This window comes from Luteolibacter sp. LG18 (assembly GCF_036322585.1).
In the GTDB taxonomy this organism is placed as follows: domain Bacteria; phylum Verrucomicrobiota; class Verrucomicrobiia; order Verrucomicrobiales; family Akkermansiaceae; genus Luteolibacter.
The window spans coordinates 575,557-690,899 of record NZ_AP024600.1; the positions used below are offsets into that span (position 1 = coordinate 575,557).

The window sequence follows — 115,343 nt, forward strand, 5'->3', positions numbered from 1 at the left end:
GACCCGCCGCCAATCGCTCGACATCCAGAAGAGCAAGACCGACGCCGGACTCACCGACGGCATCGCCACCTCCAGCGCCCGCACCGAGCTGGAACTGGCGAACAACGATCTCGCCAGCGTGCAGCGCCAGCGCGGCGCGGCCGAGCATGCGCTCGCGGTACTGTGCGGCACCACGCCCTCCGGTTTCTCCGTTTCGCACCGCGGCCCCTCCGGCGGCCTGCCCTCGATTCGCGCAGGATTGCCCGCCGACGTGCTGGCGCGTCGTCCGGATCTCCGGGCTTCCGAGCAAAAACTGCGCGCGGCGAACGCCCGCATCGGCGTGGCCCAGGCCGCGTTCTATCCGAACTTCAGCCTGTCCGCGGACGCGGGCTTCGAGTCGCTGGACGTCCGGCGTTTCCTGAACTGGGAGAACCGCGTGCTGTCGCTCGGCGCGAACGTCGCCGCCCCGATCTTCGACGCGGGCACCAACAAGGCGAACTACCAGGCCGCCCGCAGCCGCTACGACGAGGCGATGGCCGCGCACCGCCAGACGTTGCTCGTCGCCCTGCGTGAGGTGGAGGACGCCCTCGTCGACCTGAAAGGCCTCGCTCAATCCCGGCGCTCGCTGGAAGCCGCGCTGTCCAGCGCCCGCGACACCCGCCGCCTGACCCAGGAACGCTACGACAAGGGGCTGACCAGCTACCTCGACGTGGTGGAAACCGACCGCACCGTGCTGCGCGTGGAGCTGGCACTCAGCCAGACCGACGCCCAGCAGCGCATCACGCTCGCCGCGCTGGCCAAGGCGCTCGGCGGCGGCTGGAGCGGCAAATGATTTCATGAACACGCCCCTCACGCAGAAGTCCACCACCACCGAGATCCGCGAACGCTTCGACCAGGACGTCGAGCGTTTCAGCAATCTCGAAACCGGCCAGTCCGCTACCATGGACGCGCCGCTGGTGCTGGAGCTGGTCGCGAAAACCGCCGCGCTCCACCTCGCGCCCGGAGCCGCGGTCCTCGACCTCGGCTGCGGTGCCGGGAACTTCACCCTGCGGGTGATGCAGGAGGTCGGCCCGCTGGCCAGCCACCTCGTCGACCTCAGCCAGCCGATGCTGGAGCGCGCGAAACAACGGGTGATGGCCGCCGGGGCCGTGTCGGTGGAAACCACCGCGTCCGACCTGCGCGACCTGGTGTTCGAGGAGAACTCGTTCGACTGCATCCTGGCGGGGGCAGTCCTCCATCATCTGCGCGAGGACTCCGATTGGCACGACGTGTTCACGAAACTCCACCGCTGGTTGAAACCGGGCGGGCGCCTCTACGTCGCGGACCTGGTGGACTTCGACTCGCCGGAGGTTCGCGCGCTGATGTGGGATCGCTACGGGGACTATCTCGAAGGCCTCGGCGGCGCGGACTATCGCGCGAAGGTGCTCGCCTACATCGACAAGGAGGACTCACCGCGCTCGCTGCCGTTCCAGTTGGAGCTGCTCAAAGCCTGCGGTTTCTCCGGCTACGACGTGCTCCACCGCATCAGCGTCTTCGCCTGCTATTTCGGCACGAAGTGACGTGGCGTGGCCGCGTTCGGGAGAACGTGGGCGGGGAAAGCCCACGGAGTTCCTCACACCTCCAGCCCTCCACCGGGCCCCTCTTCTTCAAGCCCGGAGGGCGACGCTCTGCTAGCCGGTGGCGCAAGCCCTGGTCCTTATGCACCTCTTGGCATCTGTATCCCCCAAGGGGATGACAGCTCAAGTAGCCGGAGGTTGAGGAGCCTAGGCGACGACACCTCCGGTTCAGGCGGGAAGCTCATTCGATCCCGAAGGGGATCGCAGCCGGGTGCGAAGGCCTACGGAATTCCATCTCCCATTCCACCCGCGGAGTCGGGGTACGTGGCTGGCACCCGCTTCGGGGTGCGGTTCCTGATCCGGGCTGTCCGGTGGTGTCGTCGCCTAGGCTCCTCAACCACCGGCTACCGAAGCTGCGATCCCTTCGGGATCCAGAATCACCCCGTTGACGCATGCAAGATGTGTGGCGCCAGCCACCGGACCACGGACTGGAGAGCATTCAAGTCCCGTAAGGGACGACGCAGCCTGCGCTCTTCTCGCGGACCCTCCATTCCCGCGGTTCGGACGCATCCGGAACTCTTCAAACCTCGGATGCGGACATCGTCTGAATCGTCACCCGGACTCCGATTGCGTCGCCCCTAACGGGGCTTGGACTCCATGGCTCGCTCCTACCGGTGGCTTTCGCCACCGGCTGGCAGAGCGTCGCCCTCCGGGCTCAGAAAGACGGCGGCCACGTTTCCCTTTGGCAAATGGCCAAGGGTTTTTGTCCGCGGTCCATGGGAACATGGAGGGAGTCAGGCCCAAGCTCCGCCCCATGCTCGTCCGTCTCCTTCTCCCCCTCGCAGCCTTCGCCCTCCTCCCCGCTTCCGGCGCGACCAGCCTGCTGATCAATTTCAGCAGCGCCTCCGGCAACGACATGACCATCGGACAAGCGAACACGCTCGGCGCCGATGCCCTCCAGAACGTCCGCACCGGCACCACCAATGCCGCTGGCACCACCGCCACCATCTCGCTGGACGGGGTCACCGGCAGCGCGACCTACGCCGACTACTTCCAAGCCTCCCAGCTCGCCAACCTCGGCCAGCCCTACGCCACCTTCATCGGCGGCGCGCAGATCGGGTCGACCGGCAACGAAGCGGCCGTGTCGATCTCCGGCCTGAATGCCTGGATGACGGCCAACAACTTCACCGGCTATCAGGTGACGCTCTACTACGCCGGGCGTTCCCTAGCCTCGGAAAACCTCGCCTCCACCAGCCAGGCCGTCACTTTCGTTACCTCCTCCGGCACCAGCTACGACACCGTCTCGGTACTGGCCCACGGGACGCCATCCAACACCACCTTCTGGTCCGGAACCGGGGCGGTGCAGAACTTCAACAGCGACACCCTCTCCATCAGCGTGAAATACCTCAGCCAGCAAAGCGGCCTCGCCGCAATCAAGATCACCGGCGTGCCGGAACCGTCCGCGGCCCTGTTGGGAGGCTTGGGCGCTTTGGCGCTGCTGCGCCGCCGACGCCCTTGAGCACCCCGAGGGGCGGCGGAATCACTTCAGATCCGCCGCCTTCTTCAAGGCCTTCACGTCTTCCACCAGCTTCGGCAGGCGACGCGCGTAGGCCCGGAGCTTCTGGCCCTCGGCAAACGGCAAGGCCGGATCGCCGTAATAGGTGATGCCACCTTCAAGGCTCCGGGTCACGCCGGTGCGGGCGGCCAGGACCGCCTTGTCGCCCACGGTGACGTGGCCGACCATCCCCACTTGCGCGGCGACGGTCACGTAGTTGCCGAGACGGCTGCTGCCCGCGATGCCTGACTGGGAAATCACCAGGCAGTGCTTGCCGATCACGACATTGTGGGCGAGCTGGACGAGGTTGTCGATCTTGCTGCCCTCGCCGACGACGGTCTTGCCAAAACGGGCGCGGTCGATGCTGGTGTTCGAGCCGATCTCGACGTCATCGCCGAGCTCCACGATGCCGACCTGGTCGATCTTCACGTGGCGGCCGTTCACGAACTCGTAGCCATAGCCATCCGAACCGATCACGGCACCCGGCTGGAGAATGACGCGGTCCCCTAGAACACAGCGTTCGCGGACCGTCGAGTTCGCATGGAGCTTGCAATCGCGGCCGATCACCGCGTCCTCGCCGACCACGACATTCGGACCAATGTCCGAGCCATCACCGACGGAGGCTCCGGCCATGACCACGGCCCCCGCCTGCACGCGGACCTTGGTGGCATCGAGCACGGCCTCGGGATCGACCACGGCACGCGGATGAATGCCCGGCTGGAAGGGCCGGCCGGAAACCGCGAAGTGTTTCACCACCGCGCCAAAAGCGAACGACGGATTCTCCACCGCGATGAGGGCGGATCCTTCCGGGCCCTCGGTTTCACCGGCGGGCACCAGCACCGCACCCGCCTGAGTGGTCAGGAACTGAGGGCGGTATTTCTCGTTTCCGAGGAAACTGATGTCCTCCGGACCGGCGGCATCGAGCGCCGCCATGCCGGAGTAAGACGAAGCGAGCCCGCCCCTGACGATGTCACCACCGGTCAAACGGGCGAGCTCGGAAAGCGTGAGGGCAAATGCCACTGCGGAACGCTGGATGGATTACTTGTCGTCGCCAGGAGCGTCCGGAGTGAGCGGAGCCTTGCCCGAGTCTTCCACCGGCTTCAGGCTTTCCGGGGGAGCGTCCTTGTTGAGGTCCTTCAGGAGGCCGGCGGTGATGTCGGTGGCGTCCTTGGTGTAGAGGAGGAAGGGAACCTGGGAGGTGCTGAGGCCGGACTTGTCGAAGACGTAGTCGTAGTTTTCACCCTTGGCCTGCTCTTCCACCAGCTTGCGGATCTCGTTGAGGATCCCCTTCATGCGCTGGACCATGGTTTCGTTCAGCGCCTGGTTCTTGCGCTGGAGGAACTCGCGGCGCTCGCGATCGAGGGCGATGCCTTCCTGCTGCTGCATCTGCCAGTCCTTGAAGAGGGCCTGCTTCTTCTGGTCGGAGATCGCCGGGTCCTCGATCTGCTTGCGCAGCGTGCCGAGGTTGCTTTCCAGCTCACGGATGCGGGTGAGGCGGTCGTTGTTGTCCTTCTGGATGCGGGCCCGCTCGATGTTGATCTGCTTCTGCGCGTCGTTCGTGCGGTAGTACTCCTTGAAGAGCTGCTGCATGTCGACGGTGGCGATCTTGAGCTTGCCTTCCTGGGCGGCAGCGAGGCCGGAAAGGGAGGCGGCCAAAACCACCGCGAGAAGGGAACGAATGAGAGTCATGTTTAAGATGGGGTTGATCCGTGACGGATGCCCGACCATGTACGGAATCCCCTAGGGCGTCAACGTTCATCCCGGTCGTGAGGACGGCGCGGAAACACCGGTTTTTTCTCTGGCGCACCCCGGCCGCGGGTGGCATCGCAGCCCCATGCAAGTGATCGCAGATCCGGCCGGATTCCGTGCCGCGGCCACCTCCTCCGGAAGCCCGCTCGTCCTGGTCCCGACCATGGGCGCCCTCCACGAGGGCCACCGCGCCCTGATCCGCCGGGCCCGCAAATTGGCGGGTTCCACGGGCACCGTGGCGGTCTCGATCTTCGTCAATCCGATCCAGTTCGACCGCGCCGGCGACCTAGCCGCCTATCCGAAGCCGCTGGAGGCCGACCTCGCCGCCTGCGAGGCCGAGGGAGCCGATCTCATCTTCACCCCGGAGGCCGGGTCCATGTATCACCCGGACCGCTCGGTCACGGTGACGGAATCGTTGCTTTCCCGCCACCTCTGCGGCGCCACCCGCCCGGGCCATTTCGATGGCGTCTGCACCGTGGTCCTGAAGCTGTTCCTGCTCTCCGGCGCGGATTCCGCCGTGTTCGGGGAAAAGGACTTCCAACAGCTCGCCATCATCCGCCGGATGGTCCGGGACCTGGACGTGCCGGTGGAGATCATCGGACACCCGACGATCCGCGAGGCGGACGGGCTGGCGATGTCCTCCCGGAATGTGCGCCTGCTGCCGGACCACCGCGCGGACGCGCCGCGCATCCGCCAATCCCTGCTCGCCGCCCGCGATCTCCTCGCCACGGGGGAGCGCTCCGCCACCGCCCTGCTTGCCAGCGCCCGCGCCGGGATCGAGGGCTCGACGTTCGCGAAAATCGACTATCTGGAGCTGGTGGACGCGGAAACACTCCAGCCGGTGTCCGAAATCGAACGCCCGGCCGTCCTCGCGACCGCCGTGTTCTACGGTGAGGTCCGCCTGATTGACCACCTCACGCTGCAGCCGTGAGCCCGCTCAATGGGGCTCGCTGACCGGCTTGGCCTTCGGGATCTGCTTGATACTCAGGATCGGCTGGCCCTCGCTGTCGCGCCCGGACACCTCCACTACGAACTCGCTGGGCCGGGTCTCCGCCTTGCCTCCGTCGGCACCGCTTGTCCGCGGCGACACAAGGTAGTTGCTGAGCAGGTAGTCCCTAATCAGAAACCAGATTGCGGTCGCGAGCAGGAGCGACAGGATCTTCGCGATCCAGTTTTTGGTCAGGTTCAGTTTCATCGGGATCGTTGGAGGGCAGGAAGATCTGCGACAGCTTCTCGCGGAACAGCTTCTCGGAAAGGTTGCGATGGAAGGCCCCGTCCACGCAGATCGAGATACTACCGGTCTCCTCGCTGACGATTACCACCACCGCGTCGCTCTCCTCCGCCAGACCGAGCCCCGCGCGGTGACGCAGGCCCAGCGAGCGGTCGGTCAGCTCGCGCTGGCTGACCGGGAACACGCAGCCGGCCCCGGCCACGCGGTCGTCGGCGATGATCATCCCGCCGTCGTGCAGCGGGGTTTTCGGGAAGAAAACGCTGGTGGCGAGTTCCGGCGAGAACTGGGCATCCAGCACCACCCCGCTCTCGAGGTGGGTCTTGAGGCTGATGCTGCGCTGGATGGCGAACAGCGCGCCAATGCGCTTCTTGGAAAGCGCGATCACCGCATCCGCGAAACGCTCCAGGAAGGCCACCCGGCGGGTGCTGGAAAAGGAAAACAGCCGGCTGCTGCCGAGCTTCGCCAGGGCATTGCGGAGCTCCGGCTGGAAAATCACCAACAGAGCGAAAGCCAGCAGGGCGGCCGCGCGGGTGATCAACCAGTTGATGACCTCGAAGTGGAAAATCCCCGCCAATAGCGTGAGCACCACCAGGATCGTGCCGAGGCCCACCAGAATCTGGGCACCCCGGGTCGCCCGGAAGGCCCGGTACACCTGGTAAATGCAGATCGCGAGGATGAGGATCTCGACCCCGTCACCCGCATGCTTTTGAACGAAATCCCACATGTTGACGTCCGCACAGGCTACCGGCGGCCGGGCCACCTGTCACCCACGATTGCATGCCGCGGCGGGAGATCCGGGCATTTCACCCCTTGCCCGCGGGCCGGGAGTGCATTCTACTCCCGCCATGCAAGACAAGATCCTGCTCGCCCGTGAAGTGGACGCCATCCAGATCCCGAGCGGCGACACCATCACCCTTCCCGCCGGCACCGAGGTGTTCATCACCCAGCGGCTGGGCGGCACCTTCACGGTGGCCACCACCCAGGGCCTGGCCCGTATCTCTTCAAAGGACTCCGACGCCCTCGGGGTGGACAACGAGGAGGAGCAGAAGAAGCACGCCGAGGCCGAGCGCCTGAAGGACGCCCCGGTGGAGGAGCAGGTCTGGGCCCAGCTCAAGGCCGTCTACGACCCGGAAATCCCGGTCGACATCGTCAATCTCGGCCTCGTCTACGACTGCGCCGTCGAGGAGCAGGACGGCAAGCAGGTCGTCACCGTCAAAATGACCCTCACCGCCCCCGGCTGCGGCATGGGCCCGGTGATCGCCGCGGACGCCCAGGCGAAGATCATGACCATCGACGGCATCGACGACGCCAAGGTCGAGCTGGTCTGGGAGCCCGCCTGGAACCAGGACATGATCTCCGAAGAGGGCAAGATGAAGCTCGGAATGATCTGATCCCTCACGGGTGGCCGCTTCCGGGCGACCATCGCTTTTCAGGCCTGAGCGCCCCAGCGGCCTCAGGCCTTTTTCGTGGTCTGGTCGATGTAGGCGATGATCGAGGGAATGGCGATCTCGAGAACCTCCGCCACCTCCTCGTAAGCCCGGCGGCCCATGCCGATGGGATCGGGCACGTCCATGCCGAGTCCCTCCCCCGGAATCTCGGCGAACTCGCAGGCGAGATAGAATTTGTCCGAGTGCTCCGGGAAGGCGGCCTCCATCGCGCGGAGGTGGCCGCGGGTCATCGCGAAAACGTGGGTGACCGACTTCAGCAGATCGTGATTCAGCGGGCGGCTGGAGAAATCCGCCAGCTCGATGCCGTGCTTCTTCAGCACCGCCGCGGTGTCCTTGCTAACAGGCGTGCCGCGCCGCGCCGCGACCCCGGCGGAGCCCACCGAGAAGTCCGGACGATCCGCCACGGCCTTGCGGAACAAGCCTTCCGCCATCGGACTGCGGCAGGTATTGCCGGTGCAAACGAAGAGCACGTGTTTGTCGGTCGCCATCGCGGCAATCATTTGCGCCCGTTGCCACCGGAGTCAAACGGCAATCGGCGGTGCGTGCTTGCGTTCAAACATCCCCGTGCCTATTCTGCCAATGGAGGATAGCAGTGGCAGACGATTGGCAAGAACCAGGCAGCAGGTTGCTCGCGGCTCGCGAAGCAAAGGGCATGTCCATTGCGGACGTGGCACACCGCACCCGCATTCCGGCCCGAGTCATCGAGGCGCTGGAAAAGGACGACTACGGATCATTCCCGAGCCCGACCTACGCGAAGAGCTTCCTCGCGCAGTACGCGGATTTCGTCGGGATCGATTCCAGCCGTTGGATGGACTACTTCGAACCCGTCGCGTTCACCGGCACCGATGACGTGCTGGCGATCGTCGATGCCCCGGATTCCAGCCATCACCACCACCACTATCATGATCCAAAGGCGGCGGAACCCCGCCTCGCAGGCTCCGGCCGCGGCATGGGGTCGACGCTGATGCTGATCCTGATCACCGGCGGATTGATCTACGCGTGCATGAAGGCGTGGCCGGAGCTGGAAAAGCGCTTCGCCGGCTCCGACCCAGGCACGCCACCACCGCCGCCGCCGAAGTTCATCGACGAACACGCGCCGAAATCGCTGCCGACGGAAGCGCCCGCGAAACAACAAGCGCCGAATCCCACGGTGATCGTCTCGAAACCCGCCACCCGCGGAGCCGACGAACCGATCCCCCGGGCAATCATCGTCGATTGAGCGGCCTCAGCGGGATTTCCGCCAGGTCTTGATCGCGGCCAGGAACGGCTTCAGGTAGCGCTGCGCCTTCACCACGCCCACACCGGAAATCTTAAGCGCCTCCTCCTCGGTGGCCGGGCGGTAGAGCACGAAGGCCTCCAGCGTCTTGTTGCCGAACACCACGTAGGGCGGCACCTCCTCCTTGTCCGCGATCTTCGCCCGCAGGTCCCGCAGCATGGAATAAAGGCCACCATCGAACCCGTGGTCCTTCAGGCCCGGATTCGCGGGACCTTCGTCCGCCGCGGGCCACACCAGCCGGTAGTTGGTATCACCGCGCATCACGCGGTCGCCGGAGGGAGTCAGGGCCACCACCGGGTATTCCCCCGGCTCGGTCTTCACCAGTCCGGCATCGGACAGCGCCCGCATCAAGCCATTGAGATAGCCGGTGCCACGGTCCTTCAGCAGGCCGTAGGTGGTCAGCTTGTCGAGACCGGCGGTGAGCACCTCCTGCGACCGGCTGCCGCACAGCATCTGGACGATGCGGCCGCGGCCATACCGGCCCTCCCAGCCATCGGGCGTCCGGCGGGACATGCGGGCCACGCCGCTGAGCGCCTTCTTCACGACCATCACCTCCTCTGCGGTCGGCGGCCGGGCCTCCCCCGCGCCACCGTCCCGGCAAACGTCGCAGCTCCCGCAAGTGCGGGCATCCTCCTCGCCGAAGTAGCCGAGGATCCACTGCTGGCGGCAGATGCGGGAGTAGCACATCTCCACCATCGCCTTGAGCTTCTCGCGGTCGCGGCGGTCCTTTTCACCGATCGAGGTTTCATCGAGCTGGAGGCCGCGCGCCAGCACGTCCGGCTTCAGCATGCGGGTGCCACGGGTGCGGCGTCCGGCGATGTCGAAGCGCTCGATGTAGCCGCCGCGCGCCAGCACCGAAAGAGCGCTGCCCACGGACATCGGGTTCTTCACGTCCGCGCCCTCCGCGATCTCGTCGAGGGTACGATGGACCTCGTATTCCTTGTCCGCCTGATTGAGGAGGTACTGATAGATGCTCCGGATGACGGTGGGCGTCGGGTTCGCGCCATCGATGAAAAACTCCTGCGTGCGGGTGTCGGCGTAGTTGAACAGCAGCTCGCACACCGCGGCCTCGCCGTCACGGCCCGCGCGACCGGCCTCCTGGTAGTAGGCCTCCACGCTGCCGGGCACCTCGTAGTGGACCACGAAGCGGACGTCCGAGCGGTCGATGCCCATGCCGAATGCGTTCGTCGCCACCGCCACGTCCGCCTTGCGCTGGATGAAAATCTCCTGGGCGCGCTCGCGCTCGGAGTCGCTAAGCCCGCCGTGGTAGGCGATGCATTTCACGCCCCAGCTCGCCAGCGTTTCGGACACGGCCTCCACCTTCTTGCGGGTGGCGCAATAGACGATGCCCGTCTTGTGGGCGGCGATCACCGCGCGCATCCGCTCGTCCTTGTGCGCGGCCTTTTCCACCGCCGTGATCCCGAGCGAGAGATTCGGGCGGGAGAACCCGCTGACCCGCTCGAAGGGCTCGCGCAGTTTCAGCACCGTGACGATGTCCTCCCGCACCACCGGCGTGGCGGTGGCGGTGAGGGCCACGCACTGCGGGCGGCCGAGCTTGTCCAGGGACTTGCCCAGCCGCAGGTAGTCCGGCCGGAAGTCATGGCCCCACTGGCTGAGGCAGTGGGCCTCGTCGACCGCGAACAGCGAGATGTTCGCGCCGCGCACGGCGCTCAGGAAACTCTCCGCGCGGAAACGCTCCGGAGCCACGTAGACCAGCTTGTAAACGCCGTCCCGCATACCGTCGAGCCGCTCCTTTTGCTCGGCCCATGGCACCGTGGAATTGATCATCGTCGCCGGAATCCCGCGCGCCACCAGGGCATCCACCTGGTCCTTCATCAGTGCGATCAGCGGCGAGATCACCAGCGTGACCCCGCCGAAACACAGCGCCGGGAGCTGGTAGCAGAGCGACTTTCCGCCGCCCGTCGGCATCACCACTAGGCCATCCCGGCCCGAGACGATGTCGTCCACCACGCTTTCCTGGCCATCGAGGAAACCGGAGAACCCGAAATAGCGTTTCAACGCCTCATGGGGCGTCATCACCAGGGGTTTCGGCTCCTGCGGGGATTCGGTCATTTTGCTGCGCAAATGAACATCCGGCAATCAGTTAGGTCAAGCGTCGGGCACTGCCTCACCCGCCCCGGGCTGCAAGAGGGAGAAATTTGAACCACCGATGAACACAGATGGACACGGATCATAGATGAAGAGGGGGCTACAAAGGTGCATCCTCCGAATCCATCCCTTCTTCCATCCGCGTTCATCTGTGTCCATCCGTGGTTCAATCCCTCATTCCAGCCACTCACGGCCGCCCTTAACCTTCTCTTAACCGCGATTCCCTTTTCATCCCCGGAACAGCCCGCTATCTCCCGGCAATGGGAATCCAACAGGAGGATGCAGTTCAGCATTCCCACCCCGCGAAAACCCAACCAGATTCGTCTCAATGCCCGCCATTTTCGATTTCGTCCACAGCGCGTTCAGCACCGGTGCCACCGACCTCCTGCTCGCGGAAGACCAATCGCCGCGCGTCCGCATCAATGGCGAGATCCTGGTGTTCGACCACGACCCTCTCGACCGCGCCTGCCTGGAGGACTTCTGGCGGGACTGCAACATCGACTCCTCCACCACCTACGAGGCCGACCTGAGCTGGATCGCGCCCGATGGCTCGCGGCTGCGCGTGAACCTCTACCAGTCGCTCGGCAAGCTCTGCGCCGTGCTCCGCCCGATCAAGCACTTGGTCCCGGACTTCGCCGAACTCGGCCTGCCGCAGGACCTGCTCGTGAACTGGCTCTCCCACCGCAGCGGCCTGATCGTCGTCAGCGGCCCCACCGGCGCGGGCAAGTCCACCACCATCGCGAGCTGCCTGGACTGGATCAACCACCACTACCGCCGCCACATCGTCACCATCGAGGACCCGGTGGAATACGTCTTCGAAAACGACCTCTCGCACTTCTCCCAGCGCGAGCTCGGCGGCGACACGATGTCGTTCCCGCACGCGCTGCGCACCGCCCTGCGCCAGAGCCCGGATATCATCTTCCTCGGGGAAATCCGCGACGAGGACACCGCCCAGGTCGCCCTCCGCGCCGCGGAAACCGGCCACCTCGTGCTCTCCACGCTCCACAGCCCGGGCGCGACCGAGACCCTGGAGCGCCTCATCAACCTCTACCCGGCGGACCAGCGCGATTCCTCGCTCCAACTCCTGTCCAGCCACCTCATCGGCATCCTCACCCAGCGCCTCCTGCCCTCCACCAGCGGCACGCTCCACCTCGTCTGCGAATCGCTCCAGAACGAGGCCGCCGTGCGCGAGTGGATCCGCAACCGCCAGCACGCCGAGATCCGCGATTTCCTCAACCGCACCGAAACACCCGGCAACGTCTCGATGCTCCGTGCCCTGGCCCACTCCGCCATCCACGGCTTCATCAGCCCCGCCACCGCCCGCGCCGCCGCGCCGAATTCCCAGGACCTCGACCGCGCCCTCCGCGGCTACGTTTGATCCGCCCGCCGCCCGCTCCTTCCGATCCGTTTCCGAAACCCACCCATGACCGAACTCCGCGACATCGACGAATACCTCCGCATCACCGTGGAGAACCGTGGTTCCGACCTCCACCTCAGCGTGGGCGCCCCGCCCGCCGCCCGCATCCATGGCGCGCTGGTACCGCTGGAGGACTTCATGCTCACCCCGGAGGCCAGCCGCACCCTGATCTACTCGACGCTCAGCGAGGCCCAGCGCGCCCGGTTGGAGACCGAGTGGGAACTCGACTACGCGATCGAGATCACCGGCCTCGGCCGCTTCCGCGGCAACATCCACTTCGCCAGCAGCCACCTCGAGGCCGTCTTCCGCCACATCCCGGAACATGTCCCGGAGCTCTCCCACCTCGGCCACTCCGAAACCATCGAGCACCTCTGCAACGAGCGCCGCGGCCTGATCCTCGTCACCGGCATCACCGGCTCCGGGAAAACCACCACGCTCGCCTCGATGGTGAAGCGCATTTCCGAAACCCGCTCCGGTGTCATCATCACCATCGAGGACCCCGTCGAGTTCGTGCTCCCGCACCGCTCCTGCCTCATCAAGCAGCGCGAGATCGGCAAGGACACCAAGAACTTCTCCAACGCCCTGCGCCAGACGCTGCGCCAGGATCCGGACGTCATCGTCGTCTCGGAGCTGCGCGACCTCGAAACCATCCGCATCGCCCTCACCGCCGCGGAAACCGGCCACCTCGTGCTCGCTACCCTCCACACCATCGATGCCCCGCAGACCATCGACCGTCTGGTGGACGTCTTCCCCGCCGACCAGCAGCAGCAGATCATCTCCCAGCTCGCCAACGTGCTGGAAGGGGTGGTCTGCCAGCGCCTGCTGCCGAAGGCGGACGGCTCCGGCCGCGCCCTCGCCACCGAGGTGATGCGCGTGAACTACGGCCTCCGTGCCCTGATCCGCGACCGCAAGATCGAACAGGTCGTCGGCCTGCTGGAGATCGGCCGCAAGGAAGGCATGCACACCATCGACGACTCCCTCGAGTTCCTCCTCAAGCGCGGCGACATCACCCTCGACGAAGCCTTCTTCCAATGCCGCGACCGCCAGCGCTTCCTGCAGTTCGTCCCGCGGGAACCGAAGGTGAAATGAACTTCGGGATCGTGACTTACGCCGCTTTTGACATCGCCCCAGTGGGGTGAAGACATTCAACTATCATCATTGCCAACGGAAAATAGACAGCGCTTCCATGGAAAACCGTGATATGCGCCAACCGGAACTCCCGGGGCCCGGCGGCTATCCATTGGAAATTCCGGACGACTTGCATCAGCGGTTGTGGAAGGACATCGATTCGGACACGGATTCAGACGACACGTGGACTCCGCTGGAAGAAGTCTCGGAGACTGGAAAATCCATCATCCTGCGCGCGGAGAACTCGATTCGAAAACACCCGCGGGAACATCTGCGCGTCTTCGATCTGAACGGTGGCGAGCGCTACCGAAAAACAGGAGAACCGGATCGCGTCCCCATCGATCTATCGATCATTCCGGGACAGATCGTGACTCACAATCATCCGCGCGGACTACCACCAAGCATCCAAGATATCCTCGTCGGCCACGCTGGTTCGGCTCTGGAGATCCGGGTGGTGACGGGGATTTTCACCTATGCAATCCGCTTTCCCGAGAACATTTCCCAAACGGAACTCAAATCTGGCTGGGACCACCTTTCCCGACTGGGCATGGCGGTGGGATGGGAATGGTCAAGATCTCGACGTGGAAACCCGGAAGATGACACCATCCGGCGAGCTCTCCACGCGGCCTTGATGGAGCTTGCAAGACGAGGCGTGCTGAAATACCGTCGAGACAGGGATGTTTAAATCTGGTCAAGAGCCCGGCAGCAATGCTTGGTATGACGCTTTGGAAGCGTGGATGCGCTCCCAAGGCGAGGCTGTTTCCGATGAAACCATCGCTCTCCACCGGCTGCGGATTGCACGGGAAATGAACGTGTGGATCGGCGACGACTATCGATTCCTCGGCCAGCTTCATACACGCGTCCCTGCAGAGGAAATCAAGCGCGCTTCCTGAAAGGCGCTGGCTCCATTTTTCCGACCGGTCGGAATTCCAAGCATCCGTAGAGATCTCTACCTCACCCGATTAAATCCCCGATCGAGCCGAAGTCCGGCATGAAGAGGCGCTTGTAGGTGCGGGCGGCGTAGCCGTCGGTCATGCCGGCGAGGAAGTCGCAGACGAGGCGGGCGCGGCCGTTCTCGTCCGGGGCGGCCGTGATTTCGGCCACGGTGTCGGCGGCGAGGAGCTGGAAGTCCTGGCCGTCGATGGTTTCGCCGCGGACGTAGCGCTGGCCGAGCACTTCCCAGAGCTGGCGCAGCATGCGGCTGCCCTTGTGCTCGAGCTGCTTGAGCTGCGGCGAAAGGAACACCACTTCGAAGGCGAGCTTCTTGAAGAGCTTCGATTCCGCCTTCACCACCGGGTCGATGACGAGGCGGTAGCGGTAGCGGTTGGTCAGGGCGCTGAGGAAATTCACGTCCGACTCCAGACTGGTGGCCTGGATGTAGGTGCCGATGCGGCGGCCGACGAGCGGATCGACGCGCTTGCGGCGGATCGCCCGGATCAGGTCGCCGAGCGGGGTCCCCTCGCCCTTTTCCACGCCATTGGTTTCCGCCCAAGCCTCGATCTTCGAGATCGTGAGGAACCCGGCGCGGACGCTGTCGGAGAGGTCGTTGAGCGAGTAGGCGGTGTCGTCCGCCCAGTCCATGACTTGGCACTCGATCGACTTGAAACCATCCCGCACCGATCCGGGGGGCAGCTCCAGCGGGAAATCGTTCCCGCCCATCGCCCAATCGAGGTGATGGTGCTGCTCGTCGTAGAGGAAATGATGTTCGGGATCGGTGCCGGTGGCGGCTTTCAGTTCGGTCCAAAGCGACTTGTATTTCAGCACGCCATCCATGAAGGCGCGGGTCGGGTCCATGCCGACACGGGCGGGCTCCGAGCCGGCGCGGGCGGAGAAAATCCGGTCGGTGAGCAGACGCAGCGTCTGGGCGTTCCCCTCAAAGCCGCCGTGGCCGCGCATCAGGAAATTCAGCGTGCGCTCGCCGGCGTGGCCGAACGGCGGGTGGCCGAGATCGTGCGAAAGGCACACCGCCTCGACGAGGTCCTGGTCGATGGTGTGATCCGGCTCCAGCGGGCCGTCCGGGCGGGTCTCCAGCCAGTGGCAGATCGCCTTGCCGATCTGGGCGACCTCCAGCGAGTGGGTCAGGCGGGTGCGGTAGAAATCGTATTCCCCGCTCCAGAACACCTGGGTCTTGTTCTGCAGGCGGCGGAAGGTGGGCGTGTGCAGGACGCGGTCGCGGTCGATCTGGAACGGCGAGCGGTAATCCGCCTCGTCGGTCCTGCCGGATTGCCGCTCGATGTCCCACGCGTTGTAAAACCGGTTCCGCATCGCCATTTCCTAACCGCGGAGCGCCCCGCCGGGCAACCTCGTGGCGACAAAACGCGATTTTTTTCCAACTGACGCGGGACGATGAAATGATGGAAGCTCCGGCCCGGTATCGCCCTAACCTGGTTTCCATTTTCCCCTTTGTTTCCGTCATGAAACCGAATCCCGTGAAACGTCTCTTCTTCTGGCTCTCCGGCGCGGGCACCGAAACGCTCGAGCAATGCCCCGCCTGGGAGCAGCGCAAGTACGTCGCCTTCGGCGCCACCGTGCTGGTGCCCTGCGCGTTCGCCTTCATCGCCTGTGCCTACGCCCTCTCCACCCTCACCCGGGAACCGCGGGTGATCTATCCGGTGGCCGCGGTGTGGGCCTTCATCATCCTCACCATCGACCGCGCCCTGATCGCGGGCTACCGGCCCTACCTCTCGTGGACGCGGAAGCTGTCCCAATTCGGCCTCCGCCTGTGCGTGGCCGTGCTGATGGGCCTGACGATCGCCCACCCGCTGGTGCTGCTGCTGTTCCGCGACACGGTGTCCGCCGTGGTCGAGAAGGACCGCGCCGCGGAGATCGAGACGGTGCGCGGCGGCTTCGAGAACGAGAAGACCAAGATCCGCACCGAGATCGCGAAGCTGGAAACCTCCATCGCCGACCAGCGCCAGAAGTGGAACGAGACCTTCCAGGCCAAATTCATCCTCCAGGAAACCGAGGACGCCTCCGCCGCCATTCCCGGCCTGACCAAGGAGCAGCAGGTGGAATTGAAGAAGGCCACCGACGAGGCCACCAAGCCGTTCCGCGACCGCCTCGCGACCGTCGACAAGCAGTCGGAGGAACTCACCCCCGGCTACACCAAGGTCCAGAGCGAGCTCGGCTACTGGCAGGCGGAATACGAGCGCGAGCTCAACGGCCAACGCTCCGGCCTGAAGGGCGAGGGCCCGCGTGCCCGCTCGATCCGCTCCGACCAGCTCGACCCGCGCCGCGAGGAATCGAAGCGTATGGGCGGCCTGTTGGAACACCTCTCCGCCGAGAAGGCCACCCTCCAGACCCAGGTCCGCGAGGCCGAGAAGGGCGCGATCGCCACCTTCGAGGGCCACATGAAGGAAATCGAGGTGGCCAACAAGGCGGAGGCCGACCGCGTGGCCGGGCTGAAACGGAAGGTCGAGGAAGACCAGGCCGGCCAGTTTGTCACCCAACAGAACGCCCTGCGCGACACCATCAAGCAGCAGATCGACAGCCGCCTGAAGGAACTCTCGCTGACTCAGGACGGCCTGGCCCGCGTGTCCAACGAGGAGGCCACCCGCCTCGACGCCATCCGCGACGAACCCCGCCGCGACATCCTCACCCAGACGCTGGCCCTCCACGCCCTGTTCCAGGCCGGGGCCGAGGGCGGCCAGTTCGCCTTCTACACCTACCTGGTGCTGACCCTCCTGTTCATGCTGGTGGACACCATCCCGCTGGTCGTGAAGTTCTTCACCAAGCCCGGCCCCTACGACTCGCTGGTGGACCGCGACGAGGTCACCTTCGATTCCGAGCACAAGGCCTTCCTCCACAGCCACCGCCGCTACATGGGCCAGCTCGCCGAGGGCAACCTGCTCGCCGTGACCCGCAACAAGCGACTGGAAAACGCGCTGGTCGATGGCGTGGAGCACTCCCGAGCAGCCCGTGAGTTCCTCGATTCGCTGATCGAAATGGAGCGCGCGTTCTCGGAGAAAATGCACCTCGAACAGGAAGCCGCCGCGGCCGCCTCCCCGGAGAAACTCGCCGCCCTGGAGGCGATCAAGCGCCGCTTCTACGAGGACATGCAGCACCGCATGGAGAGCTTCTTCGCCGGCCAGCGGGCGATGTCCTGACCCAGCTCCCGGCCACCGGGAGCGGAGAGCGCAAAGGCTTGCATTGAGCTTCCGGCGGAGGTCACCCACACTTCCGCCGTGGCCAGCAGTTACCAATCCCTCGAAGCCGAATTGCACGATCCGTTCTGGGAAGCGGAAGGACCGTCCGCGGAGCTGCCGCTGATCCAAACTTTCCTCGCCCATTTCCCCGGCACCTCGCTGGAGATCGGCTGCGGCTCGGGGCGCCTGCTCATCCCCCTGCTGCTGGAAGGCTTCGAAGTCGAGGGGCTGGAGCCCTCCGCGGACATGCTGACGCTGTGCCGGAAGAAAACCGCGGTGGTCGGCCTGGAGCCGGTGCTGCACGCCGGAACCGCCGAGGAATTCACCCCGGACAAACGCTATGCCGCCGCGCTCATTCCCGCGTTCACGCTCCAGCTTTGCCCGGATCCCGCACTCGCCTTGAAACGCATCGCGGATCTGCTGAAACCCGAGGGCGGCCTTTACCTCACCGTCTTCACGCCGGATGCGGAGCTGGAAGGCGATCTCCCGGAGAACGAATGGTATCCCGACCACGAGGTGCGGCTACCCGACGGCCGGATCGGAGCGGTGGAAACGAAACACCGTCTCGATGAGCCCAACCGCCTGCTTCACCGCGACCACCGCTACACGCTGATGAACGCGGACCGCGAACCGATCTCCAGCCACGAATGCTCGCAAACCCTGCGCTGGTTCGAGCCGGCGGAACTCCACGCCCTGCTGGTCGAGGCCGGGTTCGAGCACTTCGAAGGCATCGCCGACTTTGAGGAAACCTTTGCGTTCCCCCAAGACGCCGACGCCCAGATCCTGACCGTTATCGCCAGAAGGAGTTGAGGATTTAGCCGAGGCAGGTCTTCCGGGAGGCGGAGTCTCTCGAGCCCCTTCCGAAGGAAGAGCAATGAAACCTTACTCCGCGTCCTTCCCGACCAATTCCTCCTCGGCCTGGGCCGCGGGCTCGTCGCTCGGTTCCGGCAACTTGCGGAAGTGGACCTGACCCACGCGGCGGCCGTCGGTGCTGGTCACCTTCGCCTCGTAGCCGAGGATCTCGATCGTTTCACCGGGCTCCGGGAAACGTCCGAGCTGCTGGGTGATGTAGCCACCCACGGTCGTCACTTCGCCGCTTTCGAGGTAAAGCTCCTCCACGTAACCGCTGAGGTCATTGAGGGTCATGGCACCCTCGATCACGAACTCGTCGGCGTTGATGCGGGTGAACGCCGAGCGCTCGTTGTCGAACTCGTCCTGGATGTCGCCCACCAGTTCCTCGATCACGTTGTCGAGGAACACGATGCCGACCGGGGTTCCGAATTCGTCCACGACCATCGCCAGGTGGGCGTGCTCGCGCAGGAAGAACTTCAGCAGGGTATCGAGCGGCATGGTGTCCGGCACGATCTTCAGCTCGCGCTTGATCCGCATCAGGTCCGGATCCGGCTGGCTGACCAGCTTGAGCAGGTCCTTGATGTGGATCAGGCCGATGGCGTGGTCGAGGTGACCCTTGATCAGCGGGAAGCGGGTGTGCTTGCTGCGCTGGGCGATCTCGAGGGCCTTTTCGAACGGCTGGTCGGCGTCGAGCGCCACCACCCGGGCGCGCGGCGTCATCACGTCACGCACCCACAGCTCGTTCAATTCCAGCGCGTTGATCAGGATCTCACGCTCGGTTTCGGTCACCTCCTGGGCGCGCTCGCTTTCGGCGAAAAGCAGCGCCAGCTCGTCGGCGGAGTGAACGTGTTCGCTCTCGCTCACCGGATCGATGCGGAACAGGTGCTTCAGCATCCAGTTCGCGGTCCCGTTGAGCACGGCAATCGCCACCCGGAACACCTTGTAGAAAACATGCAGCGGACCGGCCAGCAGCAGCGTGGTGGCCACCGCCTTGCGGATCGCGATCGACTTCGGCAGCAATTCGCCAAGCACCACGTGCAGGAACGTGAACGAACCGATCGCCAGGATGAAGGAAATCCACGAGACCGGCTTGATCGTCAGGCCGATGAAGGCGAACTCCAGCGGCACGCCCATCATCAGCAAGAGCGGGGAAACCAGCGCCTCCACGAAAGGCTCGCCAAGGAAACCGAGTGCCAGCGAGGCGATGGTGATGCCGAGCTGGGTGGCGGAAAGGTAGCCGTCCAGATGCGCCACCACATGCTGGGCGGTGGCGGAGCGGGTCGGCTTGCCCTTGCCGCCCATTTCAAGCTGGCTCGGGCGGACCTTCACGATCGCGAACTCCGACGCCACGAAGAAGGCGTTCAGCAGCAGGAAGAAGATGATCCCGAGCAGATACAGCAGGCACACCCCGAGGGACGGCAGCTCATGGGACGGCGCGTGCCCACCTTCCACGGCGAGCAGGGTGATGAGAGAGAACAGGGACATCGCGGGAAATCAGAGTTTCTCGTAGACGCCCTTGTCGCGTCGCTCGAGGACGGTGAATCCCGCGGCCTTGGCATCGCTCACGGAGAGCGGCTTGGCGATTTTGGGAGTATTGACCCGGGAGATGACTTTCTTCACCGGGTGCTTGCACAACGGGCATTTCTCCAGAGGCGCGCGGTCAACGGGACGGCGCAGCTCGAACCCTCGGGCGCAGATGCGGCACGATCGTTCGGGATCTTCCGGAGCTTCTGAAACGTATTCGTAGATGGGCATGAAAAAGACCCGGGAGCGGGTAGTTTCCGTCCCGGGTCGAAATGTAGCGCGTGCCGTGCCAGCTTACCAGCTCGACTTGGTGACGCCGGGGATCATACCGGCGCTGGCAAGTTCGCGGAAGCTGATACGGGAAAGTTTGAAGCGGCGCAGGAAAGCGCGGCGACGGCCGCTGAATTCGCAGCGGTTCACCAGACGGGTCGGGCTGGCGTCGCGAGGAAGCAGGGTCAGGCCAATATAGTCCTTCTCCTCCTTCAGTTTCAGACGGAGTTCGGCGTATTTGGCGACAGTGCGCGCCTTGCGCTCGTTGCGTGCGATCCAGCTCTTCTTAGCCATAATTCGGGGCGCGGTGAATACCCCATCCACAGGGGGAGGCAAGCCCAAACTTGTTCTTTTCGAGCAATTTCTCCAAAATCCTTGCCCGGGATGTCCGGATTCCGGCGGCGGATGACCCGAGTTTTTTCAAAATCCGGCCGGTTTCAAGCCGGGTGGTGGATGGAAAATCGAAACCAAATGGGAATTGAGGAAACCTGCCACGGTTTCCTAGGCTCCAGCCACACATGCAACGATCGTGGCTTGCCGGAATACCGGTCTGGGTGGCAGCGGGGCTCGCTTGGGCGAACGAAACCAGGACGCTCGATCTGGGCGGCGGCGTGTCGATGGAGGTCGTCCGGGTGGAAGCGGGCACGTTCCGGCAGGGTTCGCCCGCCACCGAGGAAGGCCGCGGTGCCGATGAAGCCCAACGCCAGGTGGTCCTCACCAAACCATTCTGGATCGGCCGGACTTCCGTGACCGTAGCGCAATGGAAGCGCTTCGTCGCCGAATCGAACTACCGCACCGAAGCCGAGACCGGCACCAGCGGTGGCCAAGGCTGGGACGGCAAGGCGCTGGTCCAGCAAAAGCAATACACCTGGCGCAATCCCGGCTTCGGCCAATCGCCGGACGACCCGGTGTGCCTGGTGACCTTTCCCGATGCCGAGCAGTTCTGCCAGTGGCTCTCCCGCAAGACGCAGCTCCGCGTGACCCTGCCCACCGAGTCACAGTGGGAATACGCCTGCCGCGCTGGAAGCGCCGCCCCCTGGCACGATGGCACCACCACGCTCGCCGCGGCGGGGGTGAAGACCGACCTCGCGTGGCATAAGGCGAACGCGAACAGCAGCACCCACGCCACGGCCTCCACCGCCTCGAACCTGTGGGGCATCCGCATCGGCGGCAACGTCTCGGAGTGGTGTCTGGATTGGTACGCGCCCTACCCCGATGGTCCCGCGACCGATCCACTGCAAACGAATTCCAATCTCTCCGACAAGCCGCGCCGCGTGCTGCGGGGCGGCTCGTGGGCCCGCGATCTCAAGAACACCCGCAGCGCCGCCCGCTTCCGCTCCGATCCCCGCAGCCGCATCGCCGACGTCGGCTTCCGCATCGCCGCGCCGTACGAGGTGATCGCCGAGTCCACCGCTCCCGGTCCCACGCCCGGCAAGCCCGGTCCCACCACTCCGGCAGCGGATCCGCTTCCTGCAACCACTTCCCAATCCACCCACATGGTTTCCATCGGCGGACTCGCCTGCCTGCTGATCCCGCTCGGCATCATCGCCGCCATCGTCGTCGCGATCGTGAAGGCCGCCTCCCGCAAATCCTCGCCGCCACCCTTCCCCGCTCCAGGCAACAACGACTATCTTCCTCGTACTCCAGCACCCCAGCACCAGGTGCGCATGACCGAGGACGGCTTCTGGTTGCAAACGGATGCCAACGCCGGAACCCCGCTCGATGTCACCTACCGCCTCGCCGATGGCATGGAGCAACGCAGCCGCCTCACCTACCAACCCGGCCCGGAAGGCCACTTCGTCTTCACCGGCCGCCGACCGCTCTCCGTTTCAATCGTGCCGGTGGTGGCAGCCGCCGCGGCCTCGGCCATGGCGTCCCGGATGTTCAACCAGCCGCCGCCAATGCAGCGCCCCGAACCGGTGGAACAAGACAACGACACCTGGACCCGCCCGGTCCCGCCGCCCCGCAATCCGGCCGCCTATTGATCCATGTCCGTCCTCAAGGTTTTCACCGACATCCAGGCATCGCCCGCTCTCTTCGATTGGCTGCGCCAGGAGATCGCCCCGCATGAGCTATTGATCCCGGCAAAGCGCGCGGCCTCCGTGCTGGTCGAGCAGGCGTCCGATCCCCTCATCGCGGAGGCGGACATCGCCTTCGGCCAACCGGACGTCGCCAGCGTGCTCGCGGCCCCGCGGTTGAAATGGCTGCAAGTCAGCTCCGCCGGCTTCACCCGCTATGACACGCCGGAGTTCCGCTCGACCGCCACCGCACGCGGCCTGATCGTGACGAACAGCTCGCACGTCTACGACCAAGCCTGCGCCGAACACGTCTTCGCCTTCATGCTCGCCCAGGCCCGGCAATTACCGTGCTCGCTCGCCACCCGCTGCGCGAACAGCGACCTCGCCTGGACCGCGCTGCGCGAAAGCAGCCGCCTGTTGCTCGGTCAATCCGTGCTCATCCACGGCTATGGTGCGATCGCCGAACGCCTCGTCGGCATGCTCGAGCCCTTCGGCGTGGAGATCACCGCCATCCGCCGCTCGCCCCGCGGTGACGAAGGCATCCGTGTCGTCACGCCGGACCGGGCCACGGAGGCACTCGCCACCGCCGACCACGTGATCAACATCCTGCCGGACAACGCGGAATCGCGCGGCTATTTCAACCCCGCGATCTTCTCCGCGATGAAACCGGGCAGCGTGTTCTACAACATCGGCCGCGGCACCACCGTCGATCAGGACGCGCTGGCGGACACCTTGGAAAATGGTCCCCTTGCCGCCGCCTGGCTCGACGTCACCGATCCCGAACCACTGCCCGAGGGGCATCGTTTGCTCGGGCTCCCGAACTGCCACATCACCCCGCACGTCGCCGGTGGACAGAGCGGCGAGACGCAGGTGTTGATCGCTCATTTCCTGCGGAACTTCCGCCGCCATCTCGGCGGGGAAACGCTCGTCAACCGGGTGATCGGATAACCGGCATGCGCGCCTGGATGTTCGATGCCGATCCGCGTCGGCCGTGGTTGGCCGCACGCACCACCCGCAGCCTGCACGCCGCAGGGGTCCGTGAGATCCATACGACCGCGCCAGAGGAAGGCCCCGTCCTCCTGATCCGGGCCGGGACCTGGCTGAGGCATCCAGAGTGGTTCCAGCCGCCACCGGACAACGCGCCGGTGCTCTTCGGCCTGCCGCCGTTCAATGCGAAGGATCACCCTTGGCATGACCTGCAAGCCCGGCACGGCGGGAACATCCAGACCACCACCGACCTGCCACCCGCCACATGCGAATGGCACCCGGCGCCCGCCTCCGCCATCGCACGGGTGGAAGGAAAGCCGCTGCCCGCGGGAACCCGGCTGGTGCATTTCCCCGCGCTCGATTTCGCCAGCGCCACCTCGCCGCGGGTGCTGGAGATCGTGACCAGCCTCCAGCATGGCGGGGCCGAGAAGATCGCCGCGGACCTGGCGCGGCACCTCCCCGGCCACGGCCTTGATACGATACTCGCCGTACTTGGCAGCCCGCTCCGCCGATCGTTGGAGGACGCGCCTCCCTTCATCGATCTTTCCCGCGTCCCGCGCGCCGGTCGCGGAGACGCGGTGAAGCAACTCGCGCTCGGACACGGCATCGATGTCCTCCATCTCCATCTCACCAGCACCGAAGACACGCGTGCGCTATCGGCAGTCGGCCTGCCCACCGCGGTGACGCTGCACAACACCGCCCGCGGTTGGCCGGAAGGCTGGGAGACCCTGCGGAAAGGCGATGCCTCGTTGTTCATCGCCTGCTCGAATGCCGTGGCGGAGGAATCCCGCTACCGCCTGCCGGAGATCCCGGTGAGGACGGTCTGGAATGGCATCGAGCCATTGTTGGAATCCTCCCGCCCGGCTACGGAGATATTCACGTTGGTGGCCGTCGCGAATCCGCGTCCCCAGAAACGCCTAGACCGCCTGCCCGCACTGCTGGCAGCCACGCGCACGGCGTTGAAACGCCACGGGCATTCCGGGAACCTGAAACTCATCGTCGCCGGGGAAGCCCCCGAGGAGCATCCGAATGCGATCGCGTGCCTGAAGGACCTCGAACGGCAGGCCCGGTTGCATGGCATCCCGCTCGAGTTCACCGGCGGCGCACGCCCGGTGCCCGAGGTGCTCGCGGAGGCCCACGCGTTCGTCTCCTACAGCGCCCACGAAGGCCTGAGCCTCGCGCATCTGGAAGCGCTTTCCGCAGGCCTTCCGGTGGTGGCCACCGCCGTGGGCGGCACGCCGGAAATCGCGGCCCGCTGTCCGGCGATGCGCCTCGTTGCACCGGAGGCCACTCCGGAGGAATTCGCCGCCGCACTGGTGCCGGTGTTACTCGATCCACCGCCATCCGCCCGCGACAAGGTCTTCCGCGATTTCAGCACCGACCGCATGGCCGCCCGCACCGCCCGGCTGCTGCGACAGGTCGCCTGCCGACCGGATCAACCGGGCGAAACACTCTGGTTCGTCGCCAACAACCTTTCCACCGGCGGTGCCCAATCCTCGCTGCGCCGCCTGATGATGGAACTCCATCACCGCGGCCATCGCGTGCGGCTCGCCCTCCTTCAGGAGTATCCCGATCACCCGACGCCCGGCCGCGAAGCGCTCACTGCCGAAGGCATCAACGTGTTCGTGCCACCGCCATTCGGACAGATCGAAGCCGTCGACTCCGCCGACCGGATCCTCGCGGAAATGGCCGCCGATCCGCCGCGCACGGTCACGTTCTGGAATGCCATTACCGCCTCGAAGTTCCTGATTGCCGAAGGCTTGCCCTTCGCGCGCGTCGTCGACGTCAGCCCCGGCGAGATGTTCTTCGATTCCCTCGACCGCTGGCTACTGCAACGCCCCCCTTCATTGCCGGTGTGCGAACCCACCGATTACGGCCGCGTGCTCGACACCATGGTCGTGAAGTATCACGCCGAATCGCCTCGGGCCACCGCGCTCGGCGTGCCGGTGAAGGTGGTGCCCAATGGCATCCCGCTGCATGCCGTGGTTCCCCGACGCGAACCCGGACCCGTGCTCGTTTTCGGCACGGCCGCGCGCATCAGCCCGCAGAAGCGACTCGGCGATCTGATCGACGCCTTCCGCGACGCCCTGCCGGAGCTACCTCCCTGTGTGTTGCGAATCGCCGGCGGAGTGGAAACCGGAAGCGAGGAACACGCGGCGGAACTACGGACCCGATCCGCAGATCTCCCGATCGAGTGGCTCGGCGATCTCCGCGACATCTCCACGTTCCATGCCAAGCTCGACATCTTCGTGATGATCTCGAATCCCGCCGGCTGCCCGAACGCCTCGCTCGAGGCCCTCGCCTCCGGCCTGTCGGTCATCGCCACCGACATCGGCGGCGCCTCCGAGCAGGTGATCGATGGTGAAACCGGCCGCCTCGTTCCACCCTACGACCCGGCCGCGCTGGCGAAGGCGATGGTCAATCTCGCGCACGCTCCGAACGAACGTGCGCGCCTCGCGACCAATGGCCGCCGCCACATGGAAGCACACTTCAGCCTCGATCGCATGGTGGTGAACTGGCTGGCGGTGCTCACGGGCTGACCGCCAGCCCGCGCCTCATTTCTTCTCGACCACTTCCAGGCGAATCTCGTCCGAGTTCGCGCGCAGCTCCGGTGCATACATCGCCTCCGCCACGGCGGGCAGCGCATGATACTTGCCGGGGGCTTCGGCGCGGAGCTGGTAACGGAGCTGGCTGGTGCCGCGTGGCAGCGAACGGAGGAAGAAGTCCACCGTCTTGTCCCGCGGTTCCATGTAAGCCGAAAGCGCGCCGCCCACGTAGCCACTGAGATCCTCGGTGGCTTCAAAGCCCGCCGCCTTCGCGTCCGAGAAAATCAGATACTCGTAGTCGTTCTTGCTCTCCAGCACGAGCTCCACCTCGATCCGCTCGCCGCTGGCGAGGCTGTCGCCATCCTTGAGTTCCTCGCGGCGGAATTTCTCCACCTTCTGGTTCACCACCAGCCCGGTCTTGTCCGGCACCGCGGTGTCGTTCTGCTCCGGGATGAGGCGGAAGACATGGCGCTCCACCTTCACCTCCAGGCCCGCCTTGCGGAGGAAATCCTCCAGCGAGAACACCTCAAGGTAGGCATTCGCATACAGCGCGCCTTCCCCCTTCCGGCGGAGTTCGATCTGGTGCTTGCCCGCCGCCAGCCCCGCGGCATCAACCGTCACGGTGCCATCGAACGAGAACAGATTCTCCGCATCGATGGAAACCTGGCGCAACACCTTGCCGTCGAGCAGCACCTCGACCTCCATCTTCGGCGCGAGTTCGCCGCTGGCCTTGATGTAGGCGGCAATGGCCTCGATGGCATAGGCGGTGTCGCGCGTCGAGTTCCAGTAGGTCGCGTGCTTGCGGTTGTTGACAAGGTATTTGACCAGACCGCGGGTCTCGGCGGCCTTCGGTTTCACCGCGGCGAGCAGCTTCAGATACCACGAGTGCGCCTCGATCTCGCTGCCATACCAGAACCACCAGTAGTTCCGGTTGCCGAGCTCCAGGTAGTTCGTCTGGTTCTCGTCGTCCCGCTTCAGGAACTGCGCGATGGTGGCCATCACCTCGTCGCGGCGGTCGATGTCCTTCTTGCGATGCAGTTCGAGGCCGAGGAGGCACTGGCCGTAAACGGGCAGGCCGAGGCGATCGCGATGGAGGTAGTTCACCATCTCCGGCGCGTCCTTGCCAGCCTCTCCCAGCACCATCCGGACGAAGGCATCCGTCGCATCCGCGGCGGCCTTCTCATACTTCTTCGAGGGGCCCGGCTTCTTGCCAGCCTTCTCGGCGGCCACGCGGTCGGCATGGCGTTTCAGCGCGGCGATCTCCTTCTTCTCGTAATTCTGAAGCCAGGAGATGCCACGGTTGATCATCCCATCCGGCACATCGGCCCCATTGGCCTTCGCGACCAGCAGACCGTGCACCACCACCACCGTGGTGTGGACGTAGGACGATTCGCGGTAGCCGGAAAACCAGCCCCAGCCGCCATCGGAATTCTGCATCGTCATCAGGCGGTCGATGCCCGCCTTTTCCATGTGCGCCAGCTCCAGGGAATCGAAGACCGGATTACGCTGCCAAATCTTCCAGCGCTCCGCGCGCTCTTTCGGATCGCCGAGTTCCTGCGGATTGAGGTTGTTCCGCTTGGCGCGCACGGCATCGAGGCTGACGCCCAGATCCTGCACCATCTTGCGGGCGATGACCGCGGGCACGAAACGGTTCAAAGTCTGCTCGGTGCAGCCATACGGATAGTCCGCGAGATAAGGAATTGCGTCGACGACTGCTCCGGCCACCGTCGGCGAGAACCGCACGGTGAGCTTGGTCTGATCGACGCGGCGTTTCTCCGGCACTTCGAAGTCGATGACCGCGGAGTCCTTGCCCGGATCGACCACCCGGCTCCACGCGTCCTGCCTGAGCATGCCGTGCACGATCACCGGCAGCGTCTTCTCGATCGCGTCCCCATCGTCGCTGCCCTCGGCCTTCATGCGGACCACGGCCTCGCCTTCCTTCACGGCCTTCACCCGCCAGTCGACGCGGGTCTCGCCCTTCGCGGCGATCTCCACGGTCTTGGTTTCACCGACGATACACTCGGTGGTGCCGCCTTCCAGTTCGAGCGAGACCTTCACCGACTTCGGCGCGTCGTGGTCATTGTGAACCACCGCGCTGAACACCGCCTCGTCCTTCTCCACGAGGAAACGCGGGGCTTCCAAGCGGACGAGCAGCTCCTTCGAGGTGATGATCTCGCCGCTGCCTTCCCCGACACGGGTGCCCGATCCGAGCGCCCACACGCGGGCCTTCCAGGTGGTGAGATTGTCCGGGAACTCCAGCGGAATCTCCGCCTTGCCCTCGGCATCCGTCTTCACCTCGCCGGACCATTTCAACAGGTCGGCGAAGTCCTTGCGAACGAGGATCACCGGCCCTGCCGCTGCTCCGCCCGCCTCCCCGGCCACCGCGCCAGCGACGGAATCCGCGGCCATCGCCTTGGCAGCCGCCATGGGCGCGGGTGCCGCGTCAAACGCGAAGCCGCTCGCAGCCTCGGCTCCCAAGCCGCCCCGGCTCCGCTCCATTCTCCCGCCGAAAGCCTGCCCCTTTGCCTTGCTCATTTCCGCCTCGTCGCCAAAACGCCCGAGCCGCTGCATGGAGTCCCGGCCCTGACGGATGAGGTTCCCCGGGGAATCCGGCACCGAGTCCTGGGTGCGGCCGCCGTAGAACTCCCGCTTCCACGACCAGAAATTCTCACGGATCGGAGTCGCGTTCGGCCCGCCGGTGATCGCCTCCAGCGCCTTGTCGTAGATCGCCAGCGTGAGCGTTCCCTGGAACGGCTTGCCCTCGCCATCCCGGACGGTCACCGCCAGCGCGGATTTCTCACGCGGCTTCACCTTCGGTTTGGCCGGTTCGACGGTCACATCCAGCACCCGGCTCTCCGGCGGCAGCAGGATCTGGCGCACCGCCGTGTGAACGTCCGCGCCATGCACCGTCACTCCCTCGATGAAGATGTTCGGCATGTCATTGCGGGAAAGCGGGATCTCCACCTCGCTGCTGCGGCCATCGAGAATGATCCGCTTCGCCTCGCGTCCCCCACCCTGTTCGGCACGGAGGAACAGCCACACATGGGCGTTGCTGCGATCGCTGTTGACGCGCAACCTCACCTTGTCGCTCGCCTGGTAGGACACCTTGTCGGTCACCAACTCAAGCCCACCGAAATGCCAGTCGTCGCCCGGTTTCTCCGTGCCGTGGACATTGACGATGATCGCGCCCTCCGATGCCTCCCCGCCATTGACGGAGAGCTTCGCCGCAAGCCGGTACTGCCCCGGCGCGGGCGCTTGGAACCTCTGATGGACCTCCCCCTCCGCATCGGTCTTCACCGGCCAGGTGGCGACCTCCTTTTCCTCGATGCGGCCATTCTCCCCGGATGCCAGGCGCAGCAAGCGCAGCGAGCCCTCCGCCCCCACCACCGGCTTGCCCGCGAGCGTGGCCGCGGAAATGGTGGCGGACACATCCTCGCCCGGGCGGGTGTAACCGCGGTCCGCGCTGACGACGATCTCGAAGGGCTTCCGCGCCGCCACCACCTCGCCGCTTCCGGTTTCCTCGCGGCGGGAGGCGTCCGTCACCTTCGCGGTGATGACGTAGCGGGCGTCCATGTCCCCGTGGATCTCCTTGGCCGGGGCGGTATCGATCTCGACCACCGCGGTGCCGTCCTCGCCGATGGCGACGGTGCGCTTGATGACCAGCTCCGGCGGAGTCCAGCGATTCCCCCGGTACCAAGGCGGTGCCGGCGGGATGCATCCCCACGTGCGCCAGCCGGGATGCCACGGAGCCTCCACCCCGCACCACCACGCGCCCTTGCCATACAGCCAGTCCCAGCGCCACAGCGGAAACCAACGCTCGGTCATCGCCTCGCGGTTCACCGTGATCTCGACGGTGGCATTCCGCACCGGAGCACCGTGGAAATAGTTCGCCTTCACCGTGGCGGTGAATTTCTCGCCCAGCCTCACCGGCTCCGCGGGAGCCTCCACCTTCACCTCGTATTCGGGCTTCCGGTATTCCTCGACCCGGAAGGCGATCGTCGCGCTTCCTTCGTTCTGATTGGGAATGTCGAAGCGCGCGTTCCACTGGCCCAGCACCGCGTCCTTCGGCAGGACCGTCTCCACCTCGACCGCGCCGAGCGCATCCGTTTTCAAATTCTCCAGCTTGATGGACTCCTCGCCGCGGCCGTTGGTGAACACCACACGGCCGGTCTTTCCGGCCCAGCGCGATTCATTCACGTCCCCGTAGCCCACCTGCCGCAGCCAGAACTTCGCGTGGATCTTGTCCCCCGCCTTGTAGAGCGGACGATCGGTCACCGCGTAGCCGAGGTCACGGTTCGCGGAATCTTCTCCCGGGAACGGGTAATAGCTCCCGGTGCCGGTGAAGGCCGTGCCACGACCGGTCTTCCGGGCCATGATCGTCCACTGGTATTGATCGGCGAAATCCCCGGCCTTCAACAGGATCTTGCCCTCGCCATCGGTGGTGCGGGTGAAGGATTTCACCAGCACGTTGATGCGCCGCCCCAGCGGCACCTTCCGGTCCAGATACTCGACGCGGTAACCGAAGAACTCGACCTCGGCCTCGGGAACCGGCGCGCCACTGGCCGCATCCGCTAGCCACACCTGTTTCGCTCCCGCGAGATCGTGCTGAACCACCACCGTGTCGACGATCCATACCAGCGTCTCGAAGGTGTTGCCGTTCGTCAGGGTGCCGGTGACGAACCACGCGCCCGGCTTGTCCAGCGGCACCTCGATCTCGGCGCGGGTTTCGCGGTGCTTGTCCCGCGCCACCAGATCCTGCTGCCAAGCCGCGGCGATCTCGCCGAGATACTGCTTCCCCTTCCCCTGCGAGAGCAGGCGGACGATGGCCATCGGCTGGGCGCGCTCCCAATCGAGTTCACCGGGATTCGAGGAAAGGTAGGCTTTGTAGTCGCGCAGGACCGCCTCCATGTCCACCGGGGCCGCCGTCAGCTTCACCGAGCCGCCATTGCGGAAGACAACCGGCAACTTGGGCTTGGTGCCCGCGGGCACGGTCTTGGCCGCCTCGAAGCGCCCCCAGGCCCCGATGATCTGCGCGAGCAACTTCTCACGGGATTTGTCCGAACCCGGGCCGTGCTTGGAAATCACCTCTCTCAGCACCGCTTCCGCCCGGTCATACTGGCGGCGGTCCAGATAGACCCGCACCAAGGCATCTCCCGACGATTCGCCATAGGACGGATCGGCAAGAGCACTGCGATAGAGCGCGATGAAATGCTGGTCCGCGGGCAGTTTGAACCGCCGCACCCCATCGGACGTCTTCGCCAGGCACTCGTCATCCGCCAGCGTGTCCATCTCCAGGATGCCCTTCGCGTTCTCGGGATCGTAGGTCCGCCACCAGCCGTAGGACGCTAGCGAGCCCACTCCGAACTCCGACTCCGCGAACTGGCCGCGCTGATAGGCGAGATAGCCCGCCAGATCCGGTTTCAGGCGCGCCTGCTCCGCCAGAGCGAAACGCCAGCGCTCGCCGTCGTTTTTCGCCGCGTCCCAGGTGGCGGGCACGTCATACAGCACCGGCTTGTCCCCCGCCCACGCGGCCCCCTCGGTGCCACCGGAAGGCCCCTGGTCGTCCCAATCCGGCAACTTGTCGATCGGCGTGAGCGTCTGGAGCTTCCAGGCCTCCCCGCCGCGCCGCAATTGGGTGCCCACCATCGTCCAGGCGTTGATCCGGAAATTCTCATCCCGCGCCAAATCGACCGACTTCTTCACCAATTGCAATCCCCGCACCCGGTCGCGGTAGTCGCAGGAGATCACCTCTCCTGACGAAGCGCCATCGCCTTCGTCGATCGGCTGTGGCATCCCGCGGCGCCCGCCCCGGAAACCACTTCCGTAATACCCCTGCATGCGTTCGAACTCACCCGCCACCAAACGCCCGCCATGGGGCGCGTTCTGCAGGCTCACCCCCGCCGCCAGCAGCAGATGGGGTTCGTCCGGGTGGGCTTCCACCGCCTTCTCCATCAGCGGATCGAAGCCCTTCCAATCATTGAGGCGCTGGATGCAACTCACCGCCTTTTCCCAATCGGCTCCGGAATTCTCATCCCCCACCGGCAGGAGTTTTTCCTCGTAAAGGTTCAGCGCGTCCCGCCAGCGGCCCTTGTCCACCATCGCATCCCGCTCCGCGCGGAGCTTCGCCACATCCTGCCCGAAGGCCCCGGATGCAAAAAGCCACATCCCTGTCAGACTGAAGAACAAGGTTTTCATGAGTTCTCCAGAGTAGACAGCGGTCCGGCCGAAGTCTTGGAAGAATTTGCGACCTTTTCTCAATCGTCCGCCCGGAGAGCCGCGGGGCGTCCCGCTCCTACTCGAAATCGAAGCTCCGGCGCCTCGGCGCGCGCAGCTTGTGGCGGCCGCCGTTCAGCGCGCGGACCGGGTCGAACACCTTGTCCATCCCCGTTTCCTTCACCTCGTAGACGATCGCCATCAGCTCACCGAGCCGTCCCTTCGGAAAACCCCGCTCCTTGAACCACGCCAGGTATTCCGGCGGCAGATCCATCACCGGCACGCCCGCCGGTGGATAGTCCTTCGGACCGAATTTCCCGTAGGGCATGCGTGCCTTGCCGATTTCGGCCAGCAGCCGACGGAAATCCTCACGGTCGATGTCGGTCAGGTCCATGTTCATTTCTAGCGTGGGCAGCCGGGCAATCGAGCCATGAAAACAAAAAGCCCGCGGACGATCGCTCGTCCGCGGGCTTTGGAAAAGGAAGTCTTACTTCTCAGCCTTCGGAGCCGCGCTGGCCTGGTGGGCCTTCAGCGCCGATTCGGTCTGGCCGTCGAACCACTTGTCGAAGGCCTTCACCGGCATCACTTCCATGGAGCCGATCATGTTGCCGTGGCCTTCGCCGCAGAGCTGGCCGCAAACGACGTAGGTTTCGAGCGTCTTGACCGGGGTGAACCACATCGGGATCTCCTTGCCCGGGATGGCATCCTGCTGGATGCGCATCGGGATCAGCGAGTAGTTGTGGATCACATCCTTGCTGGTGACGTTCAGCACCGCCGGCTTGTCGACCGGCAGCTTGAGGATCGGGCTGGTGAAGTCATCGGCCGCGTTCGGGTCGTTGAAATCGATGCCAAGCTCGTTGTTGCCGGAGATCAGGTGCGGGTCGATACGGCCGAACTTGCCATCGGCACCGGCGTAGTGATAGGTCCAGCCGAACTGCCAGCCGACGACGCGGACGCGCAGCGGGTTCTGCTCCCGGACGTGATCCCAGTCGTCCACGCGGTCCGCCCAGAGCGGGAACGCGAAGCCGAGGAGAAGGACTGCCTCGATGATCACCACGCCAACCTCGATGTGGGAGGAGATGTGGTTCTTCACGCCTTCATAAGACGCCTTCGCGTTGCGGCGGTGCCAGAAGCGGAACAGGCAGAACAGGAAGAACAGCGTCCAGCCCACGAAAAGGGCGATCATGAACCAGTGGACCACGTCGATGAGGTGGTCGACCTGGCCGCCGTGGGCGGAGAAGCATTCCGGGATGCCGAGAAGTTTGGAAGGACTCATGCTGGAAAGGAGAATCGAAAGGCTTGAGGGAAAATCAGGACTGGGTGGAAGGAGCGACGTAGTCGTCGCAAAGCTCCGGATCGAGCTCGGCATTCCCCCGGCGGATCAAGCGCGCCAGGAGGAAGACCACGCCCCCGAGCACCGCGAGGATCACCACCAGGAGGAAGAAGATCGACCAACCGGCGGCATCGCCACCGCCTTGGGCCATATTGACCTGGCAGGTTGCACACGCGATGAGGGACATGGGAGCGGAATGGATGGGGTTCAGTTCAGAGGACGAGCTTCTTCGCCTTGCGGTAGAAGCACACGCCGTAGATCGGCATTCCGATCAGGCCCACCAAACCTACCACCCCGAATCCCACCGTCAGCGGGCTCCGGTCCGCCGAAGCCCAAAGCCCCCAAACCGCGAGGAAACCGAACAGCAGCGTGCAGACGGTCACGAAGACGATGTGGAAGGCTCGAAGGGACATGGCAGGTGAAGGTAAGGCCGGATGGCCGGAATCAAAACGGGAAAATCAGTCGTGCTGACCCACGTAGCCGGCTTTGGCTCCGGGGAAGAACTTGTCGTGGATCGGGCTGAAGTACGCCAGCGCCGTCAGACCGGCCAGCGAGGCGGCGGTGACGAAGCTGCCGAAGAAGATCCAGTAGATCGCCTTCTTCTCGTGGTTGAGGTGCATGAAGATCGCCGCCACCAGCGTGGCCTTGATCGTCGCGATCAGGAAGCCGAGCAGGCAGTCCGCCGTGTCGAAGCCGTGCTTGCCGATATCCAACACCTCGGTGGTCGCCACCTTGTAAGTGAGATACGTGCCAAGGAACAGCACGCCGCCGACCAGCAGGTAGGACTTGACCTTCTTTTTGATGTCTTCGGGAGAGTCAGCCATGGGAATCTGAAACTTGGTGTTCTGGAACAGGTTGAGGTGGCCGTCTTACATCAGGTAAAGCAGCGGGAAGAGGAAGATCCAGACGAGGTCGACGAAGTGCCAGAACAGGCCGCCGACTTCCACCCGGTTGGCAAGCCACTCCGGATTGCTGAGATACATCTTCTTGCCGAAGAACAGGTAGTAGGCGAGCACCAGCGCACCGCCGATGACGTGAAGGCCGTGCAGACCGGTCATCGTGAAGTAGATCGCGTAGTAGGTGCTCCATGCGGGAGCGAACTTCGAGGAGAACGCCACCTGCTCACGCGGCACCTCGAGGTGCGGGAAGGTGTGGTTCTGCTCGCGGGTCTCGTAATCCGGACCCTTGATCTGCTCTGCGAAGGTCGGCATTTCCTCGCGGTCGGTGCGGGGCTTGCCCGCGGCCTTGGCGGCGAAATCCTTCCACTCGATGCGGTAGCGCTCCGTGAAGGTGGGCTCGCGCTTCGGCGTGGTGGTCGGCAAGCCGGTCTTCTCGTCCTTTTCGAAACCGTATTTGTCCTTCAGGTGCTGCTCGAGCTTGGCGATCTCGCCCTTGTGCCATTCCCAAGCTTCCTTGAGCTCCTTGCTGTTGGCGAGCAACCAGGACTTCTCGACGGCGACGGCGGGATCCTGGCCCTTCTCCTTCGCCTTCATGGCGAGGTAGCGGAAGTCCACGGCGTCCACGTAGTGGAACACCATCGGGCTTTCGAGGAGCTTGCCCTCGATCGTGGTGTCGTCGCGGAGGCGGCTCTGGGTCGCGCCTTCCTTGATGTCACGCGGCTTGAACTCGAGCTTGGTGGCCGGCTCGACCTTGAAGGCCACGCTTGGGGCCTCGGTCAGCAGCTTGCCTTGGATCTTGGCCGGGTCGATGTTGACCTTGTCGGCCATCTCCCAGCCCCGCTTGTGCGGATTCTCTTCCTTGGCGGTGGCCCACTCGGCGCGAAGCGCGTCGGCGCGAACGGTACCATTGTTGGTGCGGGCCGCGACGTGGAGGTCGGCGATCTTCTCAAGAAGGTCGATCGTGAGCGGCGTGCCGGCGGCGAACACCTGCTCGCCGCCCTTGGCCTGGAGCTTCAGCTCGGACGCGAGCGTGATCTTGGCGTGCTCTTCCTCGGCTTCCTTCAGGATTTCCTTCACCCAGTCCTTGTGGAAGCGGACGGTGTTGAAGGTCAGGCCGGCGGTTTCGACAAAGATGCGGTCTTCCTCGATCTTGCTGCCATTGTGGTCGAGCAGGTAATCGGACTCCTGGATCTTCCCGTGTGGATCGACACCCGGCTTCAGTTCGCTGCCAAGGTGACCTTCGATCACCGCACCGTCCGGCATGCGGAGCGCCTGGTGATGGAACTTCACGTTGTACTCGATGCCCTTGAGCACCATGAACACGCACGCGCAGAGGATGGTGAAGCCCATGTAGGCCTGGAACTTGCCCCACTGGCGGAGCTTCAGGGAGGCCCAGGCGAACACCACCGTCACCGAGGAGGCGATGAGCACGAAGGTGTTCACCAGACCCGGGATGACCGGCAGGGCGCGTTCCGGCCACGGATAGTCCGCGCCGATGCGCAGGAAGACGTAGGCGGAGAAGAAACCGCCGAACAACATGACTTCGGACGCGAGGAACAGCCAGATGGCGATCTTCGAGTTGATGAGGCCCGTGTCCTTGCGGGGAGTAACGACGTAGGGAATTTCCATTTCGCGTGAAACGTGGGAAGTGGGAGGGCGGGCGGCGGATCAGTGGTGGGCCGGGCTCTTGGCCGGTTCGCCATCGGGGCGCTTCGGCTCGGTCCACTGCGGGAGGAAGTCCTCGTCGTGGTCCGGACGGTTGTATTCATACGGGCCGCGGTAGATCGCCGGCTCGAATTCGAAGTTGCCGTGTCCCGGAGGCGTCGGGGTCGCCCACTCGAGGGTGGTCGCGTTCCACGGGTTGTCGTTCTCGACCTTGCGGCCGAGGAACTTCGCGCCGAAAAGGTTCAGGATGAAGGGAATTTGCGCGACGGCGAGGGCCCAGGCGCCGGCGGACATCACGATGTTGAGATCGATATACTCATGCACCGTGTTGCCGAAGACGTTCACGCTGTCCTTCGCCTTGGCGAGGTAGGCGTCGCCACCGTTGTACCAGCGGCGGTGGAAACCGGCCATGCCCTGCACCAGCATCGGGAAGAACAGGACGTTCATGCAGATCAGGCTCGGCCAGAAGTGGAGGTGGGCCAGCTTGCGGCTCATGTAGCGGCCGGTGATCTTCGGATACCAGTGATACACACCGGCGAAGAGACCGAACAGGATGCCCGGAGCCACCACGTAGTGGAAGTGGCCGATCACGTAGTAGGTGTCGTGCAGGTGCAGGTCAGCCAGGTTGAAGGCCAGCGGCAGACCGGTCAGACCGCCGATACCGAACATCGGCAGGAAGGCGCAGGCCCACATCATCGCCGGCTCGAAGCGAATCGAACCGCCCCACAGCGAGATGATCATGGCGGTCAGGAGGATCACCGACGGCACCGAGATCAAGACCGTGGTGGTCTGGAACCAAGTGGACACCGCGGCACCCATGCCCGTGAGATACATGTGGTGCGCCCACACGATGAAGGACAGGAAGCCAAGCGTCAGCACGCCGTAAACCATGGACTTGTAGCCCCACAGCGGCTTGCGGGTGTAGACCGGGATGATTTCCGCCACACAGGCGATGGCCGGAAGAAGGAGCACGTACACCTCCGGGTGGCCCAGGAACCAGAAAAGGTGCTGGAACAGCAGCGGCGAACCGCCACCGGAGAGCTCGGCGAGGCCTTCGGTCTTGGTGTAGAGACCGGTCGGCATGAAGAAGGACGAGTGGGCCACACGGTCCATCAGCTGCATGATGCCGGCGGCTTCAAGCGGCGGGAACGCCAGCAGGAGCAGGAAGCCGGTCACGAGCATCGCCCAGACGAAGAACGGCAGGCGCATCCAAGTCATGCCGCGGGCGCGCAGGTTGATGATCGTGGTGATGAAGTTCACCGAACCGAGCAGCGAGGAGGAGATCAGCAGCACGAGACCGACCAGCCACTGGGTCTGGCCCGCCAACCACTGGTTGACGATCTGGCCGTCCGCGAAACCGGCAAGCGGCGAGTAGTTCGTCCAGCCGGACTTGGCCGCGCCGGATTCCATGAAGAAGGAACCGCACATCACCAGGCCACCGAGGAGATAGAGCCAGTAGGAAGCCATGTTCAGCTTCGGGAACGCCATGTCCGGCGCGCCGATCTGGAGCGGGGTGACGTAGTTGCCGAAGGCACCGAAACCGAGCGGCACGATGCCGAGGAACACCATGATGGTGCCGTGCATGGCACCGAACATGTTGTAGGTCTCACCCGTGATCTTGCCGTCCTGCAGCCAGCGGGCCTTCCAGGTGTCGCTGAAGAAGATCCCCATGAACTTTGGCAGGGGCTCGTGCGGGAAGGCAATGCTCCAGCGCATCATCATCATCAGGTAGAACCCGAAGAGGAGGAAGGCCATGGCCGTGAGGCCATACTGGAGACCGATCATCTTGTGGTCGGTCGAGAAGACGTACTTGCTGATGAACCCCGGATTGTGGTGGTGATCATCGTGATGGGCGTGATCGTCGGTGTGGGCGTGAGCGCTCATGCGTGGTGGCAAAGGTGCGGGGTTTCCTTACTTGGCCGCAGCCGGGGCGAGGGTGACGGGGTCGACCATCGTGTTGGGATCGAGCTTTTCGCCCGGAAGGTCTTTCTTGTGATCGGAGTTCAATTCGTCGGCGTCGACCTGCTGGCCGGCCTTGGCGCGCTTGGCCGAGGCATCCATGCCGGCCTTGGCCATGTCCGCGGTGACGATGTCGCCGACGGAGTTGCCGACGTTGTTCCGGAGGTAGGTCAGTAGGCAGCCGAGGTCCTCGGGGGTCATGCCGCCGCCCTGCGGGGGCATGCCGGCCGCGCCGTAGGCCTTGCCAGTGCTGGTCGGGCCGTGGAGGCCGTTCAGGACGATCATGGCGAAGCGCTCGGTCGGGCCCTTGACCCACTCCGAACCGGAGAGGGACGGGTAGTTCGCGCCGTCACCCTTGGCATCGGCACCGTGGCAGCCGTTGCACTTGGCGGAGTAGATCTTCGAACCCTTGGCCGAGTAGGCCTTGATGGCAATCACGGGAAGCGGACCGCTGTCACCGCCGCCCGGCTCGGGAGCGCGGACATAGCCTTCGCGGAAGGTGGAGTCGTAGGAGAACAGCTTGCCGCTGTTGTTCAACACGGCACCGGCGGCGAGGCCGACGAGCACCAGGATGAAGATGAACCAGGGCGCGATCGGATGGTTGCCGTTCTCGCCGAGCTTGTTCTCGCGGGCGGCCGCGGCGATCTGGCGCGCGATGCGGCCGTGGGTCTCGGTCACATTGATCGATTCCTCGAGATCGGGCTTCTGAAGTGGATCGGACATGTCGGAAATAGGCTGGAGAGGATGGGGCGGCCGGCGGTTACTTCTTCTCCGCCTTCTTCGGCGAGAAGTTCAGGGAAGCGGGGACGACGTCGTCCTTCTTGAGCGAGAGCAGGTAGGAAACCAGATCCTTGGCGGCCGGAGTCGGCAGGATCTCCGAGTCAGCCTTGGATGCCGGGAACGGCAGCGCTTCTTTCGAAACCGCACCCTGCACCTTGCGCTCCTCGAAGAGGAAGCGGAACGACGGGCAGGCGGACTTGCGGCGGTCCACCGCGGCCTGCGGGTTGTAGAGGTGGGCGTAGAGCCAGGCAGCCGGGTCGGAACCCTTCGCGTAAACCGATTCCACGCGGCGGCCGAGGTTCGAAAGGTCCGGACCGAAACGGGTCAGGCCGATCTGGGCGAACTTCTCATACTGGAAGTCGTAGGCGTTGGTCTCGCGGCGGGTGTCGATGCCCTCGCCGTTGTCCTTCAGACCGCCCCAGTCGGCGCGGTAGAGATCGTTGCCGGCGTAAGTCGGGCGCACCACCTGGGTGTGGCAGACGTAGCAGCCGTTCTCAGCATAGACCGCGGCACCGTTGGCCACACGGCCGGCGCGCTTCGGATAGTAGAGGCCTTCTTTCGTGTCCACGCCTTCCTTGAACGAGATCGGCTGGAGATCACGCATCTTGAAAAACGGGACGACTACCACGAACAGCCAGGCGAAGCCGAAGCTGGCGGAAAGGCCGAGGACGAATGAGCGGAAGGTCATGGAAATGGAGAATTTCGAACTTCGGGGTCGGGAATCCGAAACAGGGATCAGTGGGCGGCGGCGTGGCCGGGACCGGCGTTGTCGATGTCACCCTCCGGGCCGTGCGGGCTGCCGTGGTGCCCGTCGATCAGCAGCGTCGGGTGCGACGAGCGGCGGCCGAGGCGGAGCCACATCAGGGTGAGGTGGAAGAAGAAGAAGATGTTCGAGAGCAGGATCGCGATCCAAGCCGCCGTGGTGAAGATAGCGTAAGGGAACGCGCGCTGGGACACGAACTGCCACGGGCTGCGGAACTCCTCCTGGCCGAGGCCCTGCTCGTAGCCGCCGAACAGCGCGACCAGCACAATGATCGCCAGACCGTAGGACGAGAGCACGAAGTGCGTCTTGATCAGGCGGCGGGACAACCACTCGCGGCGGGTCACGCGCGGCACGATGAAGTAGATCGCGCCGAACATCACGAAGCTGAAGAATCCGTAGAGGCCGAGCAGGTCGAAACCGTAGCCGGAAAGAGAGAACTGCGCCACCGACTGCACCGAGCTGAGGTTCAGGAACACGCAGGCGATGCCGAACAGGAACAGGCCGATCAGACCGCCGACGGTGAAGCGGAGGCTCGGGCTGTGGATGAACGTGTCACCGGCACGGGCCGCGGTGGAGATCAGGTTGAAGGCCGCGGCGAAAGCCGGAATCGCGCACAGGATCGTGGCGGTGGCACCGAGATACGGCAGGAAGTAAGGGATCGGAGCGCCGGTGAGCTTCTGCATGCCCGCCCACGGGGCGATCACGGCGAGCGACCAGAAACCGATCTTGGCGAGCGTGTAGCTCATCACCGGACGGCCGGTGACCTTCGGAACGAGGTAATAAGCGGCACCGATGCCGACCGGGAGGAAGAACAGCAGCAACAGCGCGGAGCGATACCAGGCATTGATGCCGGCCGCCATCACCGGGTTGCCCGGCAGGCAGTGAAGGATCACGTTCGCGGTGAGGAAGATCCACGGGAACCAGATCATCGCGCCGAGCACGAACCACTGCGAAACGTAGGTGTGGCCTTCCGGGCGGACCTTGAACTGGACCAGCGACCAGATTGCGATCGCCGAATAGCTGACGAACAGCACCGGCCAGGCGAAGGCCGGGAACTCCATCCACGGCATGCCGCTGCCGAAACCGGCGAGGATGCCCACCGTGCCGCAAAGCACCGTGAAGTTCCAGACGTGGCCGGCGGTCAGGATGATCCCGGCGGCGCGGCACTCCTGGCGGGAAAGGCGGGACATCAGCCAGATCATCGTGCCGAAGGCGGCCTGCGCCCCCCAGCCATAGACGAGGGTGTTGACGTGGGCCGGGAACACACGGCCGTAGGTCAGCCAGCTCGCGCAGGACAGGAAACCCGGGCTGTGGGTCTTCGCCGAGGAAATGATCCCGAGCAGGATCGAAACGGCGAGCCACGCGGCGGCGCTGGTGAAGAAGAACATCACCGGATGGCGCAGCGAACGGTCGATCGACGCGCGCAGGAAGGCGTCCTTGTCCGGGGTGTTGGGAGTGTCTTGGGACATCGCGGGGAAAGTGGGAGTTCTCAGCGGGAAAACGTCAGGGCTTGATCAACTCGGCCTCGGTGAGCGGCGGCTTGCCGACTTCGCCACGCAGGGCCTTGACCTGCTCGGGCGACACGGCGGACGCCTTGTTGCCGAAGCTGTTGCGGAGGTAGGTCAGAACCGCGGCGATCTGCTCGTCGGTCTGGAAGTTCTGGGCCGACATCATCGGGATCGTCGTGAACGGCTGGCCCTTCACGGTGATCGGGCCCTGCAGGCCGCGGAGCTGGATCAGGATCAGGTTGGAGACCGGACCGGTCACCCATTCGGAACCGGCGTGAGCCGGACCGGCCGGGCCGCCTTCGCCGTTCTGGCCGTGGCAGGCCGCGCAGAGCATGTACTGGGCCTTGCCAGCCGCGAGGACCGCCGGATCGATCGGATCACCGTCCTTCACCATCTTGTTGATCTCTTCAAGATTCACCGCCGGAGCACCTGGCTTTACCTTACCCGGAACCGGGGTCGTGGTCGCCGCAGGCTTCGCGGCAGCGAGGTTCTTGCCCACGTATTCAAAGACGTCGTGCGGCGGCACCTGGACCTTCTTGCCTGCCTCGATCTCCTTGTAGCCAAGGGCCGCGTCCTGGGCGGCGAAGATCTTGCCCTTCGTATCGTAGCGCTTGGCGGCGGCAGCGTCCTCGAGGGTGGCCGGATCCTCGTGCTTGAAGATATAGATCACGCCGAGGAGGACCAGGAACAGCACGAACGTGATGCTGCCCCAGACCAAGGCGGAGAACCGGGCGAGTGGATTGTCGCGGTTGTAAGACATGTGAGGAGGTGAGCTGGAAATTCCGTTCGCGGGATCAGTTCGAGATGTTCGCGGACTCGAGGATGCGCGGGTCGCGGTGCGGGTAGAGCGCGTGCTGGCCCATGGCGCGGAGGAAGAAGAACAGGAAACCGGCGCCGACGGTGACGAAGGCGATGATGTCACCCACCCAGGCATTGGGGATCGTCGGCTGGATCTTGCCGAACACCGCCGGATCGATGTTGCCGAGCGAGATGCCGCGCTCCGGAATCGTGATCAGGTAATGATCGAGCACGTGCATCACCAGCGTGTAGATCGCAATCCAGGCGAGGGCATTCCAGTTGCGCTTCCAGCGGGACTGGAGCAGGGCGACGAATGGGATCACGAAGTGGCCGAAGACCAGGCAGACCATGCCGGTGTTCCAGCCGCCGGTGTTGCGGATCAGGAAGTACTTCGTTTCTTCCGTCACGTTCGCATACCAGATCAGGAAGAACTGGGAGAAGGAGACGTAGGCCCAGAAGATCGTGAAGGCGAACAGCAGCTTGCCCTTCACGTGGAAGTGCTCCTCGTGCACGACGTGCTTGAGGTAGCCATTGTTCTTCAGCCACACCGCCGTGAGGATGATCACCGCCATCGAGTTCAGAGCGGAACCGGCAAAGAGGTAGACACCCCACATCGTGGAGAACCACGTGTAATCCTGGCCCATCAGCCAGTCGAAGCCGGCGAAGGTGATGGTGATGGCGAAGATGATGAAGGTGTAGGTGGAGTGAAAGCGGGCCTTGAACAGGCGCCAGGTGCCCGGGGAGTCGTCCTTGTCCTGGTCGGTGGACAGCTTGCGCATGCCGATGATCACCGCACCGAGACCGACGAAGTAGAAGAAGAAGCGGCCGTACCAGAACGGGATGTTCATGTAGAACATCTTGTTGTAGAGCAGGTGGTCGTGGTGATGGAGATACTCCTTCACGTCACCGGTGGCGGCGCGATGGGTGTTCATCCACTCGAAGAGGTAATGCTGCACCTGCGGCAGCGCCAACGGCAGCGCGAAGATCAGCAACCACGGCAGGGTCGAACCCAGGTTCTCGAAAATACGGCGGACCGACGTGCCCCAGCCGGAGTTGGTCACATTGTGGAGCAGGGTCCAGAAGCAACCGCCGATGGCGAGGGTAAAGAAGAAGAAGACCGCGAACACCCAAGAGTAGGAGTAGCTGCCTGCGATCTTCTGGAGGGCAGGCTTGTCCCCGAAGAAGAGGACGATGTAGCTGGCCAGCGTGCCGAGCGCCATGATGGCGAGGCAGATGGTCTTGAGCTTCGAAACCTTCGCGGGATCGAGGTGCTCGCCGTTGACGGGGATGTCGGCGGAAGTGACGTGGTGGTCGGACATTTCAGTCGTGGGAGAATCGTTACGTTACTTCACCTGGCCGGCGGCCTTGGCGGCATCGAAAGCGGGTTTGACAGCCTCGTAGGGGGCTTCCTTGGCGGTTTGCAGGGCGCGGACGTAGGCAATGATCGCCCAGCGGTCGCGGATCGGAACGTTGGCGGCGTAGGAACCCATGTTGCCCTTGCCCTTCGAGATCACCTCGAACATCTGGCCATCCGGGTAGGTGGCGGCCTTGAGCATGTGCAGGTTCGCGATGCCCGGCACACCGTACTGGCCGGTGATGCCCTGGCCGTCGCCGGACTTGCCGTGGCACGGCATGCAGTAGATCTGGAAGCGTTCCTCGCCGCGGCGCAGGAAGGCGGCGGCATTGGTCTCGGTGAGCGTCAACTCCTCGGGCATGCCGGTGCCGTAGAAATCACCGACGTGGCCGGTGTAGTAGTAGCCCGTCTGGCCGCCGAACTCGGGCTCGGCGATGCCGCCGATCTCCTTCACGCCGTCCTCGTTGAAGCCGCGCGGCTGCGTGCCGCTCACCGGCTTGCGGGCACCCTGGCCATCCGCGAAGAACGCGTCCGGCTTCTGCGGGCGGAGCTTGTCCTGCTCCTTCATGTCCGGGAAGATCCGGATCGGAGGGCTGGAGAACTTCTGACCGCGGAATCCGAAGATCCCGACGACGAGAAGCGCGATGATCGCGTAGGCTAGGAAGAAGTAGCGCATGCTGGGAAGGAGCTGGAGGGCTGGAAAGGAGCTGAGAGGCGGTCGGGATCAGGATTCCTCTTCTTCGACAAGTTCGATGCTCGAACCGCCGATGCCTTCGAGGAAGGAACGGGTGCCCTCGGGGCTGAACTTGGCGTCGCGCGCCTCCACGGCGATGAAGAAGCCGTCATCGGTGGCGCGGTGGAACTGGCGGCTCGCGAAGAGCGGGTGGTTCAGGCGCGGCAGCTTCATCAGCGCCAGCAGGCCGAACAACACGGTGAAGCCCGAGAACAGGATCGTCAGCTCGAACATGATCGGGAAGAACGCCGGCACCGTGAAGACGTTGGCGGGCTTCGCCTGCACCACCGTCGGATACAGGACGACCTGCGTGGTGTAGGCCAGGGTGAAGGCGGTGCAGGTGCCGGTGATGCCGCCGAAGAACACGAACCAGGGAAGGATCGAGCGCTTCAGGCCCATCGCCTTGTCGAGGCCGTGGATCGGATACGGGGAGTAGCAATCCCATTTCCGGAAGCCGGCGTCGCGCACCTTTTCCGCTGCTTTATACAGGGAGGAGGCGCTCTTGAACTCGGCGAGATAGCCGTAGACGCGTTTGCGGGTCGTGCTCACTTTATGCTAAAGAGGTCGGGGATTCGCGTTCAGGCCTTGTTGGCGGCTTTCAGCTCGTGCTGGTAGGCGGCTTCGCGCTTCACGCCGTGGTCCGGGTGATCGTGGTGATCGTCGAAGTGCGGGTCGGATTCCAGCAAGGTCCACTTCACTTCCGCGATGTTGATGCAGGGCAGGAAGCGCAGGAACAGGAGGAAGAGGGCGAGGAACATGCCGATCGTGCCGACAAAGAGCATGATTTCCACCGGGCTGGCGGTGTAGTAGGCCCAGTCACCCGGCAGGAACATGCGCGCCAGGGTGGTGCAGATGATCACGAAGCGCTCGAACCACATGCCGACGTTCACGCACATGCAGACGGCCATGACGACCCAGAGGTTCTCGCGGCACCACTTGAACCAGAAGATCTGCGGCGACAGCACGTTGCAGGACATCATCGCCACGTAGGCCCACCAATACGGACCGGTCAGGCGGTACTTGAACGCCGCGGCCTCGTACATCGCGCCGGAGTAGAAGGCGACGAAGAGCTCCATCAGGTAGGCGTAGCCGACGATCGTGCCGGTCATCAGGATGATCTTCGCCATGTTGTCGATGTGCTTCATCGTGATCATGTCCTGGAGGCCGTAGATGTAACGGGCCGGGATCATGATGGTCAGCACCATCGCGAAGCCACCGAAGATGGCGCCCGCGACGAAGTAGGGCGGGAAGATCGTGGTGTGCCAGCCGGGGACGACCGAGGTGGCGAAGTCGAAGGACACGACGGAGTGCACGGAAAGAACGAGCGGGGTCGAAAGGGCGGCCAGCAGGAGATAGGCCATTTCGTAGTGGCTCCACTGGCGGTTGCCACCGCGCCAGCCCATCGAGAAGATCCCGTAGAGCAGCTTGCGCAGGCCCGGCTTGCACCGGTCACGGATGGTGGCGAGGTCCGGCACCATGCCGAGGTACCAGAAGATCAGCGAGATCGTGAAGTAGGTCGAAACCGCGAACACGTCCCACAACAGCGGCGACTTGAAGTTCTGCCAGATGGCGTTGGCGTTCGGCACCGGGGCCAGGAACCACGCGAACCACACGCGACCGACGTGGAACGCCGGGAAAATACCGGCGCAACACACCGCGAAGATCGTCATGGCCTCCGCCGCGCGGTTGATCGAGGTTCGCCAGTTCTGGCGCGTCAGGAACAAAATCGCCGAGATCAGCGTGCCGGCGTGGCCGATACCGATCCAGAACACGAAGTTGGTGATGTCCCAACCCCAGAACACCGTGTTGGTCATGCCCCACACGCCGACACCGGTCGAAACGAGGATCGACAGGCCGCCGACGACGCCGATCAGCGCGATGAGCGCGGACGGGATGAAGAGCAACCACCAGATGGCGGGCTGCTTGTTCTCGACGACGCTGCAGATCCGGTCGGTGATCCAGTGGTAGGATCGGCCGTTCAGGATGAGCTTCTCGCGCTCGAGCACCGGGATCTTCGGTCCCTGGCGGGTCTCCGGGGCGTGGGTGGTGGCGTGGGCCATGGTTTAAGTCGTGAAAGGTGGGAGATGGAGCGGGCGGAGATCAGGCCATGTGGATGGTGGCCTTGCCGACGAATTTGGCGTCCGGCATCTTCGGATTCGGGTTCTTGACGCGGGCGAGGTAGCTCGTGCGCGGGCGGGTGCCGATGTAGTTGAGCAGGTCGTAGTTGCGCTCGATGCCCTTGGCCCGGACCATCGCCGACTTGTCGCCGTCGCGGAGGTTGCCGAAGGTGATCGCACCGGACGCGCAGGCGTCCTGGCAGGCGACCTTCACCGAATCCACCGGGATGCGGAGCGTCGAGGTCTTCACCTCCACGTCCACCGACGGCTTGCCCGCGGCGAGGGTCTCGACCTTCTGGCCGGCCTTCTGGCGGATCTTCGCGTCCTTCAGGCGCTGCACGCAGTAGGTGCACTTCTCCATCACGCCGCGCATGCGGACGGTGACGTTCGGGTTGCGCTGGAGGTGCGGGGCCTCGCCAACGGTCTTCTCACCGAGCGGACCGCGGTAGAGGTTGTGCGCGATCAGCGGGTTGCGCTTGTTGTAGTCGAAGTAGTTGAAGCGGCGCGCCTTGTACGGGCAGTTGTTCGCGCAGTAGCGGGTGCCGATGCAGCGGTTGTAGGCCATCGCGTTGAGGCCGTCCTCGGTGTGGACGGTGGCATTCACCGGGCAGACGGTTTCGCACGGGGCGGCTTCGCACTGCACGCAGGCGACCGGCTGCGGAACGAGTTCCGGGCTGTCCGGGTCGAAGTCGTTCTCCTTGTCGATCGCGAAGTAGCGGTCCATGCGGATCCAGTGCATCTCGCGGCCCTTGGCGAGCTGCTCCTTGCCGACGATCGGGATGTTGTTCTCGGCCTGGCAGGCGATCACGCAGGCGTTGCAGCCCGAGCAGGAGGAAAGGTCGATCGCCATGCCCCACTGGTGCAGCTCGTCGCTGAGCAGGGTGTTGGAGAAGTTCTTCTTCGGATCCTTGTTCGCCGTGTCCGGGTGCCAGGTGCTGGAACCTTCCTGCTTGTAGAGCGAGACGTTCGGCGGCGCGTGGGCGTCGTTGCCCTGCTTGGCGACACCGGCGAGCTGGTCTTCGAAGGAACCCTTCTCCTCGTCCTTCATCGTCGAGATCTCACGGGCGATCGCGCGGCCATACATGGCGGCGTGCTCCTGGCCGACGGCGAGGGAGTAACGGTTGCCGGTCTTGGCGACGGTGGCACCGCTGGCGAAATACGGGGTGGTGGAGGTGCGCAGCGCGTAGGAATCGAAACCGCGGTTCACGCCGACGAGGCCGACGTGACCAGCCTTGGCCGTGTCGCGCTTCAGCTCGTCATCCTTGTCGAAGCCCTGGCCGTAGCCAACCGGCAGCACGATCACGTTCTCGGCCTGGCCGAAGGCGACCAGCACCGGGAATTCGGCCTTCTTGCCGTTCACGGTCACCTCGATCAGCGGGGCGCGGCGGTTGCCGCTCTCACCGTCCGGATGGACCGAGGCGCGCTCGGTTTCGAGCTGGATGATCTCGTCGTAGATGCCGAGTTCCTTCGCGGTCTTCGGCGAAATGAGCGCCGCGTTGTCCCAAGCGAGCTTGGTGACCGGATCGGGCACTTCCTGGAGCCAGCCGTTGTCGATCCAGCGGCCGTCGTAAACGGAGGAGTCGGTGGCGAACACCACTTCGAGGGCACCCGCGGTCGGCGTGGCAACCGCGGTCACGCTCGTGGAACCCGCCTTCGGGGTCGCGGTGGCGTACTTCGAACCGGCGAGGAAACCGTCGCGGAGCAGCTTCTTCCAAGCCGCTTCGGAATCGTCGGCCAGACCGGTGAAGGTGGCGCGGACGGCATCGTAGGCCGGGGACGGCGGAGCCGCCTTGCCCTTTTCGGCCACGCCTTCGCCGTTGATCAGCTTGCCGTTGTCGTCGAGCAGCGCGAGCAGCAGCTCCAGCTCGGACACGCAGTCCGGATAGAGCGGCAGGATCATCGGCTGGACAACCGTATAGACACCGCTGGCGCTGCGGGCGTCCGACCACTGCTCGAGGTAGTGGGCGGCCGGCACGTGCCAGGTGGCGGCGTGCGCCGTGGCATCCGTGCGGGTGCCGAGGTGAATCGAGGTCTTCGCCTTGGCCAGCGAGGTGGCGAAGTCGAGGTCGGCCGGGGCGTCATACACCGGATTCGACGGGGTGAGGAAAATCACGGTGTCGACAGCACCGCCATCGAGGTCCTTCTTGAGGCCGGCGAGCGTGCCGGCGCCGGCCACTTCGCCCTGATAGGCCTGGAGCGGCTTGCCCGCGCCGATGTTGCCGAGCGCCTGGTTGATCGCCAGCGCGAGCTGGTGCACCACGGCGGGCTGGCGCGGACCGGCGAGCACCACCGACTTGCCGGCGTTCTCCTTGAGGTCCGCGGCGAGCGCGATCACCCAGTCCAGCATCTTGCCGGCGGGCAGCGACCCGGCGGAACCCGGCGCACCGAGGGTGGCAGCAAGCTGCGAGGCCACCGCGGCGACCTGGCTCGGAGCCACGCGGAGGCGGTGATCCGCCATGCCGCCGGTGAGCGAGTAAACGCCTTCCACCATGTAGAGGCGGTTCATCTTCGAGACGTCCGGCTTGCCCTTGTAGTCGTTGCCTTCCGGCTTGCGACGGTGGGAGAAAACGGCGGTCGGGAACGACTGGTCGACGCCCACGAAGTCGTGGTCGAGCGACACGATGCGGTCGGCCTTCGAGAAGTCCGGCACCAGCGTCACGCCTGCGCCGATTCCGGCGTCGGCGGACAGGGCCTCGTAGCTGTAGAACTTCGCGGCGGAGAACTTGGCTGCCAGCTTCTTGGCCAGCGCGTTGCGGGTCGGGGACTCGTCCGTGCCGAACACGAAACCGATCTTCGCCGACTTGTCCTTGGCCAGACCGGCCAGAGCGGCTTCGAAGTCAGCCTTGGACGCCTTCTGCGCGTTCTTCGCGAAGAAACGCGAGCGGGACGGCGAGTAGAGATCGAGAATGGAAGCCTGCGCAAAGGCGTCGGTGCCGTCGCCGTCCGGATGGAGGCTGTTCGGCGCGACCTTGGTCGGGCGGCCTTCGAAGGTGGTCACCACCAGCGGGGTCGCACCGCCGCTGCGCGGCATCGCGGACGCATAATAAAGAGCCTTGCCCGGAATGATCCACTCGGGAGCCTGGGCGTAGGGAACGATGTAGCTTTCCGGACGACGGCAGGCCGCCATGCCGAAACCCGCCAGCGCGGTGGACGCGCCCATCAGCTTCAGGAAGGAACGGCGGGACGTCTCCATGTCGCCCTCACCGGACATTTCCGCGGCTCCGCGCGGGAATTCGCGGGTCAGCCATTGGCGGAAAGACGGGGTATCCTCGAGTTGCTCCACGCTGCGCCAGGAGACGGTCGTTTCTCCTGCGGGGACTTCGGGATGTTGCCAGATGCGCTTGCTCATGTCGGCGTTCGGAAAAGCTTGGGAGTGGAAATCAATGGTGGCAGGTGGCGCAGGAGGTCTTCGGTTTGACCTGCCACTGCTCCTTGAGCTTGAGGCCAAGCTCCTCGGTGGTCTTCACACCCAATTCCTTGCCGTATTTTTCAACGGCCTGGTGGGCGTCATACTTGAGATTGAAGACTTCTTCCAACGGGCGGAGGTTCTTCTCCGGCGCACGGTGGCACTCGAGGCACCAGCCCATCGAGTGGTTCTCCGCCTGATAGACGACCTCCATCTGATCGATCCGGCCGTGGCAGCTCTGGCAGGAAATGCCGCGGTTCACGTGGGCGGAGTGGTTGAAATACGCGTAGTCCGGGGTCTTGTGGATCCGCACCCACTGGATCGGCTTGCCGTCGTAGCCCGGGTAGCTGGCGTCCATCTCGCGGTGCAGCGGGGCGAGCTTCGGGCTGTCCTTCTGCACGTGCTGGTGGCAATTCCAGCAGGTATTGCCCGTCGGCACGTTCGAGGTGCCGGAAACGTCCACGAAGGAGTGACAGTAGCGGCAGTCGAGGCCGAGTTGGTCGACGTGGATCTTGTGGGAGAACGGAATCGGCTGCGACGGCTGGTAGCCCACGTTGAGAGTCTTCGGCGTCGCGTAATACGTGAACGCGAGACCGACACCCGCGCCAAGGCTCAGGACGCAGAACGCGATCTTGAAGGGGAGCAGGTTCGTCCAGCGAGGGAAGAAGTTAGCCATGGGAGCGCGGGTCAGTGAAAGGGGTCGGCGGATCGCTTGTGAAAATTTTCACAAGCCGGATTCAGGTTGGCCACGGTAGATGCCGCGGAGCGGCGGCGAGCATGCAGCCGAAAGATTTTGTGGCAATGCCAAAAACAGGAAAATCACGCCGCATTTCCTCTTGCGGTTACAAAAATTCGGCTAGATTGGCGGGCTCTAACGGCCTTCCCAGTTGAGACCCTGTTCCTTGCGCCACTTCCGGTAAGCGGCGAATTGCTCGCTCTTCGGAGCCACCACCAGCTCCGGGCGCTCCGAAATGAATTTACCGAACGCCCCGGAAAGCTCGACGGCTCCGTCGGAACTCGATTTTTCGTCCGCCTTTCCGCCCTCCCCCTGCCCACTCCAGGCCTTTTGCAGCCGGGCCAGCCGCCACGAGATCCGCAGCAGCGCGAGAAGGCAAAGCAGCAGCAGGATGGCCACCGCGGCCGCGAGGATGACAAGCGTCTGGAGCTGGGATTCCGGCATGGGCGGGAGCCTGCGGGAGACACGCCATGCGGTCAACCGGCTTCCCGATATCTTCGCGCGGGTCCGACCTTGAACCCGCGCGAACTGTCATTTCTCCCGAAGCAACCTGCAACCGCCGATCACTGGGCGACCTTCTGCAGCAGGCGCAGGCGCTCGTAGGCCGCGCCGTTGGCGATCACATCGCGGGCAATCTCGATGCCCGCCCCGATGTCGTCCGCCAGGCCGCAGCAGGAAATCGCCGCACCGGCGTTCAGCAGCACCATGTCGAGCTTCGGCCCCTTTTCCTTACCGCCCAGGATCGCCTTGAGAATCGCCGCGTTGACCTTGGCGTCGCCACCCTGCAGGTCCTCGACCTCGGCGTGGACCATGCCAAAATCCCGCGGCCGGACTTCCTCGTCGTTCTGGTCCTGATAGGAGCCCGCCTTGCAGATCCGGGTGGAGCCCATGAGGCTCATCTCGTCGACGGACCGCCCGTCTCCGGTCGTCCCGTGCACCACCCAGGCGCTCTCGCGCCCCAGCCGCTGCAGGATCTCCGCGAACACCGGACACCATTCCCGCTGGAACACGCCGGTGAGCTGGCACTGCGGCCGCGCCGGGTTCAGCAGCGGCCCGATGATATTGAAAATCGTCCGTATCCCTTTCTCAGCGAGCATCTTGCGAACCCCGACCACCGCCTTGAATGCGGGATGATACATCGGCGCGAACAGGAATCCCACGCCCGCCTCCTCGATACATTGGCGGAAGCCCTCCGCTGGAAGATCGATCCGGATGCCCAGCTCCTCCAGCACGTCCGCTCCACCGCTTTTCGAGGTGATCCCGCGGTTGCCGTGCTTCAGCACCACCCCGCCCGCCGCCGCCACCACGAACATCGCCGTGGTCGAGACATTGAACAGGTTCAGCTTGTCGCCACCGGTGCCGCACACGTCGATCGTCGGCCCGGGCAGATCCAGCAGGCCCACGTGCGGATCCACCGCGTGGACCAGGAACGCCTCCACGAACCCCGCGATCTCCGCCGCCGTCTCACCCTTGCGGGACAGAGCCTCCAGCATCCGGGCCTTCTTCTCGTCCGCCACCGTGGTGTCCAACAGCAATCCCGCCGCGACCTCCACCTCCTGGGGGGACAGCTCCTCCTTGTGTTCCAAATGATGGATCAACGCGTCCATGAACCTCGATTTTATGCACATCCCGGCCAAAATGGAAAGCCCGGTCGTGGAAATGACCCCCTCCGGTTGGGGAAACCGCCAGCAATTTCTGGATTGTCGCGCCTTTTTCTACCCGTAGCATCGCGAGCGAACCTTAAGACTCCATGACTACTTCAGCGCCTCCCGGCACCACTACGTTCTACAGCCGCTTCCTACTTCTCATCGCCGGACTTGGCGGGCTCCTCTACGGAATCGATGTCGGCATCATCGCCGGTGCCCTGCCCTACCTCGAGGCCACCTCCGGTTACACGCCGGGCCAGCTTTCCACCGTGGTCGCCGCCGTTCTGCTCGGCAGCGTGCTTTCCTCGCTCTTCGCCGGTCTCCTCGCGGACATCTTCGGCCGCAAGACCATCATGATCGTCAGCGCCGCGCTGTTCGTTGCCAGCATTCCGATCATCACCCTCTCCCACGGCATCAACGTCCTCATCGCCGGCCGCCTGCTCCAGGGCATCAGCGGCGGCCTCATCGGCGTGGTCGTCCCGCTCTACCTCGCCGAGTGCCTCGGCGCGAACTCCCGCGGCAAGGGCACCGGCATGTTCCAACTCCTGCTAACCGTCGGCCTCGTCGCTTCCGCCCTCATCGGCCTCTACTTCGCCAGCCAGGTCGGCAAGCTTGAGGAAACCGTCGGCATCGATCCCGCCGTCGTGTTCGCCGCCAAGGACAGCGCCTGGCGCCAGATCTTCTGGGTCTCCATCCTGCCCGGCATCGCTTTCTTCGTCGGCGCGTTCTTCGTCTCCGAGTCCCCGCGCTGGCTGTTCCGCAAGGGCCGCAAGGACGCCGCCCTCACCGCCCTCGCCCGCTCCAGCGGCCCGGAAGGCGCCCGCGTCGTGCTTGAAGAAATGGAGCACACCGATGCCGCCGCGGCCGCCAAGAGCGCCGGCAATACCTCCGGCGACAGCCTCTTCCAGCGGAAGTACATCCTGCCTTTCGGGCTCGCCCTGATCACCCTCGCCTGCACCCAGGCCACCGGCATCAACTCGGTGCTCGCCTACGCGGTGAACATTTTCCAACAGGCCGGCCTCACCGGCAGCATCGGCAACCAGGGCAACGTCCTGCTCACCATCGTCAACTGCGCGATGACCATCGTCGCCGTGGCCCTGGTCGACAAGAAGGGCCGCACCTTCCTGCTCAAGATGGGCACCGCCGGCATCATCGTCGCCCTCGCCGCCGCCGCCCTCACCTTCCGCGGTATCGAATCGAAGAGCGTCAACATCGCCGACAAGCTCACGACCGCCGTGAACAAGGAAGCCCAGAGCTTCCACCTCGACCTCAACGCCCCGGAAACCAAACCGGTGCTGGATTCCGCCGTGCCACCCGCCTCCGCCCCGAACGGCACCCAGGTCGTGGTTTCCTACAAATACGGCCCCTACACCAACGTCAAATACGTCCGCGCCCTCACCGGCTCGCACGCCCCGGCAGTCGTCGACATCGCGCCCCCCAAGGCGGACGACCTCAAGGACAGCGTCATCGGCGCGTTCTTCCGCAAGCTGCACGTCAACCCCTTCGCCGACATGACCAAGGCCGAAGGCCAGCCGCTTGAAATCATCGGCGTGAAATACGGTGCCGTGCCGAACCAGTCCACCGGTTGGATCGTCGCCGGCTGCTTCATCCTGTTCATCGCCTCCTTCGCCTCCGGCCCGGGCGTCTGCGTCTGGCTCGCCCTTTCCGAACTGATGCCGACCCGCATCCGCTCGAACGGCATGTCGATCGCCCTGCTCGTGAACCAGACGGTCTCGACCACCATCGCCGCCGTCTTCCTCCCGACCGTCGGCAAGTATGGCTACTCCGCCATGTTCTTCTTCTGGGCCGGCTGCACCGTGATCTACTTCATCACCGCCGCCTTCTTCCTCCCGGAAACCAAGGGCAAGACCCTTGAGGAAATCGAGGAGCACTTCGAAGGCAAGAAAAAGGCCTGATCCGGAAACAGGCCGCAAAGCCCTTCTCCCCTCCAAACGCGGGATGGTTCGCCATCCCGCGTTTTTTCGTTTCCAGCCCCCGAAACTGTACAACCCGGTTACACACGAATTCCCCGACTCGCGCCTCGATTCCCCGGAACCCCGACCTACGTTGGCAGGTCAACACGTTCCGTTTGTCATGAAAAAGCTCCTGCTCCTCGCCGCCCTCGGGCTGGCCCCGCTGGCGTCCCACGCCCAGCGCTCCACCATGACCGAAATCACCTCGGTCCCCGCCTCCGACGCCGCCAAGGCCGGACTCGCCGAGATCGACAAGCACCACCTCCTGCTCGGCCCCCAGCCGAAAGAATACTTCGAGGGCAAGACCAAGACCGAGCTCACCAAGATCCGCGCCCAGGAGGAACTTGCCGTGCGCGACAGCTCGGTGAAGTTCTACGAGGAGAACCCCAAGGACCCGCTCCGCTGGGAAGCCGTCCTCCACCTCATCATGATCCAGCCGTCCTTCATCAAGGACATCAAGCCCGGCTTCGAAGACGCCAAGGGCACCGATTACAAGGACTTCCTGGTGATCGACGAGGAGGCGAAAGCCGCCTGGGACAAGAAGCTCGCCACCTACGAGGCCGCCCTCCGCGCCGCCGATGACGCGCCGTGGGAGGTGAAGGAGAAGCTCGCCAGCCTCGACCTCTCGAAGAAAATGATGGCGGGCCGCAAGGACGGCTCCTTCACCGATGCCGCCGTCGGGGAAGCCGCCGCCGACCTCGCCACGCGGTTCCCGAAGGGCAAGGCCGCGCTCGGCCTCTACATGCAGCTCTTCCAGAAGAGCGGCAAGAAGGGCACCCCGGACGCCAGGGGCTTCTGGGAACCGCTCGCCAAAAGCCCGAACGAGGCCGTCAAAACCCGCGCCGAGGCCGAGCTCCGCGTCGCCGCCGTCCAGAGCGAGCCGATGGACCTGAAATTCACCGCCGTGGACGGCCGCGAGGTCGATCTCGCCAAGCTCCGCGGCAAGGTCGTGCTGGTCGACTTCTGGGCCACCTGGTGCGGCCCCTGCATCGCCGAGCTGCCGAACGTCAAGAAGGCCTACGACACCTACCACGACAAGGGCTTCGAGGTCATCGGCATCTCCCTCGACAAGGCCGAGGACAAGCAGAAGCTCATCGACTTCGCCAAGGCCAAGAACATGCCCTGGCCGCAGTATTTCGACGGCAAGCACTGGGAAAACGAGATCGCCCGCAAATACGCCATCTCCGGCATCCCGGCCATGTTCCTCCTCGACCAGAACGGCATCGTGGTGACCACCAACGCCCGCGGCGAAAAGCTCGAAACCGAGATCAAGCGCCTGCTGAAACTCTGAGCCCCCCCTCTCAAACCCAACCACCGAAAAAGGCCGGGCTTCCGCCCGGCCTTTTTCATTTCCTGACAGCGGCAAGGCCGCACCGGTTCACTTCTTCTCAGCCGGCTTCTCTTCCTTTTTGTCGCCTTCCTTCTTCTCGTGCTTCTCTTCCTTGATGGCGGCGAGCTCATCCTTGGAGAGAGCACCATCCTTGTTGGTGTCGTACTTCTCCAGCAGGTGCTTGCTGCGCTTTTCCGGGATGCCGGCGATCTCCTCCTTGGACAGCTCGCCGTCCTTGTTGGTGTCGAACTTCTCCAGCAGGCCGGCGGCGCCGCCCTTGCCGTGGTCCTTTTCCTTCTTCTCCTCGCCTTCGGCACGAACGGCCTGGGTTCCGAGGACGAGCGCGGCGACGGCCGCGACCAGAATCGATTGGTGTTTCATGGTTTGCGATGGGGCGGATGTTTAAATGCCCATTTGTAAATATACACCGCAAGCCACCGGAAGTCGCGCGGGATTGAAATTTCTTCCTACGACCGAAAACCCCATTCCGAGGATCAGCGGAGCCAAGCAACGGCCGCCCCCCTTCCACCTTGCCAGAGGCCAAGCCCCCCTTGTAGCACTCTGGAGACATGTCTGTGACCATCTCTCTCAAGGGGGCTTCGTTCGACCGACTGAAATGGCGAAGAAACCTCGCGCTTTTCCCATCACCACTCTCCAGCCTAACCACGCTTTGTCTGCTCTACTACGGTGCATCAAGCATTCCCTTAGCCCCTGAAGAGGAGGACGATTCCGAACCGGATGGAGACGAGTTCTACTGGCTGCACCCCAAAGGCGGCATCCGGGGAATCACTATACGACCGGACGAAGATGGTTTTTCCCTGACCCTCCCCATGGCGGCGGGTCGCGTGGACTGGGACGCTGCCGCGAAACTCGCCGAAATAGGCCGCCAAGCTGGAGCCATCGTGCACATCGACGGCGAGCCCTTTCTGGATGGAGATCCAGCCCGCTTGTTCGCGGCCGGATGGGACCACGACTACCGAGCCCTCGCCACACTTCTAGCCGAGAGCGATGAGCCCGAAATCACGCTTCCTATCGGAAACCTGGTCAACATCAAGATCACGAACCTCGACTCGTCGCCCGAAGAATTCCACGACAGCCTTGCCGCCCGGATGGCCCGGTATGGGGATGCCACCATCGCGAACCAGGAGTACGTCCCCAGGTCGGACGGGCAGGAATGCCGCGCTGCCATGGTCGGCGGCTCTCCGACACTCGTGGAATCCGACATTCCCGCGGTTCTCGTATATGACAACCCGGCACTGACCGGAAACGAATACCCATTGTTCGACGGACTGCCGATCGCCATGAGCAAATTCTGCGAAGCCATGGGGGATCGGACGGAAAACCTCGGCGAATGGACCTATGTACCATCCTTCACCGTCTCCGAGGAGGCAGATCTCCATGCACGGCTCGATCAGGCTTCCGACTCCTTCGATTCGGTCGAGCGAGCACCGACGCCCTCTCTGATGCTGCAGGAGAGCTTCAGCCTGATGCAGAGGGCTCCCGTACTCGTCTTCCTCCTGATGACGGATACAGGGGACACGAATACGACCGCCTTCCATGACGCGGTCACTCAAGTGGAGAACGACCACGGCGGCGGTGCCTACATGCTTTTCTCCCTGGCCACGGTCAATTTACAGGCATTCCTCAGCGAAGCCCCTGGCTCCGAAGAAGAACAAATCGAATTACTGAGCAAGGTGGGGGCCATTCTCGCAGACTACCCCCCGCTAGAATCCACGCAGATCCGGGAAAGCCTTGTCCACCTCGCCAGAACGCTTCGCGACCTCTTCGACCCAACACGGTCGTCGACACGGTACAATACTCTTCTGGAGTCCCTGCAACACACTTTGGAGCCCGCACCGGACGGCTCCGCCTGATCCCTATTTTAGCTAGAATTTTTTCCAACGGAAAATAAAACGGCCCGCCGGTGAAGGCGGGCCGTTTTTCGAAACGATCTATCGGAACCGGGCGCTTACTTGGCGGCGGCGACCACCGAGGCGGTGGTGATGCCGAGCTCCTTGAAGACGGTGTTGCCCGGGGCGCTGATGCCGAAGCGGTCGATGCCAACCACCTTGCCTTCGAGGCCCACGTACTTCCACCACAGGCCGGAAACGCCGGCCTCGATGGCCACGCGCTTGGTCACGGCCTTCGGCAGGACGCTCTCGCGGTACTCGTCGCTCTGGCGGTCGAAGCGCTCGAAGCAGGGCAGCGAGACGACGCGGACGCCATCACCCAGCTCCGCGGCGGCGGCCACGGCGTATTGCAGCTCGGAACCGGAGGCGAGGAGGATGGTGGTCAGCGCGCCGGTTTCCTTCTTCACGATGTAGCCACCACGGATCACGCCGTCACGGCGCTCGTCCACGGACAGCTCGTTCATGAGCGGGATCGCCTGGCGGGTCAGGATCAGGGCGGTCGGGCCGTCCGTGCGGTTCATCGCGGCAATGAATGCACCGGCGGTTTCCTCGGCATCGCCCGGGCGGACGACGTCGAGACCCGGGATCACGCGCAGGCCGCTGACGGTTTCCACCGGCTGGTGGGTCGGGCCGTCCTCACCCACGCCCACGGAGTCGTGGGTGAAGATGTAGGTGACGGGCAGCTTGGACAGCGCGGCGAGGCGGATCGACGGGCGCAGGTAGTCGGCGAAGACCAGGAAGGTCGCGCCGCTGGTGCGGAAGATGCCGTCGTAGGCGATGCCGTTGCAGATCGCGCCCATGGCGTGCTCGCGGATGCCGTACCAGATGTTGCGGCCGAGCGGGTTGGTGGCGGAGAAGTCGCCGCCGTCCTTGATGTAGTTCTTGGTGGAGCCGTAAAGGTCGGCGCTGCCGGTGGTGAAGTTCGGCACGGCCTTGGCCACGGCGTTGATCACGTTGGCACCGGCGGAGCGGGTGGCGTCCTTGTAGTCGGCCGGGAAGGCCGGGATCTTCGCGGAAAGGTCGGACGGGATCGCGAGGGCCACGCTCTCGGTCAGCTCGGCGGCCAGCGCCGGGTTGGCGGCGGTCCAGGCTTCGTAGGTGGCTTCCCAGGCGGCGTAGGCCTGCTTGCCGGCTTCCTTCTTCTCGGCGAAGAACGCGCGAACTTCGTCGGAGACGAAGAAGTGCTGGTCCGCCGGGAGGCCGAGGCCCTTGCGGGCTTCGTCGATGAACTTGGCGCCACCTTCACCGTGGGCCTTGGCGGTGCCGGCCACTTCCGGGATGCCCTTGCCGATCACGGTCTTGGCGATGATCACCTTCGGGCGGCCGTTGTCGTCGGCCTTGGCCTTGGAAAGGGCCGCGGAGATCGCGGCGAAGTCGTGGCCATCGATGGTCACGGCGTCCCAACCCTGGGACTTGAAGTACTGCTCGGCGTCCTCGCCCTGGGTCACATCCGCCATCGCGTCGAGGGTGACGTCGTTGGAGTCATAGATGAGCACCAGGTTGTCGAGGCCGACGTGGGCGGCGAAGGCGATCGCTTCCTTGGCGACACCTTCCTGGAGGCAGCCGTCACCGTGGAGAGCGAAGATGTGCTGGTCGAAGATGACGTGGTCGGCGGTGTTGAACTTGGCGGCGGCGCGCTTGCCGGAAAGGGCGAAGCCCACGGCGTTCGCGATGCCCTGGCCGAGCGGGCCGGTGGTGGCCTCAACGCCCACGGTCTCAAAGGACTCCGGGTGACCCGGGGTGTGCGAGCCGAGCTGGCGGAAGTTCTTCAGCTCCTCGATCGGGAGATCGTAGCCGGAGAGGTTCAGCCAGGAGTAGAGGAACATCGAACCGTGGCCGGCGGAGAGGATGAAGCGGTCGCGGTTGAGCCACTTCGGCGCGTCCGGATTGTGGCGCAGGGTTTCCGAATACAGCACGGCGCCGATCTCGGCGCAGCCGAGCGGAAGCCCGAGGTGGCCGGAGGAGCAAGCGTGGACGGCGTCCATGGCGAGGCCACGGGCTTGGTTGGCGGCTGCGGAGAGCAGGGTCGTGTTCATGCGGATGAGGAGGTAGGAAGGGCGGACACCGTAGGGACCGGCAACCGGATGACAAGCGGGTTTGGAATGCCTTGTATGAATTGCCCTCAACCACCCGCCTCAAAAATTGTGACGATTGCTTCATTTTCCTCTTGAACGGGGGCCGGAGGTCGTGCTTCTTTCCGCCCGCACCGCGACCAACGACCCGTTCGTCTATCGGTTAGGACTCTAGATTTTCATTCTAGCAAGAAGGGTTCGACTCCCTTACGGGTCGCCATCTCGGCACAGAATAGCCACCGGATCTCCGGTGGCTTTCTTGTTTTCCCGCCACGCGGAAAGTGGTTTTCGATGAAGGATCGGAGCATTCGGCGAAGTATTGCCTGCAACAATGCCGCGATCTCCATTTGTTTTATACTCCCTCCTCGTGGTGGCGCCGCTGGCGTCCGCCGAGCCTCCCCAGAAGGTCTTTGAGACCAACTGCTCCGCCTGCCACGCGGTCGATCAGAAACTGGTCGGCCCGTCCCTGATCGAGATCGCCGGCATCTACGGCAAGGATCAGAAGGGCTTCCTCGCCTGGTGCATGAAGCCCGGCCACAAGCGCCCGGACGCCATCGAGATGCCCTCGATGGCCCACCTCGGCACGCCCACGCTCACGGAGCTGCACGCCTGGATCCTGAAAACCACCTCCGGCAAGAAGGAGAAGGCGACCAAGGGGGAATTCATCGAACCACCCCCGAAAGACGGTCCGCAGATCCAGCGGATCTTCCTGCCGGACAGCTCGCCCGCGGCCATCGCGGTGGCCCTGCCGGGAAAGATCTCCTACTGCTTCGACGCGGCGGAGTGCCGCCTCCGCTACGTGTGGACCGGCGGCTTCATCGATGGCGCCCCGTATTGGAAGGGCAACGGGTCCTCCCAAGCGACGATCACGGGCAACGTCGTCTACCGTGAGACCACAGCGGCCATCGGAACCGGCAAATCGCCGACCTCAGCCGCACCGAAATTCCTCGGCTACAGCGTAAAGGATGGCCTCCCGACCTTCCGCTACGTGCGCGAGGGCGTTCGCTACACCGAAACCATCCACGCCCTGTCCGATGGCAGCGGCATCGAACGCGAGTTCACCACCGATGCCTCCGTGCCGCTGACCCTTACCCCGCCCGCCCGAGGCACCCTCCAATCCAGCACCGGCGGCCTGACCGTGCCGGCCGACCACGCGAAATCCTTCACCCTGACCAGCCGTTGGAAATGAGAACCGCCCCCTGCACCTCCCTCATCCTGCTCGCCACCGCGGCCGCGGCGCTGGCCGCCCCGTCGTTCAAGATCGAACCCATGCCGCTGCCCGAGGGCGTGGACCCGCAGATCGGCGGGGTCGACGTGCTGCCGGATGGCCGGGTCGCCACCGTCTTCCATCGCGGCGAGGCGCTGATCTTCGATCCCGCGAAGAAAACCTGGAGCCGTTTCGCGGAAGGCCTGCACGAACCGCTCGGCGTGCTGGCGGAAACCACCTCGTCCTGGCTGGTCATGCAACGCTCCGAGCTGACCCGTCTCCGCGATACGGACGGCGATGGAACGGCGGACGATTACGAGACGGTCTTCGATGGCTTCGGCATGACGGGGAACTATCACGAGTTCGCCTTCGGCCCGGTGAAGGCGAAGGACGGTTCACTCTACATCTCGCTGAATCTGGCCTCGAATGGCGCGGGCACCGCTCCGGAGGTCCGCGGCCCGTGGTCGGACATCGGCGCCCTGAACCGCCAGCAGATGGTCAACTCCCCCGATTGGAAGAAGCAGTCGAAATCAGCGGGGCGCATGTATTCCCGCGTCGCCTGGCGCGGCTGGGTGCTGCGCCTCAGCCCGGATGGCAAGCAGATGGAGCCCTTCGCCTGCGGTTTCCGCTCGCCCGATGGCATCGGCTTCGATGCGGACGGCAATCTGCTGATCACGGACAACCAGGGCGACTGGCGGGGCACCTCCCCGCTCTATGTCGTGAAACGAGGCGGCTTCTACGGCCAACCTGCCTCGCTGGTGTGGCGGAAGGATTGGAAGGACGGCGATCCGCTGAAGCTCCCGGTGGCCAAGCTGGAAAGCCTGCGTACCGTGGAATCCGCACGCTTCCCCCAGGGCGATCTCGCGAACTCCCCCACCCAACCGGTGGTCATCCCGCCCTCGTGGGGCCCCTATGCCGGGAACGTCTTGATCGGCGAGATGAACCAGAAGCGCATGGTCCGCTATCTGCCGGATGACGTCGGCGGTTTCCGCCAAGGCGCGCTGGTCCCGATGTTCGACGGCACCTCGCTCGGCAATGGCAACCATCGCCTCGCCTTCGCTCCGGATGGCACGCTCTGGGTCGGGAAAACCCACCTCTCTTGGGCGGGCGACCGCGGTCTGGTGAAGATTGTTCCGCAGGATATCGCATCCGCGTTCACCGTGATGTCGTGCAAGCAGGGGAAGGCCGCCCAAAGCCAAACCCTCACCCTGCACCTCAGCCAGCCGCTGGACAGCACCCCGCCCTCCATCGCGATCCAGCGCTACGGATACGCCTATCACGAGGACTACGGTTCGCCGAAGACCGACCCCGCCACGGTGGATCCGGACAGCGTCATGGTTTCCAAGGATGGACGGGATCTGACGATCACGCTGAAGCTGACCGCCGGACAGATCCATGAGCTGGATCTTTCCAAGCTCAAGTCCCGCGACGGACAGCCGCTGGAAGGAAAGAAGGTCTACTACCAGGCCGCGAAGGTCCTCTGACCGGAAATCGGACCACGGCCTAGGTCTCTCCGCGGCTTGATTTCCAGCGGCGGAGAGACTACAAATTTTCCCAAAGCTTCCGTTTTTCCTCTTGAACGCCATGCGGGCGTCATGCTTCCTTCCGCCCGCACCGCGACCAACGACCCGTTCGTCTATCGGTTAGGACTCTAGATTTTCATTCTAGCAAGAAGGGTTCGACTCCCTTACGGGTCGCCATCTCGGCACAGAATAGCCACCGGATCTCCGGTGGCTTTCTTGTTTTTGGGACCCGCGGTCCGCTCCCGGTCGAGATCTCTCGCCATCGTTGGCATCTCCCGGTAGCCGTGAAGCAATCACCCATGCCCGCCCCACAACCCCATCGGCTCCGCTTCATCTTCCCGAGCGACGTGATCGAGCCCCGTAAACCGGATGAGGCGTTTCTCGATCAAATCGAAGCCTTCCGCGAAGCGGGATTCCCGACCTCCGTTGTCTCGATCGAATACCTGCAGATGGGAGAGCGGAGAATCCACCCGCGGCCGGAACCCGACGAAACCGTCGTCTACCGGGGCTGGATGATGAACGCGGCCGACTATCGGGCCTTCTGCGAGGCGGTCTCCGCCACCGGAGCCATGCCCTTGACCGGGGCGGACACCTACCTCGCCTGCCACCACCTGCCGAATTGGTATCCCTTCATTGCCGAATTCACCCCACGAACGGTCACGTTTCCGCCCGATGCGGATTTGGCCTCGGAACTCAAGGCCCTCGATTGGGAGGCCTATTTCATCAAGGATCACGTGAAGTCGCTCAAGACCGACTCCGGCTCGATCCTGCGCTCCACCGAGGGCGTCGGACGGCTGGTGGCGGACATGGTCAAGTTTCGCGGCGAGATTGAAGGCGGTTTTTGCGTCCGCGAGGTGGAGGATTTTATCCCCGAGTCCGAGGTCCGGTATTTCGTGATCCTCGGCATACCGTTCTCGAACGATCCCAATCAACCGGTCCCAGATATTGTCGTTGAAGCCGCGTCTCGCATTCGCAGCCCCTTTTTCAGCGTGGATGTCATCCGCCGCTCCGACGGAGTCGAGCGCATCGTGGAAATCGGTGACGGCCAGGTCTCCGACGTCGTGGGATGGACACCGGCACGATTGGCAGCGGCCTGGAAGCACCAGGCAGGGCAACCGCCCAGATGAGCTGGGCCACTGGTTTGGCAACGACTAGGGATTGCCCACCGCATACGAGCGGCCCAAATTGCCCCAACGCGCCGGAGGATTCGACTTGTTTGAGCCCAGGAATCGGGCAGCGATGAGAGTGGATGCGCCGCGGCACAGTCATGATCCTGCTTCTGTGCGCCTCATGCGACCGTCCTGAAGATCCGAAATCCGCGGACCGGAAGGGCACGCTCCGTTCCCATCGGAACGGGGGCGATTCGCAGGAACCCCCGCCGAAACAACGAGTGGATTCACGCCCACCGCAAGGAACTCCACGGTTGCGGAAGGAGCTGATGCGGCTCGAAACTCTGGACGATGACCAGGACTTCGGGAGAGCATTGAAAGCCTTGGCCGAAGGAGCAACGGGAGAAGACAGCAAGGCACTGGAGGACTATCTCACGCGGGTGGAGAACAGCAGCCGCTACAACGAAGGCTACACGAAAGTGGCCGAGTGGTATCTGGAGGACAACGATCTCGTCACTGCCAGCCTGTGGGGAAAACGGATCACCGGTCGCAAAGGGCCCCAGATCGTCTTGCGCCTCTGGAGCCTTTACGAGCAAGCGGATGCCGCCACACGGGCCAAGGTCGATGCGTTGCCGGATCCAAGCCGGGACCAGTGGCTTGGGAAATCCGGGCTCCGCAGCAACAAGGGTCAGTCCACGGAATATGAGCCACCTGAATTGCCCTCGGCGGTTGGAGCCCCGCCCGATGGACGTGGAAGCCTTTTCCCGACCACACCCCAGAGCATCGGGTCCCAGTAGAGTCAAATCGGGGGGCGGAAGCCGCCATTTGTGCAGTTTGGGGGGCTATCAGAGCAGGCAACTGCGGTCGTTCCAACTGACCAGCAGAGCAGCACCAGGGCAATTAGGTCGCTCATTTTCTGGCTGTTACAGCCAACATTACATTTCCGTCATTATTGAGAATGGATCACGCTTGCTGTTTTGTTGATATTGAGACGCATTCTCATTTCAGACGCTTGCGAGCGTTCCCCGCACTCATGAAATCGAAGCCTGCCCTGCTCAAGACTCCCCTCTCGGCCCGCGAGACGATCGCCCTGACCGCTTTGCTGGCCGCTGGCCGCTGGCCACGCCATCGCCGCCGATGCCCCCGCCAAGCCGAAGGAAGACGAGAAGAAGAAAAAGGACGCCCAGGAGGCCCAAGGTCCCCAGAGCCTGGGTGACATGGTCGTCGAGGCCGTCCGCCAGTCCCTCTACCGACCGGAGAACGTCACCTCACAGAAATACACCGTCCCGCTCCGCGACGTGCCGCAGACGGTGACCGTGGTGCCAAAGAAGGTGATCGAGGACCAGGGGGCCACCAGCCTCACCGAAGTCCTCCGCAACGTGCCGGGCATTTCCATCCAGGCTGGCGAAGGCGGCGGTGCCAGCAGCACCGCGGGCGACATGTTCACCATGCGCGGCTTCAACGCCAGCAACAGCATCTTCGTCGATGGCGTCCGCGACGATGGCCTCGGCACCCGCGACACCTACAACCTCGAAGCCGTGGAAACCTTCCTCGGGCCGACAGGCTCGGACGTCGGCCGCGGCACCGCTTCCGGCTACGTGAACATGGCCACCAAGACTCCGAAGCTGGAGGACTTCTACGCCGGATCGGTGGCCTATGCCAGCGGCGACCGCTTCCGCAACACGGTGGACGTGAACCAGAGCCTGGCCTTCGGCGATGAAGGCTCCTGGACCCGCGGCACCGCCATGCGCCTCAACGGCCTCTACCAGTCCGGCGGCGTGGCAGGCCGCGATTACGTGGAGAAAAACAGTTGGGCCTTGGCCCCGTCCTTCGTGCTCGGCCTCGACACGCCGACGCGCGTGTTCCTCCAATACCAACACTCGGAGCAGGACAACCTGCCGGACTACGGCCTGCCCGCCCGCAACGGCTATCCGATCCCCGTTCCCCGCGACACCTACTACGGCAACGTCTACGCCGACTTCGACAACGTCACGCAGGATGCCGGGACGATCCGGATCGAACATGACCTCAACGATCACATCACCATCCGCAACCAGACCCGCTACAGCGAGGCCGAGCGTTTCGCGGTGGTGAGCGGCCTCGGCTACAATGCCGGCACGAACACCGTGACCCGCAGCCGCCAGGGCAACGACCGCGAGAACAAGATCTTCTCGAACCAAACCAGCATCACCGCGAAATTCGACACCGGACCGCTCAAGCACTCGCTCGTCGGCGGTCTCGAATACACCTGGGACGAGCAGTACAGCCCCACCATCACCGGGGTCGGCACCAATCCCACCGGCCTCCCCTACCCGTGGATCCCGAATCCCTACCAGCCGATTGTCGGCTACAATCCGCAGCGCCATCCCACCTACCACACGATCGGCTCGACCGACACCGTGGGCACCTACCTCTTCGACACGATCGAGTTCGGTGAGCACTGGCAGCTCAGCGGCGGCGGCCGTTTCGACAGCTACAAGACCCGCTACACGGCTGTTTCCGCGACCTCCGCCAGCAATCCGGACGGCCTCGTTTACCAGACCTCGGATGATGTGCTCTTCAGTGGCAAGATCGCCCTGACCTACAAGCCGGTGAAGGAAGGCAGCATTTACCTCGGCTACGGCACCTCGCAGACGCCTCCGGGCACCGCCAATTTCACCCTGAGCGAATCAGGCACCAACCAGAACAGCCCCAACCTCGATCCACAGGAGTCCACCAATGTGGAACTCGGCGCGAAGTGGGACTTCTTCAAGTCCGCCCTCACCGTCACCGGCGCGGTCTTCCACACCGAGAACAAGAACGTCATCTACGCCCTGCCGAGCTCCGGCCCCACCACCGAGTACTCGGTGGACGGCGGCCAGGAGATCAACGGCGCCACCTTCGGCGTGGCGGGCAAGATCACCGAGGAATGGCAGGTGCTGGCCAACGCCACCATCATGCACGGTGAACTCGACCAAAAGGGAGCCGCCAACAACGGCAAGGACCTGACGCTGATGCCGAAGATCTCCGGCAGCCTCTGGACCACCTACAAGCTGCCCTACAACTTCACGGTCGGCGCGGGCGTCCGTTACCAGGAGTCCGTTTTCGTCAACGCGGCGAACACCATCAAGGTGCCGAGCTACGCGGTGGTGGACGCGATGGTGCAGTATGACTTCACCAAGGACATCAACGTCCGCGCCAACATCTACAACCTGCTGGACCGCGAGTACATCTCCAGCATCAACAACAACGGCCAGCGCTACAATCCAGGCGCGCCCGCGTCGTTCATGATCAGCACCAACTTCAAGTTCTGATCCGGTTTCTGGATCCATTTTGGACATCGGTTGCCCAAAAGGCCGCGTCCCTTCCCCTCCCCCAAGGAGGGGACGCGGCCACGGGTGGAAACGACATTTCCAACAAAAAGGCTTGATGCGCTAATGAGACTCATTCTCATTTCCAGCCGCTTTCCGGCCTCCGGGAAGCAAGCCCGCTTTCCAAACCGAATTCCATGACACCGAAATCCAATCTCCGCCCCCCCGTTTCAACACGGGAGGTGCTGGCGCTCAGTGCTTTCCTTGCCACCGGCACCACCCTCGCCGCCGATGCTCCAGCCCAGCCCGAGCAGAAGAAAGACGACAAGAAGCAGGAAGGCGAAGCCCAGTCCCTCGGTGACATGGTGGTCGAGGCCGTCCGCCAGTCCCTCTACAAGCCGGAGAAGCTCCAGACCACGAAGTACACGGTCCCACTCCGCGACGTGCCGCAGACCGTGACGGTGGTGCCGAAGGAAGTGATGAAGGAGCAAGGCTCCACCTCCCTTCGCGACGTGCTCAAGAATGTCCCGGGCATCACGATGCAGGCCGGTGAAGGTGGCGTCCCGAACGGAGACAACCTTTCCATCCGCGGCTTCAACGCCCGCACCGACCTCTTTGTGGACGGCGTCCGCGATTTCGGCGGCTACAGCCGCGATCCTTTCAATCTCGAATCCGTCGAGGTTTCCAAGGGCCCCTCTTCCTCCAATTCCGGCCGCGGCTCCACCGGCGGCTCCGTGAACCTCGCCAGCAAGACCCCGCATCTGGACAAGAACGCCTACGAGCTCATGCTCGGCGGCGGCTCGGACAACTACGGCCGCACCACCTTCGACGTGAACCAGGCGATCCCCCAGATCCAGGGTGCCGCCTTCCGCGTCAACGGCATGTACCACACCCAGGACACCCCGGGTCGTGACCACGTCGATCAGGAACGCTGGGGCATCGCTCCCTCGATCGCCTTCGGATTGGACACCGAGACCCGCTGGACGCTCAGCTACTTCTACCTCGGCCAGGACAACACCCCGGACAACGGTCTGCCGTGGGTGCCCCGCACCAGCAACAACACCGGCCTGACGCCGGGTATCCCTGCGGTCGATTTCAACAACTGGTACGGCGTGCTCAACCGCGACTACGAGAAGATCGCCACCCACATGGCGACCTCCGTGTTCGAACACGACTTCAACGAGAAGCTGAAGTTCCGCAACACCACCCGCTTCGGCATCACCGACCGCGACTCGATCACCACTTCGCCGCGCTTCGACAACACGCCGCCCTACCCGTCCGCCACGGTCCGCCGCACCGACTGGAAGACCCGCGACCAGGTCGACACCATCCTCACCAACGTCGCCGAGCTGCGCTACGACTTCGAAACCGGACCGTTCAAGCACGAGCTGCTCGGCGGCTTCGAGGTGACCCGCGAGACCTCGAAGAACTACAACCGGGTGGACGCCAACGCCGGTCTCCTCCAGGACACCAACCTCTATTACCCGAGCCCCTACATCCCGGGCTACTCCCCCGCCATCTATCGTGATGGCGCCGGTACGGACGTGACCTCCGACACCGTCGCCCTCTACGCCTTCGACACCATCAAGTTCGGCGAACAGTGGATGCTGAGCGGCGGTGTCCGCTACGAGGACTTCAGCACCGACTACCTCTCCACCACCGCGGCCCACGCCTATACCGCCCTCAGCCGCGAAGACCAGATGTACAGCTGGCGCGCGGCCCTCACCTACAAGCCCTGCGACAACGGCAGCATCTACCTGGGCTACGGCACCTCGTTCAACCCGTCCGCGGAAGGCCTGACGCTGGCCAACACCGCCACGGCCACCAACAGCATCAACACCGATCCGGAGAAGAGCAACACCGTCGAGCTCGGTACCAAGTGGGACCTCTTCGACAAGAAGCTGCTCCTCACGGCCGCCATCTTCCAGACGGACAAGACCAACGCCCGCACCGAAGACCCCACCAATAACGGCGACGTGGTCGTCCTGGACGGCGAACAGCGGGTGCGCGGCTTCGAAATCGGTGCGACCGGGGAAATCACCAAAACCTGGCGGGTCATCGGCGGTTACACCTACCTCGACAGCGAGATCACGAAGTCCAAGAACAAGCTGGAGGTTGGCAACCAGCTCATGAACACGCCGGAGAACTCCTTCAACATCTGGTCGACGCATGACCTGCCGAAGGGCTTCACGATCGGCTACGGTGCCCAGTACACGGGCGAGCGCTTCAACAACAACAACCGCTCCACCCGCCAGCTTGCCCCGGACTTCACCACCTTCGACGCGATGCTGTCCTACAAGGTGAACGACAACGTCACGCTTCGCCTGAACGGCTACAATCTGGCCGACAAGGAGTACATCGATCGCCTCAGCGGCGGCCATTTCGTGCCGGGGACCGGCCGCTCGGTCGTCCTCAGCTCGACCTTCACGTTCTAATCCCGATTTCGATTGGTTGCTTGAACGGCTCCGCCTCTCTCGCGAGGGGCGGGGCCTTTCAGGTGCCGGGACCAGGCTTTCGGAACACTCACTCCCTCTCCCCATGATCCTCTGCATCCCCGATGTCCTCACCGCCGAACAAGTGTCCGAGGCGCGCGCGCTCCTCGATGCCGCCGAATGGACGGACGGCAAGGGCACCGCCGGCTACCAAGCCAGCCAGGTGAAGGACAACATGCAGCTTCCGGTGAATCATCCGGTGGCCCGCCAGGTCGGCGAATGGATCCTCAAGGCGCTCTCCGCCAACCCGCTCTTCATGTCCGCGGCGCTGCCGCTGCATTTCCTGCCGCCGATGTTCAACCGCTACTCCGGCGGCCAGCAGTTCGGCACCCACGTGGACGGCGCGATCCGCCAGATCCCCGGCACCCCGCACCGCATCCGCACCGACCTCTCCTGCACGCTGTTCTTCGCGCAGCCGGAGGAATACGACGGCGGCGAGCTCATCATCGAGGACACCTACGGCAGCAAGAGCGTGAAGCTCCCCGCCGGCCACCTGGTGCTCTACCCCTCCACCAGCCTCCACCATGTCACCCCGGTGACCCGCGGCACCCGGCTGTGCTCCTTCTTCTGGCTCCAGAGCCTGATCCGCGACGACCAGCGGCGCTCGATGATGTTCGACATGGACGTCGCCATCCAGCGCCTCGCCGCGGACGTGCCCGGACACCCGTCCGGCGTCGCCCTCACCGGCGTCTACCACAACCTCCTCCGCCAATGGGCGGAAATGTGAGATCCGGCCCCGTTTTTCCGGCAACCAACCGCCATTACTAGGGTTCTAGTAGAAAATCCGGGCGCCAGCGCGGAGATTCTCCCCTCTCCGTTTGGAATTTGAGATTTAGAATTTAGGATTTTCCCTCCAATGGTTCATCCCACCCTCCGCCGTTGCTTGTTCTGGGCCCACCTCGCCACCGGCGTGGTCGCCGGAATCGTCATCCTCATCCTGGCTGTCACCGGCATCCTGATGTCCTTCGAGACGCAGATCATCGGCCGGGCGGAATCCAAGATCGTCACGGCGAAAGCCCCCGCCACCGGCACGCCCGCGGGCCCCGAGGAACTGGTGGCGGCGTACAAAGCCTCCGGAACCAGCGGCCGCCCGACCACGCTGCTGCTCTCGTCCGATCCGGAAGATCCCGCCGTGTTCCAAGCCGGACGCGAGGGACGCCAGTTGTTCCATCCGGTCACCGGTGAATCCCTCGGCAAGGGCGCGGAGGGCACCCGCCGTTTTTTCCAAGTGGTGGTATCCATCCACCGCTGGCTGACCTGGCCCGCTGCACGGCAAGAAGGACAGGCAGGCCAAGGCCCGGGAGGCCAGGCACCTGCCCGTGGTGAAGGCATGGGTGCGGGCCAAGGACGCCCGGAAGGCGGCCCAGGCGAGGGCCCGAACCAACCGCTCACCTGGCGCAATATCGGCGGCCAGATCACCGCCGCCGCATCTTTGGTGTTCGGTTTCTTGCTGCTCAGCGGCCTCGTCCTGTGGATCCCGCGGAAGTTCTCCAAGAAAGCCTTCAAGGCGGTGACCCTGCCGCAGCCGCGTCTCAAGGGCCGCGCCCGCGATTGGAACTGGCACAATCTCGCCGGTTTCTGGGCCGCGCCGTTCCTGCTGCTCATCATCCTCACCGGCACCATCATGGCCTACCCGTGGGCGAACCGCCTGATGTTCAAATCCGTGGGCGAGGAACCACCCGCACGCCAGGGACCTCCGGGCGGCGGCGAAGGCGGTGGCGCTCTCCGCGAAGGCGCAGCCCAAACCGAAAACCGCCCGCGTGGTGAAGGCCGTGAAGGTGGAGAACGCCGCCGTTCTCGCCCCGACGGAGCCGATGCCACCGGAGGCAATGGTGTCACCATGGAAGGCGAGCGACGCGAACGCGGTCCGCGCCCCGAAGGTGGAGAAACCCCCATGGGCAATGGCGTCAGCATGGATGGCAATCGACCGCCCCGCGAGGGTGATGCCTCTGCCGGAGCTGAAGGCAGCGAGCGCCGCCGCCCCCGTGGGGAAGGTGGCGAAGGCTCCGCCATGGGCGGGGAAGGCGGTGGCCGCCGTGGCCGCAGCCAGCAGGAGAATCGTCCGATCGTGGCCGACGGCCTGAATCAGGCGCTCGACATCGCCAAGCAGGAAATGCCCGCGTGGGAAACCATCACCCTCGATCTCCCCGGCGACACCACCAAGCCGATCACCGCCACCCTCGCCGACGCGGGCCGTGGCCGTCCGGATCGCAAGGTGAAGGTCACTATCGACCGCGAAACCATGACGGTAACCGCCCGCGAGAACAGCTTCGAGAAGGCCACCACCGGCGGCAAGATGCGCCAGTTCGTGCGCTGGATCCACACCGGGGAAGCCGGTGGCGCGTTCGGACAATTCGTGGCCGCCCTCACCTGCGCCGCCACCGTGGTGCTGGTCTACACCGGGTTCGCCCTCGCCTGGCGCCGCCTCGCGGGGATGCTGAAGAACAAGCGCAAGAAGCCCGAGGCGGCCACCTGAGCGCCCCAAAGAGTGGCTCCTCTCGAGGAGCCATGCCTCAAACGACATCCCACCGCTCCGCGACCATCGGAACCCGAAGGGAACCGATCATCACGGAGCCATGAGGTTCCTCCAGGAAATGGCGGACCGAAATCCGCCACTCCTTGAAGGATTACAGATACTCCTTCAGCCACGCGTCCACCTCGTCAATGACCCGCGGATAGCTCGCGTCATCGAACACGTGGTCCGCGCCCTCGATTTCCACGAGATGCTTGTCGCACTGGGCGGCAGCATAGGCGTCCTCGCTGTCCAGCACCGGAATGATGTCGTCCTCCGTGCCGTGGACCAGCAGCCACGGCACCTCCACCTCAGCCGCCACGTCCAGCGTGTCGCCGATGGTCTGGAGATCGTCCACGTAGGCCTGGGTCAGCGGGAACGCGGGATCCTCCCACATCACCCCCTCACCCGGCACGATGTCATCGAACTCCCGCTCGACGAAGTTCGCGGTGTAAACCATCCCGGAAAGCGTCACCAGCACACGGATGCGCGGATCGGCCGCGGTGGTGATCACGCCCACCGCTCCGCCCATGCTGTGACCGCAGTAGGCCACGCGGATGCCCTCCGGCAGCGCGTTGATCAGGTCGGTGAGATCTTCGGTTTCCTTCGTGATGGTCACATCCGCGAAGGTGCCCTCGGATTCACCGCTACCGGTGTAAGAAAAACGCAGGCACGGCCAGCCGCGCTTCGCCAGCCCCTCGGCCAGCGCCACCAGCAGCGGGCGGTCCTTGTTGCCGGTCACGCCATGGCCGAGCAGCACGAGGACATCCTCGCGCGGCGCGGGGTGGAAGGCGGTGTCGATGCGTTCGCCGTGGCGGTTGCGGAATTCGGGAAGGTTCATGGGATCAAGCGGAGCGTCCGGGGAAAGTGATTTCGGCGATGCCGGATTTGTCGAGTTCGCCAAGACCGAGATCGATCAAGCGACGGTACTGCGCCTCGGTGGCGCGCGAAAGTGGAACCTCGACCCCGGCTTCCGCGGCGAGCGCGTTGGCGATGCCGCTGTCCTTCGCGGCGTGGCTGGCGGAGAAGAAACAATCGTGCTCACGGGCGATCATGTCGTCACCATCGGTTTCCAGCACCCGGGAATTCGCGCCGGTCTGGGAAAACACCTCCTTCAGCATCGCAAGGTCGAGCCCCAGAGCGGCTCCGAGCCCCAGTCCCTCGGCAAGACCCGCGGTGTTGATGTTCATCACCATGTTCACCAGCGCCTTCACCTTGGCCGCCTGGCCGACGCCGCCAACGTGGCGCAGCGAGGCCGACAAATCCTTCAAGATCGACTCCACCCGGCCGAACGTTTCCGCATCACCGCCCACCATCAGGTACAGCGTGCCATTGCGGGCCTGGGTGATGCTGGAGGCCATGCATGCCTCGAGCGCGGACGCACCCACCTCCTCGCACACCGCGGAAATCTCCTCGTGCACCGCCGGGCTGACGGTGGCGCAGTTCATGAACACCTTGCCGGTGGCATCGATCAGCAGGGAATCTCCCTCCTTGGCGAAAATCCCGCGCATCGCGGCATCATCCGTCACCACCGTGATCACCAGGTCCGCCGAAGCCGCCGTTTCCCGCAAGGTCCCCGGGGCACCGCAGCCCAGCTCGGTCGCCAGCGCCTGCGCCAGCTCATGCTTCACGTCATACACCGCACTGACGGTGTGACCGGTGTCCTTCAGCCGGCGGGCCATGTTCGCGCCCATGCGCCCCACACCCACCACCGCGATCGTTTCAATTTTCACGCCGCGATGATGGCGCAGGAACCGTGGGCTGTCCACGTCCGGAATGCATTCTCCGCCAGCCAAATCGCTGCCGGGGAAGCCTCATCCGATGGAACTCAGTGGCCGTGGCCGCGTGTCCGGTCGCCCGGGCCGCGATCGTAATCCAGGATGAACGGACGGCCGCGAAGCTTGATGCCCTTCACGATCTGGAGCAGGCGCTCGGCGTGCTCGGTGCGGACATCGATGCGGCTGTGCTTGTCGAACAGCTTGATGTGGCCGATGGAGCCCTGCGGCAGACCCGCTTCACCGTAGAGCATGCCGACGATTTCACCGGGACGCACGCCATGCATCTTCCCGAGCGAGAAGAACAGCGGCGTCATGTCCGCGTCGTCGCCGCGCGGCGCGCGCTCGCGGGGTTCACGCGGCTCGCGGACCGGACGATCGCCCGGGCGGCGGCGCTCGCGCGGCTCCTCGCGGTCCTCCGCGATTTCGCCGAACTCACGGCCGCTGGACTCGCGCAGCATGGTGAATAGCACGCTCGCCACGTCGGTGGGCGTGAAGCCCTGCTCGAGCAGGCGGTCCATCTGGTCCTGGTACGAATTGAACTTCGACTCGGTGAGGCGGTCCTTCACTTCCTCGAAAAGCTGGTCGGCGAGCTTGCCCTCCACCTGCTCCTGGGACGGCACGCGCTCGCGGCGGATCGGGTGGCGCGTGTAGCGCTCGATCATCTCCAGGCGGTGGATCTCACGCCCGAACACGAAGCTCACCGCGCGGCCGCTGCGACCGGCACGACCGGTGCGGCCGATGCGGTGCACGTAATCCTCCGGGTCCTGCGGCAGGTCGTAGTTGAACACCGCCTCGATGTCCTCGACGTCCAAGCCGCGCGCGGCCACATCGGTGGCGACGAGCACCTCGATGATGCCGTCGCGGAAACGCTTCAGCACGCGCTCGCGCATCTGCTGGGTGATGTCACCGTGGAGGCGGTCGGCGGAATAGCCACGCGCCAGCAGCGCCTCGGTGCACTCGTCCACCGCGCGTTTGGTGTTACAGAAAATGATCGCAAGCTTCGGGGCCTCCATGTCGAGCAGGCGGGAGATCACCTCCACCTTCGAGCGCTCACGCACCTCGATGCACGATTGGTCGATGGTCGAGACGGTCATCGACTTCTGCTCCACCTTCACCGTCTTCGGATCGCGGCCGAAGTGCTCGATCAGGCGCTTCACGCCCTGGCTCATCGTCGCGGAGAAGAACAGCGTCTGGCGCTCCTTCGGCAGGGCCGCGAGCATCTCCTCCATCTCCTCACGGAAACCGAGGTCGAGCATGCGGTCCGCCTCATCCAGCACCACGTGGGCGATCCGGGAGGTATCGAAGGAACCGCGGCGCACGTGATCGAGCAGGCGGCCCGGGGTTCCCACCACGATGTGGGCACCGTCCCGCAGCGCGCGGAGCTGGCGGTCCATCGGCGCGCCACCGTACACCGGCACCGCGCGCAGGCCGCGCATCTTTTCGCCGAGGCGGTGGACTTCCTCGCAGACCTGCACCGCGAGCTCGCGGGTCGGGCACACCATCAGCGCCTGCGGCGCGTGCACCTTCAGGTCGATCTTCGCCAGCACCGGCAGCGCGAAGGCCGCGGTCTTGCCGGAGCCGGTCTGGGAAAGGCCGAGCAAGTCGGAGCCGGTGAGAGCCACCGGGATGGAAAGCGCCTGGATCGGCGACGGGCGCTCGAAACCCAGGGATTCAATGGCGGCGAGCAATTCCTCGGGAAGCCCGAGTTCGGAGAAGGGAGGCGTGTCCATGCGCGTGACGGGGATTCGGCAGCCCCGAGCGATGACAGCGCCAGGCGACCAAATAAAGCCGGAAAAACCATTCGCTCCGGCGGGGGGCGGAGACTGACCCGCTTTTTCCCGGTGGCAAGAACGAAAAAAACCTGCGCCAAACCCGCGGCCCGGGTCGGGCTCCCGGAGCCGCACGAAAGAAGAGCCCGCGCCGGAAACGCCGCTCAATCCAGCGTCTCGCGCAATTCCGCGATCAACGCCGCGTCCTCCTCCTGCTTCAGCCCGGCGAAGGACGAAGCCAGATTCAGCAGCACGCGGTTCAGGATCATGTTCGGCTCGGCGGCGAATTTCAGCGCCTCGCGCTGTTCGCGGCCGAGTTCCGGATGGGCGGCCAGCAGCGAGGCAAGGTGGTGGCGTTTCCCGGAATCGAAGCAATCGACGATCACCGGCTGACCCTCGTCCTGAATGCGGCAGAGGAAGTGGCCGGGGAAGCCGACGCCGGTGACGTCCAGGTCCAGACGCCGCGCGGTGAAGAGAAACACCAGGCACAGCCCGATCGGATTCGACGTGCCGGCTTCGATCACGAACGCCAGGTCCGAGTTACGCGGGTCGTAGTATGACTCCTTGTTGCCGCGGAAGCGCCCGGACTCGAACAGATACTGGCGCAGCGCCTCCTCCGAATCCGCGCCGCCGTTCTCCTCCGCCTCTTCGGCGAGCAGGTCGAGCGCGTCGGACAGCGACTGGCGCATCGTCACGCCGTCGTGGAGGAAATCGGAAAGCAAGCGAAGCAGGTACTCGAGCTGGTCCCAGTCGTCGCCGAGACCGCCGGACGGCATCGCCCACTCCGTGCGCAGGGTTTCCCGGCGCGCGGGCAGCAGCAGTTTCGAAAGCAGTTCGGTATCCGCGGGGGAACCTTCCCAGTTCAACTCCGCCAGCGAATCGCTGACATCGCCGGTCGTCCGCGCCAGGCACGCCGAAACGCGCTCACGGATCTCCGGGGTTTCATCATCGAGCAGCCGCAACAACACGGACAGCTCCGGGGTGGCAATGGCCGAAGCATTCATGGGTTTAGGGGGATGGGGGGTGAATCAAGGGTCAGGTATCGTCGGGGAACGATTCCCGTCCGCACGCACCATCGCAGAAATCGCCCGCGCCCGCCATGCGTCCTTTCCCGTAGGTTGACAAGGAAGGAAGCGGTGCTGGGGACGCTCAACCTTTGAAGATCATCCACTGCCGCCAACAAAAAAGGCCGCCTTGTGGGCGACCTGAATCAGGAAGAAAAGATGGTGCGCGATACAGGGTTCGAACCTGTGACCCCTACCGTGTCAAGGTAGTGCTCTACCACTGAGCTAACCGCGCGTTCCGTTGCGGGGCCGCAGGCTAGGAGCCGGATTCCGGCGATGCAATCCCTTTTTTGATTTCGTGACGAAGTTTGTTTCAAAGGCCCGAAACGAGCCAGAGGTAGCCGCGCTCGTGAGAGCGTGGGCCGGGTGAATTCACCTCTTCCCTGGCAGTCCCAGTCCCTTCATCGGGTCCAATGGGCGCAGCGCGAACAGCCGAGGGAAGCTCCCGAAGGTCCCTGCGCCCCAGCCTGGAAAAGCGTCGCCCTCCCACGGGGCTCCAAGAAGCGCGGCGCGGAGGCGGACCACCCATACAAGGGTGCGGGAGAATCCACCCCACCCACGCTCTTCCGAGCGCGGCTACCTGCTGCTCCCAAAAATAAGGGCGGGGAGTCCGGAGACTCCCCGCCTTTCAAAAACATCTACGTGGACGCGAACAGTCCGATCGCTTTCGGCGTGACGATTCTGTTTGCGGGTTGAAGGGTTAGGCCTTCTTGGCAGCCTTTTTGGCAGCGGCTTTCTTGGCCGGAGCCTTCTTGGCGACCTTCTTCGCGCTCTTGGCTGCCTTCTTGGCCGGCGCTTTCTTGGCGGGGGCCTTCTTGGCGGCTTTCTTCGCGACCTTCTTCACTGCAGCTTTCTTGGCAACCTTCTTGGCCGCCTTCTTCGCTACGGTCTTCTTAGCCACCTTTTTCGCGGCCTTCTTGGCGCTCTTGGCGACTTTCTTCGCTGCCTTCTTGGCAGCCTTCTTCGCCGGCGCTTTCTTCGCTGGCGCTTTCTTGGCCGGTGCCTTCTTAGCAGGCGCCTTCTTGGCCGGTGCCGCCTTCTTCACCGCAGCCTTCTTGGCAGGAGCCTTTTTGGCGGGGGCTTTCTTCGCGGCTTTTTTCGCGGGCTTTGCCGCGGCCTTCTTCGCTGTTTTTTTTGCAGCCATGGCTTTGTGTCGTTTGAGTTCGCGTTCGATGTTGGTTTTCTCTTCCGGTGTCAAAGTCCCGGCGGAGAGGAGCGCGAGGATCGCCTCTTCGAGACGTCCTCCAAAAGCATTGGTAAGGAACTCATGCGTCGCCCTGCGGACGATCGTTTCCTGCGAGTATGCAGCTTCGTAAACATGAGCGCGACCGACACGCACCCGCTTGACCAACTTCTTCCGTTCCAGGCTCTGCATCACGGAAAGCACCGTCGTGTATGCGCGGTCCTTTCCATCCGGCAACGCGTCGAGGATCACCGCCACCGTCGAGGGTCCTTCATGCCACAGCACCGACAGTGCCTGGAGTTCAAGGTTGGAAGGATGGGTTGGCCGAGACATGACGTGTTGCCTTGTTGGTTGGCACCATGAAACTAGTAGTTCAGGAATACGTCAAGTTCATTCCGGTGAAAAATACGGAAAAATTTAACATTAGGCACTCAACACCACCGACATGCCGATGAACCACTAGACATCTAGTAGCAAAACGAAACACCTTTCCACAACACATCAACGCGCTGGAATCCAGCAACCACGGGCTTTCCACGCGATCGATGCATTGAAGCATCCATCACGCGGCATGCGACCGCTCACTTCGCCTTCGGCTTCTTCTCCACCGGGGCGTCTTCCGTCAAAGCGGGCCGTTTGATGTCCGGCGAGATGCCCGCGAGTGCCTTCCAGAGCGTTTCATCACCCGGTGAACCGTTGAAGAGCACCTTCCCTTCGGGCGAGAGCAACACCATCACGGGGATGCCTTGCACGCGGAACAAACGGTTGAGCGGCTGCTTCGCATCATCGTTCACCCATGCGCCGGGAGGATGTTCACCGAGCTTCGCGACCATCGCGCGCGCTTCATCCAACACCTTCGGCGCGTCTTCGGAAACCACCGACACCACCGCGATGCCATGCGACTCGAACTCCTTCGCCGCCGCCGCGAAGTCCGGCATCGAGTCCTCGCACTCGCGGCTCCATGGCGACCAGAAGTGCAGCAACACCGCCTTCTTTCCAGCAGTGAGCTCCTTGAGCTTCACCTTCTGCTTTCCCTTCAGCGGCTCGAACTCCTGGTCGAAGCCATACTGCACTTCCTTCATCGCCTCCTCCATCCGCATCTTCTCGATGTGCGGCGCGTAGGCGGCGCCCTGGCGCGGACTCAACCAGAAGGCCTCGAGGATGTGCTTCTTGAAGCCCTCGCGATCGCCCTTCTTCCGCGCGTCGACCGCCGAGACGTATTCGACCACCGCGAGCCAGTCTTCCTTCACCGCGAAGATCTCGGAGTCCTCCAGCTTGAAGGCATCCTTCCGCTTCAGCATCTCCGGCAGCAACGCGGCAATGCCATCGTCATCGCCACGGTCCACCAGGTAGAGGAAGCGCGCCTCGAACTGCGATTGATCGGACGCGCCCTGCTTCTTCGCCTCGGCGATCGCCTTCTCCAGCGCCGCGGGGGACTCACGCTCGGTGAGCATGTGCTCCACGGCGGCCTCGCGCGGCGAAAGCTCCTCCTCCCCCTTCCCTTTCCCGCCCGCGGGCTCCTCCGCGGCGAAGGCGATGACCGGGAGCAAAGCAAGCAGGGCGAGCGGACGCATGTGGGGGAGAAGAGGTTGGGAGGTTGAAATCAGTGGGCGGGAATCTGGAGCGTCTTGCCGAGCACCACGACGTCCTTGGTCATTCCATTCGCGGTCATGATGGCCTTCTGGCTGACGCCGTACTTCTTCGCGATGCCACCGAGCGTGTCGCCCTTCACCACCACGTGGGTGGTGCCTCCCACAGCGGCAGCCGCCGGTTTCGAGGCGGATGGCTTCGGCGCGGAAGCATGCGAGGGGGACGCGGTGGAACGCGGCGCGGTCATGCCGGGATCGACCACCGAGGAATCCGGTGCCGGAGCGGCGGCCGTGCCGGTGGTTTCCTCATAGGCGGCCGGCGTGTCATACGTCGGGTTCGAGGCCTGGGCCGGCGCGCCCGCGGCGGCGGCCTGGCCACCCCCCTGCGGCGCGCCGTAGGGATTGGAAGTCTCGTAGGCGGAATCACCACCGTGGTTGCCGCAGGAGCTGAGGGCGACGGCAAGGGCGGAAACGGCGAGCAAGCGGAGAGGAGTCATGAGAGTGGAGTAGCAAGAGGGTTTCGGATTGGAAAGGTCCGAACGCGGTCATGCGCCGGACCCGTTGCTACAAGAAACGCCGCGGCACCGCCCGGTTGTTCAAGCTCCACCGCGGAAACGGAAAAACCCGGCCGCGGTAGCGGAAGTTTCCGCCGCGAAATCCGCCAGCGATTTCCCGAGCAGCGCGGCGAGACGTTCCGCCACCTGGCGGACGTATGCCGGTTCATTGCGCTGGCCGCGGTGCGGCTCCGGCGCGAGGTAGGGTGAATCGGTTTCCAGCATGAAGGTGCCGTCCGGACAGGCCACCACCGTCTCGCGCACCTCGGCCGCGTTCTTGAAGGTCGCGACGCCACCGAACGACACCAGCCCGTCGAGCTCCAGCACCTGGCTGGCATTCTCCCACGGCCCGATGAAGCAGTGGAACACCGCCCGCGTTTTCCCAGCATACTCTTTATAAATAGCGAGAGCGTCCTGGAACGAGGCGTCGCCGGTCTTGTCGCGGGTGTGGATCACGACATTCAGGCCGCTCTTCGCCGCCAGCTCGAAGTGCGCGCGCAGGAACACGCGCTGCCGCTCGCGGAAAGCCTCCTCCTCCCACCCTTCCGGCGCGGGATGGAAATAATCGAGCCCGGTCTCCCCCAGCGCGCACACCCTCGGGTCGTTCACATGCGCGGCGATCCGCTCGACCGCGCCATCCGGCGCCGAGTGCACGTCGCAGGGATGGATGCCGATGCACGCATGGACACCGGAAAAACGCCCGGCTATTTCCAAGTTCGGCTCGAGGTCTTCCAGGCAGGTCGCGAGGGTCACGATGCGGCTGACACCCGCCTCGGCGGCGCGCTGGACCAGATCGGGAACCTCACCGTCCTTGAAGCGGTGACTGGCGAGATGAGCGTGGGAATCGGTGATCACTCGGAGAAGCGGTAAGGAAGGTCAGTGGGTGACGACGGAGGGATCGGGATGGTCCTCGGACTCCACATCATCGTGCAGGTAGCTCTTCGGGCGATAGAGCATCGCGAAGGGAATGAACACCACCGCGCCGCCCAGCACCAGCCAGGTGAAGAAGCGGAAGTAAGCCGCTCCCTCCAACTTGCTCTGGCCGCCGCAGAACTCGGTGCGCTTGAAGCCCGCCACCACCGGCGCCTCGCTGACGCCCAGCACACGCTTGCGGTTGGCCAGCCAGGGACCGTCCGTGCTCGCTTCACCTTTCTCAACCATCACGCCCAGGTCCCATTCCGTGTTCTTCTTCCGGTCCGGACCGGCGCTGGAGATGCGGGCGTGGGCGGAATCGATCACATCGTAATCCAAGGCGTTGCCCCACGGGTCGGTCATGCCGGAGAGCAGCGCCTCGCCTTCCTCCTTGGTCGGGAACTTCTCCGAAGCCTTCGCCTCGATCTTGTCGGCGGCCGTGAGGTAGATCGAACGCCCGGGCACCTCGAGCGCCTCCAGCGCGCCCTGCTTGCAGCGGGCGATGAAGTCGTCGTCGTTTCCGACCACGCCATCGTAGCCGGGCAGCACGATCGTCCGCGGCGAGGTCTGCCAATCCGGTTCCAGGCGGGCGGTGGCCTCGTCGAACTGTTTCTGCGAGGCCGAGGGGATGGCGATGAAATGGTTCACCTGCGCGGTGAACTGGTTGCCGCCCCACACCGAAAGCCAGAACAACGCCATCACCCAGGACTTCATCGCCTTCGGAGCCTGCGTGTAGGCGAACTCCAACCCCACGATCGCCACCATCACTTCCGAGGCGGTGATGACGACGTAGGCCAGAAGCTGCCACCACACGGACGGCCGTTGGCCGGCATCGACCCACGTCTGGGTCAGCATCACCACGCCGAAAGCCGCCGCCATGAGGAACAAGCCGAACCCGATCTTCCGCAGTGGCGTGAGCGGAAACACCCGGTTGATCGCCGGATAGACGACGAAGGTGAACAGCGGGATGTAGATCAGGATCAGGATCGGATTGATCGCCTGCACCCCCGAGGCCTCGATCTTCCAATCGAGAAAGGAAAACGGCTTCAGGTCCAGGCTCTCCGCCTGCAACACCCAGGAGGAACCGGTCTGATCATACAGCGACCAGAACACCGCGATCAGCGCGAACAACGGCACCAGCTTGCCCAGCGCGACGAGGCCTTCCCGCGAGAACGATTCCCTGAAGAAGCCCGTCCCGCTCGGCGGAATGTGGACGAACTTGTGCCGGCCCATCCAGAACATGAAGGTGGCGATCGCCATCAGCACCCCGGGCACGCCGAAGGCCCAGTGCGGGCCGTAGTGCTTCAGCAGGATCGGCGTCAGGAACGTCGAGAAGAACGAGCCGAAGTTGATCGAGAAGTAGAACCAGTTGTAGATCCGCGTGATCAGGTGGTGGTTCCGTTTCCCGAACTGGTCGCCGACGTGGGCGGACACGCACGACTTGATCCCGCCCGCCCCCAGGCAGATCAGCGCCAGCCCGGAAAACAACCACCAGCCGGAGTAGCCGAACGACCCCATGCACGCCAGAGCCGCGTGGCCGAGGCAGTAGACAATCGAAAGCCACAGGATGGTCGGATACTTCCCGAAGAAGATATCCGCCAGCAGCGCGCCGAGCAGCGGGGTGAAATACACATAGCTCGCGAACAGGTGGTACTTCTCCACCGCCTCCGGATTGCTCATCGCATGGCCGGGAATCCGGTCCATCAGGTGCAGATACTGCGCCATGAACACGACCAGGATCGTGCGCATGCCATAGAAGGAAAACCGCTCCGCGGCCTCGTTGCCGATGATATACGGGATGCCGGGCGGCATCTTGTCGGTGTCGATCGCCGTCGTGCGGTAGGACATGGAGCAGGAGACTTGCTAGCCACGGCCCCGGGTCAAGGCGGGAACTTCTTCGCCGGAAGGATGCTTGAGAGCCTGCCGGGATAGGTAGCACAAGCATTCCTGCTTGTGGGCGTGCGCGGCCCGTGACCGGGTGAGGTCACAAACCACCCGGACGATCCGATTTGCGTGTTGTCGGGAAGCGGAGCGTCCCACCCGCAGGCAGGAATGCTTGCGCTATTCACCACTGCACCGCGGCCGCCGCCCAGGTCAGGCCAGCCCCGAACACGACGAGCACGATGTTGTCCCCGCGCTTGAAAGCGCCGGTGCGGTTCGCCTCGTCCAGCGCGATCGCCACGGCGGCGGCCGAGGTGTTGCCGTACTTGTCGAGATTCACGAACACGCGCTCGTTCGGCACCGCGAGGCGATCGGCGATGGCGTCGATGATGCGCAGGTTCGCCTGGTGCGGAATCACGCAGGCGATGTCCTCCGGCTGGAGGCCGGAACGCTCGATCACCTTCTCGGCGGCTTCCTTCATGCGGGTGACCGCGTGCTTGAAGACCTCCTTGCCGAGCATCGCCAGCGTGGCGAGGTGGTCGTTGGCGTTGTCGATGGTGATCGGGCAGGCGGAACCACCGCCGGGGATGTTGAGAAGATGGGTCTGGTTGCCATCGGTGCCCATCTCGGTGGCAAGAATGCGGCCCTCGCCCGGCTGCGCGGCACGCAGCACGGCGGCACCGGCTCCGTCACCGAAGAGCACGCAGGTCGAGCGGTCCTCCCAGTTCACGAAGGCGGACAGCTTCTCCGCGCCGATGATGAGCGCGTTCTTGAAGGCATCCGCCTCGATCAGGCGCTTCGCCATCTTCATGGCATAGAGGAAGCCCGAGCAGGCCGCGGAAATGTCAAACGCCACCGCCTTCGCCGCGCCGAGGTTCCGCTGCACGTAGCAGGCGGTGGCGGGAGTCAGGGTGTCCGGGGTGATGGTGGCGACGATGATCAGTTCGATCTCCGAAGCCGCGAGGCCCGCCTGTTCCAGCGCACGCTCGGCGGCCTTGGTGGCGAGGTGGGAGGTGAACTCCCCTTCCGCGGCGATGCGGCGCTCCTTGATACCGGTGCGGGTGAAAATCCACTCGTCGGAGGTCTCCACCATCTGGGCCAGATCGGCGTTGGAGAGAACCTTTTCCGGCACATAGCTGCCGGTGCCTGCGATCGTGACGGCGGTGTCGCTCATGTCTGGCGGGGAAAGTGGGAGGCGGGGGCCGGGTTGTCCAGCCCGGGGTGGGCGAACGTTTCACCACCGAAAAAACCCTCTCTCCTATCCGCCCTGCCATTCCGGAAAGGACGGTTGCAGGCGGATCGTTGTGGGGGAGGTTGAAATCCGCCATGAAACCCACCCTCGCCGCCCTACTCCTGCTCACGGTTCATGCCATGGCGGCCAATCCGGTAATGCCCGGCGCCGATCCCCACGCCACGATCATCGACGGCACCCTCTGGCTCCACCCGACCCGCAGCAAGGGCGGCGGCACCTTCCTGGCCTTTTCCTCGAAAGACCTCGTCCACTGGCAGGAGCGCGGCCCGATCCTCGACTTCAAGGACATCCCGTGGGTGGCAGCGGACGGCCGCGCCAAACACGGCGCCTGGGCCCCCTGCTTGGTCGCGAAAGGCGGCAAATACTACTTCTACTTCTCAGCCGGCCCGCAGGATCCCACCCACCCCTCGCGGATCGGGGTGGCCACCGGCGACTCCCCCGCCGGACCCTTCAAGGATTCCGGAAAGCCCCTGCTTTCCGGTGGAAATGGCTTCGAAGCGATCGACCCGATGGTGTTCATCAACCCCGCCGACAAGCGCCCCCTGCTCTACGCCGGAGGCAGCGCGGGCTCGAAACTGCGGGTCTTCGAACTGAAACCGGAGATGACCTCCATTCTCCGCGAGATCCCGGTCGAAACCCCGCCCCAGTTCACGGAAGGAGCCTTCATCCACCACCACGGCAGCCTCTACCACCTGACCTACAGCCACGGAAACTACCGGGACGACACCTACTCCGTCCACTACGCGACCTCCACCTCCGCGACCGGCCCGTGGACCTACCGCGGCGTGCTGCTGAAAAGCGACGACCGCCACAAGGGCCCCGGCCACCACGCCATCGTGGAAGACCCCAAGCTCGGCTGGCTGATCGTCTACCACCGCTGGGAGGCCAAGGGCCCCGGCCCCTACACCGGCTCACGGCAAATCGCCATCGACCGTATCACCTACGGCGCGGACGGGTTCTTGAAACCCGTCATGCAAACCGACGAAGGAGTCAGTCGGTGAAATGAACACCCTGCCGATGCCGGGCGGCGAACAAGCGGGTCGCGAGCAAGTAGGCCCAAAAGACCAGGCCTCCCAGAATCAACCCCGGCAACACTCCGATCAGCGGGTTCGCGGACACCGCAATGCCCAACAGGGGTAAATAAGGCACTACCGACCACCGGGCCAACGCGACCGGCGTTCCTTTCCACAACGCGCCCGAGATTCCCGCCCCCACTAGCGCCAGCGCCAGGTGAATTGCCCCCAGCCCCAAAGCGAGAAACCCGGCTGAAGCCGGATGGCTGTCGGCTTTGTTCGAATAGAGGTAGAGGAAGAAAAACGACGCCACCATGGCCCCCGCACCCGCGAGCCACGCTACCGCCACAGCGGTCAGATTCAGCATGCGCATCCGCTGCATGCAGCCACTCCACACGAAACCTCCCGCAGGAACAAGCTCCCGCGGAACGCTTCCAAGTCAGCCGCAGCCTCAGGCCTCCGCCGGAGACTTCGATGCCGCCAGGGCAGCAAGCGCCTCCTCGATGTGCGGATTGACCTGATGGTCGACCGTCTCCATCCCCACACGGATCGCATTCCGCACCGCGGTGGCGGTCGAGCCGCCGTGGGCGATGATGACCACGCCGTTCACGCCGAGCAGCGGGCTGCCGCCGTAGCTTTCGGCGCTGGCCTTCTGCTTGAGCGCCTTGAACGCGCCTTGGGAAATCACCGCGCCGAGCATCCGCACCGGGCTGGCCTTGATCTCGGTCTTGAGCCACTTCGACACCGCCTTGGCAGTGGCCTCGGCGGTCTTCAACACCACGTTGCCGAGGAAACCGTCGCACAGGACGATGTCCAGTTCGGTCTCGAACAGGTCGTGGCCCTCGACATTGCCGATGAAATTGATGCCCGGGGTTTCCTTGAGGCGCTTGAAAGTCTCCTTGGTGAAGGCCGTGCCCTTCTCATCCTCTTCACCGTTCGACATCAGGCCGACGGTCGGGTTCTTCTTGCCCAGCACGTGGCGGGCGTAGGCGGTGCCCATCACCGCGTAGGTCACGAGATGGTCCGGAGTGGCTTCCGGGTTCGCGCCCGCGTCGAGGATGTTGCACTGGCCGTGCTCGTTCGGCAGCGCGGAGGCGATCCCGGCGCGGTCCACGCCCTTCAGCGTGCGCAGTTTCAGGATCGCGGCGGCCACCGCGGCCCCGGTGTTGCCGGCGGAGACGAAGGCATCGGCCTTGCCTTCCTTCACCATGTCCATCGCGATGCTGATGGACGATTGGCGCTTCTTCCGCACGGTCTTCGCGCCCGGCTCGGCCATGCCGATCACCTCGGGCGCGTGGACGATGCTCACCCGCGGATCGGCGAGGCTGAGGCCATGTTTCGCGCATTCCCCCTCGAGCACCGGCTGGTCACCGACCAAGTAAAGGTGCTGGAGATTCGGATACAGGCGGAGGGCGTCGATCGCGCCCACGATGTTCACGGTGGGGGCGTGGTCACCGCCCATGGCGTCCAAAGCGACTTTCATGCGGAGATATTCGGGAAAACTGAGCAAACGGTGTACGCCAAATCACCGCGTCCGGGAAGCCCGGCGCGGTGATTGGAGAAAAGAAGCATCAGAAGAGCGCCTCAGAGGGCCTCGACCGTCAGCACCTGGCGGCTGCGGTAGTAACCGCAGGACGGGCAGGCGATGTGCGAGGGGATGCGGGTACCGCATTCCGGGCAGCTCTTGAGGATCGGGGCGCGCCAGCGGGTTGCGCCACGGCGCATTTTCGAGCGGCTCTTGGATTGGCGGCGTTTTGGGACTGCCATGGTAGTAGAGTCGGTTAGTGTTGGTCCTTTAGGTCCTTGAGCGCGTCGAGGGCGGTCCAACGGTCGTCGGTCCCTGCGCGGGGGGCGGTCTCTACATCGTCTCCCTCCGGTTTGTCCACTGCTAAATAGCGGGAATCGATTTCGCACTGCTGCGGCTCGTCCCCATCCTCGCACCGCGGGTCGATCGGAAAGTGGATCAAAACCTCTTCCCGCAAGGCTTCGGTGACGTCGAGCTCCCCCTCGGTGGTGATTTCCTGGGACACCGCCGCGCTTTCCAGCCGGATGGTCTGGGTGAAGGGGTGGAGCGTCCGGACGCAGATGAATTCGAAGGGCGCGGACAGGCTGCCGGTCAGCAGCAGCTCGGAGCCGAAACGCTGCACGAAAAGCTCGTATTCCAAGGGCCCGGTGGCCTTCGCGTCCCCTTCCGGGAGGTCGAAAATGTCCGCTGGCAGCTCTCCGGAGACGTTTTTCCCGTCCTCCGGCAAGGTGCTCAGATCGATCAGCAAGCGTTTCTGCATGCCGGATAGTAATCCATGCCGCCCATCCGCCAAGCGGAACCCGCTGCCGCCCGGGCCCCGGAGAGGTCATCTGCGCGCCAAAACCATCCAGTTTCTTTCCCATCTTGACGCTTGTGCCCGGGCCCCCGCTCGCCAATCTCGCGCCAGAACCATTCGCTCTATTCGTTTTATGCCTATCGACATCGCACTGCTCAGCCGTATTTGCGAAGCCCCCGGTGCCCCCGGTTTTGAAAAGGAGATCCGCGCCCTCGTCCTCAAGGAACTCGATGGCCTGGCCGACGAGATCCGCACCGACAACATGGGCAACGTCGTGGCCCTCAAGAAGGGCAAGTCCTCCGAGAAGCGCGTGATGGCCGCCGCCCATATGGACGAGATCGGCTTCATCGTCACCCATGTCGACGACAAGGGCTTCGTCCGCTTCAATCCCGTGGGCGGATTCGACCCGAAAACCCTCACCTCCCAGCGCGTCCTCATCCACGGCAAGAAGGACATCCTCGGCGTGATGGGCTCGAAGCCCACCCACATTATGTCCCCGGAAGAGCGGAACAAGGTCCCCCAGATCAAGGACTACTTCATCGACACCGGCATGCCGAAGAAGGAGCTGGAGAAGTTCGTGGAGGTCGGGAATTTCGTCACCCGCTACAGCCCGCTGATGGAGCTGGGCGATTGTGTGAACGTGAAGTCCCTCGACAACCGCGCCTCCGTCTTCCTGCTCATCGAGACGCTGCGGGCGCTCAAGAAGGCCAAGAAGAAGCCGTCCTACGATTTCTACGCCGTCTTCACCGTGCAGGAGGAAATCGGCCTCCGCGGCGCCGGCCCGGCCGCGCTGGAGATCAAGCCGGACTTCTCCTTCGGCCTGGACACCACCATCGCCTACGACGTCCCGGGCTCGACGCCGCAGGAACGCTGCACCGCCCTCGGTGAGGGCGCGGCGATCAAGATCATGGATTCCTCGGTGATCTGCGACTACCGCATGGTGGCCTACATGAAAGCCGTGGCGGAGCGGAACTCGATCAAGTGGCAGCCGGAGATCCTCGCCGCCGGCGGCACGGACACGGCGCAGCTCCAGCGGATGGTGCCGGGCGGCTCGATCGCCGGCGCGGTGTCGATCCCGACCCGCCACATCCACCAGACGATCGAAACCACGAACAAGAAGGACCTGGCGGCCTGCATCGAGCTGCTGACGGCCTGCGTGTGCGAACTGGAAGGTCACGATTGGTCGTTCTGACCGTGGCGGCGCTTTCCAAGCGCCCAGCCTCTACCTCATTTCGAAAAGCCGCTCCGGGAATGGGGCGGCTTTTTTGTGGAGGGGAACCACGATCGAGCGGATTCGTGGAAAGTTCTCGGACAAGCAGCGCCCCAACGGGGCGTGATGAGATAGCCCAGGGCAACGCCCTGGGTAAGCGCGGGCTTCGTGACGAGCCCTGAAAGGGCGGGATGAGGAGGGTATCCGGCTTCTTGCCCCGGCATTCCGCCCCTTCGGGGCTCGACTCCTACCGACTCCACCACCCGGGGCGCTGCCCCGGGCTGTCACATGACGCCCCGTTGGGGCTTTCTGCATAGCGATTCAGCCTAGTCGCTCGAAAACTTCGGCCGGGCTTCATCTTCCATCCGTGATTGCCTTACACTGCTCAGGTGCACAGCATTGGGCGGATTTTAAAATTTCGGATGCCTTAATGGTGCGGATTGGGGCGCTTTGGGGCGATTCCGACACGAATATTTCAGATTTCCTGACTATATTTTTTGAATTTCGCGAAGCGGGATCGGTGTCGAGGGGATGACGAATTTTTTCATACCCCAAGAGGTGGTAGGCGGGGGTTGAGGGAGGGGTTCGCAGGGCCTTCATTTTTCAAGGGCTAGCGCGTTGCCAAGGTTTTTCATGCGGCGGCTTCATGGGGCACACCCACTAGATGTAGTGTTGTGAATAATTTGTGGATACCATATGAGGAAAACCTGCGTTGACCGTGACCAACCGCTTATGGCAATCTCGCCGACGCTGCTCGCCTCCCGGGAGCAGCCGCCCGCCGCCCCTCGGCAACCTTCTCAAGACCAGTCCCAGACCGTTTCGCAGCCATGTCCGCCACCACGACCGTCACCCTCGGCAACCGCACCTTCACCCTCGACCGCGAGAAGGCCGAGCAAGCCTTCGCTTCCAAGCGTGTGATCAATGGCCGCGAGACGATGTTCTTCAACATCCTGCCGCTGAAGTACCAGTGGGCGTACGATCTGTACAAGACGATGAAGGCCAACCACTGGGAGCCGGAAGACATCACGATGCAGAAGGACGTGGAGCAGTGGCGCTCCGACGAGATCACCGACGTGGAGCGGTGGATCATCAAGATGGGCATCGGTTACTTTTCCGCCGCCGAGGGCATCGTGGGCGACAACGTGCTGCACGTGGTCCGCGAGGTGGTGACCGCGCCGGAGCTGAAGCTGGTCCTCGGCCGCCACGCCCATGAGGAAAACATCCACGCCGACTCGCTGGTTTACATGCTCTCCTCGCTGGGCCTGAACCCGCACGAGTGCGAGGCGATGTTCGAGGACATCCCGACCATCAAGGAGAAGAACCACTTCGTCGTCTCGAACAGCCGCGCCCTGCGCCGCGATGTCGACCTCACCGTGACCGCCAACAAGCAAGCGCTGGCCAAGAACATCTTCCTCTTCGGCCAGGTGATGGAGGGCACCCAGTTCTACGGCCTCTTCGGCATGATCCTGAGCCTCTACCGCCAGAACAAGTTCCCGGGCATCGGCCAGATGTTCTCCTACACCCTGCGCGACGAATCGAACCACATCGAGGTCTTCCGCAACCTGCTCATGGACCTCGTCGACGAAAACCCGGACATCTGGACCGACGAGTTCCGCGAGGACCTCCGCGCCACCATGGCCGAGGGCATCCGCCTCGAAAAGCAGTTCATCCGCGACTGCCTCCCCGTCGCCGGTCTCGGCCTGAACGCCGCCGATTTCGAAACCTACATCGACTACATCGCCGACCGCCGCCTCGCGACCTGCGGCCTCACCCCGCTGAATGAATCCGTCACCAACCCGTTCCCGTGGCTGGCTGAGATGATGGACATTAAGAAGGAGACGAACTTCTTCGAGGGTAAGGTGACTGAGTATCAGAAGGCGTCGGCTCTTGCCACCGTTCACGATGATGAGCTCTGACGCCTGAGTTTGTCAGTTTTCAGTGTTCAGTTTTCAGGAAGAGAAGAAGCAGCAAAGAAGCCCCACCATGGCCCTGACCACCTTCGAGGATCTCGACGTTTGGAAACGCGGTTGCCAGCTCGCGGTGGATCTCTGCGTCGCGACCTCCGATTCCAAGGAATACGCACTGAAAGACCAGATGCAGCGCGCCGCGATCTCGGTCCCTTCCAATATCGCCGAAGGGGCCGAACGTGACAGTGACCGGGATTTCATCCGGTTCCTCCGCATCAGCAAAGGCTCCTGCGGCGAACTCCGCACCCAGCTCTACATCAGCGAACGCGTCCGCAAAAAACTCGGTCAACCGCCGATCGAAGGCTCCCGCGAGATGATCCAGGAAACCCGCCAGATTTCCGCCATGCTCCAAGGTCTCATCCGCAGCATCGACTCCCGCCGTCCCTCCTCTTCCTGAAAACTGAACACTGAAAACCAGCAAACTGTTCAGCCCTTCTCCCTTTCCATTTTCCCTTAGCCCCACCCCAACGACTCAAAGCCATGTATCGCGCCGTTAACCCCGACGAAGATCTCGTTCTGAAGCAGGTCATCACGGACCGCTTTACCCTTCCCGCCAACGACCGTGCCTTTGCCTGGCGCGAGGTGTTGCCCACGGAGAAGCGCAATCCCATCGCCGACATCATCGTCACCCGCGGCACGGCCGAATCCCACTTCTCGCTCGAGGATGTGGCGGACGCGATCGGGGACTCGCTCGCGGACCTGCTCATTTCCCGCCGCCAGGACGAAAAGTCGATCTTCTCGGACGTGAACCGCAAGTTCGTCGCCGACGTGGCCCACGCCGTCGCGAACTCGCTCACGAAGTCCCTCGATGACGGCGGCCGCCTCCGCCTGTCCGAGGCCGACCTCTACCTCCTCATCGAAAAGGCGCTGCTCGAGAACGACGCCTACGACGTCGCCAAGTCGCTGGCGTTCCGCCGTTCCATGGAGAAGAATGGCAGTGTGGACCTCCACACCGGCCCCCATGCCCTGCCCGTGCGCCTGATCCGTCGCAACGGCAACGTGGTGCCGTGGTCCGAGACCAAGATCGAAATCGCCGTCCGCAAGGCCTTCCTCACCATCAAGGAGAACCCCGATCCCGCCACCGACGTCGCCCGCGCCGTGACCGAGCGCATCCGCCGCGGCGACCAATCGTTCGTCCACATCGAGGACGTCCAGGACATGGTCCAGGAGGAACTGATGCGCGCCGGCCGCTTCAAGGCCGCCGAGCACTACATCCTCTACCGCGCCCAGCGCAACCGCCTCCGCCAAGAGCAGGAAAGCCGCACCGAGGACCCGAACCAGGAGTCCATGGTCGTCGTCACCACCGAGGACGGCACCAGCAGCTTCTGGGACGGCACGGAGCTGAAAAAGCGCATTACCTTCGCCTCCATCGGCCTGGACCTCTGCCTCAGCGAGGTCGAGATCGAGCGCGAGCTGCGCCGCTCGATCGGCAGCGAGATCTCCGAAAAGGACCTCAAGGCCACCGTGATCCTCAACGCCAAGGCCCTGATCGAAAAGGACGCGGACTTCGCCAAGTTCGCCGGCCGCGTCCTGCTGTCCTACATCTATGAGGAAGTGCTCGACTGGAGCATCCAAAAGGACGGCATCGAGAAGCTGAAGGAAGCCCACAAGGCCAAGTTCAAGAGCTACCTGAAGCACGGCGTGGCCATCAAGCGCCTCCACCAGGACCTGCTCGACACCTACGACCTCGACAAGCTCGCCAACGCCTTCGATCCCTCCGCGGACCTCGACTTCGACTACCTCGGCATCCAGACGATGTACGACCGCTACCTCGTGGTCGACAAGACCGGCGCCCGCCCGCGCCGCCTGGAAACGCCCCAGTTCTTCTGGATGCGCGTGGCCATGGGCCTGTTCAAGCGCGAGGAGTCGAAGAAAGAGGACTGGGTCATCCGCCTCTACAACCTCTACAAGGGCCGCCGTTTCTGCTCGTCCACGCCGACGCTCTTCAACTCCGGCACGCTCCACAGCCAGCTCTCCTCCTGCTACCTCTACAAGGTGGACGACTCCATCGAGTCGATCATGATCCGCGGCATCGCCGAAAACGCCTTCCTTTCGAAGTGGGCGGGCGGCCTCGGCGGCTCGTGGACCGCCGTGCGCGGCACCGGCGGCTACATCCAGGGCACCAATGGCGAGTCCCAGGGCATCATCCCCTTCCTGAAGCTGCACAACGACCAGCTCGTGGCCGTGAACCAGGGTGGCAAGCGCCGCGGCTCCGGCTGCGCCTACCTCGAAACCTGGCACAACGACATCGAGGACTTCCTGGAGCTCCGCAAGAACACCGGTGACGACCGCCGCCGCTGCCACGACATGAACACCGCGAACTGGATTCCGGACCTGTTCATGAAGCGCATGGAGAACCGCGAGAACTGGACGCTCTTCCGCTCCAACGAGGTCCCGGACCTCCACGACCTCTACGGCAAGGCCTTCGAGGAACGCTACACCCAGTACGAGGCGATGGCCGCCGAGGGCCGCATCTGGTCCCGCCAGCTCCCCGCGATCGAGCTGTGGAAGAGCATGCTCAAGATGATCTTCGAGACCGGCCACCCGTGGATCACCTTCAAGGATCCCTGCAACGTCCGCTCCCCGCAGGACCACGCCGGCGTCATCCACTCGTCCAACCTCTGCACCGAGATCACTCTCAACACCTCGGACGAGGAAACCGCCGTCTGCAACCTGGGCTCCGTGATCCTGGACACGCACATCACCAAGGATGGCGCGCTGGATCACGAGATGCTGAAGGAAACCATCACCGTGGCCATCCGCGCGCTGGACAACGTGATCGACATCAACTTCTACCCGACCCCCGCGGCGAAGACGGCCAACAGCCGCCACCGCCCGATCGGCCTCGGCATCATGGGCCTGCAGAACGCGCTCTATAAGCGCGGCCTGTCCTTCGCCTCGGATGCCGCCGTGGAGTTCAATGACGAGTTCATGGAAGCGATCGCCTACTACGCCTACGGCGCGTCCTCGGACCTCGCCGGCGAGCGTGGCAGCTACTCCAGCTACAAGGGCTCCAAGTGGGACCGCGGCCTGCTCCCGCAGGACACCGTGGATCTCCTGGAGGACGAGCGCGGCCGCAAGATCGACGTGCCGCGCGGCGGCAAAATGGACTGGTCCGTGGTCCGCGAGAAGATCGCGAAGCAGGGCATGCGCAATTCCAACGTGCTCGCCATCGCCCCCACCGCCACCATCTCGAACATCACCGGCACCACCCCCTGCATCGAGCCGAACTACAAGAACCTCTACACCAAGGAAAACCTCGGCGGGAAGTTCATCATCCTCAATGCCGAGCTGGTGAAGGACCTCAAGAAGGCCGGCCTGTGGAGCCCGGAGATGGTCGACCAGCTCAAGTACTTCGACGGCGAGCTCGACAACATCGACAACATCCCCGAGGCGCTCAAGCTGAAGCACAAGACGGTGTTCGGCATCGGCTTCGAATTCATCATCGACGCCGCCGCCCGCCGCCAGAAGTGGATCGACCAGAGCCAATCGGTGAACCTGTTCCTCTCCACGCCGGACATGAAGACCCTGTCCCACATGTACCGCCGTGCCTGGGACAAGGGCCTCAAGACCACCTACTACCTCCGCACCCTCCAGGCTTCCAACATCGAGAAATCGACCGTGGACGTGAAGAAGGACATGCGCGGCCTCGTCGCCTCCACCGGCGGCGTCACCGCCAAGACCTACACGGAGGAGGAGAAGAACGCGTGCAGCCTTGAGGCGATGATGAACGGCGGGACCTGCGAGGCTTGCCAGTAATATACATTGAATTATTAAAAAAGGGGATTCGCCACTAGGCGAATCCCCTTTTTTCTTGGCATGATAAAACACAATTTATACAACTTGTGTAAGCTACCCAAATTGCAACATGAACCAAGGATTTAACTCTACTCAAGTCGCAGCAAAGCTTGCCGAGTTCGCAAAATCAAATGATACGATTTTGTTTGCTGGAGCAGGAGTTGGAAGTCGAATTTCGTTACCCACTTGGGTTGGCCTTCTCAACTCGATAGCCGACAAACTCGATGAGCGAGGCCTCACAGATGACGCAACATTAATAAAAAAACGAGTATTGAGCGGTAATCTTCTTGGTGCCGCAACCATCATTAGAACTTGCGAGGGCTTAACCGACGGAGATAAATATGCAATTATAGCAGAACCCTTTTTAGAAAAAAACATAAGCCCCGAAAAAATACCCCTACTCGAAGCACTAGTCAACTATCCAAGCCTTGGGATAGTAACGACAAACTATGACAGAAGCCTCATTACGGCATCCTCCAAATACCGCCCCGGACACGCCCCACTATGCATAGAGCTTAATGACGGAAGTTTAAAAGGAGCCGCAACCAGAAGCGAATTCATCATCGCCAGAATTCATGGCCGTGCGGAGATGGCTGATTCCATTCAAATATCTGACGAAGATTATAAATCGCTCTTCAAAAATCAACCTTACTTGGATTTCGTGTCGCGACTACTGGAATACCGAAGAATCATCTTTATTGGATTTTCCTTTGCTGATCCAGCCATTAATTTGATACTCAATATTTACAAGCGCGCATTTGGCCCCAACTTCCCCTCTAAGCATGCTGCACTGGTCCCAAATGATTGCGATACCAAGCTGATCGCCGATCTTTTATCGGTTAATGTTGAAATCTGGAAATACAATTCCTCCGATCACCATCACGCTCTATGGGATGGATTCAGAAAACATTTTGACAGCGATAGAACAAAGGCCGCCGAATTACACCTCGATCTTAGCCAGACAAATCTATCCGATGTATCGCATTCAGAACTCCACAGATACCTAGCTTTCGCTTATGCTCAATCAAAGCAAACTTCAGGAGGCCCAGTTTCCCTATCCGACTTAACACGAGAAAGCATTGTGCTCGGAGCCATCGCCGAACAACATGGGAAAATATGCCAAGAGGTAACGGTTATCGAGCATGTCCGCCACCGACTTCGATTAAGCACCGACGAAGCTAGCGCCATTGTGAAAGCCGCTTTGGAGCGCCTCGAACAAAAAAAGGAAATCGTCCGCTCTAATGGATGCTTATCTTTGATTGGCTCCCATCAAGATGAAGCCAACCCCCTCTTAATCAAGCTATCGACGTCTATCAGCATTCGAGCACGCGTGGTTTACGACATGGACATTACCGAGCATGAAATCGGCAAATTGCCAATGCTTGTGGAAAGAGTGATTCTTTCTCGAGCTTGGGATCTAGGTGCCTATTACGCGGGCGCATCTATCCGCCCAAACGAAAATGGCGTGATCGAAACTCTCAAGCATTTGACAAGTGATCACTATCCTGATCAGAGCAAATCTTGGAAGGAATCATTAGCCAACGCGATCAGAGATCTTTTTAGTAATCCCTCCAAATCTGATGCTAATCATCTGACAAAATTGGGTCGGGCAGCATTTGCTGTTCAGATTGCAATGACATCTCCGCGCAGCGCTCTACTTCAAAACGGGGCACTACCAGACATTTTATATTTCGACGCCAGCGTAATCATGCCCGCCATTGTAGAAGGCCATCCTCTTCATGCTGGATATATTTCTGCAGTTTTAAGACTAATCGAGGCCAACAATAGATGCGGACACTCAACGGATCGAAGGATTTGCTATCAATTTTTAAACGAAATCGTTAGTCACCGCCGAAAGGCTCTGACTTTAGTGCAAGAAATCAAACTGGAAAATCAGGATATCTTAGAAAAATTCATCCGATTTAACGGTGCCACGAACGTCAATGTTTTCGTGTCTGCATTTTTGTCTTATCGAACAAAGATCAAAAACCCGACCGCTAGTTTTAAGGAGTTCCTCACCGCTTGTGCGCCTTACAACAACGAGAGTGAACTAGAGAATTACCTAGAACAAAAATTCCAAATAACCACTCAGAAAACAAACTTCAAAGCTGATCGACTAGTCGATTACAATCGTGCCTTCAATGAACTGAAAACCGGTTATGAATTTCTCCAAAAAAATAAAGACGGCATCCTTATCGAACACGAAGCAGAACAAATCGTAGCGCTATATATCGACTTGTCCCGTGGGAGGCGCCCTGTCTTCGTCACTGCGGACGCATCCCTTAGGCGCATTGTGTCGGAGTCTGAAAAACTTTGCCGTCTAAGCGGAAGCATATTATCTGAAGTTGGATTTCTGGGCATGGTTGACCTCTTGGTCGGTCTAAGCCCGAATACCGAAGTATATACCCGATTGATTTGGGGATTGGGTCGAAAAGACGGCGAACAACAAGTCCGTGATTACTTAATTAGCAGGAGTGTATCTTTCTACAACGAAGGACTTCTTGTTCAGATGCCTCAATTATTGAGAACCGTATTATCTGAACATTCAGAAGGAATTCAGCGAATGGGCCCCTTTGGAAATAAAGATGTTAACGAAATTCAAGAGTCTCTTGATTTTGTCGATCGAATCGAGCTCGAATATTTGAACAAACAGCAGATTCGAGTCCAACAGATTCGAGACGAGTTTGGCCCAGGCGCAATATAACAACCTCACAACTCGATTCATCCGATTTATCATGGCTTTTCACTTAAAGCCTTCTGCACGCTGTAGTGGAATGCATGAAAAACAACCGTCCTCGCTACTTCACTCGAATCGATCGCAAATTGAAAAGACTCGAAGGGAAACATCTCAGAAATTAGGACGGAATAAATCCAATGCGTTTCCAGTGTTCACGGAGAGCATCAAGATGAGGAGCAAGGAGCCCGGCTCGCAATGGCTGCTCATTCGCCAGACTAAGAAGATCAGCTACTTTACCGGTCGCTTTTGGGTTTAAGCGAACTCGAAAAGCGTCATCTAAGGTAAATACACCCACTTCAAATGCCTTGTCGTGAAAGGGGCAAAGGCAGAGACCATTTCCCATCTCCCCTCTCAGATCACCATTGTCAGCCCAGCGAGCAATATGAGACCCGATCAAGAAACGAACATCGTCAATCTCGCATCCGGGAAAGCAGCAGCGGTGGCCATAATTCTTTTTTATTTCGCGGGCGAATTCACTTTGTCCAACGCGTGCCATCACCGTTCGAAGTTGGCTGCCTGTCTCAACCTTTGACTGCGCCACTGGATCTTTCATCGGCATCAAGCCGACCAATGAGGGACCGAACAATGCCCGCAAGAGATCAGAATTCATGTCAGTGAAATATCCACCGTTGAAGCACTGTAGCTTGCCCGATTGGAACACATAAAACAGGCCTAGCCGGCTGGTTTTATTCCGCTTGTTCGCGAGAAAGAACTGCTCCAATTGCTCACGCCTCTCGCTAAATATCTGAGTGAGATTCAAAGGCTCAACAAAAGGGGTGTAGTCCTCTAAATCCGCACGATAAAACTCTTGCGAGCCACCCCACTCTCCCAACTCCGGTGGTCGCTCGTTGGTCACATAGCCCGCTGAAGCTGCAGTGGAATACCCAGTAAAATAGGCTTCGGGAGGAATACCTTTAAGATGAAGGATCGTATCCCCCTTGACCACCAGCCCCACCTTGCTCCAAGGCCCCCATTTTCCACCATTGCTTTTCCGAGTCGGAGCCCAAACACATTTCGAGAAGCCCCAAGATCCGCCCCCATGTTCTTCGGTGCGCGACATTTCCACGTAGACCATAAGCTATTATGGGAAAGTCATTCGAGATTGGCCATCCCGATCAACGGGCTCCTAAGGCACCAGAATTCTAGCAATGCGGCCGAGGGAGTATTCGTGGTAGCGGTGAGGCCCGTTTCCCGATGAATCTCCGATCCTCACTCCCATTGTCCCCGCCGCAGGTGATAGCGCCCCGGAAAGGATACTCAAACAGCTCACTTGGGGAGGCGGGATTCGCAGCCGCAAAGCATCTCCCCGGGAGTGGTGCCGAGCACCCAGGCGAGCTTGGCCAGGCTCTCGACCGTCGGGCGGCGTTTGCCGCTTTCGAGGTAGGAGACGAAGGACACGGCCAGCCCGGCCTTGGCGGCGAGCTCGCTCTTCGACAGGCCCGCGGCCACCCGGCGCGCTTCGAGCTCGCTTCGCAGGAGTTCGGAGAGTCGTTCGGCCCGGGTATTGAGTTGCACCCGGCCAGTCTAACGAGAATCGACCTTGACCGGGCTTTCTCTATAGTGAAATTGGGGGCAGTCCTTTTCCCGATGGCTGGTCGAGATTTCCACCCCTCACACCCCTTCCCCGTTCCCGGCTTGAGAGCAGAGGAGTCCCCAGTCGAGCTGGAGGGCGATGGCGAGGTCGCGGAGGGCGGCGAGGGAGGGGATGCGTTCGTGGCGCTCGGCGCGGGAGATGACGCCGAGGTCGACGCCGGAAAGCGCGGCGAGCTTCTGCTGGCTCAAGCCCGCCGCGGTGCGGGCACTCCGCAGGAGATCGATCAGGCGCCGGACGTAGGCTTCGCTGTCAGCGGAAGGCATCCGCGTTTGTGGCCCAATCCCCGGCAAAGCTCCACGCTGAAAATTCTTTGTCATTTGACAACAGATGGGGAGTTCGCATGATGGGTCTTGTGTGAGATGAGCCGATGCACCGGAAGATGACAGATCCTGCGGCGGGCGTGGACCGGGAGCTGGTGGCGGAGTCCATCAACCGCGCGATGGAGCGCTTTCCCCTGATCCTGGAGATCCTGGAAGAGCTGTCCCGGGCGGGCATCCCGCATCCGGGGGACGTGGAGATCCGCCACGGCTGCGAACGCGGCCTGACCTCCATGCTGGCGGCGCTGGCGCGGATCCCGCCGGCAGCGATTTCGCCCGATCCGGCGGGAGAGATGGAGGAGAAGGCGGGACGCTGGCTGCTGGGGGAGATGCCACGACGCCTCGTGGATGCGGGGAGGCTGGAGAGGTTTGAGCAGTTTATTGGGAGGTTGTTGCCGTAGAAGAGTTTGCTGGTTTTCGGTTTTCAGTTTTCAGGGAAGAGAAGAGGTGGAGGGGCGGGGTTGGAGGGAGCGGACGGGTGCTTTCCGCCCTGTCGCCTCGGCGAGGCGACCCTACCTTTTGGGACGGGAGCGCTGGCTTGACCCGGGGTGGGGCCGGGGGCCATGTGTGGGCATGAAAACGCCCCGCTGTGTGGTGTGTCACAAGGCTTCCGAGGAGTTGATCCCGATCAGCGCGGCGCTCGGGATTCATACGTGCGACCGGCACTGGGGCTGGAGCTGGGCGATCAGCTTCGGCTTTTTCATGGCGGCCATCGCGGTGGCGGTTTCGATGGTGATGGAACCGGACCAGGGGTTCCGGGGCTGGAAGGCGTGGCTGATCGTGTGCGCGGCCCCGTGGATGGTGTGGCAGTTCGCGCGGTCGTGGAGGGCACGGCGGGTGATCGCGGCGGAGCGGGCGGCCCGGAGGGAGGCGGAGAGATGCCAGGGGGAACGGATCGCGCCGAGCCGGGAGGTGGATCGGGGGTAGGTGGGAAGAGAAGAAGAAGAAGAAGAGGAAGAACGGACAGGAATGTCCTGACTCCCAGTTAGAAGGCCCTGCCTTGTTGGGGGAAGGCAGGGCCGGGGTTCCTTTGGGGAAGGATCGTGTGGAGAGAGGGGTACGGGGGCGCGCCGGGAGGCGGCGGGGGGCTCACCAGTCGTTGGTGTGCTCGGGGAAGTGGTTGTAGCCCGGGTTCGGCTCGCCGACGTTGCAGGCCATGAGGAGGGTGCCTTGGTTCGGGATGGTGGTGAGTTCCTGGCCGCCGTAGGTGCCGCCGCCGGGGCACTTGGGCATGTTTTCCATGAACTTGCCGGGGCCGACGAGGACATCGACGCGGGAGGCACCGCCGGGGATGGTGGAGCCGGGGTTGATCTGGTTGAGATTCGAGTAGGAGCGGATGGCCTGCTGGCAGTTGCGGACATTGAGGATGCAGCCGGCGCGGTCCGAGCCTTTCTTCCAGGCGCGGGCGCCGATGAAGAGGATGGAGATGAGGGAGAGGAGAACGAGGATCACGACGGTGAGCTCGAGGAGGGTCATGCCGGCCTGGCGGCGGGCGGGGCGATGGGAGGTTTTCATGTAGGGGATGGGTGATTGGGGATGGCCGGGAATAAGCTGGGGTATCCGGCCAGTGGTGGAGGTTATAGGGAGTTCATGGGGGAGCTGATAGATACGCCATCGCGGGGGGAGGAGAGTTTGCTGGTGTTCAGTTTTTAGTTTTCAGGGAAGAAGGAGGGAGCGGGTTGACGGGGGTGATGGGGGGCGGTTAGGGAGGCGGCATGCGGATTTTGAAAGCAATCGGTGGTGCCGTGGTGGCGGTGGTGATGGGTGGGGCATTGGTTTCGTGCTCGACGGAGGGCTACCCCATGACTCCGGAGGGGCTGCAGGCACGGGGCCTGAAGCCGGGCGAGGGCTACATCGTGGCGAGCTTCCACGAGACGACGGTGAAACCGGACGGGGAGGTGGAGACCCACTACCCCTCCAGTAGCCGGGCCCAGGTGTGGATCAAAGGGCCGACCGGGGCCAACGACGTCACCGCTTCCCTGCAGTCCCTTCAGTCGGGGAATGGCGGGAATCCTCACTTCAACGGGAGCCGCCGCAGCGAGGTGCTGGCGATCCCGATGCCGGCCGGGCGTTACTCGATCTCGGGCTGGAGGATCGACGGCGGGGCGGTGTTGGTGAGCAACCGGCTGCCGATGGACGCGCCCTTCGAGGTGAAGGCCGGGGAAGCGACCTATGTGGGGCGGATGAACGCGATCACCTTCATCGGACGGAACCTGGTGGGGCTGCCGGTTTTCAGCCGCGGACTGGTGCTGGTGACGGATGACTATGAGAAGGACAAGGCGCGGATCGCCAAGACGTATCCGACGATCAAGGCCTCGACGATCCGCCGCTCGAACGTGCCTACGGAGTATCTGAAGGAGATGAAGCGGGTGGCGGATACGCCACTGACGGGGATGGAGAAGTGGTTTACCTGGGATTGAGAGGGATGCGGGAAGAGGACGAAAGGGACAGGAATGGGGCTTGAACGGGAGGTGGAAATGGGGGGCGATCGGGGCGTGTCGAAGATCGATCTACCCATCCGTGCGGCGGTGGAGACGGCGACCGCCCACGGGGTGGTGCCGGACCGTTGCGAGATCCTGCAGAATGGCAGCACGCTGGTGCTGCGGCTGACGGAGTGCCTGGTGGCGCGGGTGGTGGTGGATGTGGAGGGGCCGCGGCAGGGGCCGGCGTGGTTCGCGCGGGAGATCGCGGTGGCGCGGCATCTGGCGGAGCACGGGGCGCCGGTGATCCCGGTGCATGCGGCGCTGCCGCCGGGGCCGTACGAGCACCTGGGATTCACGCTGAATTTCTGGCAGTATGTACAGCGGGTGGCGGAGGAGCCATCGCCGGAGGACGTGGGGCGGACGCTGTATGAGTGCCACGCGGTGTTGCGGGAGTTTCCGGAGGAGCTGCCGGAGATGGCGATCGTGACGGAGACGATCGGGCTGCTGGGGATGCTGGAGGAGCGCGGGTTGTTTCCAGAGGAGACGCTGGCGCTGCTGCGTCGGAACCTGGAGGGGCCGCTGGCGGCGCTGCGGGGTTATCCACGGCAGACGCTGCACGGGGACGCGCACGAGGGGAACCTGATGCACACGACGCGGGGGCTGCTGTGGACGGATTGGGAAGATACGTTCAGCGGGCCGGTGGAGTGGGACGTGGCCTCGATCATCTGGAACCCGCGGGTGCTGGATGGCGATGAGGACACCGTGGGCCGGATCCTAGCGGGGTATCGCGCGGCGGGCGGGACGGTGGATGAGGAGGCGCTGCGGCTGTGCCTGATCGCGCGGGCGGCGGTGATGAGCGCGTGGTATCCGGTGCTGTATCCGGAGCCGGATGAGACGCGGAAGCGGAAGCTGGCGTTCCGGCTGGAGTGGCTGCGGGGGATGGAGGGGTGAACTGGCACCGGATTTGACGTGACTGGCGGCGGGTCATGCCTCATGGGAGCGGCATCCCCCATGTCCTCCCGTAGATATCATTCCAGTCGTGGCTCCAGGTGGACCGGCAACCAGAGGTGCATGGCGGCGGCGGCCATCATCATGGCGGTGCTGACGGTGGCTTGCTTCGTGGCGATCGTGAAGGACGAGCGGGCGAAGCATCCCGAGGCGGGTATCGGGGGGATTCTGGGTGCGGGAGTGGTTTCGATGCTGTGCCCGGGGATCTTCGCGATCGTGCCGGGACTGATCCTGTGGAAATCCCGTGGCGTGAGCCGCGCGCGCGGGCTGACGGCGGTGGTGCGTTCCCAGGCCTACCGGGGCGGTGGTTTTTCCGATCAGACGATCCGGAGCGGGCAGAAGCTGCCGAAAGTTTGCGTCTGCTGTGGGGACACGACGGGACGCGTGAGCCCGCTGCGGTACGAGAACGCGCAGACGGAGGCGAGTGTCTACGATTGGAGGCGGGCGGGTCCGCTCCTGCTGTTTGCTCCGTTTTTCACCATCCTCCAGGGGGTGTTGATGGGCGCGATGTTCTGGCAGTCCGTGGAGAAGCGGATGCAGCGGCGGAAGGGGCGGGAAGGCGGTGTGTTGTTCCGCATCCCCCATTGCCGGACCTGCGCGAAGGAGCGGCCGATCGTGCAGCGGCACTTCGATTTCCACGGACGCTCGATGATCGTCGACGCGCATCCGGCGTTCGCACAGGCGCTCAAGGAGCAGGCTTGAGAAGCCGGGGAGGCCCCCTCACGCGCGGCCTTTGAGGAGGCGGCGCAGGGCGCGTTTCCAGAGGGGCTTTGGCGCGCGCCAACTGCCGACGCAGTGGTGGAGGGCGTGCGTTTCGGTTTCCGAGAAGGGACCGCGGGTGTGGGTGAGCACGATGGGCGGATAGAGGTGGATGTCGCCGGCGAGGTGCTGCTCCTCGACGGCGTGGCGGAAGCCGTAGCGCTCCGCGGCGATGCCGGCGATGATCCCGGAGATGATGGTCTCGTCCTTCTTCCCATCGGGGCCGAGGAAATTACGATCCGCGTAGTAGGCGAGGCAGTCGCGGATCCACGGGTGGCCGGGTTCGGAGCCGAGGATGGCGCCCTCGATGCCGATGGCGTGGATCTCGGGCCAGTGCTCGATGGCGGAGAAGGCGCGGTGGCGGAGGAAGGGATCGAAGGAGCGGAAGACCTCGACATCGCTATCGAGGTAGAGGCCGCCCTCGGTGGCGAGGGCGTGGAGCCGGAGGTAATCGGCGGCGAAGGCCCAGGCGCGGGAGTCGATGGCCTGATGGAGGAAGCGGTTGTCGATGGCGCGGGCGCGCGGCATGTCCCAGCGGACGATTTCGTAGCCGGGGAGGTGGCGTTTCCAGCTCGCGAGACAGCGCTGCTGGAGCTCGGGGAGCGGGTCATCGCTGAGCCAGCAGTAGTGGATGCGCCTGGGGATGGGGGATTCCGCCATGGGCCTGTTCATAGCGGATCGGCGGGGCGATGGGGATGCTAAAAGCGGGGGATGTCCAACCGGGCTGCCTGCTTGACAGATTGCAGGCAACAGTTCGTTTTCAGCGAATGAATCCGCCGCCGCTGCCGCCTGCTGAAAACCCGTATGCCACGTGGCACAAGAAACCGGCTGGCATGGCCACCGGGGACGGTCGCGCGCGGGTGGTGGTGACGGAGGTGATGAACGGAGCGCGTTTCCGGACCTTGCCGTGGGTGGCTTCCATGGTGGTGGTGACCCTCCACCGGGACCTGGGCGAACCTCGGAAATTCGCGCCGGGCGAGTGGCCCACGGCTGACCTGTTGAAAACGACGCTGACCACCGCGCTGCTGGGTTGGTGGGGCCTGCCCTTCGGGCCGATCTACACCTTGCTGGCGTTGTTCTACCTGTGGCAGGGCGGTCGGGACCGCACGACCGAGGTGCTGGCCGGTTGGATCGGGGAGGCCGAGGCGAAGAAGGTGCTGCTGGAGGCGAAGGCACCGGTAACCCCACCGGTGCTGTGGGTGTGCCGCGGCATCATCCTGCTGCCACTCATCGGGTTTCTGGCGCTGGCGATGGCCATGTACCAGAGCCTCGCCTCGGGCCGCTGACGTCAGCGGAACTGGTTTTGCTCCGGGCGGTAGTCGTAGCCGGCGGCGGCCATTTTCTCGACGAGGGCGGCTTCGTCGAGGCCGTGGGTTTTCACGAGGTCATCGAGGGAATCGCAGTGGTTCCGCAGCTCGGTGTTGAGGAGGCCGAGGAGCAGGTGGGGGTCCATCTGGAGGTAGCGGGAAAGGTCCACGCGCGGAGCTTGGCGATGGCGGAGCGCATGGCAAGCCGCGGTCAAGGGCCGGGCGGCGGCGCGAGGGATTCACCGGGGACGAGGACGGCATCGACGGCCAGAGATTCGTGATCGGGAAGCCCCTTGGAGCAGGCATCGACCCAGCGGAGGATGCGGCGGAAGAGGGCATCGACCGGATAGTGGAAGTGGGCGATGTGGGGCCGGACCCAGTCGAAGGCGGGATCGGGGCTGCGGACGACGAGGGAGACATCGCGCGGGACGGAGAGGCCGCGGGAGGCGAGGAAGCTCATCGCGGCGAAGGCGTAGTGCATGTGCGGCACGATCAGGGCGGTGGGCGGGGTGAGGCGGAAGAGGGATTCCAGGAGCTTTCCGAAGCCCTCCGGCGTGGTTTCGTGGAAGGGGGCATTGTATTCGCTGGCGGGCAGCCCGGCGGCCTGGAGCTTGCGGAAAAAGTGACTGACCATGGGACCGGGGACGGGGCGCACCCAATCCGGAAGACAGACGAGGACGATGCGGCGGTGGCCGAGATCGATGAGGTGGTCGACGGTGGCATCGACGGCCTTGGCGGACGAGATCGAGGCGGAGGCCATCGGATAGCTGCTGACATGGCCGCCGAGAGATAGGAAGGGCAGGCCGCGGTGATGGAATCCATCGAGCACGTCGGGAGGTGCGCCGGAGATGATCCAGGCATCGGCGCGGAATTTCGCGACCATGCGACCGACACGGGCGGGATCGAGGCCCAGATCGCCGATGGATTTCGGAGCGAGGACGGGCTGGTGGCCGAGCGCTTCGAGATCGTGGACCAGCTTCAGGCAGAGCTCCTGCATGTAGGCCGGGGATTTCGGGAGGTCATCCCGCAGCAGCATGCCGATGCGCAGCGAGCGATGGAGGGTTTCCGGAGAACGGTCCGCCACCACCTCGCGGCGTCTCCCCCGCCCCCGCGACACGATCCAGCCGCGGGCCTCCAAGGCCACCAACGCGGCCTCGGCGGTGTCCTTCGAAACACCAAGCTCGCCCGCCAGCCGGACCACTCCGGGCAAGGGTCCGCGCCAGCGCCCGGCCTCGATGCCCTGCTGGAGGTGGAGGGCGGTCTGATCGACCAGGCTGAGACGGGGAACGGGATGCATCGGGTTTTCACCAAACTAGGTGGTTTTTCCGCCTAGTGAAAGAGGGGAATCGATTCGTCGCATCCGGTGAACCCGGGAAGGGTGGCAGGATCACTCGACCCGTTCATTGCATCATGAAATTCCGACTCACTTCCGCAACCCTCGCCGCCAGCCTGCTCGTCTCCGCCCTGCACGCCGCTTCGGCGGAATCCCCGTTCACCGATGACCTGGCCGCCGCCAGGACCCGGGCCAAGGAGCAGCACAAGGACATCTTGGTGGATTTCACCGGCTCCGATTGGTGCGGCTGGTGCGTGAAGCTGGACCAGGAGGTGTTTCACAAGCCGGAGTTCAAGGCGGAAGCCACGAAGGGCTTCGAGCTGGTGCAACTGGACTTCCCCCATGACCCGGCGAAGCAATCCGCCGAGATCACGGCCCGCAACAAGGCGTGGAAGAACGAGCTGAAGTCCATGAGCTTCCCGGACATCCTGCTGCTGGACGAAACCGGCCGGGTCTTCGCCCGGACCGGTTACCGCGAGGGCGGGGCCACGGCGTTCCTCGGGCATCTCGAATCCCTGCGGCAGCGGCGCATCCAGCGCGATGCCGCACTGGCCCAGGCAACCAAGGCGGAGGGGGTCGAAAAGGCGAAGCATCTGGACGCCGCGCTCACGGCCCTGCGGGACGATGACGTGCTGCTCACCTATTACCGAGCCGAGCTGGAGCAGATCCTGACGCTCGCTTCCCGGGACGAGGGTGGATTGCAGGGCAAATACCAGGCGGTGTTCCGTCGGCAAGCCTGCGAACGGGAGATCGACCGGCTCGGCACCGGCAATGACGGCGCGGCGATGCTTGCCCGCTACAAGGACTACGCGGCGCGGACGGACATCCCGGTGGAGAGCCGTCAGTACGCCCTCTACATGGCCGGGGCCCTCGCCTGCGAACGCGTTCTCAAGGACCCGCAACAGGCGCTCGACCTGATCGACCAAGCCACCGCGCTGGCCCCCGACAGCCCGCTGGCACAGGACCGGATAAAACAGGCGCGGACGCGGCTGGAGCGGAAGCTCGCCGCGGCACCGGTGAAGCCCGCTGGCAAACCCGCCGCCGGCTCCTGAACCCCAGCTCCCTGGTCCCATGTCCTCCGATCCCCTTCCCTCCCCGGCATCTCCGCCCCCTCCGGGTGCGCGGAACAGCTTCTGGCGAAAGCTCGGCGGCGGTTCGCTGACCATTTCCATCACCGTCCACGCGCTGCTGCTGGTCATCGGGCTGGTGTGGATCTTCCAGGTGATCCCGGAGAAGGAGAAGCAGGTGGATTTCCTGCCGAAGGGAGGCGGTGGTGGCTCCCCCGGGGTGAAGGAAGTGAGCCAGAAAAAGCAACGCCCCACCATGACCATGCCCAACGCGCCGCGGATGGCGGCGAAGGGAGTGGCCAGCCAGTTCACGCTGCCCGAGCCGGATGCCGCTTCCGCGCTGTCCTCGGTGGGCGCGCTCACGTCCGGCGGTCTCTCCGGTGGGCTGGGCGGCAGCGGTTCCGGCGGCGGCCGGGGAACCGGAAATGGCACCGGCTTCGGCAATGGCAACGGGCCGGGGCTGGGCGGCAATGGCACGGGGCCACGGCCCTTCAGCGGGATGATGTTCGGCACCGAGGTCAAGGCGCGCAGCATCGGGGTGGTGCTGGACGTTTCCGGATCGATGACCCATGAGCTGCCGAAGGTGGTGAAGGAACTGGACCGGGTCGCACCGGGCAGCCCGCTGATCCTGTACGCCGGATGCGGCATCCAATCGGGGAGGCCGGAGAAGCGGGCGTATGCCACCCGGGACATGGACGAGAAACGCTTCGAGCGCTTCTGGCGGCTCACCCACGAGCGGACGTATCTGCCCGCCAAAACGCTGGAGCAGGGAAGCGCGAAGATCGCGGTGGACTTCACCACCCCGATCCCGGAGGAGCCGGTGTTCCGGATTCTCGCGAACCGGGGCAACAGCCACTACATCGACTACCAGGGCGTGGGCTTCGCGTGGACCGCGCTGGTGGCGCGGGAGCTGGCCGATGTGGAGGCTGTCTATTGGTTTTCCGATTTCCAGGATCCGGTGGATGAAAAGGAAGCGAAGGAGCTGATGCACCGGCTGCGGGCGAAGAAGCAGAAGCTCTACATCCACCCGACCACCCACGGCGCTTCGTTCGACCTGGTGAAGGAGGAGATCGTCACACCGACCCAAGGAGACGTGGTGGAGGTGAAGTGAGGGGGAGCGGATGCGGGAATACCGGTCCACAAGTGTCACCACTTCGACCCCACGGGGAGCTTGCAAGGGTTCGGAAAACGCGGCGTATTCGTTCGATGCATCTACCCCCCCGTTTTTGGGCCACCTTGGTCGGCCTGCTCGCTCTGTCCCCTCTCCACCTCCACGCGGAGCCAGCCGCCGCAGCCCCGAAAGCCGAGGAAAAACCGCACAATTACGCGGGGTGGGAGAAGGACATCGCGGCCTTCGAGATGCACGACACGATGCATGCACCGCCGAAGAATCCGGTGCTGTTCGTGGGCTCCTCGACGATCGTGCGGTGGAAGACGCTGGCCAAGGATCTCGAAGGCACGACGGTGCTGAACCGTGGCTTCGGCGGCAATGAGATCCGGGACACGACCTACTACGTGGACCGGATCGTGTTTCCCTATCAGCCGCGCATGATCTTCCTGCGGGCGGGCACCAACGACCTCCATGGCGGGCGCTCGCCGGAGCTGGTGGCCGGGGATTTCAAGGCCTTCGTCGAGAAGGTCCGCACCAAGCTGCCGGACGTGCCGATCGCGTATATCTCGGTGAATCCCACGCCCTCGCGCTGGGCCGAGAAGGAGGCGGGCGACCGCTTGAACGCGATGATTTCCGACTACATCAAGAAGGGGCCGAACCTAGTCTTCGTCGACATCAGCAAGCTCTCGCTGGATGCCGAGGGGAAGGTGCGGCCGGAGCTGTTCGTGGAAGACCAGCTTCACTTCAACGAAGAGGGCTACAAGCTCCTCACCGCCGCCGTGAAGCCGTATCTTCCGAAGTAACGGTCACTCCGAGGCATCGGCGCGCCGGAGCGCGATCTGGTAGTCGCCGCGCTGGAGGACGAGGCCCGCCGAGTTCGGGATGACTTTCCAATGAGCGAGCATCACCGCCTTGCGGGAGCCTTCCGCGGTCTGGTTGCCGACGACCAGGGTGCGGCTTTCGGAGTAGAGCTGCCAGACCAGCATCCGGACCTTCACGGACGGATTCTGGCGCAGGGACACAGCGAGGTTTCCACTGTGGCGGCCGGCGCTTTCACCGCCACCGAAATCGAGGAACCACTCGCACTGGGGTTTCATGGCGAACAGGGGATCGCTGCTGGCGACCACCTTGTAGTATCCGCTGACCGAGGCCATCGGTCCGGCGGGTTGATCCGGGATATCGGCCCGGAGAACGGGGGCCGCGAGGGCGATCCCCGCGGCGGCCATCCATGCTGTCACCTTTCCCGCGAGCGGGGACCGGCGGCATGCCGTCGTCTCGACTGGTTGAGGGGTCATTCTGTCAGATTAGCTCGTGGGATGCCGGAACACGAGCACTTCCGAGTCGTTTATTTCCAACCGGTTCGATTCAGAACCCGGGGCCTAACGGTTTGCAACAACCGGCTTGGCCGTGCAAATCGCCCGCCGCCCGGTGGTTGACCGGTTACCCAACGGGTGCGATGGCTGGCGGCACGAACCGTCCCGCATGAAATCGACCGTCCCTTCCCTGTTCCGCCGGTGGCTGCCGCTGCTAATGTCCCCGGTGTTTTTCGCCAGTTGCACCCACATCCCGGAGCTGGGGGCGATGATGGACCATGGCGGGACGCGGGGCCGGAAGATCGTGGTGGATCTCAGCGAGCAGCGGGCGTGGCTGTATCACCGCGGCGAGATGGTGGCGACCTCGCCGGTTTCCACCGGGCGCGAGGGCAAGACCACGCCATCGGGCCAATTCCGGGTGATCCAGAAGGACCGCGACCACCGGTCCTCGCTCTACGGGGACTACGTGCGGGACGGCAAGGTGGTGGTGAAGAACATCGACGTGCGCAAGGCACCGCGCCCGGCGGGCTGCCGGTTCCTGGGCGCGCCGATGCCGTATTTCCTGCGCTTCAGCGATGCCTGCGGACTGCACGCGGGCCATCTGCCCGGTTATCCGGCCTCCAGCGGCTGCGTGCGGCTGCCACAGCGGCAGGCGAAACGATTCTACGATGCGGTGCAGGTGGGCACCCCGGTGATGGTGAAGCGCTGAGAAGCCCCGCGCGAAAAACGTGATTCCGATCTCGCAGGGAATCGGAATCCATTGTATAGCGTTGGGTTGCAGGGAAATGACGGCATCGCAGCAAATTCGTCACTTGGTGGCGTTTACTGGATAGCACCGTCTCTCCGCGGCTTCATGAAAGCGCTCCCCATCCCCCTGCTGTGTCTCCTCGCCGCCACCGCCACCGCGGTGGCCGGGCCCGCCCGCTATGTGGAGGGGGAGGTGCTGGTGACCTTCAAACCGTGGCGGGACGCGTGGAGCGCGGAGCAGGCGCTGGGGAAGCACGGGCTGAAGTTCTCGCGGCATTTCCGCACCCTGTCCGATCTGCGCCTGAAGGAGACGGGGCTGGTGAGGGACAGCGGCCGGAGCACGGCCATGCTGATCGAAGCTCTCAAGGTCGATCCCTCGGTCGAGACAGTGGAACCGAACTACCTCCGCACGGTAAGCGCGGTGCCGAATGACGCTGCCTTCCCCAACCTGTGGGCGCTGCAAAACGGCGCCCAGACGGTGAACCTCGTGACCGGCACCTCGAACGCGGACATGAAATACGTGCCGGCCCGCCCCCTCTACCGTACGCCCGCGACCGCCCCGGTGATCGGGGTGATGGACACGGGCATGGACCGGCTGCACCCGGACCTGGCGGCGAACCTGTGGGTGAACCCGGGCGAGACCGCGGGCAACGGCATCGACGACGACGCGAGCGGCAAGGTCGACGACATCAATGGTTTCGACTTCGTGGCGAACACCAACAACACGGCGGACTCCGGCTACCACGGAACGCACGTGGCGGGCACGATCGCGGCGACGGGGAACAACCGGGCGGGCGTGATCGGGGACAACGACCTGGCGCGGCTGATGATCCTGAAGGTGTCCTCGGACGGAAATTACATCACGGCCTCCGCGGAGATCGCGGCGCTGCAATACGCGGTGCTGATGAAATCGAAAGGCGTGAACCTGGTGGCGATCAACGCGTCCTTCGGCGGCGGCGGGTTTTCCACCACGGAGCGCGACGCGATCCAGGCGGCGGGCACGGCGGGCATCATCTTCTGCGCGGCGGCGGGCAACGACGGCTCGAACAACAACACGACGCTGACCTACCCGGCGAGCTACCGGCTCACGAACATGCTCGTGGTGGCCGCCTCGGACCAGAACGACGCGCTGGCGAGCTTCTCGAACTACGGCTCGACCTCGGTGGATCTGGCCGCCCCCGGAGTGAACATCTATTCCACGGCTCCGGGAGGCAACAGCGGCACATCTGGAGTGGATTCGCTGGTGACGCTCCAGTGCGGTTCCACGTTTTTCAGCGCGAGCTCGATCCAATACACGGGCACGGGATCGGTCAGCGGCAACCTGGTGAACTGCGGGATCGGCAACCCCGCCGATTTTCCTCCGGCGGTGAACGGGAACATCGCGCTGATCCAGCGGGGCACCCTCAATTTCTCCGACAAGGTCACCAACGCGGCGGCGAAGGGAGCGAAAGCGGTGGTGATCTACAACAACGTGACCGGCACGGCCAATTTCACGCTCGGCAGCGCGGGCACGTGGCTGCCCACCTGCGCGATCTCCCAAGCGGACGGGGCGACGCTGGTCTCGACCCTGCCTACGACGACGGTGACGATCGGCAACTACCGGTTCCTGGACGGGACCTCAATGGCCACGCCGCAGGTCAGCGGGGCGGTGGGGGTGGCGGCGATGTGCTATCCGGAGGACACGGTGGCGCAGCGGGTGCAGCGGCTCATCACCGCGGTGGATGTGAAGGCCTCCCTGACCGGCAAGGTGATCTCCAACGGGCGGCTGAACCTCCAGAAGCTGGTGGACAGCGATCTGAACGGGCTGCCGGACTGGTGGGAGAAGCTCTATTACAACCAGTACACGGGCGTGGCTCCGAACGCGGACACGGACGGGGACGGACTGACCAACCTCAATGAGTTCCTGGCGGGAACGATTCCGACGAATGGCCAAAGCGTGCTGAAGGAGCTATCGACGACGCGGAACCCGGCGAACGGAACCGCGACGATCACCTGGGCCTCGGTGCCCGGGAAAACCTACCAGGTTTACTACAGTCCGACGCTGGCGGCGGGGAGCTGGCTGGCGACGCTGCCCTCCTCCCTGGTGACGGCGGGCACCGGCCAGACCCAGATGAGCTACACGGACACGACGGTGGGCGCGGCGGCGAAACGGTTCTACCGGGTGACCTTGGTGGTGCCGTAAGGCCGAGGTACCGGACCTTCGGACGATGGACAAGTTTGCCTTCGCCCGGGGGAGGTAGGGTGGTTAGAGTGCGGCCATGTCCTCGACCCGCATCTTTCTCGTGCGCCACGGCGCGACGATCCTGACCGCCGAAGACCGCTTCGCGGGAGCCACGAACGTGCCGCTGTCCGACGAGGGGCGGGAGCAGGCGCGCCGGCTCGGCATCCGCTTGTCCGGGGAAAACATCACGGCGGTGTATGCCTCCCCGCTCGATCGCACGGTGGAGACGGCGAAGCTGATCTCCGCTCCGCACAACCTGGAGATCCACACCCGCGACGGGCTGCGCGAGATTTCCCACGGCCGCTGGGAAGGCCTGACCCGGGGCGAGGTGGAAACCCAGTTTCCGCAGGAAGCCGCGGCGTGGGACGAGGATCCCTTCACCTTCGCGCCGGTGGGCGGGGAAAGCGGGCTGGAGGTCACGGCGCGGGCGCTGCCGGCGCTGATCGAGATCGTGCGCGCGCACCAGGGCGGCACGGTGCTGGTGGTGTCCCACAAGGCGACGATCCGGTTGCTGCTGAGCTCTCTGCTCGGCTTCGACCCGCGCCGCTACCGGGACAACCTCGACCAGAACCCGGCGGCACTGAACATCGTGGACTTCAAGGACGCGGTGCGGGCGCGGCTGACGCTTTTCAACGACACCTCGCACTACGACCACGCCGGTCTGGCGATCCCGGCGGTGCCGAACGCGCGCCTCTCGAAGTGGTGGGATGACAACATCCACGTATCGGAACCGGGACAGGGCTGAGGCATTCCCGGGATGCTGAATCTGCACTGGCGGGCGAAGGGCTCCTGGAGCGTGGTCGGACGCGCCTTCGCCGCCGCATTGGCGCGACGGACGCCTGTGGCGTTCATCGATCCACCGGAGGGCCTGCCCGTTTCCGGAGTGCCGGTTTCCGCGGACGCGGTGACGATCAACTTCGGCGACTGGCGGCTGTCCCCCACCCTGCCGGGCCGGCGGGTGGTGAGCTACATCCCGTGGGAGACCTCGCGGATTCCGTGGCCGATCCGGCGGAAGCTGCGGCGGCTGGACCATCTCTGGGTGCCGAGCGAGTGGCAGCGCGAGGTGTTCCTCCGGAACGGAATTTCGGCGGAGAAGCTCTCCGTGGTGCCGCTGGGCTTCGATCCGGAGGCGTTTCATCCGCCGGTCACGCCACGGCAGCCGGGACCGGTGTTCCGGTTCCTGTTCGTGGGAAAATGGGAGGAGCGGAAGGCGCTGCCGGAGCTGTTGGAGGCGTTTTGCTCGGAGTTCCGGGCGGACGAGCCGGTGGAGCTGGTGTTGCACGCGCACAATCCGTTCCTCGCGGACTTTGATCAGGAGGAGCGGCTGCGTCAGGAGTTGCGAAAGCTGGGTGCGCGCGACGCGCGGGTGCGGTGCCGCGGCGAGGTGGCGCTGGCGGATCTGGTGCGGGCCTACCGGGAAGCGGATGCCTTCGTGCTGCCGACGCGGTCGGAAGGCTGGGGGCTGCCGCTGCTGGAGGCGATGGCGTGCGGGCTGCCGTGTATCGCGACGAATTACAGCGGGCTCACGGCGTTCGCGCACGCGGGCAATGCGCTGCTGGTGGAGACGGATGGGGTCATCCGGGTGCGGGACCCGTTTTTCTTCCATCCGTGGCTGATCTGGGGGACGTGGGCGCGGCCGAACGTGGCCCACCTGCGGCGGTTGATGCGGCAGGTGGTGGAGCAGCGGGAGGAATCCACGGCGCTCGGACAGGCGGCGGCCCGCGAGGTGGCGGCGAAATGGACGTGGGACCATGCCGCGGAGGTGGCGCTGGCGCGGGTCGCGGAGCTCAAGTGAGCGTCGCCACGTCTCATCTGCTTTTGATCGACAGATATGGGAAGCGGCCCTAACCAAGCGCCGACATCACTTCCAAACCATGACTTCCCGCCTTCTCTCCCGCGGCCCGCTGTTGCTCGCCGCGTGCCTCCTCCCTTCCTGCGCCGGCAAGCTCACCGAAGCCCAGCGCCAATCGCTCTCCACGGTGGGCATCTCGCGGACGGAAATGAGTGCCACCGCCTACAAGCGTCCGGATGCCGGATCGCAAGGAGCCCGTCAGGCGGGTGCCCAGGCCGGGGTGGTGGGTGGAGCGCTGGGAGCCATGCTCGGCGTGGCGATCGGCGAGGGTATCGCCGGGGCGCAGGATGCCTCGTTCCACCGGTCCCACGGCGGGCAGGTTTCGGCCATCGAGAAGACGACGCCGACGGACGTGAACCAGATGGTGAACAACGAACTGAACCGCACGGTGAAGAGCGACCCGTTCTTCGGCCCGCGGCTCAACCAGCGGTCCGAAAACCTGATCACCTCCCGTGTCAGCAACTACGGTCTCACCCGCACCGGCAGCCGTGATGGCGATATCCTTTTCACGGCGCAGATCGCCACCCAGATCACCCTGCGGGATGCCGCGGGCAAGGAGCTGGCCGGCGGCTACTATCTGGGCACCGGCACCTCCTCACACACCATCGGTGAATTCGCCGGCAATCCGAAGCTGTATCGCCAGAGCTACGAGCAGGCGGCGGCCGGCGCGCTGAAGGGCTTCCAGACCGAGCTCAAGAAAAAGACCGCCAACTGAGCGCGGCCGGAGGGCAATTTGCAGTCTCCCCCATCCCGGAGTTGAAAGGACGGGCTCGCGTTCTAACGTGACGCCCGATGGGCTTGGGGGAGCTCAAACACCAGCACAGCACGGACAACCATCCGCTGATCGGCCTGACGTTCAGCGCGTGGTGGCGTATGCTCCGCGAGAACCGCTTCCGGGTGAGCCCGGTGTATTGGCGGCGGGTGGTGATGTTGACCGGAGCCGCCGCGATCAACTCGCACTTCAAGCGCCGCGAGCGCGCGCATGAACCGGCGATCCGGGCGACGGAGGTGGATGCGCCGTTGTTCATCCTGGGCCACTGGCGGAGCGGAACCACCCACCTCCACAACCTGCTGGCGCTGGACAGGGAGCGCTTCGCCGCACCGACGACCTATCAGGCGCTGGCGCCCTCGACGTTTCTGACGACGGAAGATCGGGCGAAACGGGCCTACGCGGACCGGATCCCGGAGACCCGGCCGATGGACAACATGGCCCTGGGGTTCGACCTGCCGCAGGAGGATGAGTTCGCGCTGTGGGCGGTGACGACGCGGTCTCCCTACATGGCGTTCGCGTTCCCGGAGCAGGCGGATCGTTACGAGCGCTATCTCACCTTCGAGGGGGTGCCCGCGGAGGAGGTGGAGGAGTGGAAGGAGGCGCTGCTGTGGTTCTGCCGGAAGCTGACCTACAAGCACGGCCCGCGGCGGCTGGTGCTGAAGTCCCCGGCGCACACGGCGCGGATCCGGCTGCTCCTCAAGTTGTTCCCGGACGCGCGGTTCATCCACCTGCACCGGCATCCGCACGATGTCTTCCGATCGTTCCGGCATTACCATGACACGGCGGCGTGGTTCAGCTACCTGCAGCGCCCGGATCGCACCCGGGTGGAGGACTGGATCATCCGCGGCTACCGGGCACTGCACGACGCGTATTTCGCGCAGCGGTCGCTCATCCCGGAGGGGCGGTTGTGCGAGGTGCGGTTCGAGGAACTGGATCGCGACCCGGTGGGGACGGTGGAGAGGATCTACCGGACGCTGTCACTGGACGGCTTCGAGGGCTTCCAGCCGGTGCTGGAGAACGCGGTGACGCGGCAGGAAGGGTATCAGAAAAACCGGTTCGAGCCGCTGGAGGAGAGGCTCCGGAAGCGCCTGGCGCGGGAATGGCAGCGGGAGTTCGAAGCGTGGGGGTATGATCCTTGAAGACGGAAGACTGGAAGACGCAAGAAGCAAGAGAAGAGGGGAAATTCTCTCTCTCTCGCTACCTAGGGGAAGGAGAGAGAGAGAATGAGAGGGACTACCAATGGCGGGGCCAAGGAGGAGTTGAAGCGTGAGACGAGGAAGAGCATCAGAGGGGGCGGGGTCCAGAGAGAGGCTCCCGCCAAGGGGCACGGAAGGAAGGAAGGAAGGAAGGCGTTCACGGCGGTTCGCGATTCC

101 protein-coding genes and 3 tRNA genes (1 of these 104 running past the window's edge) are annotated in these 115,343 nt (G+C 63.9%); 49 read left to right on the forward strand and 55 right to left on the reverse strand.

The features are described from left to right. The 3 genes from llg_RS02340 to llg_RS02350 all read left to right on the forward strand — a co-directional run. Positions 1-811 carry the 3' portion of an efflux transporter outer membrane subunit gene (locus llg_RS02340; protein WP_338287924.1) on the forward strand. 599 nt of this gene lie to the left of the window's left edge, so the window shows 811 of its 1,410 coding nt (coding positions 600-1,410); the start codon falls outside the window, past its left edge; it ends in the stop codon at positions 809-811. 4 nt (positions 812-815) lie between these two features. Next, positions 816-1,538: a class I SAM-dependent methyltransferase gene (locus tag llg_RS02345; RefSeq protein ID WP_338287925.1), complete on the forward strand. Its 723-nt coding sequence runs from the start codon at positions 816-818 to the stop codon at positions 1,536-1,538. 811 nt (positions 1,539-2,349) lie between these two features. Next, on the forward strand, positions 2,350-3,054 hold the full coding sequence (locus tag llg_RS02350; RefSeq protein ID WP_338287926.1) for a hypothetical protein: 705 nt from the start codon (positions 2,350-2,352) through the stop codon (positions 3,052-3,054). A gap of 21 nt (positions 3,055-3,075) precedes the next feature. On the opposite strand, the gene lpxD is transcribed toward llg_RS02350, so the two are convergent. Together lpxD and llg_RS02360 are read right to left on the reverse strand one after the other, a co-directional pair. Further along, positions 3,076-4,110 (reverse strand): UDP-3-O-(3-hydroxymyristoyl)glucosamine N-acyltransferase, encoded by a 1,035-nt coding sequence (gene lpxD / locus llg_RS02355; RefSeq protein ID WP_338287928.1) that lies wholly within the window; start codon positions 4,108-4,110, stop codon positions 3,076-3,078. Positions 4,111-4,128: 18 nt separating this feature from the next. Further along, positions 4,129-4,779, reverse strand: a complete 651-nt coding sequence (locus llg_RS02360; protein ID WP_338287930.1) for an OmpH family outer membrane protein — start codon at positions 4,777-4,779, stop codon at positions 4,129-4,131. Positions 4,780-4,924: 145 nt separating this feature from the next. Between llg_RS02360 and panC the strand changes: the two genes are divergently transcribed. Then, positions 4,925-5,770 carry a pantoate--beta-alanine ligase gene (gene panC, locus llg_RS02365; protein ID WP_338287932.1) on the forward strand — a complete coding sequence of 282 codons (846 nt, stop codon included), beginning with the start codon at positions 4,925-4,927 and terminating at the stop codon, positions 5,768-5,770. 6 nt (positions 5,771-5,776) lie between these two features. On the opposite strand, the gene llg_RS02370 is transcribed toward panC, so the two are convergent. Continuing rightward, positions 5,777-6,034, reverse strand: coding sequence for a hypothetical protein (locus llg_RS02370; RefSeq protein ID WP_338290197.1), 258 nt, complete (start codon positions 6,032-6,034; stop codon positions 5,777-5,779). Beyond that, the gene (gene cdaA / locus llg_RS02375) at positions 5,955-6,794 is read right to left on the reverse strand and encodes a diadenylate cyclase CdaA (RefSeq protein ID WP_338287933.1); all 840 of its coding nucleotides are present in this window, start codon (positions 6,792-6,794) and stop codon (positions 5,955-5,957) included. Before cdaA ends, llg_RS02370 begins: the two co-directional genes overlap by 80 nt. 121 nt (positions 6,795-6,915) lie before the next feature. Here cdaA and sufT point away from each other — a divergent pair, with 121 nt between their 5' ends. Continuing rightward, on the forward strand, positions 6,916-7,461 hold the full coding sequence (gene sufT, locus llg_RS02380) for a putative Fe-S cluster assembly protein SufT (protein WP_338287934.1): 546 nt from the start codon (positions 6,916-6,918) through the stop codon (positions 7,459-7,461). Between the two features lie 62 nt (positions 7,462-7,523). Here sufT and llg_RS02385 read toward each other — a convergent pair whose 3' ends face one another. Continuing rightward, positions 7,524-8,006 carry a hypothetical protein gene (locus llg_RS02385; protein ID WP_338287936.1) on the reverse strand — a complete coding sequence of 161 codons (483 nt, stop codon included), beginning with the start codon at positions 8,004-8,006 and terminating at the stop codon, positions 7,524-7,526. Between the two features lie 164 nt (positions 8,007-8,170). Here llg_RS02385 and llg_RS02390 point away from each other — a divergent pair, with 164 nt between their 5' ends. Continuing rightward, positions 8,171-8,737, forward strand: a complete 567-nt coding sequence (locus llg_RS02390; RefSeq protein WP_338287937.1) for a helix-turn-helix transcriptional regulator — start codon at positions 8,171-8,173, stop codon at positions 8,735-8,737. Between the two features lie 6 nt (positions 8,738-8,743). Here the strand turns inward: llg_RS02390 and llg_RS02395 are convergent, their stop codons facing one another. Next, a complete protein-coding gene (locus tag llg_RS02395; protein ID WP_338287938.1) occupies positions 8,744-10,867 on the reverse strand; it encodes an ATP-dependent DNA helicase RecQ in 2,124 nt (707 codons plus the stop codon). 364 nt (positions 10,868-11,231) lie between these two features. On the opposite strand from llg_RS02395, the gene llg_RS02400 reads away from it, so the two are divergent. The 4 genes from llg_RS02400 to llg_RS02415 are packed head-to-tail and all read left to right on the forward strand — an operon-like array spanning position 11,232 to position 14,341. Next, positions 11,232-12,281 (forward strand): PilT/PilU family type 4a pilus ATPase, encoded by a 1,050-nt coding sequence (locus llg_RS02400; RefSeq protein ID WP_338287940.1) that lies wholly within the window; start codon positions 11,232-11,234, stop codon positions 12,279-12,281. 45 nt (positions 12,282-12,326) lie between these two features. Next, positions 12,327-13,409, forward strand: coding sequence for a PilT/PilU family type 4a pilus ATPase (locus tag llg_RS02405; protein WP_338287941.1), 1,083 nt, complete (start codon positions 12,327-12,329; stop codon positions 13,407-13,409). Between the two features lie 46 nt (positions 13,410-13,455). Then, positions 13,456-14,133 (forward strand): hypothetical protein, encoded by a 678-nt coding sequence (locus llg_RS02410; protein WP_338287942.1) that lies wholly within the window; start codon positions 13,456-13,458, stop codon positions 14,131-14,133. Beyond that, on the forward strand, positions 14,126-14,341 hold the full coding sequence (locus tag llg_RS02415) for a hypothetical protein (RefSeq protein ID WP_338287943.1): 216 nt from the start codon (positions 14,126-14,128) through the stop codon (positions 14,339-14,341). Before llg_RS02410 ends, llg_RS02415 begins: the two co-directional genes overlap by 8 nt. A gap of 61 nt (positions 14,342-14,402) precedes the next feature. Here the strand turns inward: llg_RS02415 and dgt are convergent, their stop codons facing one another. Next, on the reverse strand, positions 14,403-15,713 hold the full coding sequence (gene dgt / locus llg_RS02420) for a dGTP triphosphohydrolase (RefSeq protein WP_338287945.1): 1,311 nt from the start codon (positions 15,711-15,713) through the stop codon (positions 14,403-14,405). A gap of 149 nt (positions 15,714-15,862) precedes the next feature. Between dgt and llg_RS02425 the strand changes: the two genes are divergently transcribed. Together llg_RS02425 and llg_RS02430 are read left to right on the forward strand one after the other, a co-directional pair. Beyond that, positions 15,863-17,554, forward strand: a complete 1,692-nt coding sequence (locus tag llg_RS02425) for a DUF4407 domain-containing protein (RefSeq protein WP_338287947.1) — start codon at positions 15,863-15,865, stop codon at positions 17,552-17,554. Positions 17,555-17,632: 78 nt separating this feature from the next. Then, on the forward strand, positions 17,633-18,403 hold the full coding sequence (locus tag llg_RS02430) for a class I SAM-dependent methyltransferase (RefSeq protein ID WP_338287950.1): 771 nt from the start codon (positions 17,633-17,635) through the stop codon (positions 18,401-18,403). A gap of 72 nt (positions 18,404-18,475) precedes the next feature. On the opposite strand, the gene llg_RS02435 is transcribed toward llg_RS02430, so the two are convergent. From llg_RS02435 to rpsN, 3 genes are all read right to left on the reverse strand, one after another. Beyond that, complete coding sequence (locus llg_RS02435; protein WP_338287952.1) at positions 18,476-19,930, reverse strand: hemolysin family protein; 1,455 nt, start codon at positions 19,928-19,930, stop codon at positions 18,476-18,478. A 9-nt stretch (positions 19,931-19,939) separates the two neighbouring features. Beyond that, entirely contained in the window at positions 19,940-20,200 is a 261-nt protein-coding gene (locus llg_RS02440; RefSeq protein WP_338287954.1) for a zinc ribbon domain-containing protein, read from the reverse strand. 63 nt (positions 20,201-20,263) lie between these two features. Then, entirely contained in the window at positions 20,264-20,533 is a 270-nt protein-coding gene (rpsN, locus tag llg_RS02445) for a 30S ribosomal protein S14 (protein WP_338287955.1), read from the reverse strand. Between the two features lie 224 nt (positions 20,534-20,757). On the opposite strand from rpsN, the gene llg_RS02450 reads away from it, so the two are divergent. From llg_RS02450 to llg_RS02460, 3 genes are read left to right on the forward strand one after another with little or no spacing between them, the layout of a single operon-like run. Next, a complete protein-coding gene (locus tag llg_RS02450; RefSeq protein ID WP_338287956.1) occupies positions 20,758-22,224 on the forward strand; it encodes an SUMF1/EgtB/PvdO family nonheme iron enzyme in 1,467 nt (488 codons plus the stop codon). A gap of 3 nt (positions 22,225-22,227) precedes the next feature. Further along, a complete protein-coding gene (locus llg_RS02455; protein ID WP_338287959.1) occupies positions 22,228-23,205 on the forward strand; it encodes a D-2-hydroxyacid dehydrogenase in 978 nt (325 codons plus the stop codon). Positions 23,206-23,210: 5 nt separating this feature from the next. After that, the gene (locus tag llg_RS02460; protein ID WP_338287960.1) at positions 23,211-25,784 is read left to right on the forward strand and encodes a glycosyltransferase family 4 protein; all 2,574 of its coding nucleotides are present in this window, start codon (positions 23,211-23,213) and stop codon (positions 25,782-25,784) included. 15 nt (positions 25,785-25,799) lie between these two features. Here llg_RS02460 and llg_RS02465 read toward each other — a convergent pair whose 3' ends face one another. The 20 genes from llg_RS02465 to trpD form a co-directional block, all read right to left on the reverse strand. Beyond that, the gene (locus tag llg_RS02465; protein WP_338287961.1) at positions 25,800-31,985 is read right to left on the reverse strand and encodes an MG2 domain-containing protein; all 6,186 of its coding nucleotides are present in this window, start codon (positions 31,983-31,985) and stop codon (positions 25,800-25,802) included. 97 nt (positions 31,986-32,082) lie between these two features. Next, on the reverse strand, positions 32,083-32,397 hold the full coding sequence (locus llg_RS02470; protein ID WP_338287962.1) for a DUF3820 family protein: 315 nt from the start codon (positions 32,395-32,397) through the stop codon (positions 32,083-32,085). Between the two features lie 93 nt (positions 32,398-32,490). Continuing rightward, positions 32,491-33,279: a cytochrome c oxidase subunit II gene (locus tag llg_RS02475; protein WP_338287963.1), complete on the reverse strand. Its 789-nt coding sequence runs from the start codon at positions 33,277-33,279 to the stop codon at positions 32,491-32,493. 34 nt (positions 33,280-33,313) lie between these two features. Then, entirely contained in the window at positions 33,314-33,523 is a 210-nt protein-coding gene (locus llg_RS02480) for a hypothetical protein (RefSeq protein WP_338287965.1), read from the reverse strand. 25 nt (positions 33,524-33,548) lie between these two features. After that, positions 33,549-33,749 carry a hypothetical protein gene (locus llg_RS02485; RefSeq protein ID WP_338287966.1) on the reverse strand — a complete coding sequence of 67 codons (201 nt, stop codon included), beginning with the start codon at positions 33,747-33,749 and terminating at the stop codon, positions 33,549-33,551. Between the two features lie 45 nt (positions 33,750-33,794). Beyond that, positions 33,795-34,160, reverse strand: a complete 366-nt coding sequence (locus llg_RS02490) for a cytochrome C oxidase subunit IV family protein (RefSeq protein ID WP_338287967.1) — start codon at positions 34,158-34,160, stop codon at positions 33,795-33,797. 45 nt (positions 34,161-34,205) lie between these two features. Then, positions 34,206-35,864 (reverse strand): cytochrome c oxidase subunit 3, encoded by a 1,659-nt coding sequence (locus tag llg_RS02495; protein ID WP_338287968.1) that lies wholly within the window; start codon positions 35,862-35,864, stop codon positions 34,206-34,208. 39 nt (positions 35,865-35,903) lie between these two features. Then, the gene (locus tag llg_RS02500) at positions 35,904-37,784 is read right to left on the reverse strand and encodes a cbb3-type cytochrome c oxidase subunit I (RefSeq protein WP_338287969.1); all 1,881 of its coding nucleotides are present in this window, start codon (positions 37,782-37,784) and stop codon (positions 35,904-35,906) included. A gap of 27 nt (positions 37,785-37,811) precedes the next feature. After that, positions 37,812-38,582 (reverse strand): cytochrome c, encoded by a 771-nt coding sequence (locus llg_RS02505; protein ID WP_338287970.1) that lies wholly within the window; start codon positions 38,580-38,582, stop codon positions 37,812-37,814. Positions 38,583-38,619: 37 nt separating this feature from the next. Continuing rightward, the gene (locus llg_RS02510; RefSeq protein WP_338287971.1) at positions 38,620-39,327 is read right to left on the reverse strand and encodes a cbb3-type cytochrome c oxidase subunit II; all 708 of its coding nucleotides are present in this window, start codon (positions 39,325-39,327) and stop codon (positions 38,620-38,622) included. A gap of 47 nt (positions 39,328-39,374) precedes the next feature. Then, positions 39,375-40,871: a cbb3-type cytochrome c oxidase subunit I gene (locus llg_RS02515; protein WP_338287972.1), complete on the reverse strand. Its 1,497-nt coding sequence runs from the start codon at positions 40,869-40,871 to the stop codon at positions 39,375-39,377. Between the two features lie 34 nt (positions 40,872-40,905). After that, a complete protein-coding gene (locus llg_RS02520; protein ID WP_338287973.1) occupies positions 40,906-41,670 on the reverse strand; it encodes a cytochrome c in 765 nt (254 codons plus the stop codon). Positions 41,671-41,704: 34 nt separating this feature from the next. After that, the gene (locus llg_RS02525) at positions 41,705-43,027 is read right to left on the reverse strand and encodes a hypothetical protein (RefSeq protein ID WP_338287974.1); all 1,323 of its coding nucleotides are present in this window, start codon (positions 43,025-43,027) and stop codon (positions 41,705-41,707) included. A gap of 24 nt (positions 43,028-43,051) precedes the next feature. Further along, the gene (locus tag llg_RS02530; RefSeq protein WP_338287975.1) at positions 43,052-43,738 is read right to left on the reverse strand and encodes a cytochrome c; all 687 of its coding nucleotides are present in this window, start codon (positions 43,736-43,738) and stop codon (positions 43,052-43,054) included. A 48-nt stretch (positions 43,739-43,786) separates the two neighbouring features. Beyond that, complete coding sequence (locus tag llg_RS02535; protein WP_338287976.1) at positions 43,787-44,344, reverse strand: DUF3341 domain-containing protein; 558 nt, start codon at positions 44,342-44,344, stop codon at positions 43,787-43,789. 29 nt (positions 44,345-44,373) lie between these two features. Beyond that, positions 44,374-45,855 (reverse strand): NrfD/PsrC family molybdoenzyme membrane anchor subunit, encoded by a 1,482-nt coding sequence (nrfD, locus tag llg_RS02540; RefSeq protein WP_338287977.1) that lies wholly within the window; start codon positions 45,853-45,855, stop codon positions 44,374-44,376. Positions 45,856-45,895: 40 nt separating this feature from the next. Then, complete coding sequence (locus llg_RS02545; RefSeq protein WP_338287978.1) at positions 45,896-49,261, reverse strand: TAT-variant-translocated molybdopterin oxidoreductase; 3,366 nt, start codon at positions 49,259-49,261, stop codon at positions 45,896-45,898. A gap of 31 nt (positions 49,262-49,292) precedes the next feature. Continuing rightward, positions 49,293-49,994 carry a cytochrome c3 family protein gene (locus llg_RS02550; RefSeq protein ID WP_338287979.1) on the reverse strand — a complete coding sequence of 234 codons (702 nt, stop codon included), beginning with the start codon at positions 49,992-49,994 and terminating at the stop codon, positions 49,293-49,295. A 195-nt stretch (positions 49,995-50,189) separates the two neighbouring features. After that, positions 50,190-50,498, reverse strand: coding sequence for a hypothetical protein (locus llg_RS02555; RefSeq protein ID WP_338287980.1), 309 nt, complete (start codon positions 50,496-50,498; stop codon positions 50,190-50,192). Between the two features lie 119 nt (positions 50,499-50,617). After that, the gene (gene trpD / locus llg_RS02560; RefSeq protein WP_338287981.1) at positions 50,618-51,661 is read right to left on the reverse strand and encodes an anthranilate phosphoribosyltransferase; all 1,044 of its coding nucleotides are present in this window, start codon (positions 51,659-51,661) and stop codon (positions 50,618-50,620) included. A gap of 143 nt (positions 51,662-51,804) precedes the next feature. Between trpD and llg_RS02565 the strand changes: the two genes are divergently transcribed. Together llg_RS02565 and llg_RS02570 are read left to right on the forward strand one after the other, a co-directional pair. Then, complete coding sequence (locus llg_RS02565; RefSeq protein ID WP_338287982.1) at positions 51,805-53,616, forward strand: MFS transporter; 1,812 nt, start codon at positions 51,805-51,807, stop codon at positions 53,614-53,616. 178 nt (positions 53,617-53,794) lie between these two features. Beyond that, the gene (locus tag llg_RS02570) at positions 53,795-54,964 is read left to right on the forward strand and encodes a TlpA disulfide reductase family protein (RefSeq protein ID WP_338287983.1); all 1,170 of its coding nucleotides are present in this window, start codon (positions 53,795-53,797) and stop codon (positions 54,962-54,964) included. 87 nt (positions 54,965-55,051) lie between these two features. Here llg_RS02570 and llg_RS02575 read toward each other — a convergent pair whose 3' ends face one another. Beyond that, complete coding sequence (locus llg_RS02575) at positions 55,052-55,384, reverse strand: hypothetical protein (RefSeq protein WP_338287984.1); 333 nt, start codon at positions 55,382-55,384, stop codon at positions 55,052-55,054. 188 nt (positions 55,385-55,572) lie between these two features. Between llg_RS02575 and llg_RS02580 the strand changes: the two genes are divergently transcribed. Continuing rightward, positions 55,573-56,877, forward strand: a complete 1,305-nt coding sequence (locus tag llg_RS02580) for a hypothetical protein (protein WP_338287985.1) — start codon at positions 55,573-55,575, stop codon at positions 56,875-56,877. Between the two features lie 95 nt (positions 56,878-56,972). On the opposite strand, the gene tkt is transcribed toward llg_RS02580, so the two are convergent. Beyond that, positions 56,973-58,949, reverse strand: a complete 1,977-nt coding sequence (gene tkt / locus llg_RS02585) for a transketolase (protein WP_338287986.1) — start codon at positions 58,947-58,949, stop codon at positions 56,973-56,975. 181 nt (positions 58,950-59,130) lie between these two features. On the opposite strand from tkt, the gene llg_RS02590 reads away from it, so the two are divergent. The 10 genes from llg_RS02590 (at position 59,131) to llg_RS02635 (ending at position 71,082) form a co-directional block, all read left to right on the forward strand. Beyond that, positions 59,131-59,205, forward strand: a tRNA-Glu gene (locus llg_RS02590). A gap of 147 nt (positions 59,206-59,352) precedes the next feature. Continuing rightward, the gene (locus llg_RS02595) at positions 59,353-60,174 is read left to right on the forward strand and encodes a c-type cytochrome (protein WP_338287988.1); all 822 of its coding nucleotides are present in this window, start codon (positions 59,353-59,355) and stop codon (positions 60,172-60,174) included. Further along, positions 60,171-61,676, forward strand: a complete 1,506-nt coding sequence (locus llg_RS02600; RefSeq protein WP_338287990.1) for a hypothetical protein — start codon at positions 60,171-60,173, stop codon at positions 61,674-61,676. Before llg_RS02595 ends, llg_RS02600 begins: the two co-directional genes overlap by 4 nt. A 141-nt stretch (positions 61,677-61,817) precedes the next feature. Continuing rightward, positions 61,818-61,892: transfer RNA gene (locus llg_RS02605), tRNA-Glu, on the forward strand. A 107-nt stretch (positions 61,893-61,999) separates the two neighbouring features. After that, positions 62,000-62,842 (forward strand): ATP-grasp domain-containing protein, encoded by an 843-nt coding sequence (locus llg_RS02610; protein ID WP_338287991.1) that lies wholly within the window; start codon positions 62,000-62,002, stop codon positions 62,840-62,842. A gap of 311 nt (positions 62,843-63,153) precedes the next feature. Continuing rightward, positions 63,154-63,621 carry a hypothetical protein gene (locus llg_RS02615; protein WP_338287992.1) on the forward strand — a complete coding sequence of 156 codons (468 nt, stop codon included), beginning with the start codon at positions 63,154-63,156 and terminating at the stop codon, positions 63,619-63,621. Positions 63,622-64,041: 420 nt separating this feature from the next. Continuing rightward, complete coding sequence (locus llg_RS02620; RefSeq protein WP_338287993.1) at positions 64,042-66,117, forward strand: TonB-dependent siderophore receptor; 2,076 nt, start codon at positions 64,042-64,044, stop codon at positions 66,115-66,117. Positions 66,118-66,311: 194 nt separating this feature from the next. Continuing rightward, complete coding sequence (locus llg_RS02625) at positions 66,312-68,549, forward strand: TonB-dependent siderophore receptor (RefSeq protein WP_338287994.1); 2,238 nt, start codon at positions 66,312-66,314, stop codon at positions 68,547-68,549. A gap of 103 nt (positions 68,550-68,652) precedes the next feature. Beyond that, positions 68,653-69,333, forward strand: a complete 681-nt coding sequence (locus tag llg_RS02630) for a Fe2+-dependent dioxygenase (protein WP_338287995.1) — start codon at positions 68,653-68,655, stop codon at positions 69,331-69,333. Positions 69,334-69,462: 129 nt separating this feature from the next. Continuing rightward, on the forward strand, positions 69,463-71,082 hold the full coding sequence (locus llg_RS02635; protein ID WP_338287996.1) for a PepSY-associated TM helix domain-containing protein: 1,620 nt from the start codon (positions 69,463-69,465) through the stop codon (positions 71,080-71,082). Positions 71,083-71,233: 151 nt separating this feature from the next. Here llg_RS02635 and llg_RS02640 read toward each other — a convergent pair whose 3' ends face one another. The 11 genes from llg_RS02640 to llg_RS02690 form a co-directional block, all read right to left on the reverse strand. Next, positions 71,234-71,959, reverse strand: coding sequence for an alpha/beta fold hydrolase (locus llg_RS02640; RefSeq protein WP_338287997.1), 726 nt, complete (start codon positions 71,957-71,959; stop codon positions 71,234-71,236). A gap of 4 nt (positions 71,960-71,963) precedes the next feature. Further along, positions 71,964-72,812 (reverse strand): NAD(P)-dependent oxidoreductase, encoded by an 849-nt coding sequence (locus tag llg_RS02645; protein WP_345789215.1) that lies wholly within the window; start codon positions 72,810-72,812, stop codon positions 71,964-71,966. A gap of 134 nt (positions 72,813-72,946) precedes the next feature. Beyond that, complete coding sequence (locus llg_RS02650) at positions 72,947-74,626, reverse strand: DEAD/DEAH box helicase (protein ID WP_338287999.1); 1,680 nt, start codon at positions 74,624-74,626, stop codon at positions 72,947-72,949. A gap of 203 nt (positions 74,627-74,829) precedes the next feature. Further along, a complete protein-coding gene (locus llg_RS02655) occupies positions 74,830-75,669 on the reverse strand; it encodes a transglutaminase-like domain-containing protein (protein ID WP_338288000.1) in 840 nt (279 codons plus the stop codon). Positions 75,670-75,889: 220 nt separating this feature from the next. Further along, positions 75,890-75,964: transfer RNA gene (locus llg_RS02660), tRNA-Val, on the reverse strand. Between the two features lie 465 nt (positions 75,965-76,429). Next, the gene (locus llg_RS02665; protein ID WP_338288001.1) at positions 76,430-77,245 is read right to left on the reverse strand and encodes a BlaI/MecI/CopY family transcriptional regulator; all 816 of its coding nucleotides are present in this window, start codon (positions 77,243-77,245) and stop codon (positions 76,430-76,432) included. Positions 77,246-77,493: 248 nt separating this feature from the next. Continuing rightward, on the reverse strand, positions 77,494-78,486 hold the full coding sequence (locus llg_RS02670; RefSeq protein WP_338288003.1) for a TlpA disulfide reductase family protein: 993 nt from the start codon (positions 78,484-78,486) through the stop codon (positions 77,494-77,496). Positions 78,487-78,515: 29 nt separating this feature from the next. Continuing rightward, positions 78,516-78,998 carry a LysM peptidoglycan-binding domain-containing protein gene (locus llg_RS02675; protein ID WP_338288004.1) on the reverse strand — a complete coding sequence of 161 codons (483 nt, stop codon included), beginning with the start codon at positions 78,996-78,998 and terminating at the stop codon, positions 78,516-78,518. Between the two features lie 99 nt (positions 78,999-79,097). Further along, positions 79,098-79,910 carry a TatD family hydrolase gene (locus llg_RS02680; protein ID WP_338288005.1) on the reverse strand — a complete coding sequence of 271 codons (813 nt, stop codon included), beginning with the start codon at positions 79,908-79,910 and terminating at the stop codon, positions 79,098-79,100. Positions 79,911-79,931: 21 nt separating this feature from the next. Further along, positions 79,932-81,815 carry a POT family MFS transporter gene (locus tag llg_RS02685; protein ID WP_338288006.1) on the reverse strand — a complete coding sequence of 628 codons (1,884 nt, stop codon included), beginning with the start codon at positions 81,813-81,815 and terminating at the stop codon, positions 79,932-79,934. A 217-nt stretch (positions 81,816-82,032) separates the two neighbouring features. Next, positions 82,033-83,022 (reverse strand): beta-ketoacyl-ACP synthase III, encoded by a 990-nt coding sequence (locus llg_RS02690; protein ID WP_338288007.1) that lies wholly within the window; start codon positions 83,020-83,022, stop codon positions 82,033-82,035. 152 nt (positions 83,023-83,174) lie between these two features. On the opposite strand from llg_RS02690, the gene llg_RS02695 reads away from it, so the two are divergent. Further along, on the forward strand, positions 83,175-84,101 hold the full coding sequence (locus llg_RS02695) for a family 43 glycosylhydrolase (protein ID WP_338288008.1): 927 nt from the start codon (positions 83,175-83,177) through the stop codon (positions 84,099-84,101). On the opposite strand, the gene llg_RS02700 is transcribed toward llg_RS02695, so the two are convergent. The 4 genes from llg_RS02700 to llg_RS02715 form a co-directional block, all read right to left on the reverse strand. Further along, a complete protein-coding gene (locus llg_RS02700; protein ID WP_338288009.1) occupies positions 84,091-84,495 on the reverse strand; it encodes a hypothetical protein in 405 nt (134 codons plus the stop codon). The two genes, llg_RS02695 and llg_RS02700, sit on opposite strands and share 11 nt — an antisense overlap. A gap of 69 nt (positions 84,496-84,564) precedes the next feature. Next, on the reverse strand, positions 84,565-85,596 hold the full coding sequence (gene plsX / locus llg_RS02705; RefSeq protein ID WP_338288010.1) for a phosphate acyltransferase PlsX: 1,032 nt from the start codon (positions 85,594-85,596) through the stop codon (positions 84,565-84,567). Positions 85,597-85,697: 101 nt separating this feature from the next. After that, on the reverse strand, positions 85,698-85,880 hold the full coding sequence (gene rpmF, locus llg_RS02710; protein ID WP_338288011.1) for a 50S ribosomal protein L32: 183 nt from the start codon (positions 85,878-85,880) through the stop codon (positions 85,698-85,700). 14 nt (positions 85,881-85,894) lie between these two features. After that, positions 85,895-86,398: a hypothetical protein gene (locus llg_RS02715; RefSeq protein WP_338288012.1), complete on the reverse strand. Its 504-nt coding sequence runs from the start codon at positions 86,396-86,398 to the stop codon at positions 85,895-85,897. Positions 86,399-86,567: 169 nt separating this feature from the next. Between llg_RS02715 and llg_RS02720 the strand changes: the two genes are divergently transcribed. The 5 genes from llg_RS02720 (at position 86,568) to llg_RS02740 (ending at position 96,113) form a co-directional block, all read left to right on the forward strand. Beyond that, a complete protein-coding gene (locus llg_RS02720) occupies positions 86,568-87,626 on the forward strand; it encodes a M42 family metallopeptidase (protein WP_338288013.1) in 1,059 nt (352 codons plus the stop codon). Between the two features lie 845 nt (positions 87,627-88,471). After that, positions 88,472-89,560 (forward strand): ribonucleotide-diphosphate reductase subunit beta, encoded by a 1,089-nt coding sequence (locus llg_RS02725; protein ID WP_338288014.1) that lies wholly within the window; start codon positions 88,472-88,474, stop codon positions 89,558-89,560. Positions 89,561-89,627: 67 nt separating this feature from the next. Continuing rightward, a complete protein-coding gene (locus llg_RS02730) occupies positions 89,628-90,008 on the forward strand; it encodes a four helix bundle protein (RefSeq protein ID WP_338288015.1) in 381 nt (126 codons plus the stop codon). Between the two features lie 83 nt (positions 90,009-90,091). Beyond that, positions 90,092-93,370 (forward strand): ribonucleoside-diphosphate reductase subunit alpha, encoded by a 3,279-nt coding sequence (locus tag llg_RS02735; RefSeq protein WP_338288016.1) that lies wholly within the window; start codon positions 90,092-90,094, stop codon positions 93,368-93,370. A gap of 109 nt (positions 93,371-93,479) precedes the next feature. Further along, a complete protein-coding gene (locus tag llg_RS02740; RefSeq protein ID WP_338288017.1) occupies positions 93,480-96,113 on the forward strand; it encodes an SIR2 family protein in 2,634 nt (877 codons plus the stop codon). A 151-nt stretch (positions 96,114-96,264) separates the two neighbouring features. Here llg_RS02740 and llg_RS02745 read toward each other — a convergent pair whose 3' ends face one another. The 3 genes from llg_RS02745 to llg_RS02755 form a co-directional block, all read right to left on the reverse strand. After that, complete coding sequence (locus llg_RS02745; protein WP_338288018.1) at positions 96,265-97,206, reverse strand: HNH endonuclease; 942 nt, start codon at positions 97,204-97,206, stop codon at positions 96,265-96,267. A gap of 206 nt (positions 97,207-97,412) precedes the next feature. Further along, positions 97,413-97,661, reverse strand: a complete 249-nt coding sequence (locus llg_RS02750; RefSeq protein WP_338288019.1) for a helix-turn-helix transcriptional regulator — start codon at positions 97,659-97,661, stop codon at positions 97,413-97,415. 96 nt (positions 97,662-97,757) lie between these two features. Continuing rightward, positions 97,758-98,003 (reverse strand): helix-turn-helix transcriptional regulator, encoded by a 246-nt coding sequence (locus llg_RS02755; RefSeq protein WP_338288021.1) that lies wholly within the window; start codon positions 98,001-98,003, stop codon positions 97,758-97,760. A gap of 116 nt (positions 98,004-98,119) precedes the next feature. On the opposite strand from llg_RS02755, the gene llg_RS02760 reads away from it, so the two are divergent. Beyond that, positions 98,120-98,458 (forward strand): hypothetical protein, encoded by a 339-nt coding sequence (locus llg_RS02760; protein WP_338288023.1) that lies wholly within the window; start codon positions 98,120-98,122, stop codon positions 98,456-98,458. A gap of 172 nt (positions 98,459-98,630) precedes the next feature. Then, entirely contained in the window at positions 98,631-98,984 is a 354-nt protein-coding gene (locus llg_RS02765) for a hypothetical protein (RefSeq protein ID WP_338288024.1), read from the forward strand. A gap of 162 nt (positions 98,985-99,146) precedes the next feature. Here llg_RS02765 and llg_RS02770 read toward each other — a convergent pair whose 3' ends face one another. After that, entirely contained in the window at positions 99,147-99,572 is a 426-nt protein-coding gene (locus llg_RS02770; RefSeq protein ID WP_338288025.1) for a prepilin-type N-terminal cleavage/methylation domain-containing protein, read from the reverse strand. Positions 99,573-99,772: 200 nt separating this feature from the next. Here llg_RS02770 and llg_RS02775 point away from each other — a divergent pair, with 200 nt between their 5' ends. The 3 genes from llg_RS02775 to llg_RS02785 all read left to right on the forward strand — a co-directional run bounded on the left by llg_RS02775 (position 99,773) and on the right by llg_RS02785 (position 102,190). Further along, a complete protein-coding gene (locus llg_RS02775) occupies positions 99,773-100,477 on the forward strand; it encodes a hypothetical protein (protein ID WP_338288026.1) in 705 nt (234 codons plus the stop codon). 75 nt (positions 100,478-100,552) lie between these two features. After that, positions 100,553-101,431, forward strand: coding sequence for an aminoglycoside phosphotransferase family protein (locus llg_RS02780; protein WP_338288027.1), 879 nt, complete (start codon positions 100,553-100,555; stop codon positions 101,429-101,431). Between the two features lie 60 nt (positions 101,432-101,491). Next, positions 101,492-102,190 carry a hypothetical protein gene (locus llg_RS02785; RefSeq protein WP_338288028.1) on the forward strand — a complete coding sequence of 233 codons (699 nt, stop codon included), beginning with the start codon at positions 101,492-101,494 and terminating at the stop codon, positions 102,188-102,190. Between the two features lie 18 nt (positions 102,191-102,208). Here llg_RS02785 and llg_RS02790 read toward each other — a convergent pair whose 3' ends face one another. Then, positions 102,209-102,907 carry a glycosyltransferase gene (locus llg_RS02790; RefSeq protein ID WP_338288029.1) on the reverse strand — a complete coding sequence of 233 codons (699 nt, stop codon included), beginning with the start codon at positions 102,905-102,907 and terminating at the stop codon, positions 102,209-102,211. A 107-nt stretch (positions 102,908-103,014) separates the two neighbouring features. On the opposite strand from llg_RS02790, the gene llg_RS02795 reads away from it, so the two are divergent. Next, a complete protein-coding gene (locus llg_RS02795; RefSeq protein WP_338288030.1) occupies positions 103,015-103,533 on the forward strand; it encodes a hypothetical protein in 519 nt (172 codons plus the stop codon). A 2-nt stretch (positions 103,534-103,535) separates the two neighbouring features. On the opposite strand, the gene llg_RS02800 is transcribed toward llg_RS02795, so the two are convergent. Both llg_RS02800 and llg_RS02805 read right to left on the reverse strand, forming a co-directional pair. Further along, the gene (locus tag llg_RS02800) at positions 103,536-103,724 is read right to left on the reverse strand and encodes a DUF4250 domain-containing protein (protein WP_338288031.1); all 189 of its coding nucleotides are present in this window, start codon (positions 103,722-103,724) and stop codon (positions 103,536-103,538) included. Positions 103,725-103,765: 41 nt separating this feature from the next. After that, positions 103,766-104,851 carry a substrate-binding domain-containing protein gene (locus llg_RS02805; RefSeq protein WP_338288032.1) on the reverse strand — a complete coding sequence of 362 codons (1,086 nt, stop codon included), beginning with the start codon at positions 104,849-104,851 and terminating at the stop codon, positions 103,766-103,768. Positions 104,852-104,964: 113 nt separating this feature from the next. Here llg_RS02805 and llg_RS02810 point away from each other — a divergent pair, with 113 nt between their 5' ends. From llg_RS02810 to llg_RS02820, 3 genes are all read left to right on the forward strand, one after another. Continuing rightward, positions 104,965-105,939, forward strand: coding sequence for a thioredoxin family protein (locus llg_RS02810; RefSeq protein WP_338288033.1), 975 nt, complete (start codon positions 104,965-104,967; stop codon positions 105,937-105,939). 19 nt (positions 105,940-105,958) lie between these two features. Beyond that, positions 105,959-107,065, forward strand: a complete 1,107-nt coding sequence (locus llg_RS02815; protein ID WP_338288034.1) for a hypothetical protein — start codon at positions 105,959-105,961, stop codon at positions 107,063-107,065. A 95-nt stretch (positions 107,066-107,160) separates the two neighbouring features. Continuing rightward, positions 107,161-107,868 carry a GDSL-type esterase/lipase family protein gene (locus llg_RS02820; RefSeq protein ID WP_338288035.1) on the forward strand — a complete coding sequence of 236 codons (708 nt, stop codon included), beginning with the start codon at positions 107,161-107,163 and terminating at the stop codon, positions 107,866-107,868. Positions 107,869-107,871: 3 nt separating this feature from the next. Here llg_RS02820 and llg_RS02825 read toward each other — a convergent pair whose 3' ends face one another. Further along, positions 107,872-108,360, reverse strand: coding sequence for a hypothetical protein (locus tag llg_RS02825; protein ID WP_338288036.1), 489 nt, complete (start codon positions 108,358-108,360; stop codon positions 107,872-107,874). A 187-nt stretch (positions 108,361-108,547) separates the two neighbouring features. Between llg_RS02825 and llg_RS02830 the strand changes: the two genes are divergently transcribed. The 6 genes from llg_RS02830 to llg_RS02855 all read left to right on the forward strand — a co-directional run bounded on the left by llg_RS02830 (position 108,548) and on the right by llg_RS02855 (position 115,109). Beyond that, a complete protein-coding gene (locus llg_RS02830; RefSeq protein ID WP_338288037.1) occupies positions 108,548-109,087 on the forward strand; it encodes a L,D-transpeptidase family protein in 540 nt (179 codons plus the stop codon). A 144-nt stretch (positions 109,088-109,231) separates the two neighbouring features. After that, positions 109,232-111,307: a S8 family serine peptidase gene (locus llg_RS02835; protein ID WP_338288039.1), complete on the forward strand. Its 2,076-nt coding sequence runs from the start codon at positions 109,232-109,234 to the stop codon at positions 111,305-111,307. A 76-nt stretch (positions 111,308-111,383) separates the two neighbouring features. Further along, entirely contained in the window at positions 111,384-112,091 is a 708-nt protein-coding gene (locus llg_RS02840) for a histidine phosphatase family protein (protein ID WP_338288040.1), read from the forward strand. 12 nt (positions 112,092-112,103) lie between these two features. Further along, a complete protein-coding gene (locus llg_RS02845; protein ID WP_338288041.1) occupies positions 112,104-113,141 on the forward strand; it encodes a glycosyltransferase family 4 protein in 1,038 nt (345 codons plus the stop codon). Positions 113,142-113,220: 79 nt separating this feature from the next. Further along, positions 113,221-113,913, forward strand: coding sequence for a hypothetical protein (locus llg_RS02850; protein WP_338288042.1), 693 nt, complete (start codon positions 113,221-113,223; stop codon positions 113,911-113,913). Between the two features lie 77 nt (positions 113,914-113,990). Next, a complete protein-coding gene (locus tag llg_RS02855) occupies positions 113,991-115,109 on the forward strand; it encodes a sulfotransferase (RefSeq protein WP_338288043.1) in 1,119 nt (372 codons plus the stop codon). Positions 115,110-115,343: the final 234 nt, after the last annotated feature.

What these genes read in the sequence shown, in the direction of transcription:
- panC (WP_338287932.1), top strand. Translation starts at nt 4,925, where the DNA reads ATGCAAGTGATCGCAGATCCGGCCGGATTCCGTGCCGCGGCCACCTCC.
- trpD (WP_338287981.1), bottom strand. Translation starts at nt 51,661, where the DNA reads ATGGACGCGTTGATCCATCATTTGGAACACAAGGAGGAGCTGTCCCCC.
- llg_RS02510 (WP_338287971.1), bottom strand. Translation starts at nt 39,327, where the DNA reads ATGACCTTCCGCTCATTCGTCCTCGGCCTTTCCGCCAGCTTCGGCTTC.
- llg_RS02635 (WP_338287996.1), top strand. Translation starts at nt 69,463, where the DNA reads ATGGTTCATCCCACCCTCCGCCGTTGCTTGTTCTGGGCCCACCTCGCC.
- llg_RS02795 (WP_338288030.1), top strand. Translation starts at nt 103,015, where the DNA reads ATGAATCCGCCGCCGCTGCCGCCTGCTGAAAACCCGTATGCCACGTGG.
- dgt (WP_338287945.1), bottom strand. Translation starts at nt 15,713, where the DNA reads ATGCGGAACCGGTTTTACAACGCGTGGGACATCGAGCGGCAATCCGGC.
- llg_RS02435 (WP_338287952.1), bottom strand. Translation starts at nt 19,930, where the DNA reads ATGTCCCTGTTCTCTCTCATCACCCTGCTCGCCGTGGAAGGTGGGCAC.
- llg_RS02460 (WP_338287960.1), top strand. Translation starts at nt 23,211, where the DNA reads ATGCGCGCCTGGATGTTCGATGCCGATCCGCGTCGGCCGTGGTTGGCC.
- llg_RS02615 (WP_338287992.1), top strand. Translation starts at nt 63,154, where the DNA reads ATGCGGCTCGAAACTCTGGACGATGACCAGGACTTCGGGAGAGCATTG.
- llg_RS02730 (WP_338288015.1), top strand. Translation starts at nt 89,628, where the DNA reads ATGGCCCTGACCACCTTCGAGGATCTCGACGTTTGGAAACGCGGTTGC.
- llg_RS02425 (WP_338287947.1), top strand. Translation starts at nt 15,863, where the DNA reads ATGAAACCGAATCCCGTGAAACGTCTCTTCTTCTGGCTCTCCGGCGCG.
- llg_RS02840 (WP_338288040.1), top strand. Translation starts at nt 111,384, where the DNA reads ATGTCCTCGACCCGCATCTTTCTCGTGCGCCACGGCGCGACGATCCTG.
- llg_RS02745 (WP_338288018.1), bottom strand. Translation starts at nt 97,206, where the DNA reads ATGTCGCGCACCGAAGAACATGGGGGCGGATCTTGGGGCTTCTCGAAA.
- llg_RS02785 (WP_338288028.1), top strand. Translation starts at nt 101,492, where the DNA reads ATGTCCTCCCGTAGATATCATTCCAGTCGTGGCTCCAGGTGGACCGGC.
- llg_RS02755 (WP_338288021.1), bottom strand. Translation starts at nt 98,003, where the DNA reads ATGCCTTCCGCTGACAGCGAAGCCTACGTCCGGCGCCTGATCGATCTC.
- llg_RS02545 (WP_338287978.1), bottom strand. Translation starts at nt 49,261, where the DNA reads ATGAGCAAGCGCATCTGGCAACATCCCGAAGTCCCCGCAGGAGAAACG.
- llg_RS02520 (WP_338287973.1), bottom strand. Translation starts at nt 41,670, where the DNA reads ATGTCTTACAACCGCGACAATCCACTCGCCCGGTTCTCCGCCTTGGTC.
- llg_RS02805 (WP_338288032.1), bottom strand. Translation starts at nt 104,851, where the DNA reads ATGCATCCCGTTCCCCGTCTCAGCCTGGTCGATCAGACCGCCCTCCAC.
- llg_RS02830 (WP_338288037.1), top strand. Translation starts at nt 108,548, where the DNA reads ATGAAATCGACCGTCCCTTCCCTGTTCCGCCGGTGGCTGCCGCTGCTA.
- llg_RS02515 (WP_338287972.1), bottom strand. Translation starts at nt 40,871, where the DNA reads ATGTCCCAAGACACTCCCAACACCCCGGACAAGGACGCCTTCCTGCGC.
- llg_RS02650 (WP_338287999.1), bottom strand. Translation starts at nt 74,626, where the DNA reads ATGGACACGCCTCCCTTCTCCGAACTCGGGCTTCCCGAGGAATTGCTC.
- llg_RS02400 (WP_338287940.1), top strand. Translation starts at nt 11,232, where the DNA reads ATGCCCGCCATTTTCGATTTCGTCCACAGCGCGTTCAGCACCGGTGCC.
- llg_RS02550 (WP_338287979.1), bottom strand. Translation starts at nt 49,994, where the DNA reads ATGGCTAACTTCTTCCCTCGCTGGACGAACCTGCTCCCCTTCAAGATC.
- llg_RS02570 (WP_338287983.1), top strand. Translation starts at nt 53,795, where the DNA reads ATGAAAAAGCTCCTGCTCCTCGCCGCCCTCGGGCTGGCCCCGCTGGCG.
- llg_RS02835 (WP_338288039.1), top strand. Translation starts at nt 109,232, where the DNA reads ATGAAAGCGCTCCCCATCCCCCTGCTGTGTCTCCTCGCCGCCACCGCC.
- cdaA (WP_338287933.1), bottom strand. Translation starts at nt 6,794, where the DNA reads ATGTGGGATTTCGTTCAAAAGCATGCGGGTGACGGGGTCGAGATCCTC.
- llg_RS02370 (WP_338290197.1), bottom strand. Translation starts at nt 6,034, where the DNA reads ATGAAACTGAACCTGACCAAAAACTGGATCGCGAAGATCCTGTCGCTC.
- llg_RS02470 (WP_338287962.1), bottom strand. Translation starts at nt 32,397, where the DNA reads ATGGACCTGACCGACATCGACCGTGAGGATTTCCGTCGGCTGCTGGCC.
- llg_RS02765 (WP_338288024.1), top strand. Translation starts at nt 98,631, where the DNA reads ATGAAAACGCCCCGCTGTGTGGTGTGTCACAAGGCTTCCGAGGAGTTG.
- llg_RS02440 (WP_338287954.1), bottom strand. Translation starts at nt 20,200, where the DNA reads ATGCCCATCTACGAATACGTTTCAGAAGCTCCGGAAGATCCCGAACGA.
- llg_RS02475 (WP_338287963.1), bottom strand. Translation starts at nt 33,279, where the DNA reads ATGAGTCCTTCCAAACTTCTCGGCATCCCGGAATGCTTCTCCGCCCAC.
- llg_RS02490 (WP_338287967.1), bottom strand. Translation starts at nt 34,160, where the DNA reads ATGGCTGACTCTCCCGAAGACATCAAAAAGAAGGTCAAGTCCTACCTG.
- llg_RS02770 (WP_338288025.1), bottom strand. Translation starts at nt 99,572, where the DNA reads ATGAAAACCTCCCATCGCCCCGCCCGCCGCCAGGCCGGCATGACCCTC.
- llg_RS02575 (WP_338287984.1), bottom strand. Translation starts at nt 55,384, where the DNA reads ATGAAACACCAATCGATTCTGGTCGCGGCCGTCGCCGCGCTCGTCCTC.
- llg_RS02850 (WP_338288042.1), top strand. Translation starts at nt 113,221, where the DNA reads ATGACTTCCCGCCTTCTCTCCCGCGGCCCGCTGTTGCTCGCCGCGTGC.
- llg_RS02500 (WP_338287969.1), bottom strand. Translation starts at nt 37,784, where the DNA reads ATGAGCGCTCACGCCCACACCGACGATCACGCCCATCACGATGATCAC.
- llg_RS02810 (WP_338288033.1), top strand. Translation starts at nt 104,965, where the DNA reads ATGAAATTCCGACTCACTTCCGCAACCCTCGCCGCCAGCCTGCTCGTC.
- plsX (WP_338288010.1), bottom strand. Translation starts at nt 85,596, where the DNA reads ATGAAAGTCGCTTTGGACGCCATGGGCGGTGACCACGCCCCCACCGTG.
- llg_RS02360 (WP_338287930.1), bottom strand. Translation starts at nt 4,779, where the DNA reads ATGACTCTCATTCGTTCCCTTCTCGCGGTGGTTTTGGCCGCCTCCCTT.
- llg_RS02530 (WP_338287975.1), bottom strand. Translation starts at nt 43,738, where the DNA reads ATGCGCTACTTCTTCCTAGCCTACGCGATCATCGCGCTTCTCGTCGTC.
- llg_RS02715 (WP_338288012.1), bottom strand. Translation starts at nt 86,398, where the DNA reads ATGCAGAAACGCTTGCTGATCGATCTGAGCACCTTGCCGGAGGACGGG.
- llg_RS02495 (WP_338287968.1), bottom strand. Translation starts at nt 35,864, where the DNA reads ATGGAAATTCCCTACGTCGTTACTCCCCGCAAGGACACGGGCCTCATC.
- llg_RS02845 (WP_338288041.1), top strand. Translation starts at nt 112,104, where the DNA reads ATGCTGAATCTGCACTGGCGGGCGAAGGGCTCCTGGAGCGTGGTCGGA.
- llg_RS02685 (WP_338288006.1), bottom strand. Translation starts at nt 81,815, where the DNA reads ATGTCCTACCGCACGACGGCGATCGACACCGACAAGATGCCGCCCGGC.
- nrfD (WP_338287977.1), bottom strand. Translation starts at nt 45,855, where the DNA reads ATGGCCCACGCCACCACCCACGCCCCGGAGACCCGCCAGGGACCGAAG.
- llg_RS02695 (WP_338288008.1), top strand. Translation starts at nt 83,175, where the DNA reads ATGAAACCCACCCTCGCCGCCCTACTCCTGCTCACGGTTCATGCCATG.
- rpsN (WP_338287955.1), bottom strand. Translation starts at nt 20,533, where the DNA reads ATGGCTAAGAAGAGCTGGATCGCACGCAACGAGCGCAAGGCGCGCACT.
- llg_RS02735 (WP_338288016.1), top strand. Translation starts at nt 90,092, where the DNA reads ATGTATCGCGCCGTTAACCCCGACGAAGATCTCGTTCTGAAGCAGGTC.
- llg_RS02465 (WP_338287961.1), bottom strand. Translation starts at nt 31,985, where the DNA reads ATGAAAACCTTGTTCTTCAGTCTGACAGGGATGTGGCTTTTTGCATCC.
- llg_RS02855 (WP_338288043.1), top strand. Translation starts at nt 113,991, where the DNA reads ATGGGCTTGGGGGAGCTCAAACACCAGCACAGCACGGACAACCATCCG.
- llg_RS02825 (WP_338288036.1), bottom strand. Translation starts at nt 108,360, where the DNA reads ATGACCCCTCAACCAGTCGAGACGACGGCATGCCGCCGGTCCCCGCTC.
- llg_RS02565 (WP_338287982.1), top strand. Translation starts at nt 51,805, where the DNA reads ATGACTACTTCAGCGCCTCCCGGCACCACTACGTTCTACAGCCGCTTC.
- llg_RS02620 (WP_338287993.1), top strand. Translation starts at nt 64,042, where the DNA reads ATGGTCGTCGAGGCCGTCCGCCAGTCCCTCTACCGACCGGAGAACGTC.
- llg_RS02775 (WP_338288026.1), top strand. Translation starts at nt 99,773, where the DNA reads ATGCGGATTTTGAAAGCAATCGGTGGTGCCGTGGTGGCGGTGGTGATG.
- llg_RS02625 (WP_338287994.1), top strand. Translation starts at nt 66,312, where the DNA reads ATGACACCGAAATCCAATCTCCGCCCCCCCGTTTCAACACGGGAGGTG.
- llg_RS02345 (WP_338287925.1), top strand. Translation starts at nt 816, where the DNA reads ATGAACACGCCCCTCACGCAGAAGTCCACCACCACCGAGATCCGCGAA.
- llg_RS02415 (WP_338287943.1), top strand. Translation starts at nt 14,126, where the DNA reads ATGTTTAAATCTGGTCAAGAGCCCGGCAGCAATGCTTGGTATGACGCT.
- llg_RS02720 (WP_338288013.1), top strand. Translation starts at nt 86,568, where the DNA reads ATGCCTATCGACATCGCACTGCTCAGCCGTATTTGCGAAGCCCCCGGT.
- llg_RS02480 (WP_338287965.1), bottom strand. Translation starts at nt 33,523, where the DNA reads ATGTCCCTCATCGCGTGTGCAACCTGCCAGGTCAATATGGCCCAAGGC.
- rpmF (WP_338288011.1), bottom strand. Translation starts at nt 85,880, where the DNA reads ATGGCAGTCCCAAAACGCCGCCAATCCAAGAGCCGCTCGAAAATGCGC.
- llg_RS02395 (WP_338287938.1), bottom strand. Translation starts at nt 10,867, where the DNA reads ATGACCGAATCCCCGCAGGAGCCGAAACCCCTGGTGATGACGCCCCAT.
- llg_RS02505 (WP_338287970.1), bottom strand. Translation starts at nt 38,582, where the DNA reads ATGTCCGATCCACTTCAGAAGCCCGATCTCGAGGAATCGATCAATGTG.
- llg_RS02655 (WP_338288000.1), bottom strand. Translation starts at nt 75,669, where the DNA reads ATGAATGCTTCGGCCATTGCCACCCCGGAGCTGTCCGTGTTGTTGCGG.
- llg_RS02675 (WP_338288004.1), bottom strand. Translation starts at nt 78,998, where the DNA reads ATGACTCCTCTCCGCTTGCTCGCCGTTTCCGCCCTTGCCGTCGCCCTC.
- llg_RS02555 (WP_338287980.1), bottom strand. Translation starts at nt 50,498, where the DNA reads ATGCCGGAATCCCAGCTCCAGACGCTTGTCATCCTCGCGGCCGCGGTG.
- llg_RS02600 (WP_338287990.1), top strand. Translation starts at nt 60,171, where the DNA reads ATGAGAACCGCCCCCTGCACCTCCCTCATCCTGCTCGCCACCGCGGCC.
- llg_RS02760 (WP_338288023.1), top strand. Translation starts at nt 98,120, where the DNA reads ATGACAGATCCTGCGGCGGGCGTGGACCGGGAGCTGGTGGCGGAGTCC.
- llg_RS02790 (WP_338288029.1), bottom strand. Translation starts at nt 102,907, where the DNA reads ATGGCGGAATCCCCCATCCCCAGGCGCATCCACTACTGCTGGCTCAGC.
- llg_RS02390 (WP_338287937.1), top strand. Translation starts at nt 8,171, where the DNA reads ATGTCCATTGCGGACGTGGCACACCGCACCCGCATTCCGGCCCGAGTC.
- llg_RS02700 (WP_338288009.1), bottom strand. Translation starts at nt 84,495, where the DNA reads ATGCAGCGGATGCGCATGCTGAATCTGACCGCTGTGGCGGTAGCGTGG.
- llg_RS02630 (WP_338287995.1), top strand. Translation starts at nt 68,653, where the DNA reads ATGATCCTCTGCATCCCCGATGTCCTCACCGCCGAACAAGTGTCCGAG.
- llg_RS02640 (WP_338287997.1), bottom strand. Translation starts at nt 71,959, where the DNA reads ATGAACCTTCCCGAATTCCGCAACCGCCACGGCGAACGCATCGACACC.
- tkt (WP_338287986.1), bottom strand. Translation starts at nt 58,949, where the DNA reads ATGAACACGACCCTGCTCTCCGCAGCCGCCAACCAAGCCCGTGGCCTC.
- llg_RS02665 (WP_338288001.1), bottom strand. Translation starts at nt 77,245, where the DNA reads ATGTCTCGGCCAACCCATCCTTCCAACCTTGAACTCCAGGCACTGTCG.
- llg_RS02450 (WP_338287956.1), top strand. Translation starts at nt 20,758, where the DNA reads ATGCAACGATCGTGGCTTGCCGGAATACCGGTCTGGGTGGCAGCGGGG.
- llg_RS02645 (WP_345789215.1), bottom strand. Translation starts at nt 72,812, where the DNA reads ATGGGCGCGAACATGGCCCGCCGGCTGAAGGACACCGGTCACACCGTC.
- llg_RS02815 (WP_338288034.1), top strand. Translation starts at nt 105,959, where the DNA reads ATGTCCTCCGATCCCCTTCCCTCCCCGGCATCTCCGCCCCCTCCGGGT.
- llg_RS02525 (WP_338287974.1), bottom strand. Translation starts at nt 43,027, where the DNA reads ATGTCCGACCACCACGTCACTTCCGCCGACATCCCCGTCAACGGCGAG.
- llg_RS02740 (WP_338288017.1), top strand. Translation starts at nt 93,480, where the DNA reads ATGAACCAAGGATTTAACTCTACTCAAGTCGCAGCAAAGCTTGCCGAG.
- llg_RS02690 (WP_338288007.1), bottom strand. Translation starts at nt 83,022, where the DNA reads ATGAGCGACACCGCCGTCACGATCGCAGGCACCGGCAGCTATGTGCCG.
- llg_RS02485 (WP_338287966.1), bottom strand. Translation starts at nt 33,749, where the DNA reads ATGTCCCTTCGAGCCTTCCACATCGTCTTCGTGACCGTCTGCACGCTG.
- llg_RS02455 (WP_338287959.1), top strand. Translation starts at nt 22,228, where the DNA reads ATGTCCGTCCTCAAGGTTTTCACCGACATCCAGGCATCGCCCGCTCTC.
- llg_RS02385 (WP_338287936.1), bottom strand. Translation starts at nt 8,006, where the DNA reads ATGGCGACCGACAAACACGTGCTCTTCGTTTGCACCGGCAATACCTGC.
- llg_RS02350 (WP_338287926.1), top strand. Translation starts at nt 2,350, where the DNA reads ATGCTCGTCCGTCTCCTTCTCCCCCTCGCAGCCTTCGCCCTCCTCCCC.
- llg_RS02670 (WP_338288003.1), bottom strand. Translation starts at nt 78,486, where the DNA reads ATGCGTCCGCTCGCCCTGCTTGCTTTGCTCCCGGTCATCGCCTTCGCC.
- llg_RS02725 (WP_338288014.1), top strand. Translation starts at nt 88,472, where the DNA reads ATGTCCGCCACCACGACCGTCACCCTCGGCAACCGCACCTTCACCCTC.
- llg_RS02820 (WP_338288035.1), top strand. Translation starts at nt 107,161, where the DNA reads ATGCATCTACCCCCCCGTTTTTGGGCCACCTTGGTCGGCCTGCTCGCT.
- sufT (WP_338287934.1), top strand. Translation starts at nt 6,916, where the DNA reads ATGCAAGACAAGATCCTGCTCGCCCGTGAAGTGGACGCCATCCAGATC.
- llg_RS02580 (WP_338287985.1), top strand. Translation starts at nt 55,573, where the DNA reads ATGTCTGTGACCATCTCTCTCAAGGGGGCTTCGTTCGACCGACTGAAA.
- llg_RS02405 (WP_338287941.1), top strand. Translation starts at nt 12,327, where the DNA reads ATGACCGAACTCCGCGACATCGACGAATACCTCCGCATCACCGTGGAG.